We start from the raw sequence: 114334 nt of genomic DNA, 5'->3' as shown, positions 1-114334 counted from the left end.
CGACCAACTCCAGCAGTCCAAGGGTGGGCTGCTTTCTGTGGGTATCGTGATCGCCCTGTGGACGGCCTCTGCCGGCGTGCGGCTGATGATGAGTGCGATGAACGCCGCCTACGATGTGGTCGAAGGCCGACCGGCGTGGAAGCGTGTCCCGCTGTCGATTTTCTACACCGTCGGCGTCGCCGGCATGCTGTTGATCGCCGCCGCATTGATGGTGCTCGGGCCGCAAGTGATGAGCTGGATCGCGGCGCAAGTCGGCCTCGAATATTTCATTGTCACGCTCTGGACCATCGCCCGCTGGCCGGTGATCGTGATTCTGCTGATGGTGGCCGTGGCGCTCATCTACTACGTGATGCCCGACGTCAAACAGGAGTTCCGCTTCATCACGCCCGGCTCGGTACTGGCCGTGGTGGTGTGGATCATCGCGTCCCTGGGCTTCGGTTTCTACGTCAAGGAGTTCGCCAACTACAACGCCATGTATGGCAGTATCGGCGCGATCATCGTGCTGTTGCTGTATTTCTATATTTCTTCTGCGGTGCTGTTGCTCGGTGCCGAGATGAATGCGGTGATCGAGCACATGTCCAAGGAAGGCAAGGACCCGGGCGAAAAAGTCCCCGGCGAGCAAGGCCCGAGCATCGAACCCAAACACCATGTGTCGGGACTGGGCCGGGACCACTCGCTCAAACCAACCACTGACGAAGCCTGAGCATGATCCGTGAAATTCTGAAAATGGGCGATGAACGCCTGCTGCGCATTGCCCCGCCGGTGCCGGCCGAGATGTTCGACAGCCCGGAACTGTGGCAATTGATCGACGACATGTTCCAGACCATGGAAAGCGTGGGGGGTGTCGGCCTCGCCGCACCGCAAATCGGCGTCGACCTGCAACTGGTGATCTTCGGCTTCGAGCACAGCGAGCGTTATCCGGAAGCCGAAGCCGTGCCGCAGACGATCCTGATCAATCCGTTGATCACCCCGCTGAGTCCGACGCTGGAAGAAGGTTTCGAAGGCTGCCTGTCGGTGCCCGGTTTGCGCGGCGCCGTGGATCGTTATCAACACATCCGCTATGAAGGCTTCGATCCCAAGGGCGAGCCCATTGTGCGCATCGCCTCGGGTTTCCATGCGCGAGTCGTGCAGCATGAGTGTGATCACCTGATCGGCCGGTTATACCCGTCGCGCATCAGCGATTTCAGCAAGTTCGGTTTTACCGAGGTGATGTTTCCGGACCTTGATCCGAACGCCGACGATTGAATCCTCAACAAGACCACTGTGGGCGCGAGCGTGCTCCCACAGGTGATCTCGACGCTATTGTCACTCGCTCCGACTCACCGGTTACCCTATGGTCCTGACCAGCGGTTCCAGGCCCATGGCGATCATCGGCTTGCTGCGCGCGTAACGGCTCAGGCGCTCTGTCATGGCATAGGGCATCTGCGGATCGAAGACAAAGCCGCGATGCTCATAAAAACCGCGCAAGTCCGGGTGGCAGAACAGCCAGACCGGGCTTGCGGCGTCCTTCACCGCGGCAGCGATCAACGCAGCAGCGATGCCTTGCCCGCGACAGGCCGGATCGACAAACAACCCCGTCAGCCAATGCCCGCCGGACACCGGCCGCAAGCACAATGCTCCGACGATTTCGTCGCGCCGGGCGACCCACAATTGCGCGTCGCGAACTGCTTTCATCGACGATTGGTGGGCGCGATAAAACTTGTTTATCAACGGCCATAAAGGCTCATCGAGCCGGGTGTACTGAGTGTTGGGCATGGGACCGGACTGTCGGTGTGCAAAGCGGGCGATTATAAAAGAACGCTACCCCAAGGATAGGTGTATACCTGATCTCACATCCCGTGTGAGTGGAGTACGCATCATGTCCAAAGGTATGGATTCAAAGAAAGCAGCAAAGAAAAAACCGGCAAAAACCGCCATTGAGAAGCGTGCGGACAAGAAGGCCAAGAAAGTCGATATTTTCGGTCATTGATCCCGTGATCAGGGAGCCCGGTCCAAGGGCTCCCGCTGTTCGTCCAGTGAAGAAAAAAATCTGCAAGAAAACCCGGCGTCGTTGCACAGAAGGGAAATGATCCCGATCCGAGCAACGCCATGCCTCATGACTTCGATGCTGCCCAGCGATCCCTGTTTGGGATGCCTTCTCAGTCACACCAAGACTGAACCGATTTTGTCCTCAGTGCTGGCCGACTAGTGGCCTTGCTTAGCCATGACGGCTGTCTATGCTCATCTGTAACTAACCATGTCGGTGGCTTCCGAGTGACTGGCGTTCAACCGTGAGAGTGCGCATTGCAAGGCACCCAGGCTTGGCAAAATGGAGCAATCGGGTAAAGGGAGTTTGCTTGTGAGTAGGTTAGGGCTGGCCCGAATCCGGGCGATCAAGAGAAGGATGTCTTGATAAGAGTGTCACTAAAGGGACCCTCCGATTAAACATCATTTATCACCTGACAAGTCCCTCCCGTGGATGGGGCGCGTGTGTTCTGTGGAACGTAGTGGTGGATTTGAAAGATCAGCAACTTTCATTAATCAAAAGACCGCGCTCAAGGTGGTACGAACATGTTCAACCTACATCACAAGGCTGACCTGCAGGAAATCGAACGTTTCAGCTGTGCGCTGAGCGAGGCCAATGCCAAGTTGGCCGCCATTAGCCGTTCGATGGCGATGATTGAATTTACCCCGGACGGCATTGTGCTCGATGCCAACGAAAACTTTTGCAGCGCCATGGGTTACAGCGTCGAAGAAGTACGCGGCAAGCACCACCGGATATTTTGCGAAGAGGCGTTTTACCGCAGCGAAGAGTACGCCAGGTTGTGGCGCGACCTGGCCCGTGGCGAGCCCGTCAGTGGCACCTTTTCACGCTTGAACAAGAGCGGCAAGGAGATCTGGCTCGAAGCCAGCTACATGCCGGTCTACGGTCCTGATCGGCAAGTGAGCAGTGTGATTAAAATCGCCAGCGACATTTCGGCGAGAGTCTACGAAGAACACGAAAACGAGAGCATGCTCGCCGCGATCGGGCGCTCCATGGCGGTGATCGAATTCACCCCCGACGGCAAGGTGATCACGGCCAACGACAACTTCTTGAAAACCATGCACTACTCGCTCAATGAAATCGTCGGCCAGCATCACAGTTTGTTTTGCCACCGCAGCGAAAGTGAATCGCCAAACTACAGAGCGTTCTGGGCCTCACTCAATCGCGGCGAATATCACTCGCACCGATTCGAACGCAAGGACAAGTTCGGCCACATGGTTTATCTGGAAGCGTCCTACAACCCGCTGTTCGACACCAAGGGCCGGCTGTACAAAGTGGTGAAGTTCGCCAGCAACATCACCGAGCAGGTCACTACCCTGCAAACGGCCGCGGAATCGGCCCACAGCACCTCGGTACAAAACGATGCCTGCGCGCGCAAAGGGTCCGAGGTGGTGCAGCAAACAGTGCAGATCATCCAGGACATTTCCCGCGACTTGAACGAAGCGGCGGTGAGCATCGAGGCCGTCAGCAAACAGTCCGACATCATCGGCACCATTGTTCAGACCATTCGCGGCATTGCCGATCAGACCAACCTGCTGGCCCTCAACGCCGCCATCGAAGCGGCCCGCGCCGGCGAGCATGGACGTGGCTTCGCGGTGGTGGCCGATGAAGTGCGCAGCCTGGCCGCACGCACCAGCCAGGCAACGGTGGAAATTGTCGAAGTGGTGCGCAAGAACCACGATTTGTCAGTCAGTGCTGTGTCGAGCATGCAGTCGAGCTTGAGTCGAACCGGGCTTGGGGTAGAGCTGGCGAATGAGGCGGGGGAGGTGATTCTGGAGATTCAACAGGGCTCGCGGCACGTGGTGGACGCCATCAGCCAGTTCAATTCGACCTTGCAGTTGAATTGATTGCGGCCAAATGCAAAGGGGCCCGGTAAGAGGGCCCCTTTTTATTCCGGCGCCATTAAAGCGAAGCAAGGAACTTGTCGACCACCTGACTGCTGCCTTTACCGCTGCTGCCGTTGTCTTTCTCGGCCTGCGCCAGTTTCACCTTGTCCTGCATGCGCTCGGCGATTTCCTTGCCAATCGCCAACTGTTGTTCAGGAGGCATGGCTTTTACCTGGTCTTCCGTCAGGCCCATCTCTTTCAGAATGCTGTCGCGCAAACGCTGTTCAGGCGTTTTGCTCATATAGTCCTTGAATTCGTCGGTGGCCGAGCCACTGCCGACCTTGTTCTGGGTGTCCGCCGGTACGCTTGCAGTCGTCGCCTGCAGATTCACGCGGGTCTTGGCGAACGCTTCATCAACGTTGTCACTGATTTTACTGGCCTGGCTGACCTGTTGCGTGGCGAGTTGTGTGGCGGATGCCTGTACCTGCTCGCTGGCGTGCGCGGTTTGCGTCTGCACATTGTTTTGCAGCGCTTGCATCATGGCGCCTTGAAGGCCGCTCTGAAGCCCGGCAGCGGCGTCGGCGTTTGGATTTTCACCGGGCCGTTTGGGCAGTGGCGTCACCTGGTTTAATTTTGCACTGACCAGCATGATAAATAGACCTTGTAGGTATTGGCGGTGCAGTGTGTTGAGCAATTAATATGCCTATAAGATAAATATCTTATATATCAAGTGCTTAATTTGTTTTGTCCGGTGAGTATCGGACGTTTGCGGTCAAGCCTTGCCGTCAGGCGGCAGGGTTCGACCGCCGGGCCGACACCGATGCACACTGGCACACGGAGTGCTCAAGGCAAGCCGTTGCAGCAATGCTTGAGAAAACCGGGGTGCTGCGCCAAACGCCTGAAGTACTCATCGATGGCCGGGTAATCGGGGCGCTCGATCGGTGTCATCAACCAGCGATTGACCGACAGCCCGATGACGATATCGGCCAAGGTGAATGTGGGCCCGGCCACATAAGCCTTGGTGGTTGCCAGCTGATGTTCGAGGATGCCCATCTTCTGGTTCCAGTCGCGCACACTGACGTCCAGTCGATGCGGGTCCTGGAATTCCGGGTCCTGGAATTCCGGGTCCTGGAATTCCGGGTCCTTGCGCACCAGCGCCATGAATGCATGGCTCCAGGACGGATTGAGCTCAATCGCCTGCCAATCCATCCACTGTTCCACCCGGGCCCGCGCGGCCGGTTCGGTGGGTAGCAGCTCGGCATGGTGATGGTGGTGTTTGCCGGCCAGGTAACGGCAGATGGTGTTGGATTCCCACAGCGCCCCGTTCTCATCGATGATCACCGGCACCTTTGCATTGGGATTGAGCCGCAGAAACTCAGGGCTGTGGGTCGAGGCAAAACCGCTGCCCCAATCCTCACGCTCGTAGGACAGACCCAGTTCCTCGCACGTCCACAAGACCTTGCGGACGTTGATCGACGAGGCTTTACCGAGGATCTTCAGTGCATGTTCCATTTTGCTACTCCGTTAGCGAATCATGGCTTCGGGAAACTAATAGTGTGCCTGTCCACGAGTGACATCAAGTCGGCTCAAGACTGGGCCGGCAGGGCGGGTATAAGTCGCTTCGACATTCAGATGAACTGCACCGGAATGCCGGGTGGAAACGCTCTTGCGAAAAGGAGGTCGGCAGACCTTCGCAAACGATGGTTTCTTGCAGTTTGTCTACGGCTAAACCGGAATCCGCTGACTTATGCCATCAGAATTTTGTCGTGTTGTTTTGCTGCCGATTCAGGGACTGGTTTTCGCCACCTGGATACTTCAGACGCGTTACTGATACTGGGCAGGTAGTTGCAGCTCGGAATAGCATGGTTTGTATCGGAAGATCTATTTACGAAGTTTCGATTCTTGCCGAAGTAATCAGATCGTCGACGACTGCAGACCGATTTGCTTTTCGCGTGGCCAGTCCAAGTACAGCCTTGGGCCAATCAAGCCGAAGCGCTCTGTAATGCAGGCCATCGCGATCAATTCGCTGCATTGATTCGGGTACTACCGCAATACCCATTCCCGCAGATACCAGGTTTACAGCGGACGATAGTTGGGGGGCCTGCTGGCGGATGGTCGGATTGAATCCAGATTGACGGCAGGCGGCCACGATATCTGCACTTAGCCCATAACCGGACTTGCGCGAATACAGGATGAAATTCTCCTGCCGTAAATCAGCAAGCGACAGCTCCTTGCGTGACATTAATGAGTGTCCATCAGGCAGGACAACAATAAGTGGTTCTTCGGATAAGGTGATGAAGTCAATGTCGCCGCCCATAGCAAAGGGCGGCCTGACAAAGGCTGCGTCAATGTCGCCATGACCGAGCCTGGAAATGAGCGATTCGCTATCGTTTTCTTCCAGGTTTACCTCCACCTTGGGGTGCTGTTGCTGGTAACGTCTGATCAAGCCTGTAACGGTATCGTTAAATGAGGCGGATTCGGTGAAGCCCAGCTTCAATGAGCCAACCTCACCTCGCGCAACACGGCGCGCATTTTTTTGAGCGTCCTCGGCACGCGCAAGAATATCGTGTGCCGATATCAGAAATGCCTTACCTGCGTCACTGAGTATGACGCCGCGTCCTACACGGTGGAAAAGCGGCGTACCTATTTCATCTTCCAAATCACGTATCTGCTGCCCAAGCGGGGGTTGGGCAATTCCAAGTTGTTCGGCTGCTCGCGTGAAATTCTCGGCTTGGGCTGTGACGACGAAGTAACGTAGATGTCTGAGTTCCAATTAGGACTCCAAAAATACTAATTTGATATTTTTTAAATATTAGACATATCGTTCGTGTGGCGCCATGCTTCTTTTGAATTAAAGATGCCGTCAGTGATTCGGTCGGGATAAAGTCAGGCGGCAGGGTCTTAGTAGGTCAAGAAGTAAACCAAGTCTGCGAAATAAAGGAAGGCAACATGGATATGCAACTGATTGCAGTGGCCGGTTTGGTGGCTGTGACAATCACACTATGGGCAACACGCGGGCTTCCAGAATACCTGACTGCACTTTTGTTCTTTGCGTTCGCGATGATTCTCCATGTGGCTCCCGCCTCGTTGGTCTTCTCCGGGTTTACCTCCGCCGCGTTCTGGCTCGTTATCAGTGGCTATGTCATTGGAATTGCCATTCGCAAGACGGGTTTGGCCTCTCGATGTGCGGGGGGGCTCGCGGCTTATCTTTCCAGATCGTATGCGCAAATGGTCTTTGGTATTGTCGGCCTCACGTACATGCTTGCCTTTGTTATGCCTTCCAACATGGGACGTATTGCACTTCTGATGCCGATTGTCCTGGCGCTTGCTGACCGAGTGGGGTTCGGGGATAAGAGTCCAGGACGTATAGGTCTCTCACTCGCTGTCGGCTTTGGAACCTTTCAGCTTTCGGCGTCCATTCTGCCTGCGAATGTTCCAAATCTTGTCATGGCGGGTGCGATCGATACCACGTACGGCCTGCAACTATCTTATTTGCCTTATCTGATATTGCACGCGCCGGTACTTGGCTTTATGAAGGGACTTGCACTCTGTGCATGTGTCGTCTGGTTGTTTCCAGATAAAGTGAAAAAAAGCATAGAGTTGGAACCTTCTCGCCCTTGGAGTCCTGAGGAAAAGAGGTTGGGACTTCTTCTTTTGACAACGCTCGGACTCTGGCTTACCGACTCTTTGCACGGTATTTCTCCGGCGTGGGTTGGTCTCGTCGCCGCTTGCCTATGCCTCCTGCCACGGGTGGGATTCGTATCCAGTGAGGAATTTGGTCAGGAGGTCAATCATCGGACCGCTATCTATGTCGCGGCAATCCTCGGACTCGCCGCACTGGTAGGGCACACCGGACTCGGTGCATTAATAGGCAATGAAGTACTCGCCCTTGCACCTTTGGACCCGACCTCACCATTCCACAGCTATGCCTCAATCGTAGGTTTATCCACACTGCTCAATTTTGTGGTGACAGCGAATGGGGTGCCAGCGTTATTTACGCCCTTGGCACAGTCGATGGCTACTGCGTCTGGTTTGCCATTACTGAGTGTTCTAATGATGCAAGTGATCGGCTTTTCTACGCCGCTCTTGCCTTACCAGGCTTCGCCGATTGTTCTCGCTATTGAAATGGGAAGAATTCCTTTCGTGGCAGCGTTGCGATTGAGTCTGGCGCTTGCATTCATCACGTTCGTCTTTTTAGCTCCGATTAATTATGGGTGGTTCGTCTTTCTGGGTTGGCTGCCATGATTCTCTGGTTTTTTGAAGTGGGTCATGCATTAACCGGATAACCAAAATCCATACTGCAGCCGGAGTGTCGCCTTGCATACCCCAATGTTCTGCATCTTGTTCTTCGAACAGTATGAGTATCGGGGACGGCGCAATGGTCAATCTGGATAGTGGGTGATTCTTACTCCTGCCAGTTCGAACCGGGACTGATTCTGAAATGGCGGACACGGCGAATTTTTGATCCGTGTCCCCGTAGGGAATATTAAGTACTCTCGCGCACCTTCAACTCAAACCCCATGTCCTGCACCGGTTTGGCCACGGTGTTGCCGGCCATCAACGTCAGCATCTGCTCTGCCGCACGACGACCGATTGCCTCGCGCGGGGTGTTGATGCTGCTCAGGCGCGGGACCATGTGTTCCGACATGGGCAGGTCGTTGAAGCCGAGAATCGCCACCTGCCCGGGGATCTTGATCCCGCAGCGCATGGCTTCGAGCAATGCACCCTGGGCCAAGTCGTCGTTGCCGAAGAAAATCGCATCGACATCGGGGTGACTGGCGAGCAGTTGCAGAAACAGTTCGCCGCCCAGGCCGACCGAGGAGGCGCGTGGCGTCAGCACTTCCAGGTCCGGGTCATACAAACCGGCCTTTTGCAGGGCCTTGCGGAAACCTTCGCCGCGCAGCAGCGTGCGCTGGTCGAGTTGCGCACCGATGTAGGCCAGGCGCTTGCGCCCGCGGGACAGCAGGTGTTCGGCCGCCGTTTCGCCGGCAGCCAGTTGTGAAAAGCCTACGCAATTGACTCCGGCGGCGCTGTCGAGCTCCATCATGTAGACGCAGGGAATGTTGCTCGCTTCGATCATCCGCCGCGAACTTTCAGTGCGGTCGAAACCGGTCAGCAGCAAGCCGCGCGGCTGGTAGGCCATGTAGTTGCGCAGCAGGTTTTCTTCTTCGTCGCGGGAATAGTGGAAGTTGCCGATCAGCACTTCGAAGCCCTTGGGGCGCAACACCCGATGAATGGCTTCCAGGGTGTCAATGAACAGCAGGTTGGACAACGACGGCACCAACACCACCACCGAATGGCTCTGGGCCGAGGCCAGGGCGCGGGCAGCGGGGTTGACCACATAATTCAGTTCAAGCGCCGCTTTCTGGACTTTTTCCACCAGTTCGGCGGCCACAGTGCTGACGCCGCGCAGGGCGCGCGAAGCGGTAATCGGACTGACACCCGCCAGGCGGGCAACTTCGTTCAGGGTAGGGCGGCCAGTGGTTCGTGTGTTTTTATCGTTTTTGGTTGAGGTCATCGATGGCTTGCCAAACAAAATTCAAGGCACTAAGGTAGCGCTGTCTCGATGCAGCTGCAAATGCGTGAGCGAGGGTTTGCCTGATCCTCGCTTTTTGGCGTTGGGAACGAACATGCTGCAACCCACAAAAATGACAAGAAGGCGTCGGCAACCTCTACTTTTGGTCTAGTGTCATAACTGGCAAAGGTAGCGCTGTCTGCGCGCTGAGGTGTTACATGAATCATTCCATCACCGCCCTGGTCATCATGGGCGTTGCCGGTTGCGGCAAGACCTGCGTCAGCGAAGCCCTGTGCCAGCTCAGCGGCGCCACTGCCATTGAAGGCGACTCTTTTCACCCTGCCGCCAATATCGAAAAGATGAGCGCGGGTATCCCCCTGAATGATGAAGACCGTGCCGGCTGGCTCGACAGCCTGTGCGATGAGTTGCGTCGCGTCGACGCCCTGGGCCAGCGCCCGGTGCTGACGTGCTCGGCGCTCAAGCACATTTACCGCGAACGCCTGCGCAATGCCTTGCCGGGCCTGGGTTTTGTATTCCTTGAACTGACTCCGGAAGTCGCTGCCGACCGTGTCTCCCACCGGCCGGGCCACTTCATGCCGTCGACCTTGATCGACAGCCAGTTCGCCACCCTCGAGTCCCCCGTCGGCGAGCCCTTGACCCTGGCCCTCGATGCGTCGACCCACAGTGTCGATGAGTTGGCCGTGCAGGCGCACCGCTGGTGGCTCGGGCACGGCCTGAAGCGTGCCGGCTAATTTTGCTTTTAGAGATAGCGCTGTCCTTATGGCTTTCGAATTACCCGCTTCAATAACAACAACAACCAGGAGACACCCCTAATGTTTGGCATGTCCCACGAGACGTTCCTGCTGCTCGATGCAGTGGTCACGGTGATCGGGCTTATCGTTCTGATCACCCAGTTCAAGTTGCATCCCTTTCTTGCCCTGATCATCGCCGCAGCCTTCCTCGGGCTGACCTCCGGCATGCCGATCGGCACCATCATCAAGGCGTTCCAGGACGGCTTCGGTGGCGTGCTCGGTTTCGTCGGGATCATCCTCGCGCTGGGCACCATGCTCGGCAAAATGATGGCCGAGTCGGGCGGGGCGGACCAGATCGCCCAGACCCTGATCCGCGCCTTCGGCAAGGACAAAGTTCAGTGGGCAATGATGTTTGCCGCGTTCCTGGTGGGCATCCCGCTGTTCTTCGAAATCGGCTTCGTGTTGCTGATTCCGCTGGTGTTCATCGTTGCCCGGCGTACCGGCGTGTCGATCATCAAGATCGGCATCCCGCTGCTGGCTGGTCTGTCCGCAGTCCACGGCCTGGTACCGCCGCACCCGGGTCCGCTGCTGGCGATCGGCGTGTTCGGCGCCGACATCGGTAAAACCATTCTGTATGGCCTGATCGTGGCGCTGCCTACCGCGATCATTGCCGGCCCGATCTACGGTACGTTCATTGCCAAGCACATCCCTGGCCATCCGAACCAGGAGCTGGTGGATCAACTGGCACGCGAAACCGATTCGGCTGAACTGCCGAGCTTCGGCATCACGTTGGTGACCGTGCTGCTGCCAGTGTTCCTGATGCTGCTCAAGACCTTTGCCGACGTGGTGCTGCCCGATGGCAACTTCTTCCGCACCTTCATGGACCTGATCGGTCACCCGATCTCGGCCTTGCTGCTGGCCTTGCTGCTGTCGCTTTACACCTTCGGCTACAAGCAGGGCATCGGTTCCAGCCAAATGATGAAATGGCTGGACGCGAGCCTCGCGCCGACCGCCGCGATCATTCTGATCATCGGTGCCGGCGGTGGCTTCAAGCAGATGCTGGTGACCAGCGGTGTGGGTGACGTGATCGGCCACATGGCGGTGAACGCACAGATCTCGCCGATCCTGCTGGCGTGGCTGGTGGCGGCGGTGATCCGCATCGCGACCGGTTCGGCGACCGTGGCGACCATCACTGGCGCGGGCATCGTGGTGCCGGTGGTGGGGATGATTCCAGGCGTGAACCGTGAGCTGCTGGTGCTGGCCACCGGTGCCGGTTCGTTGATCCTGTCCCACGTCAACGACGCCGGTTTCTGGCTGGTCAAGCAGTACTTCAACATGACCGTGGCAGAAACCTTCAAGACCTGGACCGCAATGGAAACCATCCTGTCGGTGGTGGGCCTGGGCTTCATTCTGCTGTTGTCGTTGTTCGTTTAAGCTAAACGCCAGACACAAAAAAACCGCAGCGATGCGGTTTTTTTGTGGGTGATTTATTTGTAGGAGCGAGCTCGCGAAGGTGTGTCAGCTGCGTACACGTTAACTGACCCACCATCGCGAGCAGGCTCGCTCCTACAGGGTTTTCTGTCAGGCGCTGGATTTGGCGATCAACCCATCGGCCCGGAACATCCCGCGAATCCCGCGCACGGCCTGACGAATCCGGTCCTGGTTTTCGATCAGCGCGAAGCGCACGTGATCGTCCCCGTACTCACCAAAGCCCACGCCTGGCGAGACACAGACCTTGGCTTCGGCCAGCAGTTTCTTGGCGAACTCCAGCGAACCCAGATGGGCATAAGCCTCGGGAATCTTGGCCCAGACGTACATCGACGCCTTTGGATTCTCGACCATCCAGCCCAGCTCATGCAGGCCTTTGACCAACACGTTACGGCGCTGGCGGTACTGCTCGGCGATATCGAGCACGCATTGCTGGTCGCCTTCGAGCGCCGCAATTGCCGCGACTTGCAGTGGGGTGAAGGTGCCGTAGTCGTGATAACTCTTGATCCGCGCCAGGGCGTTGACCAGTTCCGGGTTGCCGACCATGAAGCCGATGCGCCAGCCCGCCATGTTGTAGCTCTTGGACAGGGTGAAAAACTCCACCGCAATGTCCTTGGCGCCCGGCACCTGCATGATCGACGGGGCTTTCCAGCCGTCGTAGACGATGTCGGCGTAGGCCAGGTCATGCACCACCAGCACGTCGTACTGCTTGGCGAGTGCGATCACCCGTTCGAAGAAATCCAGTTCCACACATTGTGCGGTGGGGTTGGACGGGAAGCCGAGGATCATCATTTTCGGCTTCGGAATCGAACCCCGGATAGCCCGTTCCAGTTCGGCGAAGAAATCCACGCCCGGCACCAGCGGCACTGAGCGCACCTGGGCGCCGGCAATCACGGCACCGTAGATGTGAATCGGGTAGCTGGGGTTCGGTACCAGCACGGTGTCGCCCTGGTCGAGGGTCGCCAGCATCAAATGCGCCAGGCCTTCCTTGGAGCCGATGGTGACAATGGCTTCGGTTTCCGGGTCGATGTCGACCTCGTAGCGATCCTTGTACCAGTTGGAAATCGCCCGGCGCAGGCGCGGAATACCCTTGGACGTCGAGTAGCCATGGGTGTCTTCGCGCTGGGCGACGGTCACCAGTTTCTCGACGATGTGCGGCGGCGTGGCGCCGTCGGGGTTGCCCATGCTCAAGTCGATGATGTCTTCGCCACGGCGACGGGCGGCCATCTTCAGCTCGGCGGTGATGTTGAACACGTAAGGAGGGAGTCGATCTATGCGCGCAAAGCGGCGCGGCGAACCTTGTTCGGCCATTGTTGCCTCGGATAACGTAAGCGCCCGGAACCGTCCGAGCGACGCTGGTCACTGCGGTGACCTGGTGCGGAATTTACGGTCTGCTGTGGCAGAATGTCCAGCCTCCATGTAAACAAATTTTTCCGAAGGAACTGGAACGATGGAATTCACCAGTGGCTTTTTGCTGAGCCTTTCGCTGTGCCTGGACATTGGCGTGGCCAATATCGCCATGATCACCCTGGCGATGCAGCGCGGCTATTTTCAAGGCTTTGCTCTGGGCCTGGGGACCTGCGTCGGCGACCTGATCTACGCGGTGCTGGCGCTGGCGGGCATGACGGTTTTGCTGCAGTACGAAACCGTGCGTTGGGTGCTGTGGATCGGCGGTTCGGCATTGCTGGTGTATTTCGCGGCGAAGATGATTTATTCGGCGATCCACCATGAAGCGTTGATGGCCGAAACGGTCGAGGTGGGGCAGAACTCCCATCGCAAAGAGTTTTTTCGCGGGATCTTCCTCGCCATGTCCTCGCCCAGCGCGATTCTCTGGTTTGCCGCCGTGGGCGGCACGTTGATCGCCCGTTCTGGTGGCGGTGGGCCGCTCAGTTCGGCGCTGTTCCTCGGCGGTTTCCTCTGTGCCGGTTTGCTCTGGTCCGCCGGCCTGTGCTTTGCCGCGAGCCATGGCGGCAAGTTGCTCGGCGACAAGCTGCTGCGGTACTCCTACATGGCATCTGCGGCGATCTTCTGCTATTTCGCGGTGTACGTGATCCTTTCCGGCTACAACGAGTTTGTCGGTGCGGCCGCCGTCGAGCAGTTGCACGCGCTGTAAGTGGGCGAAACGGGTTTGGCTTCTATACTCCCAGCCGAACCCCTTTTTCCTTCCAGGAGTCGAGTCATGGATGAGCAAAAAAGCGTCGAATTGTTGGAACCGCGCTTCGAACACGGGCACTTCCTGCTGATTGCAGGGCTTGGCGCTCCCTTCACCCAGCAGACCACCGCAGGCATTCCCGCGCTCTGGGAAAAATTCAGTCCCCACATCGGCAACGTGCCGGGTCAAAAGGGTGAAGTCACCTACGGCGTCTGCTGCAATTTCGATGGCAAGGGTGGCTTTGATTACATTGCCGGTGTCGAGATCAGCAAACTCGACGATTTGCCCGAGCAATACCGCTGGGTTGAAATTCAGCCGCAGTATTACGCGGTGTTCGAGCATAAAGGGCCGCTGGAATCCCTGTCGCAGACCTTTCGCTATATCTGCGATACCTGGCTGCCCCAGTCCGGGCATCAAGCGGCGGACGCCCCCGAATTCGAACGCTACAGCGAAGACTTCAACCCCAGGCTTAAAACCGGAACACTGGAAATCTGGCTGCCGTTAAGATCCTGATGAGCAAGCCCGGAACGGGCACCTCACAGTGCCCGTTCGTTGCTGCCGTTTATGCCCCGCATCACGCCCTCACACACCGTCCGTTTCGCCCGATCTATACGCCGTCTTAATACCGCTGCCCCCAATCAGTGTCTGACCTTGATACCCCCTCACTTAACCTCTACGGCGCAGATAAGAGCGCGTAATCAGTGGTTTTTTTAGTCTGGCGCGCTCTACCGGGACCCGATTGCGGGTGCCTTCGTTTAGTCAGGGGGAGCTGTCTTGTTAACACTCGAGTTCATTTACATCGCCAGCGGCCTGTGCGCCGCCCTGTTGTTCGCCTACCTGGGTTACGCCCTTATCCGTGCAGAGCAGTTTTGATGGCCACAGTCATTGCGGTAAAGGCGTTTTTACTCGCCCGCGAGGGCGGTCTTGAGAAAGGAAACCGGCAATGTACGACCTGATTTTCATAGGGGTTAGCGTGGTGTTTTTTGCTGCGACCGCCATGGTCATCGTCGCCATGGGCAAGATTTGAACGGAGCATCGACATGTTGAGCACTATGCTGGAATTTGCGGTGATTCTCGGGTTGATGACCGGGCTCGCCATCTTGATGGGGAAGTGGCTGACGCGGGTATTTACCGGACGCAACCATGCCTTGGCGGAGCGCGCTACCTATCGTTTGCTGGGGATTGATCCGGCCGAGACCATGGACTGGGCACGTTACGGCTCGGCCCTGTTGCTGTCGAACGCGGCCATGATGTTGCTGGGTTATATCGTGTTGCGCCTGCAAGGTTTCATGCCACTCAACCCTTTGGAGCTGAGCGCGCAAACACCGGATCTGGCGTTCAATACCGCGGCGTCATTTATCACCAACACCAACTGGCAGGCGTATTCAGGTGAAACCAGCCTGTCCAACTTCAGCCAGATGGCGGTCATTACCTTCCTGATGTTCGTCGGCGCAACGGCGGGCGTTGTGGCTGCGGCGGGTTTCATTCGCGGCCTCAGTCGGTCGAACGCCGCTGACATCGGAAACTACTGGGTGGACTTCACCCGCATGCTGTACCGGGTGATGCTGCCGCTGTGTTTTGGCATGGCGCTGGTGTATGTCTGGCAAGGCATGCCACAAACCCTGAGTTCCGAGGCCCTGGCCACCACACTGGAGGGCGCGCAACAGCAATTGATCGTCGGGGCGGTGGCGAGCTTTGAGTCCATCAAGCACATCGGCACGAACGGCGGCGGCTTCTTCAGCATGAACGCCGCGCACCCGTTCGAGAACCCGACCCCGCTGACCAACATGCTGCACATCCTCAGCATGCTGCTGATCCCGTCAGCGCTGACATACACCTTCGGCAGCATGCTGATGCGTCGGCGTCAGGGCTGGGTGTTCTTTGGCACGTTCCTGGTGATGTTCGTCGGTTTTCTGAGCATCGTTTACACCGCCGAACAAAGTGGCAACCCGCTGTTGACCCGAGTGGGCGCGGACCAGGTGCTGTCGGCGACCCAGAGTGGCGGCAACATGGAGGGCAAAGAGCTGCGTTTCGGGATTGCTGACACCAGCCTGTTTGTGACCACCACCACCGGCGCCACCACCGGCTCGGTGAACGCCATGCATGATTCGCTGACGCCGATGGGTGGCTTCGTACCGCTGGCGCAGATGATGCTCAACTGCGTGTTCGGTGGCGACGGCGTGGGCTTTATCAACCTGATCCAGTACGCACTGCTGACGGTGTTTCTGGTAGGCATGATGATCGGGCGCAGCCCGGAATTCCTCGGCAAGAAGATCGAGGCACGGGAGATCAAGCTGGTCATGCTCTCGGTGCTGGCACATCCCGTCTGCATTCTTGGTTTCACCGCTTTGGCGGCACTCTGGCCCGACACCCTCAACAGCCTCAACAACCAGGGACCCCATGGTTTCAGCGAGGTGTTGTATGCCTACACCTCGGGTACGGCCAACAACGGTTCGGCGTTCGCCGGGCTGAATGCCAACACGCCGTTCTTCAACACCACCATCGGTCTGGCCATGTTGCTTGGACGTTTCTTCACCATGTTGCCGATGCTTGCAGTCGCCGGCTCCCTGGCCATGAAAAAGAACATCCCGGCCGGTGCCGGCACCATCCCGACCGCCACTCCGCTGTTCATGTTCCTGGTGGTGTTCGTGGTGTTGGTGGTGGGCGGCCTGACTTTCCTGCCGGCGCTCGCGCTCGGCCCGCTGGTCGAGCAACTGCAGTTGCTGACCGGCCAGACCTACAAGTGAGGGGGCTGTGATGACTCAAGTACAAACCCAAACCAAGATGCCGTTTCTGTTTGTCGGCCTGTTGCGCCCGGTGCTGATTTCGGCGGCGTTCTTCATGTTGCTGACCGGGCTGGCGTATCCGTTGTTCACCACGCTAGTGGCCAACGTGCTGTTCCCGTTTCAGGCTCGGGGCAGTCTGGTTGAACGGGACGGGTTAGTGATCGGTTCGGCGGTGATTGGCCAGCACTTCACTCGTGCGGAGTATTTCCAGGGGCGCCCGAGCATGACCCTCGGCGCCGACCCGCTGGACCCGAGCAAGAGCGTGGCCCAGCCGTACAACGCCGGTTCCAGTGGCGCCAGCAACCTTGGCCCGACCAGCCAGAAGTTGATCGACGCCGTAGCCCTGCGCGTCGATGCCTACCGCCAGCAGAACGGTCTGGCAGCCGATGCGCAGGTGCCGGTGGATGCGGTCACTTCGTCGGCTTCAGGCCTGGACCCACACATTTCGGTGGCCAACGCACAGATCCAGGTATCGCGCGTCGCACGCCTGCGTCACCTGCCGGAAGCCGATCTGTTGAAGTTGGTGAACGCTCACACCGAGCAACGCACCTTTGGCTTGCTCGGCGAGCCCCGGGTCAATGTGCTGCAACTCAACCTTGCGCTGGATGCTTTGAAACCTGCGCATCAGCCACCCCTTGCGGCCAGTGAGTAAGAGAAACAACCATGAGTAAGCAAGCTCGTTTGCCTTTGTTTGACCGTGGGTTGTTGCTCACGGCGTGCCTGGATGCTTTCAGGAAATTGCTGCCCCAGGCGCAGTGGAAGAACCCGGTGATGTTTGTGGTGTACCTGGGCAGCATCCTCACCACGTTGTTGTGGGTGCAGTCGCTGGTCGGCAAGGGAGAAGCCCCCAGTGGTTTCATTCTCTGCATCACCTTGTGGCTGTGGTTCACCGTGTTGTTTGCCAACTTCGCCGAAGCCCTTGCCGAGGGGCGCAGTCGGGCCCAGGCGGCCAGCCTGCGCGGGATGAAGCGCCAGACCCTGGCCAAGCTGATGCAGCAACCCAGGCACGGTTCCACCTGGAGGCCGGTGCCTTCCAGCGAACTGCTCAAGGACGCCGTGGTGTTGATTGAGGCCGGCGATCTGGTGCCCCTCGATGGGGTGGTGATCGAAGGCGTGGCGTCGGTGGATGAAAGCGCGATTACCGGGGAGTCGGCACCGGTGATACGTGAAGCGGGCGGTGACTTTTCATCGGTCACCGGCGGCACAAAAGTGCTTTCGGACTGGCTGGTGGTGCGTATCAGTGTCAATCCCGGCGAGTCGTTTCTGGATCGCATGATTACCATGGTCGAATCCGCGAAACGCCAGAAGACGCCCAACGAAGTGGCGCTGACCATTCTGCTGGTCGGCCTGACCTTTCTGTTTTTGCTGGTGATCGTGACCCTGGGCCCGTATTCGTTGTTCGCGGTGGGCATGAGCGGTGGCGACGTGGTCAGCGCAACGGTACTGGTGGCGCTGTTGGTCTGCCTGATCCCGACGACCATTGGTGGCCTGCTGTCGGCGATTGGTGTGGCGGGCATGAGCCGGATGATGTCGGCCAACGTCATTGCCACCTCCGGGCGCGCCGTAGAAGCGGCGGGTGATGTTGACGTCCTGCTGCTGGACAAGACCGGCACCATTACCTTGGGGAATCGCCAGGCCAGCAGTTTCCTGCCGGCGCCCGGGGTCAAGGAATCGGAACTGGCGGACGCCGCGCAGTTGGCCTCGCTGGCCGACGAAACGCCGGAAGGACGCAGTATTGTGGTGCTCGCCAAGCAGAAGTTCGATCTGCGGGCGCGGGACCTCAATGCCCTGGAGGCGAGCTTCGTGCAGTTCACCGCGCAAACCCGCATGAGCGGCGTCGATCTGGCCGGTGGCCGGAGCATCCGCAAGGGCGCGGCAGATGCCATTCGCCAGCACATCGAGGCGCTGGGCGGCAGCTTTCCGTCGTCCTTGCAGAGCAAGGTCGATGAAGTCTCGCGCCGGGGCAGTACACCGCTGGTCGTGTGCGATGGAGCACAGGCATTGGGTGTGGTCGAGCTCAAGGACGTGGTCAAGGGCGGCATCAAGGAGCGCTTTACCGAACTGCGACGCATGGGCATCAAGACGGTCATGATCACTGGCGACAACCGCCTGACGGCGGCAGCGATTGCTGTCGAAGCCGGGGTTGACGATTTTCTTGCCGAGGCCCGGCCGGAAGACAAACTGCAGCTGATTCGCGACTACCAGGCTCAGGGCAAGCTGGTGGCGATGACCGGAGACGGCACCAATGATGCGCCGGCACTGGCCCAGGCGGACGTGGCGGTGGCCATGAACAGTGGCACGCAGGCCGCCAAGGAAGCGGGCAACATGGTCGATCTGGACAGCAACCCGACCAAACTGATCGAGGTGGTTGAGGTCGGCAAACAGATGCTCATGACGCGCGGCGCGTTGACCACCTTCAGCGTGGCCAACGATGTGGCCAAGTATTTTGCTATCGTACCGGCCGCATTCGTCGCCACCTATCCACAACTGGGTGCCCTGAACGTGATGAACCTGAGCAGCCCGAACTCGGCGATTCTCAGTGCGGTGATCTTCAATGCCCTGATCATCGTGTTTCTGATCCCGCTGGCGCTCAGGGGGGTGACGTACCGAGCCATCGGCGCCGCGGCGTTGCTCAATCGCAACCTGCTGATCTATGGACTGGGAGGCGTACTGGTGCCATTCGCGGGGATCAAGGTGATCGACATGCTGTTGGCCGGGCTTGGCCTGGTTTGAAAGGACTGACTGTACGGCGCCCGGTGTGGCGCCGTGCCGTTCTAAAGGATTGCCATGCTCGTAACTGATACGTTCACCGCTGCACGGGACGGCCGCCCTGATCCCGATGCGCTGCTGGAGAAGCTGCAACAAGACGAACAGGCCGCCCTGCGCGGGAAATTGCGCATCTATTTCGGCTCCAATGCCGGGGTGGGTAAAACCTGCGCCATGCTCATTGCCGCCCAGCGCGAAGTGACCCAGGGCCGTGACCTGGTGGCTGGCGTGGTCGAAACCCATGGCCGCCGGGAAACCGCTGAACTGCTCACGGGGCTGGAACTGCTGCCGCGCTACAACGTGATGCATCGCGAGTGTGCCCTCAGCGAATTCGATCTGGATGCCGCGCTGGCGCGACGGCCGGCGGTGCTGCTGGTGGATGAACTGGCCCACAGCAACGTTCCCGGTTCGCGTCATCCCAAACGCTGGCAGGATGTCGAAGAGCTGCTGCGCGCAGGCATCGACGTCTGGACCACCCTCAATGTCCAGCACCTGGAAAGCCTCAACGATATCGTCAGCGGGATCATCGGTATCCGGGTGCGCGAGACCGTGCCCGATCATCTGTTCGACGATGCCCACGAAGTGGTGGTGATCGACTTGCCACCCGATGACCTGTTACGTCGTCTCAAGGAAGGCAAGGTCTACCTGCCACCCCAGGCCGAGCGAGCGTCCCGGCATTTCTTTCGCAAAGGCAACTTGCTGGCCTTGCGAGAGCTGGCGTTGCGGCGCACTGCCGATCGCGTCGATGCACAGATGCGCGATTATCGCCGCGAGCGGTCCATCAACACCCTTTGGCCCGCGCGCGAACGTTTACTGGTGGGCGTGGCCGGGTACCCTTCGGATGAACGTCTGGTGCGGGAAGCGGCGCGCCTGGCACAAAAGCTTGAGGCGGACTGGATCGTCGTCCATGTGCCTTCGGCTCAGCGCCGTGAAGCGGGGGCGAACCGCTATGCCGCTGCGATGAAAACCCTGGCGCTGGCCGCGGAATTCGGGGCTGACACGGCCACGCCGTCAGGCATGGACGTGGCCGAGACCCTGGTGGCGTTTGCTCGTGAACATAACGCCAACCGCCTGGTGCTCGGGCATTACCCGCGCAAGGTCTGGCAGTTCTGGCATCAGTCGATCAGTGACCGTATCAGCCGTCGTCATCCCGAGATCGATCAGATCGTCATCGCCCATGGCCCGCTGCCCGTCGCGGGGGCGGTGGCGCTGAACACGGATGCCGCGCTGCCGCCAAGCAGGGCTCCGGCATACCTGTGGGCCAGTCTTGCCTGTTTTATCGCCACGGCGGTGGCTGCCTTGCTGTTGCAGGTGTTTGATCTGGCCAACGTGGTCATGCTGTTTTTGCTCACGGTGGTCTTGGTCGCCCTGCGCTATGGGCGCGGTCCGGGTGTTTGGGCGGCGATGCTGGCGGTGCTGTGTTTTGATTTCTTCTTCGTCCAGCCACGCTGGTCGTTTACGGTCAACGATACCCAATATTTCTTTACCTTCGCCCTGATGCTGGGGATTGCTTTGATCACCGGTCAGTTGACGGCACGCTTGCGTCACGAGGCTCATACCGCCGCCGGCCGCGAGCGCCGGGCGACGTCGTTGGCGAGGCTGGCGCGCGACCTCTCGGCGGCGCTGACGGTGGAGCAAATCACAGAGGTGGCACTGCGTACCTTCAGCGGCGTGTTTGAAGCACGGGTCGGGCTGGCACTGCCGGACGCCATGGACGGTATCCATGCCAGTGGCGCCGGTGCATTCCCGCTCGATGAAAGCATCGCCCAATGGGTTTACGACCACGGCCAACCCGCTGGCCAGGGCACCGATACGCTGGCAGCCGCTCAAGGCCACTATTTGCCGTTGAGGGCACCCATGCGCGTACGCGGTGTATTGGTGCTTGAGCTGGCTGAACCCGAGCGGTTGAAGGAGCCTGAAGAACAACGTTTGCTTGAGGCATGCATGAGCCAACTGGCTATCGCGCTGGAACGGGTGCATTTCGTCGAAGTGGCGCAGAGCACTCTGGTGCAGATGGAGGGTGAGCGCATGCGCAATACGCTGCTGGCTGCGATCTCTCATGACCTGCGCACACCACTGACCACCATTATTGGCGCGGCAGATGCGGCGGTGCACCATGCACCGTCAGGACCGCTGGCGCAGTTGTTGGGCGGTATCCACGATCAGGCCAGTTCCATGCAGCGGTTGATCGAAAACCTGTTGGACATGGCCCGGATGCAGGAGCGCGGCGTGCGCCTGAACCGGCAATGGCACTCATTGGAGGAGATCGTTGGCAGCGCTTTACGCCAACTGCGCGAACCGTTGGCGCGGCACGTAGTGCGTACCGCGCTGTCGCCGCAGTTGCCGTTGGTGGAGGTCGATGCACTGATGATCGAACGAGTGCTGGTCAACCTGCTGGACAACGCCGCGAAGTACACGCCGGCCGGAACACTGGTGCAGGTTACCGCCCGGCAAGTGCAGGACAGTATCGTGCTGGAGGTGGCCGATGCCGGTCCCGGTTGCCCCCAGGGCAGCACGCCTCAGAGTTTGTTCGAACCCTTCACCCGGGGGCAGCGGGAGTCGGCCGTTGCCGGCATCGGCCTTGGGCTGGCATTGGCAAAACGGATTGTCCAGGCTCATGGCGCAACGATTGAGGCCCAACCCCGGGCCACTTCGGGGATCCGCTTTGTGATCACTCTACCGGCGGGTCAACCGCCTTCCATGGAATCGCTATGACCAGTGCACGGATCCTTATTGTCGAGGATGAGGCCAACATACGTCGTTTCGTCGGTATCGCGCTGCAGGACGAAGGTTTTCAGGTGTTTGAGGCCGATAACATCAAACGCGCCCTGATCCACGCCGCCAGCCGTCAACCGGACCTGGTCATTGTCGATCTGGGCTTGCCCGACGGCGACGGCAAACAATTGATCAGCGAGCTGCGAGGCTGGATGACAGTGCCGATTCTGGTGCTGTCGGCCCGTGACCGTGAAGAGGAAAAAGTGGCGGCACTGGATGCGGGCGCCGATGACTATCTGGTCAAGCCTTTCGGCGTGCCTGAGTTGCTTGCACGAATCCGCGCGCAATTGCGCCGACATGTGCAGAGCGGGACCGCCGCCGTCACCAGCAAGGTGACGTTTGGCATGATCGAAGTGGACCTGGCCACGCACGAGGTCCGGCGCGAGGGCCAATCAGTCCATCTGACGCCTATCGAGTATCGTCTGCTGTGCGCGTTGGTGCGCGGGCAAGGCCGGGTCATGACTCATCGCCAGCTCTTGCTCGAGGTGTGGGGCCTGGATTACATCGATCGTGCTCACTACCTACGGGTGCACATGGCGCACTTGCGGCAAAAGCTGGAGGCCGACGCGGCGCAGCCGCAGCATTTCATCACCGAATTGCAGGTGGGTTATCGCTTGGTGGGGCTGTAAAGAAGGGCTGGCGATGCCTGCCGCGTCTGGCGGTGTGTCGCTCACTGTCCCGCTTGATTCGTCGCTCGTGCAGCAAGTCGATGAACAGCGTGATTACGCTGAACGCTCGACGGCAGGCAAGTATTGTTAGAATCGGTGAGCGTTACTCCGTCATCTCACTTGCCCCAAGGTTGCTGCGCTCTGCCATGAACTCGACAAACCCTGTCATCCGAAACGTCCTGCCCGCCGACCTGGACTGTTGCTACGCCATCGAAACCGTAGCCTACGAGGGCGACGAAGCCGCGACCCGCGAAAAAATCGCCACCCGCATCGCCACCTGGCCCGAAGGTTTCATCGTTGCCGAAGTGGACGGCGTGGTCGCCGGTTTCATCAATTCCGGTGCGGCATTTGAAGTGGAAATGTCGGACGAAGCGTTCAAGGAGCTGATCGGCCACGACCCGGCCGGGCCCCATGTGGTGATCATGTCGGTGGTGGTGCATCCGGATTATCAGGGGCAGGGGCTGGCCAAGCGTTTGATGGGCGAGTTCATCGAGCGCATGCGCGCACTGGGCAAGGCCAGCATCAACCTGATGTGCAAGGAGCGGCATATCCCGCTGTACGCCGGGTTCGGCTTTGCCTACGTCAAGCCATCGGCGTCGGACCATGGCGGCATGGCGTGGCATGAGATGGTGCTCAGTCTCTAAACCCGACGCAGATCCCCCTGTAGGAGCGAGCTTGCTCGCGATGGTCGTTAACGATAACGCGTGTTTACCGGTTAAACGCGGTGTTCTTAAGTCCATCGTCGGAACGCCGCCCGGAGCAAGCTCGCTCCTACAGGGGGGCGGATGTGCCTATCAGAACATCAATCCCATCCGCCGCTCATAGCCAATCCGCCCCTTGTACGCCTCGCCGCTGTCGACAAAACCATATTTGGCATACAGGGCAATGGCCGCGGCGTTGTCCGCATCCACCGACAACTCCAGCCCGCGAATTTCCGGCCAGGCCTGGCGGGCCACTTCAGGCAAGTCTTGCAGGCAAGCCTTGCCATACCCCTTGCCCTGGGCGCGCTGATCGACTTGCAAGGCATGCAGGGTGGCGCTGTGTTCATCGGCCCAGGCGGGTAATACCGGTGGGCGTTTGAGCAACAGGAAGGCGACGGGAATCGCGTCGGCCAACAGGGCAAATCCTTTGACGCCGGGGCCGGGTTTGGATAGCAGGGTGTGCAATGCACCGTGGATGTCACCGGAAAACCTGATTTGTTCCGGGTGTACTTCGATGGCCTCGACCTGCTGGCGTTGCAACGCATTCAGGCTTTCGTAAGGCACGAGTCGGGCTGTCACTGGAGTGTCCTTTTTCCATCGGAAATGAGCCTCGGATTCTAGCGAGTTTGCGTTCTTGGATTATTTTTATTTCGACTGTCGATTGGATGGATCGCCAGACGACTAGGGGTGTCTTCAAAACAAAAACCACGGAGAACCACCATGAATGCCACACACGAAATCCAGACCCTGATCGACACCTACCGTCAGGCGGTCATCGCCAAGGATGTCGAGAAAATCATGGCCCTGTATGCCGAGGACATCGTCTCTTACGACGCGGTCAAGGCGCTGCAGTTTCGCGGTAAGGCCGCCTACCGTGCGCACTGGCTGGAATGCATGGAGATGTGCCAGGGCCCGCACACCTTTGATTTCGACCACACCAACATCGTGGCCGATGAGCACATCGCCTTTGCCCATTGGCTGGCCCACTGTGGCGGCACCAATGACAAGGGTGAAACCCAGGCGTGCTGGATGCGCGTGACGGCCTGCTATCGGCGTGAGGCCGGTCAATGGCGCATCGTCCATGAACACTGGTCGGCCCCCTTCGACATGATGAGTGGCACGGCCCTGTTTAACCTGGAGCCCTGACCGTCGGGCAGTTGATCGGGAAGCTGCGCCAAACGGCTCATTCACGGCCATAGTTGATCTTCGATCCTGGAGAAGCTCATGAAGTATTTATGCCTGGTCTACAGCGACGAGCACCTGCTGCATTCGTTGCCGGAAAGCCCGAAGGACGCCGAGTGCATGGCGTACGCCGAGTCGATCCTGGGCAGTGGCCGAATGGTCGCCGCCGAGGCGCTGGAGTCGGTGCAGACCGCCACGACCGTGCGCATGCGCAACGGCAAGCTGTCGATCACTGACGGCCCGTTCGCCGAAACCAAGGAACAATTGGCCGGCTTCTACCTGATCGACGCCAAGGACCTCAATGAAGCCATCCAGGTCGCCGGTGACATTCCGGCGGCCCGGGTCGGCTGTGTCGAAGTGCGCCCCGTTCGTCAGTTGAATCCTTGAAATGACGTTGCCGGTCAAGGAGCGCGTCGAGCAGGTCTATCGTGAAGAGTCGCGACGGATTCTGGCGACACTGATCCGCTTGCTCGGCGATTTCGACCTCGCCGAAGAGGCCCTGCATGAGGCGTTTTTCATTGCAGTCGAGCGCTGGCAGCGGGACGGTGTGCCGGACAATCCGCGGGCGTGGCTGGTGTCCACCGGACGCTTCAAAGCCATTGATGTGTTGCGCCGGCGCGCCCGCTTCGCCGCGTCTCGTCCGCTGTTGATTGCTCAACTGGAAGCACTGGAGCAGGCCGACTGGAGTGACGAGGACGTGGAAGACGACCGCCTGCGGCTGATTTTTACCTGCTGTCACCCGGCATTGGCGGCGGACGCACAGGTGCCGCTGACCCTGCGGGAAGTCTGCGACCTGACCACGGAAGAAATCGCCCGGGCCTTCCTCTCGGCGCCGGCCACCATCGCCCAACGCATCGTGCGCGCCAAGGCGAAAATCCGTGACGCGAAAATCCCTTATCAGGTGCCAACCCTGGCGGAACTGCCCGAACGCCTCGACAGCGTGTTACGGGTGATTTACCTGGTGTTCAACGAAGGTTATTCGGCGTCCATCGGCGCGCTGGTGACCCGCGAAGAGTTGACCCGTGAAGCCATTCGACTCGGTCGTTTGCTCATGGAGCTGTTGCGGGAGCCCGAGGTGATGGGGTTGCTGGCGCTGATGCTGTTGCACGAATCGCGGCGTCCGGCGCGCACGTCTTCGAGTGGCGAACTGATCCTGCTGGATGAGCAGGACCGAACGTTGTGGGACCGCCAGATGATCGCCGAAGGCTGTGCGTTGGTGGAGCGGGCGCTGGGCACGCGGCGATTCGGCCCCTATTGCCTGCAAGCCGCGATTGCGGCGGTGCATGCCGAAGCACCGTCGGTGGAGCAAACCGATTGGGCGCAGATTGTCGGGCTGTATGACGTGTTGCTGCGCGCCGTACCTTCACCGGTGATCGAGTTGAACCGCGCCGCGGCGCTGTCGAAGCGGGATGGGCCGCTGGCGGGACTGGCGCTGGTCGAGGCGATTCTGGATCGCGGTGAGCTGCAGGATTACCACTTGGCCCATTCGGCGCGGGCGGAGTTTTGTCGGCAGTTGGGGCGGGTGGAGCAGGCGCGGCAGGCGTATGAGCGGGCACTGGAGTTGACCCGGCAGGAGCCGGAGCGGCGGTTTATCGAGGGGCGGCTCAGGGCATTGAGGTGATATGGGGTGTATCGGCGGCCGTTGGGCCGACCGGGCTCCTGGTTGATTGTGTACATATCCGTTGCTGCGGTAACGGCTGCCTATGGTTTCGCCCTTACGGCGACTTACTTTTTTTTCAGACCGGAGACGCCAAAAAAAAGATAAGCAAAAAAAGGCTCGCCCCGAGCGTCCGGCCCCTCGCTGGGGCTCGGGGTTCCTTCGCTGCGGTGTCCATCCGGGGACACTGCCCTCCGGTTGGCTTCGCTTCAACCTACATGCAGCGTGTTCGACTGCGTCGAACGGCGCTGCGCGCCACTCCCCGGATGAACACCTCCATTCAGCCTTCCGAAGGGGCGGGTGGATCAAGATCAAAAGCTGCAGGCGAGCTAACGCTCGGCCTGATGAGTGGTGAAGAGCGGGGTTGTGGGCCTTGCTTTTCTGTAGGAGCTGGCTCGTCGGGGCGCCGCATCGCAGCGAAGGCGGCCTGACAGCCGACCAATCACCTGCAGCTGCCCCAATCTCCTGTGGGAGCTGGGCTGCCAGCGAAGGCGGCCGATCAGCCGATCAATCATCCGCACGTGTACCCGTTCTCCTGTGGGAACTGGCCTGCCAGCGATGGCGGCCGATCAGCCGATCAATCATCCGCAGGTGTACCCGCTCTCCTGTGGGAGCTGGCCTGCCAGCGATGGCGGCCGATCAGCCGATCAATCATCCGCAGGTGTACCCGCTCTCCTGTGGGAGCTGGCTTGCCAGCGATGGCGGCCGATCAGCCGATCAATCATCCGCAGGTGTACCCGCTGTCCTGTGGGAACTGGCTTGCCAGCGATGGCGGCCCGACAGCCGACCAATCATCCGCAGGTGTACCCGGTCTCCTGTGGGAACTGGCCTGCCAGCGATGGCGGCCGATCAGCCGATCAATCATCCGCAGGTGTACCCGTTCTCCTGTGGGAGCTGGCCTGCCAGCGATGGCGGCCGATCAGCCGATCAATCATCCGCAGGTGTACCCGCTGTCCTGTGGGAGCTGGCTTGCCAGCGATGGCGGCCGATCAGCCGATCAATCATCCGCAGGTGTACCCGTTCTCCTGTGGGAGCTGGCCTGCCAGCGATGGCGGCCGATCAGCCGATCAATCATCCGCAGGTGTACCCGTTCTCCTGTGGGAACTGGCCTGCCAGCGATGGCGGCCGATCAGCCGATCAATCATCCGCAGGTGTACCCGCTGTCCTGTGGGAACTGGCCTGCCAGCGATGGCGGCCGATCAGCCGATCAATCATCCGCAGGTGTACCCGCTGTCCTGTGGGAGCTGGCTTGCCAGCGAAGGCGGCCGATCAGCCGATCAATCATCCGCAGGTGTACCCGCTCTCCTGTGGGAGCTGGCTTGCCAGCGATAGCGGCCGATCAGCCGATCAATCATCCGCAGGTGTACCCGTTCTCCTGTGGGAGCTGGCCTGTCAGCGAAGGCGGCCGATCAGCCGATCAATCATCCGCAGGTGTACCCGTTCTCCTGTGGGAGCTGGCCTGCCAGCGATGGCGGCCGATCAGCCGATCAATCATCCGCAGGTGTACCCGTTCTCCTGTGGGAACTGGCCTGCCAGCGATGGCGGCCGATCAGCCGATCAATCATCCGCAGGTGTACCCGCTGTCCTGTGGGAACTGGCCTGCCAGCGATGGCGGCCGATCAGCCGATCAATCATCCGCAGGTGTACCCGCTGTCCTGTGGGAGCTGGCTTGCCAGCGAAGGCGGCCGATCAGCCGATCAATCATCCGCAGGTGTACCCGTTCTCCTGTGGGAGCTGGCCTGCCAGCGAAGGCGGCCGATCAATCATCCGCAGGTGTACCTGCTTTCCTGTGGGAGCTGGCTTGCCAGCGAAGGCGGCCGATCAGCCGATCAATCATCCGCAGGTGTACCCGCTCTCCTGTGGGAGCTGGCTCGTCGGGGCGCCGCATCGCAGCGATGGCGGCCTGACAGCCGACCAATCACCCACAGATGTACGCCATCTCTGCACAATCAAACCCGCACGACCGTCAACTTTGCTGCCGTGTCGCCGCCATCACGATCTCGCGAATGCACACGTTCTGCGGTTGCTGGTACGCAAACGCGATGGCTGATGCGACATCTTCGGCGCTCAATACGGTACCGCCCATGTCCTGTTTCCAGGCTTGGTAACCGGTCTTGATCGCTTCATCGGTGGTGTGGCCGAGCAGTTCGGTTTCTACCGCGCCCGGTGCGATGGTGATGACTCGCACGTTATGCGGTGACAGTTCTTCCCGCAGGTTTTCCGACAGGCCATGTACCGCGAATTTGGTCCCGACGTAGGCCACGTGGTTGGGGAATGTCTTGCGTCCGGCCACCGAGCTGACGTTGATGATCGTGCCGTGTTTGCGCTCGATCATCCCGGCCACCACCGCGTGCACGCCATTGAGCAGGCCTTTCACATTGACGTCGAGCATCTGGTCCCACTGTGCCGGGTCCTGTTTGCTCATCTCGCCCAGCAGCATTACCCCGGCGTTGTTGATCAGCGCATCGGCCGGGCCGAACTGTGCTTCGGCTTCGGCCACGGCGGCGAGCAGGGTCGGGCGGTCGGTGATGTCGACGCGACGGCTGAGGGTGTCCGGCAAATCGAGCGCTTGCAGGCGTTCGACCCGCCGGGCCAGCAGTAAGAGCGGATGGCCGGCTGCGCTCAGCAAGCGAGCGGCGGCTTCGCCAATGCCTGAACTGGCCCCGGTGATGATGATCAATGGCTTACCCATGGCTGGACTCCTGAAATCAGAAAAACAAATAACTCAACGTGACGCGCAGTATATTTATCGCTGCCGTGGCTGAAAAATGCCTTATTTCTCTGTCTGTCATCGGAACTGCCTATGGATATCCGCCACCTCACAGCCTTTCTCGCGGTGTTCGAGGAGCGCAACATCACCCTCGCGGCCCAGCGGTTGTTCGTCAGCCAGCCGACCCTGTCGGTAACCATCAAACAGCTCGAAGAGGAGTTGGGCGCCCGGCTGTTCGTGCGTCAGCCCCGTGGCGTTGATGTCAGTGATGAGGCGCGGGTCCTGTACCCGCAGGCCCTGCGGATGGTGGCGGATGCGCAAGCCTTGAGCCGGTTGTTCCTCGGCCAGGAAAACCGCACGCCGCTGACCTTGGGCATCGAAGGCGATATTGCCGATAGTCACATCGAAGCGTTCGTGCGCATGGCCCGACAGGCACTGCCCAACCTGTTGCTGACGCTCGAAGAAGGCTGCCGCGGCGACGGGCGCCTGGCGGTGGAGGAGATGTGCTGCGAGGACGAGTTGTTCCTGCCACTGTGGGAGGAATCCTATGTGATGGCGCTGCCGGTGGGACACCCGATGGCCATCGCGCAAAGCGGGCAAGCCTGGACGCCGATCAGTGACTGGATCACCTGCCCACAGCACCCGTCCCATCAACGCTTGATGGCGCTGTACGGACGTTCGCCAGACGCGGTGGCGGGGCATGCCGGCTCGTTGAAACAGGCGTTGCACATGGTGGCTGCGGGCATTGGCGTGGCGCTGTTGCCGCAGTCATTGGTGAGCGGGCAGGCACGGGTGACGACTCGTGCGATGCACTTGCCGACCCCGACGCGTCGGGTGGGTTTGTGCTACGCCGCCCAGGCGCTGGAGTTACCTGCGATGCGCGGGTTGCATGAGTTTTTTCAAATGAATCAGCCGATGCGGGTCGAGGTGGCGTGATCAGGTTCAGGTGATGGGGTGTCTGAATTGACGTCATCGCGGGCAAGTCACGCTCCTACAGCTTCCGCGCAGCGCCGAAGGACTCTCACTCCAGCATCTTGCCCAGCAGCCAACTACCCGCCGGCCCCGGTGGGTGCAGCCGCGACCACAGGGCATCGACCGACACCGTCTTCGGCCAGCCACGCACCGGCAGCTCCTGCAAGGTGCCCGGACCGAAGCGCTCCACCAGCCAGCGCGGCAACGGCGCCCAGCCGAATCCGCCCTGGGCCATCTCCAGCAGCATCAAATAACTTGGCGCCGACCAGACGCGCCCTTTGGCCCGGCTTTCATAGGGATTGACGATGGTTGCCAGGCGCAATTCACGGTGCTGCTGTAGCACGTCCTGATCAATGTATGGCAGCGCTGCCAGCGGATGTTCAGGGGACGCGAACAGCGCGATGTCCGTGCGTTCATCCACCGTCGAGCTGACCAGGTCCGGTGGGTAGCTGTCCTGCATTTCGGCGAAGGCGACCTGCGCCCGACCGCTCTGTACCAGGGCCACCAGGTCATCGCATTCGGCGATCAGGCATTCGAGTTCCAGGTCGGGATAACGCTGCTCGAAGGCACTGAGTGACGCTTCGAAACGGTCGGACTGGTAGGTGTCGGACAGCGCCACGGTCAATTTCGCCTCGACCCCTTGGGACAGTTGGCTGGCCGCCATTTCCAGGCGACTGGTGGCGGCCAGAATGTCCTCGGCGCGCTGCAACATCACGTACCCGGCCGGGGTGAGCGTGGGTTTGCGGGTGGTGCGGTCGAACAGCGTCAGGTTGAGGTCGATTTCCAGACTGGCCACCGCCGCGCTGACGGTCGACTGACTGCGACCCAATTTACGCGCCGCAGCGGAAAACGAGCCCTGAGTCGCGGCCTGGACGAAGGCCTGCAACACTTCTTGGGAGGCCATGAACTATCGCCTTGATCGATGGTTCTTGGTTATGAAGTATCGGTGCGAGAAAGGATCATGGCAACCACCGTCACTCAAGGAGTCTGGCCATGAGCGCCAACAAATCCATCACTGAGCGTATTTTCCAGGCCATCGGTTTCGAATTGCTGGCGATCCTGATCTGCACCCCATTGCTGGCGTGGATCATGGACAAGCCGATGCTCGACATGGGCGTCGTGACCCTGGTCATGGCCGCACTGGCCCTGGCGTGGAACGTGGTCTTCAACGGTTTCTTCGATCGGATGCTCAAGCGCCTGGCCATTGCGCACAACGCCTGGGTCCGGGTGGTGCATGCGCTGTTGTTCGAAGGCGGCCTGGTGGCCCTCGGCGTACCGCTGATTGCCTGGTGGCTGAACATCAGCTTGTGGCAGGCATTTTTGCTGGATATCGGGGTGCTGCTGTTTTTCCTGCCCTACACCTACCTGTACCACTGGGTGTATGACGTGGTGCGCGAGCGCATGGTCATTCGTGAAAGCTGCGGCGCATAAACGACGAGAGCGAGCTGGCTCGCGAAACGGTCAACGATTCAACATCATTGTTGAAGGTCAGACCGCATTCGCGAGCCAGCTCGCTCCCACAGGTTTTGTGTCAGGTCCCGGTCCGGATATCAGACGTGGAAGTAACCTACGCAGGAATCGAACGGCAGACGCTTGAGTTCGATCTTGTTCAGGTCCAGCACTTCACGCAGGGCTTTGGTTTCGCCCGGGAAGTTGCGGTAGGCGACTTCGTCGAGCACCACGATTGCGCCTTTAGGCATGTACGGCAGGAAGGTTTCCAGCGCGACTTTGGTCGATTCGTACAGGTCGGTGTCGAGAATCAGCATGGCCACGACCAGGTCAGGACGGGTCTTGACCCACTCAGGCACGGTCTTGACGATGTCACCCTTGACCAGTTCGCAGCGCGGGATGCGGTTGACCGGGCGCAGCAGGTCGTTGGCGTCGATCATGTCCTGGATCAGCGACTGGTCGGTGTCGGAGAACATGGTCTCGTTGACGTCGGCCGGGTCTTCGTTCTTGTCGATGCTCTGGAAGCCTTCGAAGGTGTCGAAGCCAATGATCGAGCGGTTGATCGCGTAGGGTTCCAGGATCATCGACAGGTGCATGTAGAGCATCAGCGAGTTGCCCTTGTACACGCCGCACTCGATGATCGCGCCCGGTACTTCGGCCACTTTCTTGAACAGCTCCATGCGCGACAGCGCAGCGGTCACGCCGATGCGGTTGGCGAAAACGAACGGTGCATCGGCGACGTATTCGGCATCGACCCGTTTGAGGACGTTGGCACGGGTTTCGTTGTACTGGGCCTCGGCAGGCGTGATGCGACGCTTGGTCATTGGTCGATTCCTTGGAAATTCGAAAAGTCGTGGGCGTGGAAATAGTCTTTGAAGCCTGCGCCGACATCCGGGCACGCGCTGTCGACGTTGATGGCGCCGCGCTGGTGCTTGAGGTCGTCGAGATGCATCAGGCGGAAGTCCACGCTGAAGCGGGTTTGATCGGTGTGGTTGGCCACGGTGCCGTGCAGGTGCGAGCCGGAGAAGATCAGCATCTCCCCGGTGTTGCCGGCGATGCGCACTTCAGAGGCGCTATCGATAGCTTCCAGTGGCACCGGGTGCACCCGGACTTCCTCCTTGAGGTTGTCCTTGGCCTTGTGGCGCTGATTGTTGATCCAGTCGTTGAGGCTCCATTGGCTGGAGGTGTTCTTCACCGGTACGTCGAAGTAGCCGGCGTTGATCATCATGGTCTGGTCGGGGCTGATGGTGTGCACCGGCATCCAGGTGTTGATCTGGCAATCGACGCTGCCGTACCACGTGTCGCGATGCGGCTTGTAGGCGTAGCTGACCCCGGCGTGCAGGTAGTCATAGTTGGGCACCACGCGAATGCGCGGCACGTCGAAAATGTATTCGCGCGGGTCGACGCCGATCTCGTCGATAAACGCCAGAATCAGTTCCTTGACGCGTTGGCTGTTGGTGAACTGGCCCTTGAGGCGCGTCACCAGAACCACGAATTCTTCCACCGGCATCAGCGTGTGCAGCGCCTGGTGATGGGTTTCGCCGTCGAAGGCGGCGGTGATGCTCTCCTGCGCGAACGCGCACAGATCCTTGGCGGCACGCAGATGAGTGTTCAGGAAGATGTCGCCGGCGTAGATGGCTTCTTTGAAGTCAGCTTTGTGTTGAAGCTGATTGATGTACAGATTCACGATTTCACTCCTGAATGCATCGAGTCTTTTATGAGTCGGCATCACGCTAACAAACTGAAGGGCTGCTGGACATGTGGTGCGTCAATAAAGCGTAAGCTCCCGGGGCTGCGAGCAAATGCCGTGCCGTCGGACAAAAAAAATCCCGGCTCAGGATCGGGCCGGGACGGTTGAAACAGCGATCGAATCAGAACAGTTGGGTGAACAACCAGTACAGGCTGCCCGACAGCACAATGGCCGCCGGCAAGGTCAGCACCCAGGCCATCAGCAGGTTGCGGATGGTCCTCATCTGCAGGCCGCCACCATTGGCGACCATGGTCCCGGCCACACCGGAAGACAGCACATGCGTGGTCGACACCGGCAAACCGAACATGTCGGCGGCGCCGATGGTCAGCATGGCCACGGTTTCCGCCGAGGCGCCCTGAGCGTAGGTCAGGTGGGTCTTGCCGATCTTCTCGCCAACCGTCACCACGATCCGTTTCCAGCCGACCATGGTGCCCAGGCCGAGGGCGATGGCCACCGCGATCTTCACCCATAGCGGGATGAAGCGCGTCGAGTTATCGATCTGCTGCTTGAACAGTTGCAGCTTGCCGCTGGTGTCGGCGTCGAAGTTGCCGAGCTTGTTCTTGTCCATCAGGCGAATGGTTTCGCTGGTCAGGTACATGTCGTTGCGCACGTTGCCCACGGCTTCGGTGGGGACTTTCGACAGCGAACCATACCCCTTGACCTCGGCGCCAATGCTACCGGTCAGCGCGGCGAGCGCCGGCACCAGCTGCGGTGTGGCGTCCTTGCTGCGCACGTAGTCGGACAGCACCGCCCGCGGGTCGGCCGGCGCGGGTTGCGGGGCACTTTTCACCAGGGCTTGCTGGGTGACTTCGGCCACCGCGGCAAATTGCAAGGCCTGGTCGGCGGGCATGGTGCGGTTCAGGGCGTAGGCCATCGGCAGCGTACCGACCAGAATCAACATGATCAGGCCCATGCCCTTCTGGCCGTCGTTGGAGCCGTGGGCGAAGGACACGCCAGTGCAGGTCACGATCAGCAGGCCGCGAATCCACCAAGGTGGCGGCGTGTCGCCTTTCGGTTCTTTGTACAGCGCACGGTTTTTCACAAAGGCGCGCAGGGCCAGCAGCAGCAATGCGGCGCAGCCGAAGCCGACCAGCGGCGACAGCAGCAGTGCATAACCGATCTTGGTCGCTTGCGCCCAGTCCACGCCGCTGGTGCCATCACGGCCATGCATCAGTGCGTTGGCCACGCCAACGCCGATGATCGAGCCGATCAGGGTGTGCGACGAAGACGCCGGCAGGCCCAGCCACCAGGTGCCGAGGTTCCACAGGATCGCCGCGATCAGCAGGGCGAAGATCATCGCGAAGCCAGCGGACGACCCGACCTGCAGAATCAGCTCGACCGGCAGCAGGGCGATGATGCCGAAAGCCACGGCGCCGCTGGACAGCAACACACCGAGGAAGTTGAAGAAACCGGACCAGACCACCGCGACGTTCGGCGGCAATGAGTTGGTGTAAATCACGGTGGCCACCGCGTTGGCGGTGTCGTGGAAACCGTTGACGAATTCAAAGCCCAGAGCGATCAACAGCGCGACGCCCAGCAGCAGAAACGGCGTCCAGGTGGTGACCACCGTGCCGAGTTCGTGCATGTCGTGCATCAGGCTGTAGGCGGTGAACAGCAAGCCGATGGCCAGTACGGCAAAAAACACCACGATGGTGAACAGTCCAGGTTTTTTATCCAATTGCGGTTTTGCGCTACTGACGGGCGCCTGGGCGGCGGAGAAGGTGGGTGTAGCCATCGCTGACATTCCTGAGGAGGGAGGTGTATCAGTGATAATCGTTGCTAATTGTTACAGGGAGACTGCTTTGGATCAGGGTTTAGGTTTTTCGTGGGCCGTTTATCTGGAACCCAGACAATCCTGAGGGCGGTACAAAAAACCTGTGTCAGTTGATGAGGGCGTGTCAATAATCCCGCTGCTTGCGAAACGCCCAGCGCCCGGCAATCACTGTGAAGGTCGCGACCAGCGCCACCAGGATCCAGAACCCTTCCGGATCACCGGCCAGCGGAATGCCGCCAACGTTCATGCCGAAGAAGCCGGCAATGATATTGATGGGCAGTGCCAGCACCGTCACCACCGTCAGGGTGAACAGCGTGCGGTTGGTCTGTTCGTTGAGGTTGGCGGCGATTTCTTCCTGCAACAACTTGATCCGTTCACCCAGCGCCGTGAGGTCGTTGATGATCAACGCGAACTCCTCGGTGGATTTGCGCAGCTCCTTCACGTCTTCCTTTTGCAGCCACGTCGGCGGGCGATTGAGCAGGCGCAGCAACGACCCCGGTTCCAGCGCCAGCAGCCGCTGCAAGCGCACCAGCACCCGACGGTTGGCGCCCAGCTCGGCGCGGTTGGTCGACAGGCGCGAGGAGAGTAATTCGTCTTCGACCTGATCGACACTCAGGCTGGTCTTGCGCACGATCTGGGTCAGCACTTCACCCTGATCGCGCAGCAGGTGCACCAGCAGTTCCAGCGGCGAGCGAAAGCGTTCGCCGGCCTTCACCGAAGAGCGCAGCTTGTCCACCGAGTGCAGCGGTTGAAGGCGTGCGCTGATGATCAGCCGACTGCGCACGCAGACCCACAGCGTCGAAACATCCGACGAGACCATGCTGCTGAGGTTGAACACCACGTCGTTGACCACCGCCAGCAATGCCGAGTCGACATGCTCGATACGCGTCGAACGCGAGCCTTCGTGCAAGGCCTCGAAAAACTCGTCAGGCAATTCCAGATGACTTTTCATCCAGCGCTCGCACGCGGCATGGGCAAGATTCAAATGCAGCCAGAGGAATTCACCGCTGTCGTCCGGTTGCTGCAGGCACTGCAGCGCCCTGGCCGAATCGATCTCGCGACCGCGCTCGCCAGGACGAAAACTGAAGCCGTAAAGCAAGCCGAACAGATCCGGATCGCGATGGCTTTGATCGATGCTGTGGTTCATGAGTGCTCGCAAGGTGAGGCGCCTGCTGCGGGTTTTACAGGTTCACTAGAGCCGCATCATCGCAAGCACTGATGACGTTTTTGTGACGACAAAGTGAACGCAAACGATTGCTCGGCCGATGGTCGGATTTCCCTAAAGAACCGCTCTGGCACGCCGATCTTGCTTGGGGTAAGTTGCGCGCCTTCGGCCAAAAGCCGACGCCGCAGACAAGGATGTCCTGAGACCTTTCACGCCTGAACCGGGCGTGCTTCATTCCTGTCATGAGTACTGTCCGATGTTTTTGCAAAAGTCCCTGAGAGCGCAAATTCTCGCCCTGCTGAGCGGCAGTCTGATTGCGATGTTGCTGATCGCGCTGGCCTGCTTTCACTTTTTGTCCAGCGGTGTCCAGAGCTACGCCAACCTGATCGAGGGGCCGTTGCACACGTCGCAACTGATCGATGAAGCCAACCTGCAATTCAAGGTGCAGGTACAGGAGTGGAAAAACGTCCTGCTGCGCGGCAAGCAACCGGCTGACCTGGACAAATACTGGAAGCAGTTCCAGGAGCGTCAGCGCGATGTGCAGGACATCCTCGGCGAACTGGCCGGGCAGCAGGGCATCGAGCCGCAACTGAAATCGCGCATCGAACGGCTGCGCGACGAGCATCGCCAACTGGGCGCCGCGTATCAGAAGGGCCGCGACGCCTATCTCGCGGCGGGTGCCGATCCCTCGGCCGGTGACACTGCAGTCAAGGGGGTGGACCGCGCGACCAGCGATCAGATGAGCGCCTTGGTCAGCGAGTTGCGCCAGCAGGGTGTGGACCAATCGAAACAGCTCAGCGCCAGTGCCCATCGCACGGTGTTGCTGGGGATCATCGTGATGCTGGTGTCGGGGGCGCTGATCGGTCTGTTGAGCCTGTGGCTGATCAACCGCAACCTGGTCGAGCCGATTCGCCAACTGATCGAATACGTGGCGCAACTCAGCCACGGCAAATTCGCCGAGCGCGTGGCCAGCGGCCGTCAGGATGAATTGGGCAAACTGGCGATGGCGGCCAATACCTTGCGCGACTTCCTCGCCGAAACCTTCAGCCGCTTGCAACGCAGTGCCTCGGATCTGGAAAGCGCCAGCGGCGAGCTGAATTCGATCGCGACCGTGATGGCCGGCGGCACCCATGAGCAGTTCAATCGCACCGATCAGGTGGCCACGGCGATGAACGAAATGTCCGCCACCGCACAGGAAGTCGCCCGCCATGCCGCTGATGCCGCACGCGCCGCCGACGATGCGGACCATTCCGCGCAGCAGGGCGAGAAAGTCATGCAGGGCACCATTGACACCATCACCCGGATGCGCGGCGAAATCGACAACACCGCCACGGTCATTCGTCAGCTGGAAACCGACAGCGGGCGCATCGGCAAGGTACTGGAAGTGATTCGCGGCATCGCCGAACAGACCAACCTGCTGGCGCTTAACGCCGCGATTGAAGCCGCTCGCGCTGGAGAGGCCGGTCGCGGTTTTGCCGTGGTGGCTGATGAAGTGCGCAGCCTGGCCCAGCGTACGGCAGCGTCGATCATCGAAATCAACCAGATCATCCACACCGTGCAGAGCGGTGCGGTGGATGCGGCCCAGGCGATTGAAAGCGGTCAGTCGCGCAGTGAGGAAAGCGTCCGGCAAGTCACCGAGGCGGGTGCCATGCTCGAGCGCATCACCCTGGCCGTGGAAGCGATTCGCGACATGAACCGCCAGATCGCTACCGCCGCCGAAGAGCAGACGTCCGTCGCCGAAGACATCTCGCGCAATCTGACGGAGATCACCAGCATCGCCAGTACCAACCTGGACAACGTGCAACGCACCGAAGCGGCGAGCAACAACCTGCGCGGGTTGTCGGGGGAGTTGAACGAGGTGACGGCGCGTCTGAGCGCGTAATGAAAACGGCTGTGTATCGGTTTGCTTACTGAATCGCTACACAGTCGATCTCAAGTGCTGGCTCGGCGTGTCGATGAGGGAGGGGACTTCGAACTACTTTGGATAACGCCCATGGTCAGCATCACCTCCGTTTCAATCGCCCAGCCACTGTCGAGCACGGCGACCGCTTCGACCAGCGCCACGAGCACTGAAGACACGTCCACCACCGCAGCGACCTCGACATCGGCTTCTAGCAATGACACCAAGGCTTCCGCTGGCGGCGCATCGGCATCGGGTAGCAGCAGTTCCAGTAGCAGCGAAGAATCCGACTCGGTCAAAGCACTGCGCAAGCAGATCGCCGAGCTGCAAAAGCAATTGCAGGAACAACAGCAGCAACTGCAAGCGGCCCAGGCCAGGCAGGAAAGCGCCGATGCCAAGGCGGCTGATGTGGCGGCGGCTCAGGCGCAGATAGCGACGACCTCTGCCTCATTGCAAACCGCCACCGCGTCGCTGTTGCAGGCCTTGCAGGAAGAGGGCGGCAGCACATCCGGTTCGCTGGTCAGCACATCGGCGTGACGTGAAAACGCACAAACGCCGCACGATGGTCAGGTCGTGCGGCTTTTATGCGCGTCGCGGTTACTTGTCTTGCTTGTTCTTCAGGACCTTGCCGGTGGCGGCATCGATGTCCACATCCCACTCGACGTTCTGCTTGTCGCGCAGTTCGATCTCGTACTCGTAATCGTTGAAATGGTTATCCAGCTCGGTTTTGGTGATCGTTGCACCCGGGTGCAGGTCCAGAGCGATTTTGTTCAGCTCTTCCAACGGCTTGATCTTGCCGTCCTTGACCAGTTGCGGGATCTCGTCCACTCGAACATCGGCCTGCGCTAAGCCGGCGGTCAGGGTCAAGGCAGCGGCGGTGAACAGGGCGGTCAGGGTTTTCATGGGCTTCTTTCCTTGGGTGAGCGGTTTGAGTGGGATCAGGTTAATTGTGGCAACTTAATTCAGCCTTAATTCCCGAGCATCGCTGGTTTGCCAGCGATGCGGACGCGTCGATCCCGGCTCAGAAACCGTTGTTGCGCAACACCTGCTCCACACTCGCCGCCGCCGGGCGCTTGTAGAATTTGAGCAACTCGCTCGCACGGTTGGTGAAGATGCCGTCGACGCCGGCGTCCATGGCTTTCTGGTAATCCACCGCATCGTCGAGGGTGTAGACATGCACCAATAGCCCCTGCTCGTGGGTGTACTGGTTCATCCAGGGCTTCACCAAATCCGCGTAACTCTGTTCACCACCCTGGGTCAGTGCGGCAGACGGGCCGGTGCCGATCGCGCCCTGGGCCTTGGCGTAGTCGATCCAGCGCTGGAATTCGGCTTTGTCCTTGGGTTGCTGTCTGGCGTAGTAAGCCGCTTTGTCTTTCTCGCCGGACTTGGCAAACGGCACGTTGGAGGCCGGCTCGATGTTGCCTTCGCCCACCCAAAGCAGAAGGATTTTCGGCACCTGCGGCATTTCCTTTTGCAGCAGCTCGAGGCTGTTCTTCTCGAAGGTTTGCAGGATCACCTTGCCAGTGCCCTGGCCGACGGCCACTTCGTTTTTTGTCGGTGTCGACCCCGGCGGGATCAGCCAGCCACGGGCCTGGAGTTTTTCCTTCAGCTCGCGTTCGATGCCGGGAAACTGCCTGGGCTCCTTGGTTTCGATGTACAGGCCGGGTTTGTGCAGCGGATTGCCTTCGGCGATGTCGATGATTTCATCGAGGGTGAGGATTTTCAGCCCGGCAAAGGCAGGCCGCGCGCGATCGGGGTAGGCGCTGTTGAACCAGCTGCCGGCATCCAGGGTTTTCAGTTCGGCGAGGGTGAATGCCGTGGCCGGGCTGTCCTTGCGCTCGGGGAATCGGGTGGCGACGTCGGTGGTGCGTTGCAGATGGTTGTCGTGCAGGGCGAACAGCACGCCATCCTTGCTGCGTTGCAGGTCCAGCTCCAGGTAATCGGCGCCGAGATCGCGGGCGGTCTTGTAGGCGGCGGCAGTCGATTCCGGGGCATCAAAGGACGCGCCGCGATGGGCAATCACCGCCGGGTGCGGGATGCCCAGACGGGCTGCCAATGCAACCGGGGCTGGCTCGCTGGCGGCATGCGCCTGGCCGAGGCCGAGCAGCAGACTCAGCAGCAAGGCGCTTTTGCTGAAGGTGACGGGCATGGTCGAAATCCTTTCGCAATGGTTGTCGAAGCCCTCTCTTGTAGCAACTGAGCGTGACAAGCGCTATCGCCGGACCGACATCCATCTGTTCAAAACGGTTTTTTGCAGTACCCTTGGCCCCGGCCATTTCCCCGGCAGAGGGAAATCCACTCGTCATCCTTGCGTGTCAACCATCCATCACCTTTTGTGAGGTTTTCATGCGCATCACTTCCCAGCTCATCTGCCAGGCCGCCGACCAACTCAAAGGTTTCGTCGGGCTCAATCGCAAGACCGGCCGTTACATCGTGCGCTTCAGTGAAGACGCTTTCGGCATGGACGTGGCCGATGACGGCATCATTCCCGCCAGCGAATTCGTCTGGGCGCCCGGCCACGAGCAGACCATGACCCTCAAGCGCGAGCTGATTCAATTGCTGCTGGATCAGAACATCGATGACCGGATCAACATCACCGAGCCGTTGCGGGTGTACATGCAGCGCCAGGAAGTGCCGGAGATTCTGGCGGTGAGGCAATGGGTGCAGGGTTGAGTGATTGCGGTGACTCGTCAGGCCCCATCGCGAGCAAGCTCGCTCCCACCGATCCATTGTCGGAGCGAGCTTGCTCGCGATGTCTGCCTTAATAACGCCGCATCAATTACCGTTCGAACTCATAAGCCCGCTCAACCCGGCATACCCGCGTATGGCAATGCGCATACCAGGTCGTGCGCCCCCGTTCCCGAATCGCGCTGTGCTCAGGATGCTGTTTCCACGCCAGGATCGCCGCCTCACTGGCCCAGTACGACACGGTAATCCCCAGCCCGTCATCGCCTCGTGCCGACTCCACCCCGAGGAACCCCGGCTGTTGGCGGGCCAGCTCGACCATGCGCTCGGCCGCTTCGGCGTAACCCTGGTCACCCTCGGTGCGCAGCGAGGTGAAAATCACGGCGAAGTAAGGGGCTGGCGGGGTGTTGGCGATCATGAGGGCTGCCCCGTGGAGGCCTGGATGAATGCCCGTACCAGGGGCGGCAAGGTGCCCTTGAGCGCGGCGCGTTCGGGCTGGAACAGGGTGGCGACAAAGAACGGATGACCTCGCAGTTCCAGCGCTCGCAAGCCGTGGGCCGAATCGTGTCCGACGGCCTGGAGATCGTGCCTGAGCAAGGCGTGCTCGAACTCAGGATTCACACCGTAATTGCAGCGGTAGCCTTCACGTATTTCAGCGGTTTCGTACGCCTTGGCGATCAACGAACCTTCACGCAAATGAATGCTGTCGATGGCCTCCACCAGCGAGCAGGCCAGCTGCGTGAGCAACACCCGCGCAGCATTGGGCGATGTCTCGCCATGTTCGGCATCCGTCCAGCCCAGCACGTTGCGCGCATATTCCAGCACGGCGTGTTGAAAGCCGCCGCAGGTGCCGAGGAAAGGCCGCCCTTGTTCGCGGGCAAAACGAATCGCCCGCAATGCGCCGTCCATGTTGCGGTAGGGGCTCGCGGGCACGCACCAGAAACCGTCGTAGCCCTCGAGCGGGGTGTCGGCGTGGAGGCTGTCAGTCGCCAGCCAATGCCCATGCACGTTCTGGCCACCGTGTTCGGCTGCCATCTCCAGGGCCACGGGAATGGCCTGGTGAGCGGTGACGTGCGGGTCATAGTCGCCGATCAGGGCGATGCGGATAACGCGGTTTTCCATGAGCAACCTCGGCGCTTGTTGATTCCTGGCGCTCACTATAGATTGGCGTTCACGCACTCAATATGGGCGTTTTCCCAAGTGATCAATGCAGCCACGCACTATCGACTGGACTACCCGGACCTGGCCCTGATTCTGGCGTTGGTGCGTGGCGGCTCTCTGGTCCGGGCCTCGCAGCTGTTGCGGGTGGATGTCTCGACGGTGTTTCGTGCGGTGCGTCGACTGGAAGCCGCGCTGGGTCAGCAATTGTTCGAAAAGAGCCGCGCCGGCTACTTGCCGACCAGCCTGGCCCAGTCCTTGGCCGAGCAGGCCGAGCGCGCCGAACAGGCACTTGAGGCTGCGCGCATTGGCGTGGAGCAGGGCGGTGAAGTGATCAGCGGCACCGTGCGCCTGACCTGCACCGACTCGGTTCTGCAAGGTTTGTTGCTGCCGGCGCTAGCGCGGTTCATGCCCAATTACCCGGCACTGACCATCGAGCTCAGTACCTCCAACGACTTCGCCAACCTCAGCCGTCGCGATGCCGACATCGCCCTGCGCTTGACCCGCACCCCGCCCGAGCATTTGGTCGGGCGGCGACTGGCGGCTGTCGCGTACCGGGTGTGCGCCAGCGCTAGTTATCTGCAATCGGTCGATCCCCATGACCTCGCCGCATTGACCTGGATTGCCCCGGACGAATTCCTGCCCGATCACCCGACCATTGCCTGGCGTCGCCAGGCGTTGCCAGGTGTGACGCCCGCTTATCGCTGCAACAGCATGCTGTCGGTGACCGAACTGGTCCGGGTAGGGTTGGGGGTGGCGGCATTGCCGGACTTTCTGATCGGCGACGGATTGCAGGCGCTGGGTGAGCCACTGCAGGGTTATGACTCCGCGCTGTGGCTGCTGACCCGCCCGGATTGCCGCGCCCTGCGCTCGGTGGTCACGTTGTTTGATGAGCTGGGGCGGGCATTGAAGCTGCCCTGAACAGCGTGACCTAAACCGATCAGCTTTTTGATGGCGTCGAATTCAACACGTGCTGATGCATTTCCGAGGTCAGGTTTTCGATGCGCTCGCTGAGCGCCTTGGTCAGTTCAGTCAGGCGGGTGTTTTGCTCGAGTAGTTCCAGCAGGTGCGAGTTGTTCTTCGCCGCCTCTGCCTGTCGCTCACTGTTGGCGGTCGCCAGCGCTTCACGATGCTGGGCATCGGCATCGGACTGCGCTTTATCCCGCGCCGCCTGACGGGTCTGGGCCAGCAGAATCAGAGGTGCGGCATACGCCGCCTGCAGGCTGAACGCCAGGTTGAGCAGGATGAAGGGATAGACATCGAAGTGGGTCACACCGGAGATGTTGAGGGCGATCCACACCGCGACGATCAGTGTTTGGGCACCGAGAAAAGTTGGCGTGCCAAAGAACCGCGCAAAGGCCTCGGCGCGCAGGGCGAACTTGTCATCGCCAAAGGTCGGCGCGAGGTGGGCGTGAGGACGATGGAAGCGCAGGTGATCGACGGGGGCGGCGGGTTTGTTGTTGGGTGTCGTGCTCATGGTGATCTCTGGTGGAGGTTGGAACCTGGACTCACTATAACCTTGCTGTCAGTTTCATTCTGAAACACATTGCGCCGCTCTATCCGTCGCTGCCCAATGTGGGACAACGCCCGCACATTGTCATTTATGGCAACTGGTAGCAGGCCAGGAACATATCCAGTGCCGACTCCACGACAGAGCCCTGCATGTCTGCCGACAAGCCCGGCAACCCCATGGAAACCTGTGGCCAGAAGGCGAAGGATTTGAGCAGGCCCTGAACCTGTTGCGCAGCAAACGCAGGATCGACTGCTTTCAACCGACCATCGGCCTGGGCCGCGCGAATCCACACCGTCAGGCTTTCTTCGCGCTCACCCAGGCGAGCCACCATATCCTGTGCGCGCTCAGGGGAATGGATGGTCGCCGCGATAGCCACTCGCGCCAGGTCGAGGAAATTGTCATCGCCCAGCATGCGCAGCTTGGCCATCAACAGGGGGCGCAACTGATCGCGCAATGCCAAGCCAGTCTGGTAGGGCGTTTCCTTTTCGGCTGTCAGACGGGCCCACAATTGATTGAGGATTTCGGCGAACAACTCTTCCTTGCTGGGGAAATGGTTGTACACCGTGCGCTTCGACACGCCGGCAGTGGCGGCGATCTTATCCATGCTGGTGATGTCGAAACCGTTGGCACGGAATTCGGCAATCGCTGCCTGGATGATGGCTTCGCGTTTTCGGTCGGTGAGGCGCTGTGGAGCTGTCATAAGTACGCTTCGGCAAAGGGGGGTGAAAATTACACTTGGCAGTTTACTTGTGATCGGCTTTGATGCAACCTAGAAACTACACCGTGCAGTGTAATGTTTTGTTAATCCTGCCCGGTGAACAATGGAACCATCCGGCTGATGCGTGCATGCCTTGGCCATTTATCGTCCAACCTTGAGAAACCGATTGCTTGCGGTTTTTCTGGAGTCATTCAGTCATGGCCAAAACCACTTCCCCCGCGGACATCGTTGCCGCATCTGAAGCGTCCCGTCAGACAGAAGGGCAATACCTCAATCATTCACCGTTCAAGCGTGAAGGCTTTCGCAAGACCCTGCGCATCCTGTGGAACATGATCTTCCACAAGCAGCGAGACACCCGTCCGAGCGCGCCGGTCCCGGTGCAAACCCTGACCCAGGCGGCGTTGATTGCCGCGCCGAACCACAGCATCTATCGACTTGGCCATTCCACGGTGCTGCTCAAGTTGCGGGACAAATTCTGGATCACCGACCCGGTCTTCGCCGAACGGGCTTCGCCTGTGCAATGGGCCGGTCCCAAGCGCTTTCACCAACCGCCGATCAGCCTTGACCAGTTGCCACCGATTGAAGCGGTGATCCTGTCCCACGACCACTACGATCACCTGGACTATCAGGCAGTGATGCAACTCGCCGACAAGGCCAGGTACTTCCTCACGCCGCTGGGCGTGGGCGACACCCTGATCAAATGGGGCATCGACGCCAGCAAGATCCGCCAACTGGACTGGTGGCAGGACACCGAAGTCGATGGCATCCGCTTCGTCGCCACCCCGTCACAACACTTCTCCGGTCGCGGCCTGTTCGATGGCAACAGCACCCTCTGGGCTTCGTGGGTGATGATCGAAGGCAACACACGGATCTTCTTCAGTGGCGACAGCGGCTACTTCGACGGCTTCAAACACATCGGCGAACAATATGGCCCGTTCGACCTGACCCTCATGGAAACCGGCGCCTACAACGTCGAGTGGCCCCACGTGCACATGCAACCGGAACAAACCCTGCAAGCCCACATCGACCTCAAGGGTCGCTGGCTCTTGCCGATTCACAACGGCACCTTCGACCTGTCGATGCACGCCTGGTACGAACCCTTCGACCGCATCCTGGCCCTGGCCTGGGAGCGCAGCGTTTCGATTACCACACCGCAGATGGGCGAGGCGTTCAACCTCATGTACCCGCAGCGCGGTGACGCCTGGTGGTTGGCGCTGGAAGGGGAGAGTGATCGGGTGACTGTGCAGAACGCATGAGCTGCGTTGGCTGGTTGGCGTTTCAGTTAAAGACGACGTCAAGCCGGCCCTCTTTTCGTGATCGGGGGGCCGATTTGACGACGATTTGCACATCGCGCCCAAGTAGCAGTAGACACTCCATCATCTTGGCTTCACTGATCCCTCGAAACTTGCCGCGCAGCATCTCGGAAAGTTTGGGCTGCGACAGTCTTAAAATTTCTGACGCCTGAATCTGGGTTAAATGGCGTGCCTTGATGATTTCACCAATTTTTGCGGCCAGCTGGGATTTGACTCGCATTTCATTGGAGTCGGGAGTCCCCAGGTCTGTGTAGACGTTCCCGCTGCTTTCTTCGATTTCAATCATTTTCTGATCCTTTCGCATGATCCTGCGCGGCTTGAAGTCTCATCCTGATCAGATCGATGTCGCACTGCGCGGTTCTGATGCCAGTAGTCGACTTTTTCTGAAAGCAGTGCAGAACATAAATGGCACTACCGAAGCGAACGGTATAAGCGGCGCGGTAGGTATTCGTATTGAAATCCTCAATCAACTCAAGGATTCCGGCACCTCCAAAGCCCTTGAGGGGTTTGGCGTCGGGATGTTTCTTACCGCTTTGCGCCAGATCGAGAGCGTGCCCAAAAACATCCTGTACATCTGCGGGAAATTGCTTGAGGTCTTTCTTGCTGCTATCAACCCACAGGAGTGGCTTCCTTGTACTCATGCGAAAATATACCTATTTGGGAATAATCGTCAACCGATGCCTTTGATTACTCAACCATCGCAAAATCCGCCCGCTCCATGGGATTTGGGGTACAACCTCTCAGGTTCATTCCGCGCCCCGGTGCAAACCCCGGGAAGAACACCATCCCCTCGGCTTCAAATCGATACGCCAGCGTCAGTCGGGTGACATCCAGCACATCCTGCTCCGCTTCGAAGCGCTGAATGGCCTCCACCGAAACCCCGGATTCGCGAGACAGTTCCTCCACACTCCAGCCCAGCATCGCTCGGGCCTGGGCGCAGTGGGCCGGGGTGAATTGGAAGAGGGCGATACGTTCCAGGGTGATTTTCATCGCTTGAGAGGCCATGGTGTTCTCCGGGCTCGAGAGTGTTGATTCAAAAATTACTGTGTTTTTGTACAGTTGTTTTTGGCCCGGATCAAATTGATTTTTCGATTTCTGCTATTTCGCCCCTTCCAACCAGACGGATGGTGGCTGGCCCAAAATGCGTCGAAACATGGTCGAGAATGCCGCCGGGCTGTCGTAACCGAAATCCAGGGCAATGCGCGTCACCGGTTCACCCGCGACCAGCCGCGCAAGTGCCAGCACCACACAGGCGCGTTGCCGCCATTGGCTGAAACTCAACCCGGTCTGTTGGCGAAACAGGCGATTGAACGTGCGCAAACTGATGTGCAATTGATCGGCCCATTGTTGCGGCGACTGATGGGCGTCGGGTCGCTGCACAAAGGCCTGGCACAACGCGAGCAGGCGCGCATCAAGCGGCAGCGGAATATGCAGAGGCAGGTGAGTGCTGAGCGCCAGTTCGTGCAGCAGCAAAGCGATCAGAGCGGCGTCGCGACTGTTTTCGGCGTACTCCAGCGGAATCTCCACCGCCTCCATCAACAGCTGTCGCATCAACGGCGACACGCTGATGACCTGACAGCGTTGGCCCAAATCCACCGCGCTCGGCTCGATGTACACACTGCGAGTACTCACCCCCAGCATCAAGACCTCATGCGCCACCCCCGCCGGAATCCACACCGCCCGTTGCGGCGGCACCACCCAATTGCCGTCGTGCGTGGTCACCTGCATCACCCCCGTGGCGCCGTACAACAATTGCGCGCGACGGTGTGTATGACGGGGCAACCATTGGCCGTAGGCATAATCCGTACCGATGGCAACGACCGGACGCGGCGTGGCGTCCAGCCGATCAATCGAAATATTGCGCATCCAGGCAGCCCCACAGTTGGCGTAAACGCAAACATTATTGGCTGACTTGCTGAAGCAGGCCAAGGCGCAGCGCTTTATCGTCGACTGCTCTCATCCAACGGACGACGTGCAATGTTCTATCTATGGCTGACTCTCTTCGGCTGCATGAGCGGCGTTACCGCCGTGTTGTTTGGTTTTGGCGGTGGCTTTGTCGTGGTGCCGTTGCTGTACCGCATGATCATGGCCAGGTACGGCGTCGACGATCCCATCGGCCAGGCGGCGATGCACATTGCCGTCGCCACCTCGACCTGCGTGATGATCGTCAATGCCCTGATCGCCACCGGAAAACACCACCGCGCCGGTCATCTCATTCGCCATTACCTGTGGCCGTTAGGCGGCTTCATTGGTGTGGGGGCGGCACTCGGCGCTGTGGCCGCGATGCAGGCCAGTGGCCAACTCATTCGTCTGGCCTTCATCGCCTACTTGGGGCTGACCATTCTGGATTGCCTGTTCAGAGACGGTTTTCTCACTCATACCCATCAGCGAAATCCGCGGCGATTGAGTCGGTCAGAGCAGTCTGGCGGCGGTGTGGGAATCGGCGTCATTGCCACCTTTCTCGGCGTGGGCGGCAGCGTCATGACCGTGCCGTTATTGCGCCGATGCGGACTGAGCATGTCCCAGGCGACATCCATGGCCAATCCGCTGAGCTTGCCCGTGGCGCTGGCCGGAACCCTGACCTACATGGCCATGGCCGGCTTCAGTGCGTTTGATCTGGGACCGTGGTTTGTCGGCTATGTGGATCTGCTGGCGTTTGCGGTGTTGACGGTTGGATCGGTGGTGGGGATTCGCCTGGCCACGCCCTGGATCGGGCGCATACCGGATCAGATTCACGCGCGGGTGTACGTCGGGTTGCTGGTGCTGGTGATGATCAGCATGGGCCTGGGCTGAGCGCGGTCATTTTCCCTCCACCCCCGGCGCCTCCCGCACAATAAAGTGATCCAGATTCTCAATGTTGGCACTGAACACCCCGAACGTCTGCTCGGGGTTTTTCTTGCTCGGCACCTGCTTCAGCTCTGGCGTCACGCCATAAAAGAAGCAGTACAACTCGCGCCCGCTCTCGATGGCGTGCTTGATCTCTTCCAGGAACGCCTTGCGCTTGCGGTAGGTGTCGATCAGCTTTTTGCTCAGGTAAACATTGACCGAGTACGGCTTCTTCTCGAACCAGACCTTCTTCTCGAAGTCGATGCGAAAACTCTGGGTGTAATCCTTGATCTGCTTGATCTTGCCCCAGTAAATCAGCCCCTTGTTGTCCTGCAGGTACTCGATCTTCTTGAAAAACGCCGCGTACGTTGCGGTGTGCTCGCCGATCTTCAACGGCATGCGCTTGAGCAAGTCCTTTTCGTCGAAGTTCGACACGAAACACTCCACCGGGTGGGCGAAGACGCTGGTCTTGTCCGGCGTCGAATCCTGGCTCGGCGGCTCGACGCCATGGGCGGTCGAAGGCGTGGCGGGCTCATTCTGAGTGTCGGACGCCACCGCCGGGCTGGATGGCTGACGCACATACTCACGTCGGGTCAGTAACAATTCCGACGGGAAATGCTCCTCGCGACTGTCATCCGTTTCCGCCTCGTCCGCCTCCACGCCTGATGCTAGCGTCTTCAGGCTGACATAAGGACAACCCTCGACATGCCGCGTACTCGGCAAGTTCTTGAAGTGCGGCGTACGCACGTAATTCACATTCTTGGCGTTGAACGTCCCCAACTCGTTCGCCACGTCGAACGCCAAACGACAGGCATCGTTGGGGCATTGAAAGTGTTCCTTGGCGGAATCGAACGCCATGGTCTCGTCGAAATTCAAATCGCGCACGTCATAGATCGACAGCTTGGCGTCGAGGCTGAGGCAGTAGGCGAGGTTGAATTTCATGGGGGGGCTCGGGTCCTTGAGGGGGAGGGGTATTAATAGCGGGCGGCGGGGCGGGTTGCACTTACTGTTTTCAGCCCACCGCAAAATCCGGGCACAGCCCAAACCTGTGGGAGTGAGCCTGCTCGCGATTCTCAATATCACCACAACATCGGAGCTCTGCACCGACTTATAGTGAGTGGATTTATTCCCGTTGGGCAGCGAATCAGCCCCAAAAAGAAGGGCTGCTGCGCCTCCCAGTGGGGGCAAGCAACCTCGTCTCAGAGGTCAATTCTTGGGCTTCTCTATCAATCCTTTTACCTTGCTTTAAAGCGACTGAGTGAACTCGTGTTTGTCGATTGAGTGATGGCAACGTCGATGACAGTTTGGGCAAAGAGCGACTGTGTTCCATGTGCTGTCAGTACCGCCATCAACAAGATGTTTCACATGGTGGATTTCAAAAAAAGGCTCATTCTTCTCGTTCAGAAACGGAGCAGGTTGACCACATCCTTCACAAATACCTTGAGCGCGAGCTAATACCCATCTTTGCACACTGATTGCACGCGAAAGCCTCATGACCATTGAATTGGTCCGCTTAGGGCTCAAGATGCCTAGTGATGCATCAGGCAGTTGAGGTTGATGGGCCCCCGTCTTTGACTAAGTTGGGTTTATGGAGCGCTTACCGACAACCTGCCGCGGCGTACGGCAGCGCAGATTGTGCGGTGACGCGTTAGGCGGTTAGAAGAACTTCATGAACTTGCGATACCTCGAGCGACGGCAGGCTGCCGACATTGATGCTGTACCTAATGCCTGTTACACCGAGTGGCGGAACGTAGTCATCTGGGAGCCTAGGAAAGTTGCCGGCAACTTCGAAGACATGGACATCGCGAAATGTGAACCGTAGGAGTGCGCCTGTCTGCCGTAGGCCCTCGTGCCAGCCGAGTTGTGCTAGGCGTGAATCGAAAACATCTAGCGCACGCCCATCGGATACCAATTGCTCCCGAATTTCATCTACGCGGTCTGCCAGCGTTTCGTCGCCACCAAGACTGCGCTCCAGCATAACGCTGACAAACAGTAGGCGCTTGCTGGCGGGTGCTTTCAGCTGATCGAAACGGGATATTTCGTGCTTCGGTTCCGATCGTGTGGTGGTCTTCACTTCTACGTGGACGCCCTGTCCGATGAAATCATGACGCTCCCTTTCAGGGCCGCTCCAAAGGTGGCTGACGCGAGGGCCGATGGTCGGGAGCAACACGTTGGACAGCACCCAAAGCTCGCCGAAAAGACCGATCTGCTCTGCCACACTCAGTTCAGGTGCGATCGGGCGCAATGCCGCACGCATATCGTCGATGATGCGCTCAACCGAGACAACAGGATCGCGGCCTTCAATGTGGATGGCGTGGAGGACCTTGTTGGCTACCAGCGTAAGTAGTTCTTCGTGGTGGCTGCGTGCGGAAACGTCCAGCCAAGTCCGTCCGCCTTCCAGGATGCGGACCTGAAGGCTTTGCAGGTCCGGCGGTAGGTTTTGCGGGGCGACATCTACGGCCAGCAGCAGGTGCAGGCGTCCGTCGTCTGATACTCCAATCAACGCTGTTTCGAGGTCTTCGGCCGCCTGTTCGTAGATATCCTCGTGCGGATGTCGCTGCTCGCGCAGACTTGCCCAATGGTCTTGCGTGATATCAACCATTGCGTACCCCACGGTTCACGACAAGCCGTTGTTCGCCGTCCGCAGTGCGGGGCAGCGAAAGCGCGAGGCCCAGCACCGCCTGTGTTGGCGCACGGAGCGGTTCGGGATCCAGGGGGTAGAGCAGGAGCAGGCCCTGCTGCGCGGGTCGGTCCTCGCGCATTGCCCGTGCATTGAAGCCTGAGCCAGCGCGGTAGTTCTCCGGTCCGCCATGCAGGTCGACGCCTTCATGGCGTGGATCGATCAAGATGCCAATCGACTCGTTGGCCTGCAACGAACGTCGAACAAGGCCGAAAGGCCTTCCACCCAGGAGTACCTGTCGTTCCCGCTGCGGGTTGGCTACGAACACGGTCCAGTTCGTCAGCTCTCCCGCTTCAGCTCGCTCCAGGATCCAGTCGGCAATCTCTGCGCCCTGAAATGCAATGCTGTTCGGATGCCCTTCATAACGCCTCAGGAACAGTGCGACGTCCTCGGCCGGCACATCGTGTGCTATGGCGCCGCCGTATGCATCCTGTGTCGGGGGGTGCTGTCGCAGCAGGGCGGACGCCAAGTCCAAATTCCGCTCCAGCAGTTCCCGATCCCGCATGGGGAACAGGATCGTCTGCGGGTTCTCGCCAGACCATGACCGTGCATCATCCGTCTGCATCCTGCTCTTGCTCTTGCTGGTGAGCAGGAGCTTTGAATGGGCGCGCATTCGGATGGCCATCTGGTCAGGCCTGCGGCCGGCCTTATTGAGTGCCGTGATGGAGTCACGCAGGGATTCTTCGACCAGCGCCAGCTCCACAAACCACTGAGCAATGCCTTCGGTTGTCCAGATGCGGATCAGGTCTTCATAGCCTGCCCTGAAACCATACCAGCGGGCCATTTGCAGTAGAGCGTCCGCCAGCGTAGTGGTGCGCAGGAAGTAGGCGATCGTCAGTCCCTCAAGCGTCAATCCGCGCGACAGCCGATTGCCACCCACTGCAACGAGTTGCCGTCCAGGCTTGGCGTCGTATTCCAGCTCGTCGCCCGTCGTGCTGTTGAGCACAACGACGACCAGACGAGCCAGGTTCGTCACTGCCTCTTCCAGTAGAACCTCTTCGCTGCAAGGCAGATCTACCGGTCCCAGCCCCGCGAGCGTTGACCGGAACATCTGCTTGAGCACGCCGGGTTCGGCGTTCTCATGATGGAACCAGTTGCGGATCTGTTCCTCGATCGCCCCTCCAATGCGTAACTGGTCCTGCTGGAGATGGGATACGTGCACGAGCATCGTGTTCGGCTTACCCAACTGGCCGCGCTGCAGTCTGATGGCGCCGGCAAGTGCAAAGGTCAGGAGGGCATCGGCGAGCGACTGGGGAAGATCCAGCGGTCCCCGGGCAACAATCGCTTCGCCTCTTTTGCGCTGCTTCGGCTTCAGAGCCTTCACATCTGCCGCGTCTACAGGGCGGAGTACATCGCGGCCCTGCGAGCTGACGCCGAAAAGCTCTTCCGTTCCGGTGTAGCCATCCGGCCGCGGAAGCTGCACGACGAAGTCTTTGGGGAACAGGTCTTCGCCGACCTGGCTGTCACTGCCGTCTGGGTCGATGAGGATGTTGGCGAATGGCGTAGCCGTGTAGGCGATGTATGTGGCCCGCGGAATCTTTCTGAGAATGTCGCGAATCAGGGCGTTGGTCAGTGACGGGGCCGCGTCGTCATTTGGTTCAGTATCGGTGTCGGTGTCGATACTGGGGTCGCGCCGATTTCCGCGTGTATTGATGGAGGCTTGATCGGCTTCGTCATCGATGAGAAGAACCGGTACATCAGCGAGCCGGCCTTCGAGTTTGCCGAACCACTCGTTGAGCCGTTTCAGGATCGGCGTAATCTTCTTCGCGACGATCAGAACGGTACCGGTAGATGCGAATCCATCGGCCACCTCTGGCTCACGAAAGTCTGAAACCTCATCGGTCAGCGTGATCCAGTCGACGCCGGTCCCGGCTAGCTCAAGATCCAGGCGCTTCTGCGTCTGGTTCCGCAGTGAATCGTGAATGCCTGAAAGAACGATGATGAGGCGGTAACCGACATCGGCTGCACGCGCTGCCACAGCCGTGAAGTTGGCGGTCTTGCCGGACTGAACGTAGCCGACGACCAGACCGCGGCACTGGAATTCCGGGCGACTTACCGGGGTGGTCTTCGAGATGATCCGCAGTGACTCTTCCGCGACCGACGCAATCTGGTGCGGCTTCCATTTGGGCTGTGCCCGCAGATAGGCTTCATGCCGGGACCAGTTGGTCCAGGAAGTTGCATCGGTCCACAGGGCCAGCCTGGGCTTCAATGTAAGGGGAAGCGGAAGCCGGACCTGCATCAGGCCTTATCCGTCAGCTGGTCCTGGACACCAGCCGTCTCCAGTGCGCGAAGGAATTCAGAAAGAGCGTTCTTGGCCTCGGCATCCTTGTCGATGAGCTGCACGAGCGTCACCAGCGTCGGCATCAGCGGGGTGACCTCGACTTCCTCCCCCTTGAACCCGGTCTTGCGTTGCCATGGCTTGTCGCCGCTGCTGACAAGGCGGATTGAAGTTCTGTCCTTCTTTGCAGCCGGGGCCGGAGCGGGATCCGCCACGGGAGTGCCTCCCGCTGCTGTCGTTGGAGGCAAGAAACCGCCTGGCGCTGGCGTGCCGGCCGGCGACACAATTTTGCCGCCTCCTTTCGGAGTCGGCGCAGCTTTTTCCTTTTTGTTGTACCGGGATCGGGCTGCTGAGCGAGGGCCCTTCAGCAGGTCTCCGAGGGGTTTGGTGATCGCAAAGGGCAGGCGAATAAGCTGCTTGCTGATATCTACCTGTAGCTGCTCATCAGCCAGCCTGTCGAAGTCGACTGCGACACGAATCAGCTTGGTGTGCTCATCCTTGGCGAAGAGATCTTCCCAGCCGCCCCATTTGATAAGGCGGTCAAGTCGATAGAAGTACAGGCCCTGAGCATCGTTTGCGCGGCCATTCAGGGAGTGGCGATCGCGTTCGACGCGTTGTTCCAGCGGCGGCAAATCCTTGATGTATTCGTCGAACTCTGCCTCGTTTGGCGTGACGTATGCGCGAACATAGAGGGCAGCCGTCTTGTCTTGAGAAGCGCCGGGAAGTTCGATGCGATGCTGGTCGTACTCTTTCGTCAGTGGGTGCCCCATAGGGTTGTTAGCAAGCAGAGCTTCATTGTTCAGCCGGATGATTACCTTCTCGTGCCCGCGCGCCTTCCCTTCAAGATACCGGTGAAAGACCAGTTCGAGGTGCGACTTGATGGCAGCGAGTTCCTGCGCGTAAGGAGAATCTGCCCTGCCTCTCGCAGGCTCCATCGAGGGGCGCATCTGCGTGAGCAGCACGGCTGTGCCCGTGTCGCCGATGTCCACTGCCGAGGTATGTTCGGGAGCTACCGGGTCGGTCAGAAGCGCCCAGCGGCGCGTCTTGGCAAGATGGTCCTTGTCCCAGGTGAGTGTCGTGCTTTCGTTCCCTGCAGCTTTCGATACGACCGTCAGTCGATCAGCCTGGGACCAGGCCGCACCCTTCAGCCCATAGCCGAACTTGCCCAGATCGCCGTCGCCATATTCACGCTGTTGCCCGATCTTCATGGCGCCGCGCAGACCCGATGGAGTCATGCCCGTGCCGTCGTCGCGAATGCACATCCACCGGCCGCCCGCATTGGGATTCGGGAAGGTGATGTCGATCTCCCGAGCGCCATGCGACAGACTGTTGTCCACCAGATCGGCCACGGCGCTGGGTAGGCTATGCCCGGCACGTGCCAGGATCTTGAAGAGACCGAGCGGGTCCGGTGCGGCGTCATCATCGTCGCGGTTGTTGTCATTTTCTTTTTGTGACGTCACGGACACTGTTTCTGCCTCCTTGAATAGCTGCGGGAAGTGATCCGAGAGCACTGTCTGGCAGTACTGGCCCTCGTCACCGTACAACGCAATCATTGCGGATTTACCGAGCTGGGCACTCTCTCCATGGCCCAGGATCGAAGAGCGGGCTGGGTGGTCTTCCGGGATAACAACCCAGGATGCCTTGGCCGGGGTGCTCGAGGCGTCAACTACCATCGCGAACAGGACGCCTGGGTCGACGAAACTGTAAAAGGAGCTTTTCGGGCAATCGCCTTCGAATCTCCAATTTTTGTGCTGCCGCTTGAGCCATGAAGCAATCTCAACCACGGTACCTTCGTCTTCGAGACGCCGGCAGGTGATTGCGATAGTGTCCGGGTTTTCTGCTGAAGGAAAAACCTTGCCGACGACGTCCCAGTCGAAGTTGATGGAACGCTGTTTGGCGCGTTCCTTCCCCTGGCGGCGGTACTCATGAAACATGCCGAGTTCGGAATGAGTAAGCAGTCGGAGAATGGTGAACTTCACTTCCTGCCCTCTGTCGTCTTGATTTGTGATTGCTCCAAATTGAACAACGCTACACGCATGTCCTGCGTCTCCGGTGCCCCCAGGCACTCCCGCATTCCACGAGCGATGGCATAGGCAAATAGTGGTGGCACGGCGTTGCCAATCTGCTTGAATGCCGGGTTCATCGATCCTTTGAAAACGAAGCCGTCAGGGAATGACTGGAGCCGCGCAGCCTCACGGACGGTAATGGTGCGTGCCTGTTTCGAGTCGAAGTGGATGTGGGAATATGAGTCCTTGCCAAGGTGCGCCATCAGCGTACGTACCGGGGCGTCGGCGCGGAGCTTCCACCACTTGTTCGGAAACTTTCCCGGGTCATACGGGATGCGCCAGGACATTATGTATGTGCTGACATCTGCGTTTCTCGGGTCGGTGGGCAAACCGAGTCTCCTGCGGTCGGCAAGCCAGTTCGCAATTTTCTGCTCTACATAGGCATGCACCTGCGGGTACTCCCAGCCAGGCTGAATCTCAGCGAAGATCTTGTAGTCCCGCGGCAGATACCGGAAAACATGGCCAGTCGTAGACCTAGTCGCAAATCCGTGCCACTCCCGCATCAGCCGCGAATAGGCAGTCGACGGTTTTTCTGCTGTGTACTCGACAGGTTCTGACGGGTCTTTCGCCCCGCGACGAATGGCACCCGAGCGAAGCATTTCTTCGGCGTACCGGTGCGGCAGATCTGCTAGCGCATCAGAGGCCGATGTGGCCGTGGGAGAGTCGGGAGTTGGATCGGGAATCCAGCGGTGGTGCGCCGAGCCTTCGGCTTTGATAACCCGCCTCGCTGCATTCTTGGAGCTGGTGTAACCGGATGGCAGAACCAAATGGTGAGTTGGCACCGGGAATCTTGGCTTGATGCCGGTCGAGCGATGGAAGCCGACCAGAATCATGCGCTCCCGCATCTGCGGAACGCCGTACCAGACGGAATTCAGCAATGTGTAGGCTACGTCGTAGCCTTCTTCGGCAAGGCTTTTGGAAACGAGCTCGGCAACATTGGTGCCGCCATGGTTGAGGATGTCTGGCACGTTCTCCATCAGAAGCGCAACAGGCTTTGTCGCACGGATGAATGCGACGTAGCGCTCCCACAGGCTGACTCGTCCATCCACCAGAAAGGCTTGGTCTGCGGTTACCTCTTCGCGCAGGCGGGCCTGCTCGCGGAGCTTAGCCCGGCCTACACGGGCGAACGCCTGACAGGGTGGCCCGCCGACGAGGACATCGATCTGACGGTCCGTGGAGCCCTGCAGCTCGAGATCGCCGAAGACGGTGTCAGCGGTTTCGGTTACCGCGTCGCGCGGGGCGTGGTGCGCTTCCTTGTCCCCTCCGATCGAGCGCGAGCCGAAGTTGGCTCCGTGCGACTTCGCAGCCCACGGGTCCATTTCGATCGATGCGACCGGTGTAAATCCGGCGGTCAGAAAGCCAAGGGATATGCCGCCACATCCTGCGAACATGTCCATGTAGCGGATTTCGCCGCCTTCCTGAATACGCTGCAGCTTGCTTTGGATCAGCTCGTCATCTGGGGTAGAGGCGCGGAAAATCTTGCCAGTCGAGGGGGACAGGTCTGCAGCCGAGGTAATGGGCTGTTCGTGGGTATTGTTGGGCTGCGATTTGCGCAGCTCGGTTTGGATGGACATCCGGTATCTCTCATAGGGAACATGCACCAAGACCACCTGCACGGAGCGCAGAAGGACGGCAGCTCAGGCCTGCGCATACCACGCGGCGCAGCCAGGCTTGACGAATCGTCAACCGGGCGCCAAATGCTACATCGTGTCAGAGTGTAATGAAAATGCCGCGAAGTGTCGCCTATGCAGACTGCGTGAGCCTTCATAATTAGCCAGCCTCAACCGGCGAAAGAATGCCCTTAGCCTCAAGGTTTTACGGGCAACGGAGTCCATCTCGACCTAAACGACGATAGCTAATCGCTTACCATTGCCTGATGAGGTAAAGCCTTCGCCGAGCCCTCCCGGACCTGCGAAGAAACCCACGACTTGAATTGGCTCGCGAAGCGGAAAAGTTTTTCCAAGGGGGTATCCTGCGACAAGGGCAAGCTCGTCTGGGGGTTGTTCATGGACATAGTCAGTAGAGAAGTCAGGTCTCGAATGATGGCGGGCATCCGCGGCAGCGATACATTGCCAGAGATGAAGGTCAGGAAGCTGCTTCATCGACAAGGCTTCAGGTATCGCTTGCATCAGAGAAATCTTCCAGGCAAACCCGATGTCGTACTCCCTCGTCACCATGTCTGCATCTTCGTTCATGGTTGCTTCTGGCACAGGCATCCGGGCTGCAGATACGCCACGATCCCAAAGACCCGCGAGGATTTTTGGCAGACCAAATTCGATCAGAACGTGAAGCGTGACATCAGGAACCGAGAGGAACTGCTCAGGTCAGGCTGGCGAGTGATCGAGCTCTGGGAGTGCGGAATTTGCGGACCGGAAGCGGGGATGAACTGGCTTCTGGAAACGATCCCGGACTGTACCCAAAAATACGTCTCATGGCCCAATTTCTCCGACCTGCTCGTCCCCAGCGGTCAGCTTACAGTAATCTGAGCCTATCGGGTTTCAGCACTCGATTTCTAAACGCTCCAAAAGATTCTTCAAAGCAATCTTTTCTCCCTTGCGATAAGGGCGATGGCATAGCCAGTAATTCGCGGTTAATCCAATTGCTGCATTACCGCAGAAATGTTCTGCATGCGGTACTCAACCGATGAGGCGCTACGCTTGCTCAACGGTCCCTCAGGCAGGAGTTGTATTTCAACTGACTTCTTAAACGTTTGCCCGCTTAATTCAAGACGCAGCATTTTCAGATAGGCATCAGTATGTAGTGGTCTAATGAAACCGGACACCCATTTAGGCGAGAATGCTCGCCAGATAGAGGTGTCTGATGACCAAGCAACGTCGTTCCTTTTCCGCTGAATTCAAACGCGAGGCCGCAGGCCTCGTGCTCGATCAAGGCTATAAGCCAGCCGCTCGCTTGGGGTGGTCGAGTCCGCGTTGCGTCGCTGGGTTAATCAACTCCAGCAGGAGCGCAACGGCGTTACTCCGCAGAGTAAGGCGCTGACGCCTGAGCAGCAGAAAATCCATGAATTGGAAGCTCGAATCGCTCGCCTTGAACGGGAGAAATCCATTTTAAAAAAGGCTACCGCGCTCTTGATGTCGGAAGAGCACGAGCGCACGCGCTGATTGATCAACTGAGCGCCCAAGAGCCGGTCGATTGGCTTTGCACAGTCTTTGACATTACTCGTTCGTGTTACTACTCCCACCGCCTCAGGCGCCGAACTCCGGACGTTGAGCGGCTTCGGTTGCGCAGTCGGGTCAACGAACTGTTTACGCAAAGTCGAAGCGCCGCCGGTAGCCGCAGCATCGTGTCGATGATGCAGGAAGACGGTGAGCAAATCGGGCGGTTCAAGGTGCGTGGCCTGATGCGGGAACTGGAGTTGGTTAGCAAACAACCTGGATCACATGCCTACAAACAAGCGACGGTTGAGCGGCCTGACATTCCGAACATCTTGAATCGAGAGTTTGATGTGCCGGCGCCGAATCAAGTCTGGTGTGGCGACATCACCTACATCTGGGCTCAAGGGAAATGGCATTACCTGGCTGTCGTTCTGGATCTCTACGCACGCCGAATTGTGGGTTGGGCGCTGTCAAACAAGCCGGATGCGGATCTGGTCATCAAGGCGTTGGACATGGCTTACGAACAGCGTGGCAGGCCTCAAGGGCTGCTGTTTCACTCGGATCAGGGCTCGCAATATGGCAGTCGCCAGTTTCGCCAACGGCTCTGGCGTTACCGAGTGCGCCAAAGCATGAGCCGTCGTGGAAACTGTTGGGATAATGCGCCGATGGAGCGTGTGTTTCGCAGCTTGAAAACTGAATGGATACCGACCCTGGGCTACATGACAGCTCGAGAAGCGCACCGCGACATCAGTCATTACCTGATGCATCGGTTCAACTGGATTAGACCGCACCAATTCAACAACGGACTGGCCCCAGCTCAGGCCGAGAAAAAACTTAACGTCGTGTCCGGGATTAGTTGACCACTACATCAAATCACTGCAGCCTGCGAAGGTTTTCATGAGTTGCTGAAACGCGAGGGTGATGTATAGGACTTTTCCCTGTTTGGGATTTCACCAATGCTGAACTGGACTTTCAGGAAATCTGAATTTTTCGATTCGGCTTCATTCTCAGCGGCAACACACCAACGCAGCCGAGTAGCTCGTGACTCAGCTGACATGGGAAAAACCAGCAATCGATCATGGATTATTTTTCCAAACGGCAGGGTAGGCCTACATTAGTGCTAGCAAAAAGGAATCAGTTATTTTAATGGAATGGCTTTCCATTATTGCTATGATGGGTTCGTAACGCCGACCCTGGCACTGCGTCAAGCGCCGACTCTGTGCGCAACACGTGATGCTCATACGCCAATTAGCCGGGCCCGCATCGTATTCATCCCGGGCGGGTAGTACGCCGGACAAAGCCATGGAATACCCTAGGAGAACGTGATGTCTGAGTTGTTGATACCCAGTCCTACAGGCAATACCCGAATTTTTGCGGTTGTAGGTGATCCGGTAAAACAGGTGAAGGCTCCACAGTTACTGAATAAGGTGTTCACCGAGGAAGGCGTGGATGCGGTGATGATTGCGGTGCATGCGCGCCCTGAACAGCTCGCTACCGTGATACGCGGCCTACAAGCGATGGAAAATTTTTCGGGAATGCTGATCACCATCCCGTACAAGTTTGCCGCTCGTGAGTTCGCGGATAAGGTGAGCCTCGCCGTTCAGGTCTCCGGCAGCACCAACGCATTGCGGCGCAACGAACAAGGAGTGTGGGAGGCTGATAACTTCGATGGCACAGGCTTTGTCCTGGGCATGCAGCGCAAGGGGTACGAACTGGCGGGGAAGCGTGTCGTAATAGCCGGAGGTGGTGGTGCGGGAAGTTCGATAGCTGCAGCATTACTGCAAGCAGGAATAGACCGGTTGTATCTGCAAGAACCGGATACGGTCAAAGCCCAAGCACTGCTCGCCAGGCTGGATCAACATTGGCCGGGGCGATGCGAGGTTGCTCAGCCGCAACACCTTAGGTTGGTTGACGTTGTCATCAACGCTACGCCGTTAGGGCTCTCGGATGAAGATCCACTTCCTATTGATCTCGCCGACCTGTCTCCCGGAACACTGGTGGCAGATATCATCATGCAACCCGTCGAGACTCGCCTGCTACGCGTGGCGCAAGCTGCGGGCCACCCTGTGCATCCAGGAAGCTACATGCTCAGTGAGCAATTAGGTTGCTACAAGAAGTTTTTCGGGATCTGAGTCCTTCACTGCCGGGACACCAGGATTAGCGTGATTATCCTTTTTTGCGCGGCCAGGTGAGCTGACAGCAACACAGCCAGGCCTTCTCTTTGGCAATGAGTCATGAGCACCCGCGATAAATGGTGGGCTGTAAACTGAACGGTCCCTTCGTTTGCAGCCTCACAAAGATTGGAATAGTATTCCAATACATTTTTCGTCGGGAGCTCATCTCTCACAAGCTAAGGAACAACTATGAGTAATGCGTTGGAACGCGGCCTGCACGCTATTGAGCTGTTGGCCGGAAAAAGCACCGGGCTAGCCCTTCAGCAAGTAGCTGAAGCCTTGGACATTCCGCCGAGCGCTACTCACCGCATGCTTAATTGCTTGGTCGAACAGGGTTTTGTGCGCCAAGACCATCAGCACGGCAATTATGTTCTCGCCCTCAAGGTGGTCTCGCTTGCACTAAAGCATCTGTCCCAGAGCGACATGGTCGACCTCGCCAAACCGGTACTTGATCGCCTCGCCCGCCTGTCCGGCGAACTCGTGCGCTTGAGCATTGTAGATGGCGATAATTTGGTATGGATCTCCAAGGCACAAGGCACGCGCTCCGGGCTGCGCTACGATCCTGATGCTGGTGCCGAAGCCAAACTCTGTTGCACGGCGTCGGGACTTGCCTGGCTGAGCTGCCTGAGTAACGAACGCGCACTGGAGCTGGTTTACCGCCAAGGCCTGTCCAAACCCGGTGAATATGGCCCCAACGCGGCGACCACGATTGAACAGCTGCTTAATCATCTGCAGCTCGCACGTGATCAAAGCTATGCCTCAGTCGACGAAAGTTTTGAAATTGGCGCGGCGGCGATGGCTGCTGCAATCCGCGATTCGCAGCAACAAGTTATCGGCGTTATCAGTATTGCCGGTCCAAGCGTTCGCCTAACCCCTGAGCGTATGCAGTCCCTCAAAGCGGCGTTGCTGGAGGCTGCTGAAGAAATCACCGCAATCAGTCTGGACAGTCTTCCCAAGCTGTCGATGATGACCTCCCGAGTCAGCGAGCAGACCGACTGATCGGGTCCCCCGACCAAACGCGGCCTGTCGTCCTGACCTGGCCGCTTCCTCAGATGAAACCTTGATATCGAGCGCTTTTGAATAGCGCAGGATCCCTGCCGAACAAAAATCGCTTGGAATACATTTTATTTTTGGAATGATATTCCAACAATGTTATTGTCATCACCGCAGTCCTCGAATTGCTTTGGCACCCTCAGAAAAAATGCCATGGCAAGGGAAGGCGCTTTGATAAAAACAAAAAGCAGGAGTCATCTATGTCGAACTCTTTAAACCTTGATGTCAGCACCTTCATGGACTCTAGAAAGATGAGCGCCAGGCAATGGGTGGTGCTGTTCTTGGGCTTCATGGTGCTGGTCTTTGATGGCTTCGATACGACGGCGATCGGATTCATCGCCCCCGCGCTGATCGATGACTGGGGGGTGCTGCGACATGACCTTGGACCCGTGATGATGAGCGGCCTGCTCGGACTAGCTTTTGGTTCATTGACTGCGGGCCCATTGGCTGATCGTTTTGGCCGCAGGCCAGTGATCATCGGATCAGTGCTGCTCTTCGGTTTCTGGAGCCTGGCTTCAGCCTGGTCTACCGGGATTGTCAGCCTGACAGTCCTGCGGTTTCTGACCGGGGTCGGTCTGGGTGCATCAATGCCTAATACCGCGACCCTGGTCTCCGAATTTGCACCCAAGCGTTACCGCTCTCATATGGTCTCGTTCATCTACTGCGGTTTCGCCTTTGGCGCGGCCATGGGTGGCCTGGGGAGTGAGTGGCTGATTGAACAGTTTGGCTGGCGATCGGTGTTGGTGGTCGGCGGTGTGCTACCCATTGCCTTTGCCCTCCTGCTGCTGCTCAGCCTTCCGGAGTCCATCCGCTTTCTGGCCCAGAACAGCGCTTTGAAGGAGCGTCTGATCAAGGCAATCAACAAAGTTGTCCCTGGCCTGGCCGACTCCCAGACCCGATTCCATAGCAGCGAAGCGTCGATCAAGGAGACAGGCAAGGTCAGCGCACTGTTCGCGTCCGGCTATAGCCTTGGCACCTGCATGATCTGGATCACCCTGTTCATGGGTCTGCTGACCATGTACCTGCTATCAAGCTGGCTACCTCTGCTCAGCCGCGATGCCGGGCTGAGCATGGGAGAGGCGGCACTGCTGGGCTCATTGCTGCAGATCGGCGGGATGCTGGGCAACTTCACTGTTGGCATGAAGATGGACCGCTGGGACCACCATAAGGTGGTCGGGCTGACGGTCTTTTGCGGTGGCGCCTGCGCGGTGCTCATCGCACTGCAGCAGCCGACGATGCAGGTCCTCTGCCCGTTGATCCTGCTACTGGGCTACTTCCTCAATGGCGTCAACGTCGGTGGCTACGCGCTGGCCGCCGCATTCTATCCAACCCAGATCCGTGCCACCGGGGTGTGCTGGGCGACCGGCATCGGTCGCCTGGGCGCTATCAGCGGCGCCGGCATCGGCGCGCTCATGCTCGCCGCCCAGTGGAATTTCAGCCAGGTCTTCCTGTTCCTCGCCATCCCCTCCTTGATTGGCGTTATGGCGCTGTGGATCAAAGGCCGTAAGCGCAGAACGTCGGCGATTCCCACTGCAGTCAACTAAACCCCAGTGTGCTTTTAACCCCTCTATGGAGACATGCCATGCACGCCAGCTATTCCATTGCCCAACTGACCGCTCTCGATTTCAGCCCTCCCGAAATGATCGAGCTGGCTGCCCGCACCGGCTATGACCAGGCTGGCGTGCGCCTGTTGCCGGTGGCTCCAGGGGCTGTGGCCTATTCATTGATGGATAACAAACCCATGCTGCGTGAAACGCTCGCGCGGATGAACGACACCGGGGTGAAGGTATTCGACCTGGAGTTGATTCGCCTCGATGCGCAATTCGATGTGCAACGTTACCTGCCTTTTTTCGAGGTCGGTGCGCAGCTCGGGGCCAAGGCCGTACTGGTGGCCGGCGACGATCCGGAACAAGGCCGGCTGATCGAGCACTACGCTCAGCTATGCGACGCCATGCAGCCCTTCGGCCTTTCAGCAGACCTGGAATTCATGCCCTGGACGGCCGTCAACGACCTGGCCAGTGCACTCCATATTGTTGAACAGGCCGACCGAGCCAACGCAGGCATTCTGGTCGATGCCTTGCACTTTGATCGTTCCGACAGCCGCTTCGAGGATCTGCAACGAATCCCCGCGCAGTGGCTGCACTACGCCCAAATATGCGATGGCCCGGCGCTGCGGCCGGACACCCGTGAGGGGCTGATTCACGCGGCTCGCTGCGAGCGCTTGTTGCCTGGCGAAGGTGACATCGATCTGGCGAGGATCTGGCGCAGCCTCCCGGCTGAGGTTCCGGTCAGTGTCGAAATCCCGCATGACAGCAGGGTTGCGCAAGTGGGGGTGGAGGCGTGGGCCCGACAGGCATTGGCCGCCGCCAAGGCAATCATCGAGCCGCTGTAAATCATCGACGTATGTTTAAACACGCCACACTAGGAGACTGCTGAATGCATGCCGACACTTCCCTGTACGCCACGGTGGACTGCGATGTCCTGGTCATTGGCTCCGGCGCGGCCGGGCTCAGCGCAGCCGTGACCGCCGCCTGGCATGGCCTGCGGGTGATCGTGGTCGAGAAGGACGAGGTGTTCGGCGGTGCCACCGCCTGGTCCGGTGGCTGGATGTGGGTGCCCTGCAATCCGCTGGCGCAGCGTGCCGGGATCATTGAAGACCGCCGGCTACCGCGTACCTACCTCGAACATGAATTGGGCGAACACTTCGATCCCGCGATGATCGATGCCTTTCTCGAAGCTGCGCCCAACATGGTCTCATTTTTCGAGCGCCATACCGCTTTGCAATTCGCCGACGGCAACGCCATTGCCGACATTCACGGTGACACACCTGGCGCTGGCACCGGCGGCCGATCGGTGATCGCCGCGCCCTACAACGCCTACGAGGCAGGCAAACTGCTCAAGCGGCTGCGCAAGACCATGCGCGAAACTTCATTCATGGGCATGCCGATCATGGCCGGCCGTGACCTGACAGCTTTCCTCACCCTTACGCGCTCCTGGCGCTCGCTGATGCACGTGACCAAACGCTTCGGCAAACACTTGATCGACCTGGCGCTCAAGGGGCGCGCCATGTATCTGGTCAACGGCGTCGCGCTGATCGCCCGCCTGGCCAAGTCGGCCGAAGACCTTGGCGTCCAGCTATGGGAGTCGGCGCCGGCCACCGGGCTGATCCATGAGCACGACCGCGTTGCCGGGGCCGTGGTCGAAACCGCAAAGGGCCGTATCGCCATTCGTGCACGCAAGGGCGTGGTGCTGGCTGCGGGTGGCTTTGCCAATGACATCGAACGACGAAAGGCACTATTCCCGCGCACGCCAACCGGCCATGAGCATCTGGCGTTGCCGCCGCTGAGCGTCAGTGGTGATGGTTTGCGCCTGGGCGAGAGCGTCGGCGGTCAGGTCGCCGATGACCTGGCCTGTCCTGCCGCCTGGGCTCCCGTGTCGCGAGTGCCCTACAAGGACGGTAGCTTCGGCCACTTCCCGCACATCATCGAACGCGGCAAGCCAGGCATCATCGGCGTCCTCGCCAACGGCCAGCGTTTCGTCAATGAGGCCAATGGTTACTACGACTATGTTGCAGCGATGGTCGCGGCCGCGCCCGGCACCGAGGTCGCCTCCTGGTTGATCTGCACGCACGCATTTCAGCGGCGTTACGGGCTGGGTGTTTCCCGGCCATTCCCATTGCCAGTTGAGCCGTTCATTCGCACCGGCTACCTGAAGACCGGCCACTCCATCGAGGCGTTAGCGACGGCGTGCGGTATTGACCCCATAGGCCTCAGCCAGACCTTGGCCGAGTACAACCGCCACGCCCGCAACGGTGCAGACCCGCAGTTCGGTCGCGGTACTACTCCTTACAATCGCAAACAGGGTGATGCACAGCACAAGCCCAACCCTTGCGTCGCGCCGATCGAGCAGGGTCCATTCTATGCGGTGAAGGTCGAAGTGGGCTGCTTCGGCACCTTCGCGGGCCTCAAGACCAATGCCCATGCGCAAGTCCTCAACGGTGAAGGACAGCCGATCGCGGGTCTTTATTCAGCTGGATCCGACATGGCCAGCATCATGGGCGGCCACTACCCAGCCGGCGGTATCAACCTGGGGCCAGCCGCCACGTTCGGCTATATCGCCGGCCGCCACCTGGCTGGCGCCACAGCCTACGAATAACCACACGCCCAGACTACTGGCCTTAACCTTCGAGCGATCCACCATGCCGTTTGCTGCCAAGACCTTCGCCCTGACCATTGAGGAGAAATCATGATGAACACCATTAACCACATCCCCCCGCACTGGGACCAGGAAGTCGACCTGTTGGTGTTCGGCGCAGGCACCGCAGGCATGACTACCGCATTGATGGCTAACCACCACGGGCTGGACGTGTTGCTGTGTGAAAAGACCGCGGTCGTGGGCGGCATCAGTGCGACCTCGGGCGGTACCACATGGGTGCCCGGCACCACCCAGAGCCGGCGCGCCGGGGTGCCGGACACCGTGGCGGATGCCGCCACCTTCCTCAAGGCGGTGGTCGCTGAGCGCGGTGGTGAAGCCTTGCGCGAAGCCTTTCTGGCCAGCGGGCCGCAGGCAATTGATGAGTTGGAGCGTATCAGCGAAGTGAAATTCGTGGCCGCCGCCGCCCACCCCGACTACGTCAGCGGCCCAGGCGCAGCGTTCGGGGGCCGGGCCCTGGCACCGCTCGCGTTCGACGGCAGGTTACTGGGCAAAGACTTCGCCCGCGTGCGGCCACCACGCCCGGAGTTCATGGGGCTGGGCGGCATGATGGTGCCGCGCGCCGACCTGGATGCGCTGCTGTCGCCATTTGCCTCGTTGAAAAACCTGACCCGCACCCTGAGCGTGGTCGGCCGCTATTGCATCGACCGCCTGAGCCACCCCCGAGGCACAAACTTGGTCATGGGCAACGCCCTGGTCGCCCGGTTGTTCTATAGCCTGCGCCAGCGCAACGTGGCAATTCGTTTTGAAACCCCCTTGCACGAATTGATCCTGGAAAACGGCCAGGTGGTGGGCGCCGTGGTGCTGAACAACGGCCAGCCCCAGCGCATCCGCGCCCGCCGTGGCGTGGTATTGGCCACCGGCGGAGTGACCCGCCACCCGACCTTGCGTAAGCAATTGTTCCCGGCCGCGGCCCAACCCCTTTCACTGGCGCCCATGACCCATACCGGCGACGGCATCGACCGTGCGCTGAAGGCCAACGCCCAGCTCGACAACGGCCACGACAGCCCCGGTCTGTGGATGCCCTGCTCGATCCGCACAGCCAAGGATGGCTACCAGGCCGTCTGGCCACACATCCTGCTAGACCGCGCCAAACCAGGGCTGATCGCTGTGAATGGCCGGGGCCTGCGCTTCGTCAATGAGTCCGACTCCTACCACGACTTTGTCATGGGCATGCTTGCCGATGGCAGCCCCACTGCCCACCTGATCTGCGACGAAGTCTTCTTGCGCCGCTACGGCCTGGGCCTGGTGATGCCGCTACGCAGCGCCTTCAATATCGCCAGCTTCGTCAAGGCCGGCTACCTGGTTAAGGGCCGCACCCTTGCCGAGCTTGCCAGCAAGCTCAAGGTCGATGCCGAGGGACTTGCGAACACGGTCAGCACCTACAACGTCGCCGCCGCACGCGGCGACGATCCGGTGTTCAAGCGTGGCAGCAGCCCCATGAACCGCCACAACGGCGACCCGCAGCAAACGCCCAATCCCTGCGTGCGCCCGCTGGGCGAAGGCCCCTACTACGCAGTCACTGTGCAACCGGCCGACCTTGCCTGTAGCGCCGGCTTGAACGGCAACGCCGACGGCCAGGTGCTCGACATCCGGGGTCAGGTGATAGAAGGGCTTTATGCCTGCGGGAATGACTTGACCTCGATTTTCCGCGGCACTTACCCAGGCCCGGGCACGACCCTGGGGCCGGCGATTGTGTTTGGCTGGCGAGTGGCCCGGCATGCGGCGGGGGTGGATGATGCCAAGGTGGACGTGGCAGAAACTGTCAAGATGGCGGCACGTTGACTACAGATTGTGGTCCACGTCTCCTTGTTGGTTTGATAGGCACATCCGAATGACGGCTTCTGGCCGATTCTGTTGAAAAAGTAGCTTCCCTGTCTGGCCTGCGGCAAAACCTCTGCATGGGCCAGCAGGGAAGCACGCAGCAGGATGGGACAGTTATCGAGTGTGCAGGAGCGGCTGTTTTACCACTCAATGTGGTGAGTAGGTTCTCCGGTGGTGGTCGTGCCTGACTTCAGGCGATCTGAAAATCCGACTTTTTCAACAGAATCGACCCAAGGCAGACATTCAGTTTGCCAAACTCGAAGTGGCGACGCTGTTCACTGCCTTTGGCGGTCACCGCCAGTGTGGGCTGACACTCGAGCGGAACGAAACTGATAGAGGCCCAGAGAATACCTCCCTGCTAGAAGTCAGCTCTCATCCTGGCAGTTGTATGGCTCTGTGAAGGTGATTCGGCGAATTATCCGTAACTCGAGCCGACGCGCGCAGCGGCAGCTGACTGAACATAACCTGATCGGCTCGACGCCCGGCAGAGTGCAGCAGCTTTTCAGTCTGCGCAGTATTTGAGCCACGCGGTAATGGTATTTAGCAGTCACTGGATTGCTGAAAAGTGGTTAGGGCGACCATGTAAACATTTGGCTGCTCAACTCCCGCTGGAATGGATCGGCAACTGGTGGGGTTCCAGGTTTTTAATGATTATCTGCAGTGTATCGAGTTCGGGTTTTATCGCTGTTAGTCTCTTTCGAGCATTCTCCGCTTCTGGAGTTTCCTTTTGCTCACCTTGCTTAAGCTTTTATCAATGCAGAAAAAAGCCACCTCAGCTTGCGGCTGCGGTGGCTTTGTATTCAACGCGATGGTTTCAGCTGATCTTGAAAAAAGTTCAGTGGGTCATGAAAACCTACGCTGAGGGGGTTAATCCCAGCTCAGTGCGCCACCGGTTTGGTATTCAATAACCCGAGTCTCAAAGAAGTTCTTCTCTTTCTTCAAGTCCATGATCTCGCTCATCCATGGGAACGGGTTAGTGGTGCCTGGGTATTCTTCTTTCAAACCGATCTGCGACAGGCGACGGTTGGCGATGAACTTGAGGTAGTCCTCCATCATCGCTGCGTTCATGCCCAGTACGCCGCGAGGCATGGTGTCGCGGGCGTATTCGATTTCCAGTTGAGTGCCTTGCAGGATCATCTGGGTTGCTTCTTCCTTCATTTCGGCATCCCACAGGTGTGGGTTTTCGATTTTGATCTGGTTGATCACGTCGATGCCGAAGTTCAGGTGCATGGATTCGTCGCGCAGGATGTATTGGAACTGCTCGGCGACGCCGGTCATTTTGTTGCGACGGCCCATGGACAGGATCTGGGTGAAGCCGCAGTAGAAGAAGATGCCTTCCAGAACGCAGTAGTAGGCGATCAGGTTGCGCAGCAGTTCTTTGTCGGTTTCGACGGTGCCGGTTTCGAACTTCGGATCGGAGATCGAACGGGTGTATTTCAGGCCCCAGGTGGCTTTTTTCGCGACCGAAGGGATCTCGTGGTACATGTTGAAGATTTCGCCTTCATCCATGGCCAGCGATTCGATGCAGTACTGGTAGGCGTGGGTGTGGATCGCCTCTTCGAACGCCTGGCGCAGGATGTACTGGCGGCATTCCGGGTTGGTGATCAGGCGGTAGACGGCCAGGACCAGGTTGTTGGCGACCAGGGAGTCGGCGGTGGAGAAGAAGCCGAGGTTGCGCATCACGATGCGGCGCTCGTCGTCGGTCAGGCCTTCCGGGTCTTTCCAGAGGGCGATGTCGGCGGTCATGTTGACTTCTTGCGGCATCCAGTGGTTTGCGCAGCCGTCCAGGTACTTCTGCCAGGCCCAGTCGTACTTGAATGGCACGAGCTGGTTGAGGTCGGCGCGGCAGTTGATCATGCGTTTTTCGTCAACGGCGACACGGGCGGAGGCGCCTTCGAGTTCGGCCAGACCTTCGGCGACGTCGAGAGCGTCCAGGGCAGCCTTGGCGCGGGCGACGGCGGCGGAGTCAGTGGCGGTTACGGCACGGGCTTCCAGGGCGGCGGCACCTCCAGCGCTGTCGAGACGGTCCATATTGGCTTCGGTGGCGTGGCCAGCGTTGGCGCTCTTGACCGCTACTTCCGTGTCTTCTTTGTCGAATTCGTCCCAGCTCAGCATGACGTGTCGTCTCCTGCGTGAGGGCCAGATTGCCCGTGTGAAATTGAGGTTGGTTTTTCACACGGCCGTACTGGCCGCGATGGATCTTAAGGAATCGTTTTTTGCAGCAGCTAAGGCAGGCAATAAAACAGAATTTTGTACGGGGTTCCGAGAGCCACTGACGGGCGCAGAAAGCATTGAGCGCTTCTGCGGGGCTTCAGACTGGCTTTTCATCCCTGTAAGGGAATATTGCAGGCCCGTTTAAGGCCGCATTATAGGGAAGTTTTCGGTGCCGTGGGGCGGCGAAATGGCTCACGGATCGGTCGACAGGGACCGTTTTTCGGTCGGAGCGAGGGTTTACAGGGCTTTGGCCGGTGCAGATTTTTTTTCGTAAATTTTTGCCCTGGGTTATTTTTGCTCAAGAAATAACCAGAAAAGGCCTTTTTTACTACATCTTGTGTTTCGAAGGGGGTTTCTCAGGCTTCAGACACAACTAAGCCCGACCGAAGTCGGGCTGGGAACGACCTTCAGTGATCACCTGAAAGTAGCCGACTCGGTGCGCTCATAACCGTCTGCTGCGACAGTCGCCGAACCGGTGCGATCGTAGCCGTCAGCGGCAACGGCGGCAGAACCGGTGCGATCGTAACCGTCAGCGGCAACGGTGGCAGAGCCGGTGCGATCGTAACCGTCAGCGGCAACGGTGGCAGAACCGGTGCGATCGTAGCCGTCAGCGGCAACGGTGGCAGAACCGGTGCGATCGTAGCCGTCAGCGGCAAAGGTGGCCGAACCGGTGCGGTCATAGCCGTCGGCGGCGAAGGTGTTAGCAGCCAGTACCGAGAGGGTCAGGGCGAGGATCAGTTTGCTTTTCATGGGGGTGACTCCAAATGGGGTGGCGTTATGTGCCTTGGGTATGGAATACATACTGCATCTGATAAATTGATTAAAATTCGCTATAAAGTGCTTAAAGAAATCGTATTTATAGATGTATCAGGTTCGACGCTTCATCTGCCTGCAACGTCGGGCGGCTGGGTCGAACCTTGGGGAGACGAGGGGCGGATGAATCAGCCGCTGGAGCAGCCGTTACCCATCACGCTGTAGCGCAGGATATGACGTTGACCCTTGGAGTCGTCATATTCCATTTTCACCGGGACAACTTCGCAAACATTGGGAACTTCGCTCATGGATATAACTTTGGCGATGTCCAGGTGCATTGAGTAAGTGTAATCCTCTACTGCGGGTTGTTGCTGCGCGACATCAGCCGGGACCTCGTCTGCCATGGCGGTAGCGCACAGACTGCTGAGGGCCAGAACCAATAAAGCTTTCATTTAAATTTTACCTTTCATAGGTCGAGTGGGGTCACGCAACCTTTTTGGGGTTGCGTGTGGAGCCGAACAACTTGGTTTTTGGGTTAACTGCCTTCGTGGGGGCTGTAACGTGGTTAACTCAGTTTGCCGGGTTGGCGATGCAGATTTTAGAGGGGAGGGGTTTATTCATATAGCCATGCTTTTGATAAACACCTTTGACAGATTTCGTAACAATCCCATGTATGGGCGAACTTGCTCGCGGCAAATCGTGGGGCGCTCCGGGGTGTCAGGTTTGGCGCGTTATTGTTCAGCAGCATCGCAAGCAAGCTCGCTCCTACAAGGGGCGGCGTGATACCGGAACATTCGTTCCAGCCTTGTTTTGCGCTTACCGGGGCATTTTGTATGGGCTTGTTACTACCATCGTCGAATGGTTCTATAGGGCCGGCCCGGCTACAACGGGGTCATACAAAAACAACTATATTCCCCGAGGTAAGAAAGATGAGTGCGGCTTCCCTGTATCCCGTTCGTCCCGAGGTTCTGGCCAACACGCTGACCGACGAGGCGACCTACAAGGCCATGTACCAGCAGTCAGTCGTCAACCCGGACGGCTTCTGGCGCGAGCAAGCCAAGCGTCTCGACTGGATCAAGCCTTTCACCACGGTAAAACAGACGTCCTTCGACGATCACCACGTCGACATCAAGTGGTTCGCCGACGGCACCCTGAACGTCTCCTACAACTGCCTCGACCGTCATCTGGCCGAGCGCGGCGATCAAGTCGCAATCATCTGGGAAGGCGATGACCCGGCCGAAAGCCGCAACATCACCTACCGCGAACTGCACGAGCAAGTCTGCAAATTCGCCAACGCCCTGCGCGGCCAGGATGTACACCGCGGCGACGTGGTGACGATCTATATGCCGATGATCCCCGAGGCCGTGGTCGCCATGCTGGCCTGTGCCCGGATCGGCGCGATTCACTCGGTGGTGTTCGGTGGTTTCTCGCCGGAAGCCCTGGCGGGCCGCATCATCGACTGCAAGTCGAAGGTGGTGATCACTGCCGACGAAGGCATTCGTGCCGGCAAGAAGATCCCGCTCAAGGCCAACGTCGACGACGCCTTGACCAACCCGGAAACCAGCAGCATCCAGAAAGTCATCGTGTGCCAGCGCACCGGCGGTGACATCAAGTGGAACCAGCATCGCGACATCTGGTACGAAGATTTGATGAAAGTGGCGGGCACCGTGTGCGCGCCGAAAGAAATGGGCGCCGAAGAAGCGCTGTTCATCCTCTACACCTCCGGCTCCACCGGCAAGCCGAAGGGCGTGCAGCACACCACCGGCGGCTACCTGTTGTACGCGGCCATGACCCACGAGCGCGTATTCGACTACCGCCCGGGTGAGGTCTACTGGTGCACCGCCGACGTCGGTTGGGTCACTGGTCACTCCTATATTGTCTACGGCCCGCTGGCCAACGGCGCGACCACGCTGCTGTTCGAAGGCGTGCCGAACTACCCGGACATCACCCGAGTGGCGAAGATCGTCGACAAGCACAAGGTCAACATCCTCTACACCGCACCAACCGCCATTCGCGCCATGATGGCTTCGGGCACCGCAGCCGTCGAAGGTGCTGACGGCAGCAGCCTGCGCCTGCTCGGTTCGGTGGGCGAGCCGATCAACCCGGAAGCCTGGGAGTGGTACTACAAGAATGTCGGCAAGTCCCGTTGCCCGATCGTCGACACCTGGTGGCAGACCGAAACCGGCGGCAACATGATGAGCCCGCTGCCGGGCGCGCATGCCCTCAAGCCGGGTTCGGCGGCACGTCCGTTCTTCGGCGTGGTACCAGCGCTGGTGGACAACCTGGGCAACATCATCGAAGGCGAGGCCGAGGGCAACCTGGTGATTCTCGATTCGTGGCCAGGCCAGGCACGCACGCTGTACGGCGACCACGACCGTTTCGTCGACACCTACTTCAAGACCTTCCGTGGCATGTACTTCACCGGTGACGGCGCCCGCCGTGACGCCGACGGTTACTACTGGATCACCGGTCGCGTCGACGACGTGCTCAACGTGTCCGGCCACCGCATGGGCACCGCCGAGATCGAAAGCGCGATGGTCGCTCACCCGAAAGTCGCCGAAGCGGCGGTGGTTGGTGTGCCGCATGACATCAAGGGGCAGGGCATTTATGTCTACGTCACCCTGAAAAACGGCGAGGAGCCGAACGAGCAACTGCGCCTGGAACTGAAAAACTGGGTGCGCAAGGAGATCGGCCCAATCGCTTCGCCGGACGTCATCCAGTGGGCGCCAGGCCTGCCGAAAACCCGTTCGGGCAAGATCATGCGCCGGATTCTGCGCAAGATCGCGACCGGCGAATACGATGGCTTGGGGGATATCTCCACACTGGCCGATCCGAGCGTGGTGCAGCATTTGATTGATACGCACAAGACTATGAATGTTGCGTAAGTAGCGTTCGGCGTCATTCAAAGCCCCGCCAGGTGTTGAGCCTGGCGGGGTTTTTTAATGTCGGGTGATTGTGTGGTGGCTGTGCGGGCCTCTTCGCGGGCAAGCCCGCTCCCACAGGTTTCGGTCGTGTGGCGTAAATCGCAGTCACTCCATTGATCCTTGTGGGAGCGAGCTTGCTCGCGAAGGCGGCCTGTCGGTCGCCATCTATGCAACAGCCAATAATTATCGGTTTCCCCTGTAGGCTGTTTCCCGCTGTTACCCCTGATCCTTCAAGTTACTAAATGTGTAACCGCCCGCGCCGATACGGGGCATAGGGAAACGCCAGGCCCCGGATGAGGGCACTCAGAACGCCCCTCAAAAATAAGAACCCACGCTGCGCTTGCTGGATTTGAAGGGTTTGCTAATAATAGGCCCGCAATTTGCAATGTATATCGGTTCACTGTCTTTTGCTCTTGCATGATTTTGCAGGGCTGTCAACGTGCCAAACCGGCTTTCTCAGTGCTTCTGTAACTAGTTGTCGCATTGAAGAAATATCGGCTTCGGGCCTGTCGTTAGAATGCCGATCACTCGCTCGTCGTTGCTCGTGTTGAAATTTCGCACGTGCACTGTAGGACGCAGCAAAACTATCCGGTTCCACTCATTCGCATATTGGGCTGTCGCTCACTCTGCCGTTTTAGCCCTTTACCGATGGAGTCCCAAGATGAAGAAACTCGTGCTGCTTGGCGCCCTGGCACTGTCCGTGCTGTCCCTGCCAACCTTCGCCGATGAAAAGCCTCTGAAAATTGGTATCGAAGCGGCTTACCCTCCGTTCGCTTCCAAGGCCCCGGACGGCAGCATCGTTGGTTTCGACTACGACATCGGCAACGCCCTGTGCGAAGAGATGAAGGTCAAGTGCGTGTGGGTCGAGCAAGAGTTCGACGGTCTGATCCCGGCACTCAAAGTGCGCAAGATCGACGCGATTCTGTCGTCCATGTCGATCACTGAAGATCGCAAGAAGTCCGTGGACTTCACCAACAAGTACTACAACACCCCGGCCCGCCTGGTCATGAAGGAAGGCACTCAGGTCAGCGAAGGCCTGACCGAGCTCAAGGGCAAGAACATCGGCGTGCAACGTGGTTCGATCCACGAGCGTTTCGCCCGCGAAGTCCTGGCCCCGCTGGGTGCCGAGATCAAGCCTTACGGTTCGCAGAACGAAATTTACCTCGACGTGGCCGCCGGCCGCCTCGACGGCACCGTGGCAGACGCTACCCTATTGAATGACGGTTTCCTGAAGACCGACGCCGGTAAAGGTTTCGCGTTCGTCGGCCCTGCGTTCACTGACGTCAAATACTTCGGCGACGGCGTAGGCATCGCGGTTCGCAAGGGTGACAAGGCTGAGCTGGACAAGCTCAACGCCGCCATCGCCGCCATTCGTGAGAACGGCAAGTACAAGCAAATCCAGGACAAGTACTTCGATTTCGACATTTACGGCAAGTAAGTACGTCGCAACGAAAAGTCCGAAATGGCGCAAGCAACAGGATCTCTGAGGTTTGCGCCATTTTTTCATCCCAACTTTCGAGGACCTGAATCATGTTGAAAGGCTACGGGGCTGTCATCCTCGATGGCGCTTGGCTGACGCTTCAGCTCGCCTTGTCGTCCATGGCGCTGGCCATCGTTCTGGGCCTGATCGGCGTGGCGCTGCGCCTTTCGCCGGTGCGCTGGCTGGCCTGGCTGGGCGACCTGTATTCCACTGTGATCCGCGGCATTCCTGATCTGGTGTTGATCCTGCTGATTTTCTACGGGGGTCAGGACCTGCTGAACCGCGTCGCACCGCTGCTCGGCTTTGACGAGTACATCGACCTGAACCCGTTGGCCGCCGGTATCGGCACCCTGGGCTTCATCTTCGGTGCGTACCTGTCGGAGACCTTCCGTGGCGCGTTCATGGCGATCCCCAAAGGTCAGGCCGAAGCCGGCATGGCGTATGGCATGAGCAGTTTCCAGGTGTTCTTCCGCGTGCTGGTGCCGCAGATGATTCGCCTGGCGATTCCGGGCTTCACCAACAACTGGCTGGTACTGACCAAGGCGACCGCACTGATTTCGGTGGTGGGCCTGCAAGACATGATGTTCAAGGCCAAGCAGGCGGCAGACGCCACCCGTGAGCCTTTCACCTTCTTCCTCGCAGTGGCGGCGATGTACCTGGTGATCACCAGTGTCTCGTTGCTGGCACTGCGTCACCTTGAGAAGCGCTACTCGGTAGGCGTAAGGGCGGCTGATCTATGATCTTCGACTACAACGTCATTTGGGAGGCCTTGCCGCTGTACTTCGGCGGCCTGGTGACCACCCTCAAACTGCTCGCGCTGTCACTGTTCTTCGGCCTGCTGTGTGCATTGCCGCTGGGCTTGATGCGCGTCTCGAAAAACGCTGTCGTCAACATGACGGCCTGGCTCTACACCTACGTGATCCGCGGCACGCCGATGCTGGTGCAGCTGTTCCTGATCTACTACGGTCTGGCGCAGTTTGAAGCCGTACGGGAAAGCTTCCTCTGGCCTTGGCTGTCGAGCGCGACCTTCTGTGCGTGCCTGGCGTTCGCCATCAACACCAGTGCGTACACCGCCGAAATCATCGCCGGCAGCCTGCGCGCCACGCCGAACGGTGAGATCGAAGCAGCCAAGGCCATGGGCATGTCGCGCTTCAAGATGTACAAGCGCATCCTGTTGCCATCGGCCCTGCGCCGGGCCCTGCCGCAGTACAGTAACGAAGTGATCATGATGCTGCAGACCACCAGTCTGGCGTCCATCGTGACCCTGATCGACATCACCGGTGCGGCGCGCACGGTCAACGCCCAGTTCTACTTGCCGTTCGAGGCGTACATCACCGCTGGCGTGTTCTACCTGTGCCTGACCTTCATCCTGGTGAAGCTGTTCAAACTGGCCGAGCGCCGCTGGCTGGGCTATCTGGCCCCGCGGAAGCACTGATATGGAACGCATTGATCATTCATTGCCGTGGAGCCATCTGGGCAGCGAACGCCGGATTTCGGTGTTCCGCTTCGGCACCGGCGAGCGCAAGGCTTACATTCAGGCCAGCCTGCACGCCGATGAACTGCCGGGTATGCGCACGGCCTGGGCACTGAAAAAGCGCCTGGCCGAACTGGAAGCCCAAGGCTTGTTGAACGGCGTGATCGAGCTGGTGCCGGTGGCCAATCCACTGGGCCTCGGTCAACTGCTGCAAGGCAATCACCAAGGACGTTTCGAGGCGGGCAGCGGCAAGAACTTCAACCGCGACTTCGTCGAGCTCAGCGCGCCAGTGGCCGCGGGACTCGCCGGGCACCTGGGTGATGACCCGCACGCCAATATCCGTTTGATTCGCCAGGCCATGAGCGATGCGCTCGCCGCATTGCCACCGGCCAGCAGCCAGTTGCAGGGCATGCAGCGCATTTTGCTCAGCCATGCCTGCACCGCCGATGTGGTGCTGGATCTGCATTGCGACGCCGAAGCCGCGCTGCACATGTATGCCTTGCCGCAGCATTGGCCGCAGTGGCGTTCACTGGCCGCGCACCTGAATGTGAAAGTCGGTCTGCTGGCGGAAGATTCCGGCGGCAGTTCCTTTGACGAGGCCTGTTCGCTGCCGTGGTTGCGCTTGTCGCGCCTGTTCCCGGATGCGCAGATTCCGTTGGCCTGCCTGGCGACTACCGTAGAACTGGGTGGTCAGGCCGATACCGGTCGCGCCGAGTCCGAGGCTCATGCCGAAGGCATTCTGGCGTTCCTCGCCGAGCAGGGATTGATCAGCGGTGAGTGGCCGAAACCTGCGCAGGACGCGTGCGAAGGCATGCCCTTCGAAGGCACTGAATTGCTGTTTGCGCCGCACCCCGGTGTGGTGAGTTTCCTGCGCAAGCCCGGTGAATGGGTGGACGCCGGAGACGAGATTTTTGAAGTGATCGATCCGCTGGCGGATCGGGTCAGCACGGTGTGTGCTGGTACGTCCGGGGTGCTGTTTGCCATTGAGCGGCTGCGTTACGCCCAACCCGGTTTCTGGCTGGCCAAGGTGGCGGGGCGCGAAGCGCTGCGTCACGGGCGCTTGCTCAACGACTGACTGACTGTTTTTGTGAGAACCGACCGCATGTACAAACTTGAAGTCCAAGACCTGCATAAACGCTATGGCAGTCACGAAGTGCTCAAGGGCGTGTCCCTGAAAGCGGCGGCGGGTGATGTGATCAGCATCATCGGCTCCAGTGGCTCCGGCAAAAGTACTTTCCTGCGTTGCATCAACCTGCTGGAGCAGCCGCACGCGGGCAAGATTCTACTCAACAACGAAGAACTGAAACTGGTGGCGAACAAGGACGGCGCACTCAAGGCTGCCGACCCGAAACAGCTGCAACGCATGCGTTCGCGTCTGTCGATGGTGTTCCAGCATTTCAACCTGTGGTCGCACATGACTGCGCTGGAAAACATCATGGAAGCGCCGGTGCATGTACTGGGCGTGTCCAAGGCCGAAGCGCGGGAAAAAGCCGAGCACTATTTGAACAAAGTGGGTGTGGCTCACCGTAAGGATGCTTACCCGGGTCATATGTCCGGCGGCGAACAGCAGCGCGTGGCGATTGCCCGTGCGTTGGCGATGGAACCGGAAGTGATGCTGTTCGACGAACCGACCTCGGCCCTCGACCCGGAGTTGGTCGGCGACGTGCTGAAGGTGATGCAGGCCCTGGCCCAGGAAGGCCGGACCATGGTGGTGGTGACTCATGAAATGGGCTTCGCCCGTGAAGTGTCGAACCAGTTGGTGTTCCTGCACAAAGGTGTCGTCGAAGAAAGTGGCAACCCGCGCGAAGTGCTGGTGAATCCGCAGTCCGAACGTCTGCAGCAATTCCTGTCGGGTAGCCTGAAGTAATCGCTCCCGTTACGCACCAAATTAGGTCATGCTGCGCAGCGCGCCAGATGGTCTAATTTGGTTGCAGCCGCTTTTGGCTTTTAACACTGTTTTCGTTTCGGATTGCCCGCCATGACTGCCCATCGAATTGGTTTCCTTGTTTGGCCCAGCACTAAAGCACTGACGCTTGCGCTGGCTGAGGAGGCCTTGCGTGTTGCCCAGCGTGTGCATCCGGAGGTGGTTTACGAATTGTCGTTCCTGCAGGCCGAGCCACCGGCCGAAGGTGCCTGGCAATTGCCCGGCGAGGCGTGGACCGGCAAGCTCGAAAACTTTCAGAAACTGTTTCTGCTGGCAGATGAGCCACCCACCAGCCTTGCCCCGGCGCTCAGCAGTGCGCTGAAGCAACTGGTGCGTGCCGGTTGCGTGATCGGCGGTCTGTCGGCCGGTGTCTACCCGTTGGCGCAACTCGGTTTGCTCGATGGCTATCGCGCGGCCGTGCATTGGCGCTGGCAGGACGATTTCGCTGAACGCTTCCCGAAAGTCATCGCGACCAGCCATCTGTTCGACTGGGATCGTGATCGCCTGACGGCGTGCGGTGGGCTGTCGGTACTCGACTTGCTGCTGGCGGTGCTGGCCCGCGATCACGGCGCCGAGCTGGCCGGTGCGGTCTCTGAAGAACTGGTGGTCGAACGTATCCGCGAGGGTGGCGAACGCCAGCGCATTCCGTTGCAAAACCGTCTCGGCTCCAGCCATCCAAAGCTCACCCAGGCGGTGTTGCTGATGGAAGCCAACATCGAAGAGCCGTTGACCACCGACGAAATCGCCCAGCACGTGTGCGTGTCCCGTCGGCAGTTGGAGCGGATTTTCAAGCAATACCTCAACCGTGTGCCGAGCCAGTATTACCTGGAATTGCGCCTGAACAAGGCCCGGCAGATGTTGATGCAAACCAGCAAGTCGATCATTCAGATCGGCCTGTCCTGCGGCTTTTCCTCGGGGCCGCATTTCTCCAGCGCCTACCGCAACTTCTTCGGCGCCACGCCGCGGGAAGATCGCAACCAGCGGCGCAGCAGCAGCCCATTCGAGTTGTCCTCGGTGCCGTCGGAGCGCGGTTGATCCGTGCCTGACAGGGCTATTCGTCCGGGTCTGATCCTCCGGAAGACGACACCTCCAGCTCAGCCCGCTGGATCACTTCCTCGACCCCGAAGTCGACGTTGGTCAACTTGAAATACTCAATCAGGATTTTCAAACTGGCTTCGTTAAACGGATTGTCGCGCAGGTTGATGGGTTCGGCATCCTCCATTGGCATCTCGAGAATATCGGTGGGTATCAGGGTGATCTGGTTACCGCTCAGATCGGCTGTGTCCAGACGCTTGAGTTGCAGCAGACCGGCAGGCAGTTCGGTGAGCTGGCAGTTGTCCAGTTGCAGGGTGGCCAGATCGGTCAGCTGAGTGACATCCGGTGCGAGCTCCAACGGGTTGTTACTCAAGTCCAGAAAGTCCAGTTGGGTCATCTCGGAAAGGTTCAGGACGCTCTGTGCAGTCAGGGTGATGTGGCAGTCCGGGAGGTTCAACGAGGTCAGTTCGCCCATGCGGAAAATCGCCTCCGGGATATCGCCCAGGTGAAAATCGCGAATGCTGAGGGTCTTGAGTTTCGGGAAGCCTTCCAGGAACCGGCTAACGTCCATGGGCAGGCCGCTTTCACTATTGAGATAAACCATCGTGACATGGCTGAAGTCTGCACTCAGTGCCGGCAAGTCACCGGTGATGTGAGTGTCCAGGCTCAAGTCGTAGCTGGGTTGCAGCAAGTCGCTCATGTCTTCGGCCCCGGTTTCTCGACGCCAGCATCGCAGCACGAACTGTTTGAATTCGTCTCGGGCCCAATGCTCGTTCAGCAGTTGCTGCGCGTTGAAAGGTTGTTGGGTGACGGGATGGAGAGCGGGAATGTCGGCGGTCCAGGCAGCCAGCTCGGTTTCCAGGGTGGCAAGTTCGGCTTCCAGGCGACTCAGTTCGGCTCGCCCCTCGTCCAGTGTTCCAGGCAGCGAATTTACGAATTTGCTCGCTTCTTCCTGGTCCATCATCGGATAAAGCGCTTGCGCACGTCGCAGGTCCGACGCCTCGGCATAGATACCGAAGTCCTGGCGTGTGGCCAGGTAGTGTTGCTTGAGGCGTTCGCGGGTTGCGGACGACAGTGGGTTGTTGCCCAGGTCGAATCCTTCCTGACTGTCGGGTGGCAGTGAGAAAAGGGCTGTTGGCAATTCTTCGATCCGGTTGTCGTTGAGCAGCGCGGTGCTCAGGCGCGGGCGGGTCAGCAAGTCCTTGGGCAGCTCGGAAATGCCGGTGTGTGAGAGGTCGATGTAATTCAGTTTGGGCATGCCGCCGACGTCCGGTACCAGGCCCAGCGGATTGTTATACATGTCCAGTATGGTCATTTGATCCTGTGCGGCGAGCGTGGCGTGGGCCTCGGGGCTGAGGCTGATCACGCAATCGCTGAGAATCAGTTCATCAAGTTGTAGCTGCGCGACAACATCCGGAAGGTGACCCAGGTTGAAGTAACGCAGTTTCAGGGCGCGCAATCCGGTAAAACTGCGCAGAAACGCCTGCGTACCCCGCGCGGCGCTACAACCATCCATTGTCAGCGTTTGGACACGGCTGAAGTCGGCGCTCAGGGCTGGCAGCTCGCCAATTATCGGCTGGAAGAAGTTGAAATCGGTCGTGGCGAAGCCAGTCTGCGTGGGTACCCATTGACGCCGCCAGCACTCCATCAGATCGATCATGAATTGCCGTCGAGCCTGCATCTGGGTGGTCAGCTGTTCAGGCGTGAGCCTGGTCCGGGTATCAGGCAGGTACTGCGGGATGTCGTTGCACCAGGGAGACAGGGTGTCGTAGAGCCCCGAATGTTCAACCATGAGTCGATTCAGTTCTGCCCGTGGCCCTGCCGGGTGTTGTTGCAGGCGCTCGACAAACGCATCGAGTTCCTCGGCCGACAGTTGCGGGAACAACGACTGGACGCGGGCTTGCAGGGTGGGCGTACGGGTGGGAAGGAGCCGATAACCATCGCCGCCGCCCAACAGTCGCATGACCTTCGGGTCGTAGGCAGGCTTGAGATTAACCTGCCGGCCCAGCAGCGTGCGCAAGGCCTCGCGGCTCAGAGGGTGTTGGCGAATCAACTGTTTGAGCCGGGCCTCGTCGCCAATCTGGACGTTCAGCGCCATGCGCTCGCTGTCGGGCAACGCCTGCAGCAGGCTGTTAAAAAACGTGGTCGAACCGCTGAGTTCTTCTCCATCCTGATCAAACGGCTGATAGGCGCCATCCTCGCCGAGCACCAGTATTTTGCGCAGGCTGGCGTCAGCGCTGCCAAGGCTGTCGATCAGGCGCCCGTCGGGGCTGTAGTGGCGCATCTCCAGGCGCAGTTGTCCGCTCCAGCCAGGCAGGTTTTCCAGTGAATGCAGAGCCAGGCAATCGGTGTCGATGTTGTCCTTGGTCGACGGCAACTCAAGGCCTTCGTAGGCGCGAGTCACCCGTACCTGCAACCTGGCCTCCTGGCTCAGTTCCGCCAGCCTGGGGGAAACCTTGCCGCTCTTGAGTTGTGCCAGCTCCAGGTCGTTGGCCGTTGCTGCAATCGCGTCTGCGATGGTGGTTGGTAATCCGGGTTCGGCATCGATGAGGATTTGAGTCGTGGACTGAGCGCCCTGTTCGAGTGTGCGGTAACGCTGCTCGAACAGACTCTTTCGCTTGCGTTGGGCGAGTTGGGCCAGCTTCTGGCGCAGGCTGCGCGTGCGACTTTCGAGGCGAGGGGAGGGCAGGCCGAACTCTTCGCCCATCAAGGTTCTCGCTTCTTCGTCCGACAGGGCTAGCAGGAAAGTTTTGAGCAGATCGCCGTCGTTGAGTTGCGTGACATCGATGTGCAGGCGCGGCACATCCGGCGCGGGACTTTGCCAAAGTGTGCGCGCCTCGCCATCCGTCAGTTGCAGCCCTTTGGTTTTCGGCCAGTAGCCGTTGGCGTTGAGCAATTCGAGCTGGGTGACGGGGTCAGCCTTTAGGTACAGCTCCGGCCGGTCGCTGCCGATTTGCTCGATAAAGGTTTGTATGTCCTGGTCGATCGTGAAGCGCTTGAGCGTGTCGGCCAGAAGCGGCGGCAGCGGCTCTGCATTGGTGTGCATCTTGCGCAGGACGTTTTCGTGGGTGCCGCTGATGGTTAGCATGCCTTCGCGTTCGCGCTCGGAAAAGCGCTGCATATCCGGCCCGATACGTCGAAGCAAGGTGGTCTGGTCCCAGCTCAGAGGTTGGTCGACCTCGGTTTGCCAGGTGCCGGCCCTGTTGTGTTTGAGCGTGGGTTTGTAGGCCTCAGGCCGGGTCGGATGGTCGATGCGGTGTTCACCCGTCAGCGGATTTTCGCTGACGGCGTAGCGTTTGTTCTCCAGGGGTAACAGGGTTTTGTCCTGATGACGGTGCAACCCGAGCGTATCCGGTTTTGATTCGTCGGGAAGCACTGCGGGATGTTCGTATGCGGTGAGGTCGGGTTGCCAGTAGCGGGTTTCGCCGTTCGGTCGTTTCACCGAGTTGAAGCGGTCGAAGAACTGCACGATTTCCTTGGGCAGAGCCGCGCGAAATTCTCCCGCCGCGATCACGCCACCGGCGGCAAAAGTGCCCAGCTGGACAGCAGACTCAACGACGCCCATCAAATGCCCAAATGCCTCGCGACCTTGGCCCTCGGCCCAGTCGATCACGCTTTCGAAGGTTTCATCGAGCAACTGGTAAGCCATATAAGCGAGCATCAGTTCGCCAAGAAACGGTACGAACGGCAAGGCAATGAAGGCGGCGACATTCAACAGTGCTGAAGCAATTTCGGTGAAGGAGTCCCATAGTGCCCAGCGGGCTCTCTGGTCGACCGTTGCCGTGGATACCGCGATGACCCGGGCATCGTTGAGAATCTTGTTGAGCTTCGACTGATACTGGTGAGTCCACAGGTCGCCCTTGATCGGCGTTGAGGCGATGCGCAAATCGACCCGCTGGTTGGGTTGCTCGCGCCAGGTCGGGCGCGGATCACCCGACTGAACCGGTTGCCAGGTAATGGGGGCCAGTTGGCTGTTCAATTGGGCGAAGAAGTGGCCGCGATCCTCGTGGTCGATGAAGCGGCTGAAGAATTGTTGATAGGCGGGCGCGCGCAGGCGTTTGCTCAGTTCTTCGGCAAAGGCGGCGGACGATGAGTATTCCTTGATCGGATGTTCGGGGTCATCAGGGATATAGGCCACGACCCTGGCCACTTCGCGTGCGCTTTCAAGGTCCGGGGCAAATAACAGAACACCGGTCAGGCGCGCGTTCATGATGGTCAACTTATGACAGCCCCATGGCTGGCCGCGCAAACGCAGATAAGGCAGGTCGTCCAGCAGGCCAAGAATCAGTTGGTGGACATCACTGCCCAGCCGTTTTTGCATCTGCGCCATATGCAGTGCGGCGATCAGCGCGGTTTTCTGGCTGTCATGGATTTTCGGTTGCAGCAGTGCCGCCGCCACCGGGTTGCTGATGCCCAGGTTGTCCTCCAGATACTCTTTATAGCGCTGGCCGATATCCAGCTCCCGGCACAGGCGGGTGAACGCCGTGATGGGCATTTTTTCTGCTATGTGCGGCAAGGTCTCGAATCGCCCATCGGCCGAGGGCGTCGTGATGTAAGTCGAGGCGGGTTCGAAGGCGTCAGTTTCGGTTTCGGCGCTTTCGAAGTTGTGCAGCGCCGCGTCCAGCAGCGACACCGTCCAGATGCGTGCAGCCCCGGATTTCAACCGTAGCCAGGGTAGGTGGGTGGGGATGTAAAGGCGCAGGAAGGTTTTGCGGACGTTCGGTTCCAGACCGAACTGGCTCTTGAGCGCCGTTTCCAGCAGTGGTCGGGCGAAGTCGGCGGGGCTTTGCAGATTGGCCATCATCTGATCGACCCGATTCTGGCTGGTCACATGACGGGCGATGAGTTTGCCCAGTTCTGCGTGCCGATGTGGCGGGGCGTCCTTGAGACTGGCCGGCAATCCCGGGGTGATATTGCTCAGTGCTTCACGCCGTTGGGGCGTTGCCTGGCGCAGCCAGGACGGGATGACTTTAATCAGGTGCTGAAAGTGGGCGTCCGGCTTTAAGGCATCGGTCGCCAGGAGGGTAACTTGGGTAGTCATGGGGTCTAGAGCGCCATCGAAGTTTGATAAGGCCCTTAGGAAACCGCGCGAAGGCGGACGACGTGCGGTACATATTTACCTCACTCACCCAATCGCTATCGGTTACAACGGAGCAAGCCTGCCGCAAACGCTCGCCGCCAGTTAAACTGCGCCTTTGCGACCCTATATGTCGCATTGCCGTAAACCCGGGGAAATCCGGGGTTTGCGCTATAAGAAGTTGTCGCTTGGCGGCAAGGCCGGGCTGAAAACTGTCCTTACAATCCCCCCCATCGCTCGCCAGTTTCAGGCGAGTGTTCGTCTTCAGGAGACTCCGATGTCCGTTGAGCACGCTGCGGTACAACGCGCCGATTTCGACCAGGTAATGGTTCCCAACTACGCGCCTGCCGCTTTCATTCCAGTGCGTGGCGCCGGTTCCCGCGTATGGGACCAGTCCGGCCGCGAGTTGATCGACTTCGCCGGCGGGATTGCGGTAAACGTATTGGGCCATGCGCATCCGGCGCTGGTCGGTGCGCTGACCGAGCAAGCCAACAAGCTGTGGCATGTGTCCAACGTGTTCACCAATGAGCCGGCCTTGCGCCTGGCCCATAAACTGATCGATGCCACTTTTGCCGAGCGCGTGTTCTTCTGCAACTCCGGTGCTGAAGCCAACGAGGCTGCCTTCAAGCTGGCCCGTCGCGTCGCGTTCGATCGCTTTGGCAGCGAAAAATACGAAATCATTGCCGCGCTGAACAGCTTCCACGGTCGCACCCTGTTCACCGTGAACGTGGGTGGCCAGTCGAAGTACTCCGACGGCTTCGGTCCAAAAATCACCGGTATCACTCACGTCCCTTACAACGATCTGGCTGCTTTGAAAGCCGCCGTTTCCGACAAGACCTGTGCCGTGGTGCTGGAGCCGATCCAGGGTGAGGGCGGCGTACTGCCGGCCGAACTGGCCTACCTGCAAGGCGCCCGCGAGCTGTGCACCGAGCACAACGCGCTGCTGGTGTTCGACGAAGTGCAAACCGGCATGGGCCGCAGCGGCAAGCTGTTCGCCTACCAACACTACGGCGTGACGCCGGACATCCTGACCAGCGCCAAGAGCCTGGGCGGCGGTTTCCCGATCGCGGCGATGTTGACCACCGAAGACCTGGCCAAACACCTGGTCGTCGGCACCCACGGCACCACCTACGGCGGCAACCCGCTGGCGTGCGCAGTCGCGGAAGCCGTGATCGACGTGATCAACACCCCTGAAGTGCTGAACGGCGTCAACGCCAAGCACGACAAGTTCAAGGCCCGCCTGGAGCAGATCGGCGAGAAGTACGGCCTGTTTACCCAGGTGCGTGGCCTGGGGCTGTTGATCGGTTGTGTACTGAGCGATGCCTGGAAAGGCAAGGCCAAGGACATCTTCAACGCTGCTGAAAAAGAAGGCCTGATGATTCTGCAAGCCGGTCCGGACGTGATTCGCTTCGCCCCGAGCCTGGTGGTTGAAGACGCTGATATCGATGCCGGCCTGGACCGCTTCGAACGCGCCGCAGCCAAGCTGACACAAGCCTGATAGACCTTTCGACGCCTGACATTTCAGGCGTCGATCCAAATTTTTGTTTCGGGCTGGATCAAAAGTGTGGGAGCTAGCCTGCTAGCGATGAGGGCCTGGTAGCCAGCATCATTGTTGCCTGACAGGACGATATCGCTAGCAGGCTAGCTCCCACAGTTGACTCTGAGTTGTTTCAGGGATGGCCCGGGATTTTTTCTTTTGTAAGTTCTGAGATTAAGGAGTGACACCATGCTGGTGATGCGCCCCGCGCAAATGGCTGATCTGGGCGAGGTACAGCGTCTGGCTGCGGACAGCCCGATTGGTGTCACTTCCCTGCCGGATGACGTTGAACGCCTGAGCGACAAGATCGCGGCAAGCGAAGCCTCATTCGCTGCCGAAGTCAGCTTCAACGGTGAAGAGAGCTATTTCTTCGTCCTCGAAGACACCGCGACCGGCAAACTGGTCGGTTGCTCGGCGATCGTCGCGTCGGCCGGCTATTCCGAGCCGTTCTACAGTTTCCGTAATGAAACCTTCGTGCACGCTTCCCGCGAGCTGAAGATTCATAACAAGATTCACGTGCTTTCTCAGTGCCACGACCTGACCGGCAACAGCTTGCTGACCAGTTTCTACGTACAGCGCGAGCTGGTGGGTTCGCCTTGGGCCGAACTCAATTCCCGTGGTCGCCTGCTGTTCGTGGCCAGCCATCCGGAGCGCTTTGCCGATTCGGTGGTGACCGAGATCGTCGGTTACAGCGATGAAAATGGCGATTCGCCGTTCTGGGACGCCATCGGTCGCAACTTCTTCGACCTCAACTACGCCGAAGCAGAGCGTCTGTGTGGCCTCAAGAGCCGGACGTTCCTCGCCGAGCTGATGCCGCATTACCCGATCTATGTGCCGTTGCTGCCGGATTCGGCGCAAGAAGCGATGGGGCAGGTGCACCCGCGGGCGCAGATCACGTTCGACATCCTGATGCGCGAAGGCTTCGAGACCGATCACTACATCGACATTTTCGACGGCGGCCCGACCTTGCATGCCCGTGTCTCGGGGATCCGTTCGATTGCCCAGAGCCGTGTGGTGCCGGTGAAAATCGGTGAGCCGGTCAAAGGCGCCGGTCGTCAGTACCTGGTGGCCAACGCCCAGTTGCAGGATTACCGCGCGGTATTGCTCGAGCTTGATTACGCGCCGGGCAAACCCGTCACCCTGGATCTGGAAGCAGCCGAAGCCCTGGGCGTCGGTGAAGGTGCCAGCGTGCGCCTGGTGGCGGTTTAACGCCTGCTTCAATGAATGCTTAGAAAGCAGCGAGTTTCGCGGGTGGCGCAAGCGACCCGATTGAGGAGATAGCATGATCGTTCGTCCCGTACGCAGCAGCGATTTACCCGCTCTGATCGACCTGGCCCGCAGCACCGGCACCGGCCTGACTACCTTGCCAGCCAACGAAGAGCGCCTGGCCCATCGGGTCGGCTGGGCCGAGAAGACTTTCCGTGGCGAAGCCGGGCGAGGCGATGCGGACTACCTGTTCGTACTCGAAGACGACGACGGTCGCGTGGTGGGCATTTCCGCCATCGCCGGTGCCGTAGGCCTGCGTGAGCCTTGGTACAACTTCCGCGTGGGGCTGACGGTCAGTGCCTCGCAGGAGCTGAAAATCTATCGCGAAATCCCGACGCTGTTCCTGGCCAACGACCTGACCGGTAACTCGGAACTGTGCTCGTTGTTCCTGCACGCCGACTACCGCAGTGGCCTCAACGGCCGCATGCTGTCCAAGGCGCGAATGCTGTTCATCGCCGAATTCCCGCACCTGTTCGGCAACAAGATCATCGCCGAGATGCGCGGCGTGTCCGACGAAGCCGGGCGTTCGCCATTCTGGGAAAGCCTGGGCCGGCACTTCTTCAAAATGGAATTCAGCCAGGCCGACTACCTGACCGGCGTTGGTAACAAGGCGTTCATCGCCGAGCTGATGCCAAAATTCCCGTTGTACACCTGCTTCCTCTCTCCAGAGGCGCGCAACGTGATCGGTCAGGTTCATCCGGACACCGAGCCGGCGCTGTCGATGCTCAAGAGCGAAGGTTTCAGCTATCAAGGCTACGTCGACATCTTCGACGCCGGCCCGGCCATCGAGTGCGAAACCGGCAAGATCCGAGCGGTGCGCGACAGCCAGGCCCTGGTACTGGCCATCGGCACGCCGGGTGACGACGCCACGCCATTCATTATTCACAACCGCAAGCGCGAAGACTGCCGGATCACTGCCGCACCCGCACGCTTCGCCGCCGGTACGCTGGTGGTCGATCCGCTGACTGCCAAACGTCTTCAACTCAACGCCGGCGATCAAGTGCGCGCCGTTCCGTTGTCCGCTGCTCGGGAGTCGAAATAATGAAGTCGCTTTACATCGCAGGTGAATGGCTGGCCGGTCAGGGCGAAGCCTTCGAGTCGCTGAACCCGGTGACCCAACAGGTGGTTTGGTCCGGCGAAGGCGCCACCGCTGCTCAAGTTGAATCGGCCGTACAAGCGGCGCGCCAGGCGTTCCCGGGCTGGGCCCGCCGCACGCTGGAAGAACGTATCTCGGTGCTGGAGGCTTTTGCCGCGGCATTGAAGAACAACGCTGACGAACTGGCCCGCACCATCGGTGAGGAAACCGGCAAACCCCTGTGGGAAGCGGCGACCGAAGTCACCAGCATGGTCAACAAGATTGCGATCTCGGTGCAGAGTTACCGTGAACGTACCGGCGAGAAGAGCGGCCCGCTGGGCGACGCCACCGCCGTACTGCGTCACAAGCCACATGGCGTGGTGGCCGTGTTCGGTCCCTACAACTTCCCTGGCCACTTGCCAAACGGTCACATCGTGCCGGCGCTGCTGGCCGGTAACACGGTGCTGTTCAAGCCGAGCGAGCTGACGCCGAAAGTGGCCGAGTTGACGGTCAAGTGCTGGATCGAAGCCGGCTTGCCAGCCGGCGTGTTGAACCTGCTGCAAGGCGCTCGCGAAACCGGTATTGCCCTGGCGGCGAACCCGGGCATCGACGGTCTGTTCTTCACCGGTTCCAGCCGTACCGGCAATCATCTGCACCAGCAGTTCGCCGGTCGTCCGGACAAGATCCTGGCGCTGGAAATGGGTGGCAACAACCCGCTGGTGGTCGATCAGGTCGCCGACCTCGATGCCGCTGTTTACACCATCATCCAGTCGGCATTCATTTCTGCCGGTCAGCGTTGCACCTGCGCGCGCCGCCTGCTGGTGCCGCAAGGCGCCTGGGGCGACACCCTGCTGGCGCGTCTGGTGGCGGTCAGCTCGACGCTTTCAGTCGGGGCCTTCGATCAGCAGCCGGCGCCGTTCATGGGCTCGGTGATTTCCCTGGGCGCCGCTAAAGCGCTGATGGACGCCCAGGCGCATTTGCTGGCCAACGGCGCCGTGTCGTTGCTGGAGATGACTCAGCCTCAGGCGCAATCCGCATTGCTGACCCCTGGCATTCTGGATGTGACCGCCGTGGCGGATCGTCCAGACGAAGAGTTGTTCGGCCCGCTGCTGCAAGTGATCCGCTACGCTGATTTTGAATCGGCGATTGCTGAGGCCAACGACACGGCCTACGGCCTGGCTGCGGGTCTGTTGTCGGATTCCGAAGCGCGTTACCAGCAATTCTGGCTGGAGAGCCGTGCCGGTATCGTCAACTGGAACAAGCAGTTGACCGGTGCTGCCAGCAGCGCGCCATTCGGCGGCGTCGGCGCCTCGGGCAACCACCGCGCCAGCGCCTACTACGCGGCGGATTACTGCGCGTATCCGGTGGCCTCGCTGGAAACCCCGAGCCTGGCCTTGCCGTCGGCCCTGACCCCCGGCGTGAAAATGGCCTGACGCCCATTCGCGATCAAGCTCGCTCCCACAGGTTCGGTGGTGTTCATACATTTCGTGTACGACGCAATCCATGTGGGAGCCAGCCTGCTGGCGATGGCCGCGCCTCGGTCTCAAACTAGTTACTGATGCCTATAAAAACAGATTCGTGGAGCCTCGCTGATGAAATCCTATGAAGTCAATTTTGACGGTCTAGTGGGGCCTACCCATAACTACGGTGGCCTGTCCTACGGCAACGTGGCGTCCCAGAGCAACAGTCAGCAGTCTTCGAACCCGAAGGAAGCCGCGCTGCAAGGCCTGGCAAAAATGAAAGCGCTGATGGAAATGGGCTTTCAGCAAGGCGTGCTGGCGCCACAAGAGCGCCCGGACGTGGCGGCACTGCGTCGCCTGGGCTTCAGTGGCACCGACGCTCAAGTCATCGAGCGCGCCGCCAAAGACGCCATGCCCCTGCTGGTCGCCAGTTGCTCGGCTTCGAGCATGTGGGTGGCCAACGCCGCTACCGTCAGCCCAAGTGCCGACACTGCGGATGGCCGCGTGCATTTCACCGCCGCCAACCTGAATTGCAAATATCACCGCAGCATCGAACACCCGACCACCAGCCGCGTGCTGGGGGCGATGTTCGCCGACCAGAAGCACTTCGCGCACCACGCGGCCCTGCCGGCCGTGGCGCAGTTCGGTGACGAAGGCGCTGCCAACCACACCCGTTTCTGCCGTGAGTACGGTGAAGCCGGCGTTGAATTCTTCGTCTTTGGTCGCAGCGCGTTCGATACCCGCTACCCGGCACCGCAGAAGTACCCGGCGCGCCAGACCCTCGAAGCGTCACAGGCCGTTGCCCGGTTGCACGGCCTGAGCGATGACGGCGTGGTCTACGGCCAGCAGAACCCGTCGGTGATCGATCAGGGCGTATTCCACAATGACGTGATCGCCGTGGGTAATGGCGAAGTGCTGTTCTATCACGAGGACGCATTCCTCGAGACCGAGCAGATGCTGGCCGAGTTGCAGAGCAAGCTCGCCAGGGTCGGCGGGGCATTTCAGTCGATCTGCGTACCGCGTTCGGCTGTAACCGTTGAGGACGCGGTTCGCTCCTACTTGTTCAATAGCCAGCTGCTGTCCCGTCCAGACGGTTCCATGCTGTTGATCGTGCCGGAAGAGTGCCGTGGCAATGAGCGTGTCTGGCAATACCTGCAGGGTTTGACCAGCTCCGGCGGCCTGATCCGCGAAGTCAAAGTCTTCGATCTCAAGCAGAGCATGCAGAACGGCGGTGGCCCGGCTTGCCTGCGTTTGCGCGTCGCTCTCAACGAAACCGAGCTGGCGGCGGTCAATCCAGGGGTTATCATGACGGCACCGTTGTATGGCACGTTGACCGAATGGGTCGACAAGCACTACCGCGACCGCATGACCGAAAACGATCTGGCGGACCCGCAATTGTTGCTTGAGTGCCGGACGGCACTGGATGAACTGACACAAATCCTTAAACTGGGCTCGGTTTATCCATTCCAGATCAATTGATCGACGGCGCGCGCTCGGGCACGACAGCGCGCCGCTTCATCTCCAATGAGAGCGTAATTACATGAGCGACAAACTGCAGCTGATCCTTGAAGACACTGACGGCACGCAACTGGAAACCTCCTGCACCCGCGTCGCGGTCATGTGGCAAGGCAAGGAGCTGTGGATCCAGCACGATGGCCGTGGTCAGTTGCTGATTGGCGTGGACGTCGAAGAAGGTGATGCCGAATACGCCAACCTGCTGCTGCGCCCATTGGCGACTAATCTGGTAAGTCTGCAACTGGAAATGGAACCGGCTGAAGTCGCCGACGAAGACCACGTTCACGGCCCGGATTGCAATCACGATCACTAAGGAAACCGCTCTATGCTCGCCCTCGGCAAACTGCTTGAACTGACCCTCGCCGGCCGTGAACCGGCGGAGAAGACTCAACTGACTGTCGAAGGCGTGCGCATGCGCTGGTTGAGCGAAGGTGCGCTGGAAGTCCGGCCACCTGAAGCTCGCGACAATGGCCTGGACCTGCTGCTGTCGGCGGGTATCCACGGTAACGAAACAGCGCCGATCGAACTGCTCGATCGCCTGTTGCATGACATCGCCCGCGGTGATCTGAAACCGCGTGCACGTATTCTGTTCCTGTTCGGCAACCCCGAGGCGATTCGCAAAGGCGAGCGTTTTGTCGAACAGGACGTCAATCGGCTGTTCAACGGCCGTCACGAACAAAGCAGCGGCTCCGAAGCGTTGCGCGCTTGTGAGCTGGAGCGACTGGCGGCGAGCTTTTTCAGCCTGCCGGACCGCGACCGCCTGCACTATGACCTGCACACCGCCATTCGCGGCTCGAAAATCGAGCAGTTCGCGTTGTACCCGTGGAAGGAAGGTCGTCAGCATTCACGCCAGGAGCTGGCCCGCCTGCGCGCCGCTGGCATGGAGGCGGTGCTGCTGCAGAACAAGCCGTCCATCGTTTTCAGTTCCTACACCTACGACAAGCTCGGTGCCGAGTCCTTCACGCTGGAGTTGGGCAAGGCGCGGCCATTCGGGCAGAACGACGGGGTGAACGTGTCCAGGCTGGAAACACGCCTCAAACAGATTATCGAAGGCTCCGAACCGGCGCTGAATGAAGTGGCGCTGGATGGCTTGAAGCTGTTCAGCGTTGCGCGGGAAATCATCAAGCACAGCGACAACTTCCGCCTGAACTTGCCAGCGGACATCGAAAACTTTTCGGAGCTGGAAGTGGGTTATCTGCTGGCCGAAGACATCGCCCAGACCCGTTGGATCATCGAGGAGGAAGGCGCCCGGATCATCTTCCCGAACCCCAAGGTGAAGAATGGCCTGCGTGCCGGCATCCTGATCGTGCCGACCACCGACGAAAATCTGGCCTGACCGGATAACCCCTGTAGGAGCGAGCCTGCTCGCGATGGACTTGAGAACGCAGCGGGGTATCAGATACACAGCGTTTTCGTTGAAGACCATCGCGAGCAGGCTCGCTCCTACAGGTCCTGTGTTAAACAGCGACTGCGCGCGGTTCAGTACGACGTAGCGCACGGATCTTGTGCAGCGTATCCGCGCACGTCTTCGCCGCTTCCTGGCCTTTATGCACGAAATGCTCGAAGAAGAACTTCTGGTGTTCTTCACCGGCATGGAAGTGGTGCGGGGTCAGGGACACCGAGAACACCGGCACTTCGGTTTCCAGCTGAACCTGCATCAGACCACTGACCACTGACTGGGCGACGAACTCGTGACGGTAGATGCCGCCGTCCACCACGAGGGCGGCCGCTACGATGCCGGCATACCGGCCGGTCTTGGCCAGCAGCTTGGCGTGCAGGGGCATTTCAAAGGCGCCGCCGACTTCGAAGAAGTCGATGTCGGATTCCTGATAACCCTGGGCAATCATTTCGCTGACGAAGCCTTTACGGCTCTGGTCAACAATATCCTTGTGCCAGCAGGCCTGGATGAACGCAACGCGTTCGCCGTGATGGTTTTTGCTTTTGCTGTCGATTGCGGTGGGTTGCATGTTCTGACTCCTGTTTGTGTGAAAAACAGGGCGTTATGAATCGAATGGGATTTAAGGGTACGCAGGCACAAGTGCCTGCGGACGGCGCTTTGGTATAGAGCCTAGGCGGCGCCAATCCCGTTCTCTCTTCATCCGGACTATGACCGTCGGCCCCGGGATCACACCGGGTCTGCTGACCTTGCCGCCAGTCACCGCCGAAGCCGTACTGTCGCCAAGCGCTCGCGGGCTATGCGCGTTGCGCGCAATTACCGCCGGTGGGGAGTTGCACCCCGCCCTGAGAACGTTTTGCCGCCAGATTTTCTGGCGGCGCAGCGTTTTTAACACATATTTCCTACGTACGCATCGATGCTTTCAGATCAATTCCATCGAATTTTTCACTGGGTTACCCCGACTTTTCCTTCATCAAGGGTTGAATATTCATCGGCATGACCGTAGTAATTCTTTTCTGAAAGGGATTTCCCCTGTTTACCGAGGCCAGATTCATGAGTGTTATCGATCTTCGCAGCGACACCGTCACCCAACCCACGGCCGGCATGCTCGATGCGATGACCAGCGCCGCCACCGGCGACGACGTTTTTGGTGAGGATCCGACGGTCAATCGACTGGAAGCCGAATTGGCCCGGCGCCTGGGTTTTGCGGCGGCGCTGTTCGTACCGACCGGCACGATGAGTAACTTGCTGGGGCTGATGGCTCACTGCGAACGCGGTGACGAGTACATCGTCGGTCAGCAAGCGCACACCTATAAATACGAAGGTGGCGGCGCGGCAGTGCTCGGTTCAATCCAGCCGCAGCCACTGGAAGTGCAAGCAGATGGTTCGTTGGACTTGGCGCAGGTCGCTGCCGCGATCAAGCCGGATGACTTCCACTTCGCCCGGACCCGATTGCTGGCGCTGGAAAACACTATGCAGGGCAAGGTCTTGCCGCTGGAGTATCTGGCAAAGGCGCGCCGTTTTACCCGTGAGCATGGTCTGCAACTGCACCTGGACGGCGCGCGGCTGTACAACGCAGCGGTCAAGCTCGGGGTCGACGCCCGGGAAATCACCCAGCATTTCGACTCTGTCTCGGTTTGTCTGTCCAAAGGCCTGGGCGCGCCGGTGGGTTCGGTGTTGTGCGGCTCGGTCGAGTTGATCGGCAAGGCTCGGCGCCTGCGCAAGATGGTCGGCGGCGGCATGCGGCAGGCCGGGATTCTGGCGGCGGCAGGCCTGTATGCGCTGGACAACAACGTTCAGCGGCTGGCTGATGACCACGCCAATGCACAATTGCTGGCCGAGGGCCTGCGCGCGGCAGGTTTTGAGGTCGAGCCGGTGCAGACCAATATGGTCTACGTGCAGATGGGCGACCACGCCGAAGCGCTCAAGGCGTTCGCCGACGCGCGCGGGATCAAGTTGAGCGCGGCCGCACGCCTGCGAATGGTCACGCACATGGATGTCAGTGCGGCGCAAATCGAGCAGGTCGTCGCGACATTCGTCGACTTTTCGCGCAAGTGATAGCGTTAGCGCTCCAATTGACTGTTTCTATCGTATAAACACGCTGTACCCCGCGCGTAGGGCCGATATAATGCGGCCCTTTGCCGTCGCTTCGTCTGTTGACGTTTCGAACAGGCCTTTGGCCGCAGCCTCCGTGGAAGAACCTAATGAAAAGCGCAGAAATCCGTGAAGCCTTCCTTCGCTTCTTCGAAGAGCAAGGCCACACCCGTGTAGCCTCCAGCTCTTTGATTCCGGGCAACGACCCAACCCTGCTGTTCACCAACGCGGGGATGAACCAGTTCAAGGACTGTTTCCTGGGCCAGGAAAAGCGCGCGTACACACGCGCCGTCAGCAGTCAGAAATGCGTGCGCGCTGGTGGCAAGCACAACGACCTGGAAAACGTCGGCTATACCGCCCGTCACCATACTTTCTTCGAAATGCTGGGTAACTTCAGCTTCGGTGACTATTTCAAGCGTGATGCCATCACCTACGCCTGGACCTTCCTGACTTCCGACAAATGGCTGAACCTGCCAAAGGAGAAGCTCTGGGTCACGGTCTATGCCAGTGATGACGAGGCGTATGACATCTGGACCAAGGAAATCGGCGTTCCCGCCGAACGCATGGTTCGTATCGGCGACAACAAAGGCGCTCCTTACGCTTCCGACAACTTCTGGACCATGGGCGATACCGGCCCGTGCGGTCCTTGCACCGAGATTTTCTACGATCACGGCGCCGACATCTGGGGTGGCCCACCGGGCTCGCCGGAAGAAGACGGCGACCGCTACATCGAAATCTGGAACAACGTGTTCATGCAGTTCAACCGCACCGCCGATGGCGTGTTGCACCCGCTGCCAGCGCCGTCGGTAGACACCGGCATGGGCCTGGAGCGGATCAGTGCCGTGCTGCAGCACGTGCATTCGAACTATGAAATCGACCTGTTCCAGAGCCTGCTGAGCGCATCGGCCAAGGCCATCGGTTGCACCAACGACGCACAGGCTTCCCTGAAAGTCGTGGCTGACCACATCCGTTCTTGCGGTTTCCTGATCGCTGACGGCGTGCTGCCATCCAACGAAGGCCGTGGCTATGTGCTGCGCCGGATCATTCGTCGCGCCTGCCGTCACGGCAACAAGCTCGGGGCCAAGGGCAGCTTCTTCTACCAGATCGTTGCGGCACTGGTTGCCGAGATGGGCGAAGCCTTCCCTGAACTGAAATCCCAACAGGCGCACATCGAACGCGTTCTGAAGGCCGAAGAAGAGCAATTCGCCAAGACCCTGGAGCAGGGCCTGAAAATCCTCGAGCAGGATCTCGCCGAACTCAAGGGCGACGTGGTGCCCGGCGATGTCGTATTCAAGCTCTACGACACCTACGGTTTCCCGATGGACCTGACCGGCGACATCGCTCGCGAACGCAACCTGACCATCGACGAAGAAGGTTTCGAGCGCGAAATGGAAGCCCAGCGCGTCCGTGCCCGTTCGGCCAGCTCTTTCGGCATGGACTACAACAGCCTGGTCAAGGTGGATGTCGATACCGAGTTCACCGGTTACCACGCCACCAGCGGTTCGGCGAAAGTCGTTGCCCTCTATAAGGACGGGCAATCGGTCGATGTATTGAGCGAAGGCGAAGAAGGCGTGGTCGTTCTGAACCAGACCCCGTTCTACGCGGAGTCCGGCGGCCAGGTCGGCGATTGCGGCTACTTGCAGGCCGGTGCTTCGCGCTTCGATGTGCGCGACACCACCAAAACCGGTGGCGCGTTCCTGCATCACGGTGTGCTGGCGTCGGGTAGCCTGTTGATCGGTGCGCCGGTGGAAACCCACGTGGAGGCTGACGTGCGTCACGCCACCTCGCTGAACCACTCGGCCACTCACTTGCTGCACGCCGCCTTGCGCCAGGTGCTGGGCGATCACGTTCAGCAGAAAGGCTCGTTGGTCGATAGTCAGCGCCTGCGTTTCGACTTCAGTCACTTCGAAGCGATCAAGCCGGAACAGCTCAAAGCGCTGGAAGAGATCGTCAACACCGAAATTCGCAAGAACTCCGCGGTTGAAACCGAAGAGACCGATATCGAAACCGCCAAGAAGAAAGGCGCCATGGCGCTGTTCGGCGAGAAGTATGGCGACAATGTTCGCGTGCTGAGCATGGGCGGTGATTTCTCCGTTGAGCTGTGCGGCGGTATTCACGCCAACCGTACCGGCGACATCGGCCTGCTGAAAATCATCAGTGAGGGTGGTGTGGCGTCTGGTGTGCGTCGTATCGAAGCGGTCACCGGTGCTGCGGCCCTGGCCTACTTGAATGCGGCCGAAGAACAACTCAAGGAAGCGGCCAACCTGGTCAAGGGCAGCCGCGACAACCTGATCGACAAGTTGTCGGCTGTGCTGGAGCGCAACCGTCTGCTGGAGAAACAACTCGAGCAATTGCAAGCCAAGGCTGCCAGCGCCGCGGGCGACGATCTGTCGGCTTCGGCATTGGACGTCAAGGGTGTGAAAGTGCTGGCTGTTCGTCTGGACGGTCAGGATGGCAAGGCGCTGCTGGCGCTGGTCGATCAGCTGAAAAACAAACTCGGCCGCGCAGTGATCCTGCTCGGCAGTGTCCATGAGGAAAAGGTCGTACTGGTTGCAGGCGTAACCAAAGACCTGACTGGCCAACTCAAAGCCGGTGATTTGATGAAGCAAGCCGCTGCGGCAGTGGGCGGGAAGGGCGGTGGTCGTCCAGACATGGCGCAAGGCGGCGGTACCGACGCTGGCGCACTGGATGCAGCACTGGCGCTGACCGTTCCATTTGTAGAGCAGGGTTTATAAGGCAGTGCTCTCGGCCCGCAGTCTAGTGGCGGGCCGGAACGCTGTTTGAGTGATTATTTGGGCGCCCTTCATGGGCAGAGGCGGCTTTGAAATGGCTTTGATCGTACAGAAATTTGGAGGCACCTCGGTCGGCACTGTCGAGAGAATCGAGCAAGTCGCCGACAAGGTTAAGAAATTCCGCGATGCCGGCGATGACCTGGTGGTTGTGCTGTCTGCAATGAGCGGCGAAACCAACCGTCTGATCGATCTGGCCAAGCAAATCAGTGGCGACGGGCAACCGGTTCCGCGTGAACTGGACGTGATCGTTTCCACCGGCGAGCAGGTGACGATTGCCCTGTTGGCCATGGCGCTGATCAAGCGCGGTGTGCCGGCGGTTTCGTACACCGGTAATCAGGTCCGGATTCTGACGGATAGCGCGCACAATAAAGCGCGTATCTTGCAGATTGATGACCAGAAGATTCGCGGCGACCTGAAGGCTGGTCGTGTGGTCGTTGTCGCTGGTTTCCAGGGCGTCGACGAGCACGGCAATATCACGACCCTCGGTCGTGGCGGTTCTGACACCACGGGTGTGGCCCTGGCAGCAGCCTTGAAGGCTGATGAATGCCAGATCTACACCGATGTCGATGGCGTCTACACCACGGACCCGCGCGTCGTGTCCGTGGCCCAGCGCCTGGACAAGATCACCTTCGAAGAGATGCTGGAAATGGCCAGCCTCGGTTCCAAGGTGTTGCAGATCCGTGCGGTCGAGTTCGCCGGCAAGTACAACGTTCCGCTGCGCGTACTGCACAGCTTCAAGGAGGGTCCGGGCACCCTCATTACTATTGATGAAGAGGAAACCATGGAACAGCCGATCATTTCCGGCATCGCTTTCAATCGCGATGAAGCCAAGCTGACCATCCGTGGCGTGCCAGACACCCCGGGCGTGGCGTTCAAGATTCTCGGTCCTATCAGTGCCGCGAACATCGAAGTCGACATGATCGTGCAGAACGTTGCGCACGATAACACCACCGACTTCACCTTTACCGTGCACCGCAACGACTATCAGGCGGCACAATCTGTGCTGGAAAACACCGCTCGCGAGATCGGTGCCCGTGAAGTCGTGGGTGACACCAAGATCGCCAAGGTTTCGATCGTCGGCGTTGGCATGCGCTCCCACGCAGGCGTAGCCAGCCGCATGTTCGAATCCCTGGCCAAGGAAAGCATCAACATCCAGATGATCTCGACATCGGAAATCAAAGTCTCCGTAGTGATCGAAGAGAAGTACCTGGAACTGGCTGTGCGCGCCCTGCACACGGCTTTCGAACTGGACGCACCGGCCCGCCAGGGCGAGTGATGCGTTTGCCAAGGAGCGCGGTCTGACCGCGCTCTTTGTTTTTTGAACGGCGCGACCCGAAGCTGTTCTTTTGCTCGTGCTGGTCAATACTCAGGCATGCAGGCCGCGACCGTTTTGGTTGTAGGTCGAGTGCCTCTTTTTTTGCAGACTGTTGTCCCTGAAATGTAATGCGTGAGGAGAAAGGTATGCTGATTCTGACTCGTCGGTGCGCAGAAAGCCTGATTATTGGTGATGGCGAAATCACCGTGACCGTGCTCGGCGTCAAAGGAAATCAAGTGCGTATTGGTGTGAACGCCCCTAAAGAGGTGGCTGTCCATCGTGAGGAAATCTACCTGCGTATCAAGAAAGAGAAGGACGAAGAACCAAGCCATTAATTTTTATCGTTTTTATGTTTGCAAACGGGGAAGAAGCTGGTTAATATACGCCCCGTGTTGCGGAGAGCTGGCCGAGTGGCCGAAGGCGCTCCCCTGCTAAGGGAGTACACCTCAAAAGGGTGTCGGGGGTTCGAATCCCCCGTTCTCCGCCATTATTTTCGTAGTACGTTGTAATCTGGCTTAATTCGGTAAGTTGTTGAAATTACTAGAAAAAAGCGCTTTACAAAAAGATTTAACGGCCTATAATGCGCGGCAACAAATGCACTCGTAGCTCAGCTGGATAGAGTACTCGGCTACGAACCGAGCGGTCACAGGTTCGAATCCTGTCGAGTGCACCATTTAAGAGTTGTTTGCAGTGATGTGAATGGCTCGGCTTCAACCAGTTGTGATCTGGTATAAAAACACAAAATGCACTCGTAGCTCAGCTGGATAGAGTACTCGGCTACGAACCGAGCGGTCACAGGTTCGAATCCTGTCGAGTGCACCATACAACAAAAAGCCCGCATTTAATGCGGGCTTTTTGCCGTCTTGGATTTGGCTTTTCCTTTCGTACATCCTCTCGCATCGAACTCTACGTTTGCGCTTCGACCTCGCTTGGTATCGTAGCGATAACTCGTGGTCGAATTCCGAATGTTGATCTTGTCTGGCTTACCCAGGGCGCTTTCGACGTCTTGTTGGCTCATGCCGACAACAATTCGCTGATTGATGATTGCTTCTCGGCGCTCCCTGGCGCTGATCAGGTTTCCACATTTGTCCTCTGGCTGGCCGACGACAGTCATATCGCGGTTTGTGAATGTCCTTCCCGGTGTTGCTCGAGGGTTGGCGTCCGGCATGAGCGCGACAGGCGTGCCAGGCGAGTAGGCTTGCACTTCCTGGGTCGAAAGGTGCTCGCCGGCTGCGCAGCCCATTGTCGTGAAGGTGAGGCGTCCGTCAGGCGCTTCGCAGCGATGGACGGTTGTGGCGCGTACGATGAGTGGCAGGCAAAGAAGGGGGATCAGTAGAAGGCAGGATGATTTTGGTGGCATTCGACGTCCTCCGTGACGGTGCTCGTTCAAAGGTAGCTGCTACATTTTCATTTGTTGGTGTGTTTTCTTTTCGGGATGAGTCGTCGCAGTTTGAAGGATCAGGATGGCGCTCAAGATTGTTTCGCAAGCGCTTGTTTCAGCCACGATTTTTTAACGTTTAAAACCGTCGGGCGGTGTTATCATTGCGCCCGTCAGCCCCGCCGGGGCTTGTGGAATACCTCCATGGACTTACCCAGTAGTTACTTAATTTCCCGTTTTTCCAATCATGAATTGACTGATTGATACTTCCGGCGTGCCCCGCTGCTGGGAGTGGAGTTCGCCTATGTCTGAAGTTGAAGTAAAGAAAACGCAAGAAAGCTTGCAGGACCGCCTCGCTCAAGTTGTTGAGCTGTTGCAGCGCCAGCGAGTAGTAGAAGACCTGACTCATCGCCAGGAAGGCCCGCATCACGATCGGGTTGAGAACCTGGTCCACCGGCAGAATCTCGTCGAGTTGCAGCGCAAGCTCGATGATCTGCACTCCGCCGACGTCGCCTATATCCTTGAAGCCTTGCCACTGGACGATCGTCTGGCGCTTTGGCAATTGGTCAAGGCTGATCGCGACGGCGACATCCTTCTCGAAGTATCCGACTCGGTTCGTGAAACCCTGATCGCCGACATGGACGATCATGAGCTCCTGGCTGCAGCCAAGGACATGGATGCCGACGAACTTGCTGACCTGGCCTCAGAGCTGCCGCGAGATGTCGTCCATGAGCTGATGGAAACTCTCGATGGTCAGCAGCGTGAGCGTGTTCGCTCCGCATTGTCCTATGACGAGGATCAGGTCGGTGCATTGATGGACTTCGAGATGGTGACCATCCGTGAGGATGTCAGTCTCGAAGTGGTTTTGCGCTACCTGCGGCGCCTCAAGGAGCTGCCCGGCCATACCGACAAACTGTTTGTGGTTGATTACGACGGCGTCCTCAAGGGGGTGTTGCCGATCAAGCGTTTGCTGGTTAACGATCCGGACAAGCAGGTTTCTGAAGTGATGGCCAGCGATCCGGTGAGCTTTCATCCGGATGAAGAGGCCTACGACGCAGCTCAGGCGTTTGAGCGATACGATCTTATTTCGGCACCTGTCGTAGACAAAAACGGCAAGTTGATCGGTCGACTGACCATTGATGAAATGGTCGACCTGATTCGTGAAGAGAGCGAGAACGAAGTTCTCAATATGGCGGGTCTGCGCGAAGAAGAAGATATTTTCGCGTCCGTCTGGAAGTCCCTGCGTAACCGTTGGGCCTGGCTGGCGGTGAATCTGATCACTGCATTCGTTGCATCGCGGGTGATTGGTCTTTTCGAGGGCTCAATCGAGAAGCTGGTAGCGCTTGCGGCGCTTATGCCGATCGTGGCGGGTATCGGGGGCAATTCCGGTAATCAGACCATTACTATGATTGTTCGGGCGATGGCGTTGGATCAAGTGAGCACTGGCAATACTTCGCGACTGATGCGCAAAGAGTTGGCAGTTGCACTGATCAATGGCGTGATCTGGGGTGGTGTGATCGGCGTTGTTGCCTATCTTCTATACGGCAGTTGGTCGTTGGGTGTGGTGATGACCGCTGCCATGACACTCAATTTGTTGCTTGCAGCACTGATGGGAGTGCTGATCCCGATGACGCTGGCGCGGCTTGGGCGCGATCCTGCCATGGGGGCCAGTGTCATGATTACGGCCATGACTGATAGCGGAGGGTTCTTTATCTTCCTTGGTCTGGCAACGATCTTCCTGCTCTGAGATGTTTGTCCTAAAGCCCGCCTTCCGGCGGGCTTTTTTATGCGGTGCGTCAGGCATGATGTGTTACGCGCTGGTGTAACCAGCCTGGGGCGGCTTGGCGGGTGTCTTGGAGGCGCTGACCGGTCCTCAAGGCTCGGTTGTTGGCCCGTGAGTAACGTCCGCAAGGTGTGCGCGCCAAAAAGAACCAAAGGCGGAGCGTAGCGACTGGACATACCCAGTGGTCAGCAGTCGAGGCTGAGAGTGGCAACGATGAATGGGTCGCTTGCGCGGGGTCACAAAGGCCCATGGTCGAGCTCTCGAGCGCCAGTTTTGAATCAGGCGTTGCCGAAAAGCAGGCGAAAAAAAGCCAGCGATTAGGCTGGCTTGAGATTTTCTGTGTGAGTCAGGAGGCGTCCGCGGCCATTTCCGCATCATGGGCAATCAACGAAACGAGAGCGTTTTGCTGGCGGTGGGATAGCTGTCGGAAGCGCTGCAGCAATTCACGTTCGTGCAATGAGAGCTCTGGACTGTCCAGGCGCATGCTTAGTTCTTCGCCCAGTGCGCCTTCCTGAATAAGGCTCTGTTCAAGGCGCGCGATGATTTCGGAGTTCATGCTGCGATGATGATTGCGAGCCACTTCGGCAATGCGTTCACGCATTCCGTCTGGCAGACGTACGACGAACTTGTCAGCCGTACGGCTGGAATAAATTGCCTGTTTCAATGGGCGCATATATTTAACCGGTTAGTTCAGGGGAGCGGTTTTCGGGATTGACCGCAGGATGTCTGATAGGACAAGCGCTCTGGTCAAATGTTCAACCTGAATTGATAGAGGCTCGCATCATGCCTCACTGAGCCAGATCATTGGCGTCAATTCTGTGACAAATATTGAACTGGATAAAGGCATTATGCCAGCACCAATTATCAGAAATACGGACGGGTCTGGAAAGTGGTCTGGGTCCGTATTGCTGGCCGCGTCCTTTGCCCGACTGAGAGTGTCGATAATATCTGAAGGGCCTTTCGTGCGAATTCAATCGCTGTTCCTTGCTCCTACAGGATAGTGGCAAATGGCCGATTTACTAGGGCCAAGTGCATACTCAGAGCGATTTAGGATGGATGGCGACTAGATTTGTATGATGTAGCATCCTCGAGCTGTCTGGGTGAAAGGAGCGTCAAGGGATCTTTTTTGGCTTCCTCAGCAAATTTCGCGATCCTGCGTGGCGTATGCCTACACTTAAAATGCCTAAGGACGACATGACAAAGCCATGCTTGCCCGTTAACATGCACGCCGTCCATTGCTCCGCAAATTCTTGCGGGCAGTTTGTGTCTCAGTAGCTCAATTGGATAGAGCATCCCCCTCCTAAGGGGAAGGTTGGCAGTTCGAACCTGCCCTGGGACACCATATATCCAGCCACCCTCTCATTTTTCAGCTATTGCAGTTGACCGCTCTCGGTGTCTGCTTCGGTCACTACGCCCATCGCACTGCTTATCCCTCCTTATAGCTACCAGTCCTGGATTGACGGGTATTTGCATTAATGCGCGTCGACCAGCGCCCCGGTGGTGTGTCTGGACGCCTGAATCGATGCCGGATTACCCCATATCAGGACCTGTAGCGGGCGCCGAGGCTGGCTCCGCCAAATCGGCGCCGGTAAAGCGTGACGTTCAGCGCAGGTCGTTCAACGTTGCATCCAGTCGTTCGACCAGCAGGTCCGCATGCTTGCGGGCAAATACCAATGGTGGGCGAATCTTGAGGATGTTGGCCATGGGGCCGGTCGAGCTGATCAGCACCTGACGGCGGCGCATGCCGTTGACGACCGCCGCCGCGGCAACTGTTGCCGGGGCTTGCGTCTCGCGGTCTGCAACCAGTTCGACACCAATGAACAGCCCCTCGCCGCGTACATCGCCAATGACTTCATGGCGCTCGGCCAGTTTGCGCAACCCCTCCTTGAGATAGCTGCCGACATCGCGGGCATTGGCTTGCAGGTTTTCTTCGCGCAGTACCCGCAGTACCGCGTGCGCAGCCTTGCAGGACACCGGGTTACCCCCGTACGTATTGAAATAACGTTGTTGGTGACCGAATTGATCGAACAGCGCCGAGCGCCCGACCACCGCGGCAACTGGATGGCCGTTACCCATGGGTTTGCCCAGCGTGACCAGATCCGGAATCACTGATTCACGGGCAAACCCCCAGCGCTGCCCACCGGTGCGGCCGAACCCTGGCTGCACCTCATCGGCGATATACAGTCCGCCGGCGTCTCGCACGCATTGCGCGGCAGCGGCCAGTTCGCCGTTCGCGGGGCTGAACACACCATCGCTGGAGAAAATGCTGTCGACCAGCAGCGCCGCAGGTTTGATGCCTTGCGCCTGCATGTCTTGCACGGCCGCTTTGACGCTGGCAACGAAATCGGCGGTTCGGCGGTAGGAATCCGGGGCCTCCACCAGGCGCACATGGCTGGCGGTGGGGAGGCCCGTGGCCAGCGATGGCGATACCTCGGCCAATGCGCTGGTCACGCCGTGGTAGGCCCAGCGGGTGACAATGATGCCCGTTCCGCCGCTGTGGCATCGTGCGATGCGCAACGCCAGATCGTTGGCCTCGCTGCCGGTGCAGGTCATGGTCATGTTATCGAGCTGCGGGGGAAACTCGCTGAGCAGGTCTTCTGCGTATTCCACGATCGATGGGTGCAGATAGCGCGTGTGGGTATTGAGCAGGGCGCTTTGCTCGGAAATGGCTGCGACCACGGCGGGGTGGCAGTGACCGATGGACGCCACGTTGTTATAGGCATCCAGGTAGGCGGCATTGTTTTTGTCGTACAGCCACACGCCTTCACCCCGCACCGGCGCGAAGGGTTCCTCGTAAAACAATCGATAGCTGGCGCCCAGTGCGCGTTGGCGACGGGCGATCAGTTCAGCGGCGGTGGATGAACTCATGGAGCCTCCGGTGTGCAGGCGTTGATCAGGCTTTGGGTCAGCAACCCCTCGGGCAAGGCGGTGAGGCATTGCAGATTGCGCCAGGTGGTGCGCAGGTTACGCAGGACGTAGGTGCGGTTTTCCGGATACAGGCTGGCGCGCCACTGGGCGATGGTAATGGCCATGGCCATGCGCATGGCGATGAGTTCGCCGAGTACAGCCAGCTCCTCGCGCTGCAACGGGATCTTTGCGTGGTAGGCGGCGACAAAGGCCTTGATCTGCCAGAGTGGGTCGGTGGCGTCGGCGTCGAACTGATATGAGAGAGCCGTTCCCAATTCGTTGATTAGCGGGGCGTGGAGGGCATCGCCGAAGTCAATGATGGCCGCAACGCGGCTGGCGGTTTCGCAGTCGAGCATGACGTTGTGCGGGTTTAGATCGTTATGAATCACCTGCGCACGCAGTTTGGCCAGACGCGGTTTTACCGAAGTCTCGTAGCTGTCCAGCAGGGCGCAAACCAATGGCAGTTGATCGACGTCCAGGTTATCCAGATACGGCCTGATTCGCTCCGCGTGGCCGACATCCCAGAGCAGATCGCGATGAGCGGCAGGGTGCTGGAAGTCATTGAGGGCCAGGTTGATTTCGGCCAGGGACGTACCGAGTTCGCGCATCAGCGCAACGCTGGGCTTGCCCAGATTCTGCGAAATACCGTCCAGGTAGCTGACGGTGCGCAGTGTCAGTGTTTGCTCGCTCACCAGCACCTTCGGTTCAACCTCCCCACTGAGTGCAGGCAGCACACGCGGAACCGGCAGGTGCGCACCGTGCCGCTCGATGTGCAGCAACGCCTGGGTCTGGAAGCTGATGACGCCGGGATCTTCGGCTGGGTTGATGAATTTCAGGACGAAGGCGCCGCGGTTGGACCGGATGAGAAAGTTGGCATCGCGTTCGCCATTGAGCAGCTTCAGCGTGCCTTTGAGGCCGTATACCCGATCAGCGATTTCCAGTGCTTCGGCAGGCGACACGTTTGGCGCCTGGGTGGTCATCAATTCGGTGCAACACCCCTTGACCATGATGGCATCAGACATGCTGGCCACCATTGACGTGAATTTCCGCTCCGTTTACGTAAGAAGCGCCGCTGGTGCAGAGGAAGTAGATCAGCGAGGCGACTTCCTCCGGTTTGCCCAAGCGATTCATGGGTACCAGTCGCTCGACGATGTCGGTGGTGCCCGGAGACAGGATGGAGGTGTCAATTTCGCCGGGGGCAATGGCGTTGACCCGCACCCCGTGCGGGCCGAAATCATAGGCCATTTCCCGAGTCAGAGCCGAGAGCGCCGCCTTGGAAGTGGCGTAGGCAACGCCAGCAAAAGGGTGCACCTTGGAACCCGCAATGGACGTGACATTGATGATGCTGCCCTGGGCGGCTTTCAGTTCATCGAACAGGCCGCGAGCGAGGAGGGCGGTAGAGAACAGGTTGACGTTGAACACCTTCAACCACGTGGCGTAATCGGTTTCCAGCACGCCAAGTCGACCACCTTCCGGACTTTTTGGTGACACGCCAGCGTTGTCTACCAGCGCATCAAGCCGTCCCCCGAGTTTTTCCTTAATGGTCGCCAGGCTGGCGCTGACACTGTCGATGTCCTCAAGATCCAGATGGATATGGTTGAGCAAGCCTTCCGCCCAAGGGCATTCAGCGACCCAGCTTTGCCGGGAGGCGGTGAATACTTCCCAGCCGGCCGCATTGAAATGCTTGACCGTCGCATGGCCAATGCCGCGGCTGGCGCCGGTTAACAGTAGCTTTTTTTTCTCGCTCATGAGCACGGCTCTTCGTAATTGAAGTTTGATGCATCATGTTTTCAGGCGTGCAAGTAGTCAATAGGGGCATCAGGGATCGTTTCGTCAGGAAGCCGCTTCCTGACTGACGGCTATGAACTCCAGCATTTTTTGATTGCCGTCGAGAATGTCCGCTTGGATTGCGTGTTTGGCGGCTGCCGCATCCTGCTGACGCAGGGCATTGAGTACTTCGATATGGTGTTCAATGGCCATGGTCAGGGAGAAATGCGCATACGCCTGTGCGATCAGCGGTCCTGCGCGCATCCACAGACTGTCCAGATAGCTGCGCAGCAAAGGCATGCGTGCAGCTTCCGCGATCAAAAAGTGAAACTCGCTATTCAGGCGTAGCGCTTCAGGAAGGTCGCTATTGTTGATGGCTTCGAGGTTGAGCTGAATGTTGGCGTCGATGCGCTTAAGGTCGTTTGAGGTTGCAAGCCGCGCGGCGGTTTCGGCACCAAGGCCTTCAAGATTCAACCTTAGCGTGCGGATTTCCAGATAGGCCGCACTGTCGAGCACCGGTACTCGAATGTCCTTGGGGGTCTTGAGCACCAGCGCTTTCTCTTTCGCCAGTTGCAGAATGGCGTCTCGCACGGGGGTGACGCTTGTTCCCAGCTGGCTGGCCAGCTCCCGGATGCGCAGTCGATCATCAGGCTTGAGGCTGCCCGTGATCAAGGCGTTGCGCAGTTGGGAGTAAACGTTGCTGCCCAGATAGGTGTGAGTGATCGCGTCGAAGGGGTAAGGCATGAATCACCGGATGCAGTTTGGCCAAAGACTATACAACATGATGCATTAAGTCTTTTGCGGAAACCGGCGTAGCAATATGGATAAGAGGCTGGGCCGGGGGGGAGGGCGGGGCTTGGTGGCGGCGATAACGGGGCAGCGATTGATTCAGACCAGCAGAGCTCACCGAACCGTCCGAAAAGAGACTGAGGGCTATTTCTTTTGGCGCGCCACGTCTCGGTAGTTCTTGGGTAGCTCGCCGGTCCATTGCCGAAACGCTCGGGTGAACGCGGACGGCTCGGAAAAACCCAGCATTTGGGAAATGAGGCTGATCGACATCGACGTCTGGCTCAGGTAGTGGATCGCCATGTCGCGACGCACTCCGTCCTTGAGTCGTTGAAATTGGCTGCCTTCGGCCGCGAGTTTTCGCCTGAGCGTTCTCTCGGTGAGGTGCAATTCAAGGGCGGCACTTTGAATGGTTGTTTCAGCCAGGTCCTCGGAACGCTCCAAATGATCCAGTACCCGCCGTGTATAAACCGGGTAATAGGCAGGGCGAGTGAACCAGTCGAATGGTGCCCGCTTCAAGTGATGGCCGAGGGTCTCGGGCGTTTGCACCAACGGTGCCGTGAGTATCGCGGCATCGAACACCAGGCAGGTCACGGCCTGGTCGAACTTCGCCGGGCAAGGAAACATCAAGCGGTATTCGGTCAGGTGTTTGGGTGCAGGATGGTCAAACGCGACCTGTTTCAGGGGGATCCGCTGGCCAATCAACCAGCTGGGAAATCGATGCCACAGCAGCAACAGGAAACCTCTCAACAAGTAATCCTGGTCTTTGGCCGGGTCCTTGAGCGCCATCGAAAAAAACGCCTCATCGCCAACGATGTCGAGTGACAGATGCAGGGAGTCATTGATCACGTTGTAGAAGTGGCTGAGCTTGTAATACACCGAATGCAGGTTGTGCGAATGAATGACCTGTTTGGCCATGATGGCAAAGACACCCTGTGGACAGCGTTGCGAGCCCATGCCAAGAAACTCGTCGTCAGCCAGGCGCCAGACGGCCCGCATCAGGCGGCTGAATTGGTCAGGCGTGATCCGCAGATGGGCATTTTCCAGCATGCGCTGGTTAAGGCCAGCTTCCTTGAGCAGCACCGCTTCGTCGAGCTGAAGACGGTGGCCGGCATTCATCAGCATTCGGGCGAAATGGATAGAGATTGAATAGCGTTCGATGCCCATCGGAGGCAGATTCCTGCTGTGTGTACGTTCAGTTTATCGCCTAAGTGCTGTCCGATAATGTCTATTTTTAGACTGGTTTCGTTATTGTCGCCGAGGGGCCTCCCGATAGAAGCTAGCCGCCACCTGTAGACGCCTGTCTGACCCGGTCAGAGCGCTGTTATTGCCTCCAAGGAAGCCCGTCCGTGCACGTGCAAGTAGTCGACGCGGTTACCGTCCGCCAGAACGTGACGGCATCCGAAACAGATGCATCCCGCCTGAAAAACCGCACGCTAGACAAGTCGGCGCGCCACCGTTGCAGTGTGTACGTACGCCGCTGCGACGCACAGCCTTCCCGATACGCGCCAATTGCCGCGCCGGTTCCCGGGCCGGGCACGGCACCAATGAACGTCTTTGCATCTGCGACGCCGTGGTCATTACCGGCGCCACCTGGTGCGTAACGTTTGAAGTAAGAGGTCCGTGAACATGGCCAATTTAGTCGATTACCGAGTGCTATCAGCCAAGGCCTGACGTGACTCAGGTCGACACTGAAGCACGCCCGTTATTACCCAGTCGTTTGCCCCGCTGTGGCTGACACAGGCGGTCTGCCTAACGCATCGTTTTAGTGAGGAAACAAAAATGAGTGATTACACCCACCCCTACCGCGACACCACGTTCGTGCTCAAAGAACTGGTCGAGTTTGAAGCCTTGTGCGCGTCGGCCCATCTGGACGACGTCAACGATGAGCTGGTTTCCGCGATTCTGGCCGAAGCCGGTCGACTGGGCTCCGGGGTATTGGCACCACTCAATCGGATTGGCGACACCCAAGGCTCGCGCCTGAATGAGCAAGGCGTGCAGGAAGCTCCCGGGTTCGCCGACGCCTACCACCAATTCCAGGCTGGCGGCTGGCCTTCATTGACCGCCGCTGAAGCCTGGGGCGGCCAAAACCTCCCCAACGTGATTGGCACCGCTGTCAGTGAGATCTGGCACTCGGCCAATATGGCCTTCGCCCTCTGTCCGATGCTGACCCAAGGCTCGATTGAAGCGATCGCGCACCATGGCTCGCCCGCCCTGCGCGAGGCTTACCTGTCCAAACTGGTCAGCGGTGAATGGACTGGCACCATGAACCTCACCGAACCCGATGCCGGTTCGGATTTGGCCGCCATCAAGAGCCGCGCCATTCCTCAGGGTGACCACTACCTCATCAGCGGGCAAAAAATCTTTATCACCTGGGGCGACCACCAGATGACGGACAACGTTGTCCATCTGGTACTGGCCCGGCTGCCGGATGCACCGGCCGGCGTCAAAGGGATTTCCCTATTCCTGGTGCCTAAATTCTTGCTGGATGCTCAAGGCGAGCCCGGCGCACGTAACGATGCCCGCTGCATCTCCCTGGAACATAAACTGGGCATCCACGGCAGCCCGACCTGCGTCATGAGCTTTGGCGACAACGGCGGAGCCATCGGTTATCTGGTGGGCGAACCGCACCAAGGGTTGGCTTGCATGTTCACCATGATGAACCACGCCCGGCAAAGCGTTGGCCTGCAAGGGCTGGCCATCTCGGAGCGGGCTTATCAGCAGGCGCGTCAGTACGCAAAAGATCGTCTGCAAGGCACTCGCAAGGATGGCAGCCGTTTCTCTATCATCCATTTCCCCGATGTCCGTCGCATGCTGCTTCAGATGAAGTCGTCCATCGAAGCGATGCGGGCCCTGGCGTTGGTGGCCGCTGCCGAAGTGGACCGCACTGCTCACGCGCCTGACGCCGAGACGGCGAAGGTCCATCAAGGTCGCGTCGACCTGCTCACACCTATCGTTAAAGGGTGGCTGACAGAAATGGCGCAAGAGGTGACCTCGCTCGGTGTGCAAATTCACGGCGGCATGGGGTTTATCGAAGAAACCGGCGCAGCCCAGCACTACCGTGATGCCCGTATCCTGACCATTTATGAAGGCACCACCGGCATCCAGGCACTGGACTTGGTCGGGCGCAAGACCCTGCTCAACCAAGGCGAACTGCTCACCCGTTTACTGGACGAAATCGGTGAAACCGTCGCCCAGCTACAAGGTTCGGCCACATTGGTCCATCAGGCCAAGGCACTGGACGATGCCTTGTGCGCAGGTCGCGCCGCTCTGCGCGTGCTCCTCGACAATGCCCAAAACGACGCCCACCTGGCGGGCAGCATCAGCGTCAATTTCATGATGCTGTTCGGCTACCTGAGTGGCGGCTGGTTGATGGCCCGCTCGGCACTCAGTGCTCAAGCTCTGCTGGACTCGGGCAATGGTGATCCGCAGTTCCTGGGTGCCAAGCTGATTACTGCCAATTTCTATGCCGAGCAACTGCTGCCTCGCGTACACGCGCTGCTGGCGGCGATTGGCGGTGGCAGTAAAAGCATCATGGCGCTGGACGATGAGCAGTTCTGACCCTGCGCGGGCCTGAGCGATCCAGGTGATGGCCTTCGCCACACGCCTTGGCGACGCCTGCCTTAATCGTCTCGGCCTTCGCTTGTGCCCAGACTAACGAACAATCCGACGAGCAGTGCCTCTCAGTGGCACTGCCCGGAATGGGCGTGATTACCGGTTGAGTGGCAGATGTCCGGTGACCCGCCTGCTATTCCCTACCTTCGAGGTTTTTTCCATGCACGCTGCGCGTATCCGGCTGGCTTCCCTGCACGACAAAATCATGAGTGCACCACAGGCCGCCCTGCTCATTAAAGACGGCATGACCATCGGCATCAGTGGTTTTGGCGGTGCCGGAGACGCCACGGCAGTCTCCCTGGCCTTGATCGAACAGGCCAGGCGCGACCCGCTGAAAATCAACCTGATCACCGGCGCCAGCCTTGGCCATGGTCTGGACGGGTTGATGGCCGAAGCGGGTCTGTTAGCCCGGCGCATGCCTTTTCAGGGCGACCCTGTGTTGCGCAAGGCAATCAACGAAGGGAAGGTGATGTTTATCGACCAGCACCTCTCGGAAGTGGTCGAGCAGTTGCGCGGTGGCTACCTGCCGACCCCGGATATCGCGGTTATCGAGGCAGTGTGCATCACTGAGCAGGGGCATATCGTGCCCACCTCGTCGGTGGGCAACTCGGCCAGCCTGGCACTGGCCGCCAAGCAGGTCATCGTTGAACTCAACCTGGCGAGCAGTCCTCATTTTGAAGGGCTGCATGACATCTACCAACCCCAGAACCGTCCACACCGTGGCGCGATTCCTGTTCTCCAGTCAAACAGCCGCATTGGCAGCCATGCTATCGAGATCGACCCGTCACGCATCGCCGCCATCGTTATCAGCAACACAGCTGAGGCGGCCGTTCCCATGTTGCCGCCTGACAACGACACTCAGGCCATTGCCAATCATCTGGTTCGGTTTTTCGAGAATGAGGTGGAAATGGGGCGCCTGCCGAGAAACCTGGCGCCGCTGCAAGTGGGGGTGGGCTCCATCGCCAACGCAGTGATGTGCGGCTTGATCGACGCCCCGTTCAACGACCTGGTTCAGTATTCCGAGGTATTGCAGGATTCCACCTTTGATCTGCTGGATGCCGGCAAGCTGAAATTTGCCTCGGGGTGCTCCATTACCCTTTCCAGTGCCTGTGGCGAGCGGGTCTTCAAGAACCTGGGGCAATACGCCGAGCGCCTGGTCTTGCGCCCACAGGAAATCTCCAACCACCCGGAGGTCATCCGGCGTCTAGGGATCATTGCCATCAACACCGCGCTGGAGTTTGACCTGTATGGCAACGTCAACTCCACCCATGTCGGCGGTACACACATGATGAACGGCATTGGCGGCTCGGGGGATTTTGCCCGCAACGCCCACTTGTCGATATTCGTGACTAAATCAATTGCCAAGGACGGGAAAATCTCTCGCGTAGTGCCCATGGTCAGCCACGTCGACCACACAGAGCATGACATCGACATTCTGGTAACCGAACAAGGACTGGCTGACTTGCGGGGGCTTGCGCCTCGGGAACGAGCCAGAATCATCATCGATCACTGTGTGCACCCGGACTACCAGGAGGCACTCAACGATTACTTCACCGCTGCTTGCCGCTTGGGCGGGCATACTCCTCACGATCTCAACCAGGCGTTGAGCTGGCATATCCGCTTGAACGAAACGGGCAGCATGCAAGCGGTCCGATAGTGAGCCTGAGCCTGTACCTCGAACAACCACCTGCTCAAGGTCCTCGTGGGCCCTGAGCGAGTGGTTTTCGAACATAGTCTGAATCAGTTGGCCGGCTCCCAAGTGCGCATCGCCAGGTTGCGCACTTCGTCGGTCACTACGGAAAATCCATGTCGCTGCTCGCCGCGCATGTCATCAGGTGGACAGGCACTGGCGCCTACCACGCAACACGAACCGACCGTGGCCATAGAATTCTTCAGACACTGGTGATCTCTTCTATATAGAAGAGAAGGTGATCTTGCCCTGTCTTCTGCAAGTAATTGATAGAAAACCCAAATCAGTGGTTGACGACAGATTCTGGAAGCCTATAATTCGCCCCACTTCCGGCGCAGTCGAAACGGAAAACTCCTTGATAAACAATGAGTTGCGCAGTTTTCGGCAGCAGGTTGCTTCAGGTCATCGAAGTCGAAAGGAAGTTGAAAAAGAGGTGTTGACAGCAGCGAGTAACGCTGTAGAATTCGCCTCCCGCTGACGAGAGATCGAAGGCGCAAGTGGTTGAAGTTGTTAAGGAATCCTTGAAAACTTCTGAAAATAATCACTTGACAGCAAATGAGGCTGCTGTAGAATGCGCGCCTCGGTTGAGACGAAAGATCTTAACCAACCGCTCTTTAACAACTGAATCAAGCAATTCGTGTGGGTGCTTGTGGAGTCAGACTGCTAGTCAACAGATTATCAGCATCACAAGTTACTCCGCGAGAAATCAAAGATGTAACCAACGATTGCTGAGCCAAGTTTAGGGTTTTCTCAAAACCCAAAGATGTTTGAACTGAAGAGTTTGATCATGGCTCAGATTGAACGCTGGCGGCAGGCCTAACACATGCAAGTCGAGCGGATGAAGAGAGCTTGCTCTCTGATTCAGCGGCGGACGGGTGAGTAATGCCTAGGAATCTGCCTGGTAGTGGGGGACAACGTCTCGAAAGGGACGCTAATACCGCATACGTCCTACGGGAGAAAGCAGGGGACCTTCGGGCCTTGCGCTATCAGATGAGCCTAGGTCGGATTAGCTAGTTGGTGAGGTAATGGCTCACCAAGGCGACGATCCGTAACTGGTCTGAGAGGATGATCAGTCACACTGGAACTGAGACACGGTCCAGACTCCTACGGGAGGCAGCAGTGGGGAATATTGGACAATGGGCGAAAGCCTGATCCAGCCATGCCGCGTGTGTGAAGAAGGTCTTCGGATTGTAAAGCACTTTAAGTTGGGAGGAAGGGTTGTAGATTAATACTCTGCAATTTTGACGTTACCGACAGAATAAGCACCGGCTAACTCTGTGCCAGCAGCCGCGGTAATACAGAGGGTGCAAGCGTTAATCGGAATTACTGGGCGTAAAGCGCGCGTAGGTGGTTTGTTAAGTTGGATGTGAAAGCCCCGGGCTCAACCTGGGAACTGCATTCAAAACTGACAAGCTAGAGTATGGTAGAGGGTGGTGGAATTTCCTGTGTAGCG

Annotated in this window: 97 protein-coding genes, 4 tRNA genes, 1 rRNA gene, 2 pseudogenes and 1 riboswitch (2 of these 105 running past the window's edge); of the genes and pseudogenes, 62 read left to right on the top strand and 42 right to left on the bottom strand. The window is 59.1% G+C overall.

Annotated elements, in window-relative coordinates; all coding sequences use genetic code 11:
* Together BLV61_RS09820 and def are read left to right on the top strand one after the other, a co-directional pair.
* Positions 1-703, top strand: the 3' portion of a protein-coding gene (locus tag BLV61_RS09820; RefSeq protein WP_047532435.1) for a YihY/virulence factor BrkB family protein. The gene continues 254 nt to the left of window position 1, outside the view; only the last 703 of its 957 coding nucleotides appear in the window; the start codon falls outside the window, past its left edge; its stop codon occupies positions 701-703.
* A gap of 2 nt (positions 704-705) precedes the next feature.
* The gene (def, locus tag BLV61_RS09815; RefSeq protein ID WP_047532434.1) at positions 706-1245 is read left to right on the top strand and encodes a peptide deformylase; all 540 of its coding nucleotides are present in this window, start codon (positions 706-708) and stop codon (positions 1243-1245) included.
* Positions 1246-1326: 81 nt separating this feature from the next.
* Here the strand turns inward: def and BLV61_RS09810 are convergent, their stop codons facing one another.
* Positions 1327-1755 (bottom strand): GNAT family N-acetyltransferase, encoded by a 429-nt coding sequence (locus tag BLV61_RS09810; RefSeq protein ID WP_090464553.1) that lies wholly within the window; start codon positions 1753-1755, stop codon positions 1327-1329.
* A 795-nt stretch (positions 1756-2550) separates the two neighbouring features.
* Here BLV61_RS09810 and BLV61_RS32015 point away from each other — a divergent pair.
* Positions 2551-3327: pseudogene (locus BLV61_RS32015) on the top strand (PAS domain-containing protein); the annotation flags it as partial.
* Positions 3301-3870 carry a methyl-accepting chemotaxis protein gene (locus BLV61_RS32010; RefSeq protein WP_404943291.1) on the top strand — a complete coding sequence of 190 codons (570 nt, stop codon included), beginning with the start codon at positions 3301-3303 and terminating at the stop codon, positions 3868-3870. The pseudogene BLV61_RS32015 and the gene BLV61_RS32010, both read left to right, overlap by 27 nt.
* 55 nt (positions 3871-3925) lie before the next feature.
* Here the strand turns inward: BLV61_RS32010 and BLV61_RS09800 are convergent, their stop codons facing one another.
* From BLV61_RS09800 to BLV61_RS09790, 3 genes are all read right to left on the bottom strand, one after another.
* On the bottom strand, positions 3926-4498 hold the full coding sequence (locus BLV61_RS09800) for a hypothetical protein (protein ID WP_090464545.1): 573 nt from the start codon (positions 4496-4498) through the stop codon (positions 3926-3928).
* A gap of 194 nt (positions 4499-4692) precedes the next feature.
* Positions 4693-5361, bottom strand: a complete 669-nt coding sequence (locus tag BLV61_RS09795) for a glutathione S-transferase family protein (protein ID WP_090464543.1) — start codon at positions 5359-5361, stop codon at positions 4693-4695.
* Positions 5362-5734: 373 nt separating this feature from the next.
* Positions 5735-6622 (bottom strand): LysR family transcriptional regulator, encoded by an 888-nt coding sequence (locus BLV61_RS09790; RefSeq protein ID WP_047532429.1) that lies wholly within the window; start codon positions 6620-6622, stop codon positions 5735-5737.
* A 176-nt stretch (positions 6623-6798) separates the two neighbouring features.
* Between BLV61_RS09790 and BLV61_RS09785 the strand changes: the two genes are divergently transcribed.
* The gene (locus BLV61_RS09785) at positions 6799-8094 is read left to right on the top strand and encodes an SLC13 family permease (protein WP_047532428.1); all 1296 of its coding nucleotides are present in this window, start codon (positions 6799-6801) and stop codon (positions 8092-8094) included.
* Between the two features lie 241 nt (positions 8095-8335).
* Here the strand turns inward: BLV61_RS09785 and gntR are convergent, their stop codons facing one another.
* Positions 8336-9367, bottom strand: coding sequence for an HTH-type transcriptional regulator GntR (gntR, locus tag BLV61_RS09780; RefSeq protein ID WP_090464540.1), 1032 nt, complete (start codon positions 9365-9367; stop codon positions 8336-8338).
* Positions 9368-9582: 215 nt separating this feature from the next.
* Here gntR and BLV61_RS09775 point away from each other — a divergent pair, with 215 nt between their 5' ends.
* Together BLV61_RS09775 and BLV61_RS09770 are read left to right on the top strand one after the other, a co-directional pair.
* Entirely contained in the window at positions 9583-10116 is a 534-nt protein-coding gene (locus BLV61_RS09775; protein WP_090464537.1) for a gluconokinase, read from the top strand.
* Positions 10117-10197: 81 nt separating this feature from the next.
* Complete coding sequence (locus tag BLV61_RS09770) at positions 10198-11550, top strand: GntP family permease (protein WP_090464533.1); 1353 nt, start codon at positions 10198-10200, stop codon at positions 11548-11550.
* A 147-nt stretch (positions 11551-11697) separates the two neighbouring features.
* On the opposite strand, the gene alaC is transcribed toward BLV61_RS09770, so the two are convergent.
* Positions 11698-12915 (bottom strand): alanine transaminase, encoded by a 1218-nt coding sequence (gene alaC, locus BLV61_RS09765; RefSeq protein ID WP_047532424.1) that lies wholly within the window; start codon positions 12913-12915, stop codon positions 11698-11700.
* A 139-nt stretch (positions 12916-13054) separates the two neighbouring features.
* On the opposite strand from alaC, the gene BLV61_RS09760 reads away from it, so the two are divergent.
* The 9 genes from BLV61_RS09760 to BLV61_RS09720 all read left to right on the top strand — a co-directional run bounded on the left by BLV61_RS09760 (position 13055) and on the right by BLV61_RS09720 (position 23395).
* Positions 13055-13717 carry a LysE family translocator gene (locus BLV61_RS09760; protein ID WP_090464530.1) on the top strand — a complete coding sequence of 221 codons (663 nt, stop codon included), beginning with the start codon at positions 13055-13057 and terminating at the stop codon, positions 13715-13717.
* Positions 13718-13783: 66 nt separating this feature from the next.
* Positions 13784-14269 (top strand): GyrI-like domain-containing protein, encoded by a 486-nt coding sequence (locus BLV61_RS09755; protein WP_047532422.1) that lies wholly within the window; start codon positions 13784-13786, stop codon positions 14267-14269.
* 261 nt (positions 14270-14530) lie between these two features.
* On the top strand, positions 14531-14629 hold the full coding sequence (kdpF, locus tag BLV61_RS09750) for a K(+)-transporting ATPase subunit F (protein ID WP_047532421.1): 99 nt from the start codon (positions 14531-14533) through the stop codon (positions 14627-14629).
* A gap of 167 nt (positions 14630-14796) precedes the next feature.
* The gene (gene kdpA / locus BLV61_RS09745) at positions 14797-16503 is read left to right on the top strand and encodes a potassium-transporting ATPase subunit KdpA (protein WP_090464527.1); all 1707 of its coding nucleotides are present in this window, start codon (positions 14797-14799) and stop codon (positions 16501-16503) included.
* A 10-nt stretch (positions 16504-16513) separates the two neighbouring features.
* Entirely contained in the window at positions 16514-17194 is a 681-nt protein-coding gene (gene kdpC / locus BLV61_RS09740; RefSeq protein WP_052193616.1) for a K(+)-transporting ATPase subunit C, read from the top strand.
* An 11-nt stretch (positions 17195-17205) separates the two neighbouring features.
* The gene (gene kdpB / locus BLV61_RS09735; protein WP_090464524.1) at positions 17206-19275 is read left to right on the top strand and encodes a potassium-transporting ATPase subunit KdpB; all 2070 of its coding nucleotides are present in this window, start codon (positions 17206-17208) and stop codon (positions 19273-19275) included.
* A 54-nt stretch (positions 19276-19329) separates the two neighbouring features.
* Positions 19330-22023: a sensor histidine kinase gene (locus BLV61_RS09730; protein ID WP_090464521.1), complete on the top strand. Its 2694-nt coding sequence runs from the start codon at positions 19330-19332 to the stop codon at positions 22021-22023.
* Positions 22020-22712 (top strand): response regulator, encoded by a 693-nt coding sequence (locus BLV61_RS09725; RefSeq protein WP_090464518.1) that lies wholly within the window; start codon positions 22020-22022, stop codon positions 22710-22712. The genes BLV61_RS09730 and BLV61_RS09725 overlap by 4 nt, the downstream gene beginning before the upstream one ends.
* A gap of 185 nt (positions 22713-22897) precedes the next feature.
* Positions 22898-23395, top strand: coding sequence for a GNAT family N-acetyltransferase (locus BLV61_RS09720; RefSeq protein ID WP_090464513.1), 498 nt, complete (start codon positions 22898-22900; stop codon positions 23393-23395).
* Between the two features lie 150 nt (positions 23396-23545).
* Here the strand turns inward: BLV61_RS09720 and BLV61_RS09715 are convergent, their stop codons facing one another.
* Positions 23546-24031, bottom strand: a complete 486-nt coding sequence (locus BLV61_RS09715; RefSeq protein WP_047532415.1) for a GNAT family N-acetyltransferase — start codon at positions 24029-24031, stop codon at positions 23546-23548.
* Between the two features lie 141 nt (positions 24032-24172).
* On the opposite strand from BLV61_RS09715, the gene BLV61_RS09710 reads away from it, so the two are divergent.
* The 3 genes from BLV61_RS09710 (at position 24173) to BLV61_RS09700 (ending at position 26255) form a co-directional block, all read left to right on the top strand.
* Positions 24173-24598 carry a YybH family protein gene (locus BLV61_RS09710; RefSeq protein ID WP_090464510.1) on the top strand — a complete coding sequence of 142 codons (426 nt, stop codon included), beginning with the start codon at positions 24173-24175 and terminating at the stop codon, positions 24596-24598.
* Between the two features lie 78 nt (positions 24599-24676).
* Positions 24677-25021: a YciI family protein gene (locus BLV61_RS09705; RefSeq protein ID WP_090464507.1), complete on the top strand. Its 345-nt coding sequence runs from the start codon at positions 24677-24679 to the stop codon at positions 25019-25021.
* A 1-nt stretch (position 25022) separates the two neighbouring features.
* A complete protein-coding gene (locus tag BLV61_RS09700; protein ID WP_090464504.1) occupies positions 25023-26255 on the top strand; it encodes an RNA polymerase sigma factor in 1233 nt (410 codons plus the stop codon).
* 2002 nt (positions 26256-28257) lie between these two features.
* On the opposite strand, the gene BLV61_RS09690 is transcribed toward BLV61_RS09700, so the two are convergent.
* Positions 28258-28983, bottom strand: a complete 726-nt coding sequence (locus BLV61_RS09690; protein WP_047532412.1) for an SDR family oxidoreductase — start codon at positions 28981-28983, stop codon at positions 28258-28260.
* 111 nt (positions 28984-29094) lie between these two features.
* Here BLV61_RS09690 and BLV61_RS09685 point away from each other — a divergent pair, with 111 nt between their 5' ends.
* Positions 29095-29937, top strand: coding sequence for a LysR family transcriptional regulator (locus BLV61_RS09685; RefSeq protein WP_090464501.1), 843 nt, complete (start codon positions 29095-29097; stop codon positions 29935-29937).
* Between the two features lie 85 nt (positions 29938-30022).
* Here BLV61_RS09685 and BLV61_RS09680 read toward each other — a convergent pair whose 3' ends face one another.
* A complete protein-coding gene (locus tag BLV61_RS09680) occupies positions 30023-30877 on the bottom strand; it encodes a LysR family transcriptional regulator (RefSeq protein WP_047532410.1) in 855 nt (284 codons plus the stop codon).
* Between the two features lie 89 nt (positions 30878-30966).
* On the opposite strand from BLV61_RS09680, the gene BLV61_RS09675 reads away from it, so the two are divergent.
* Complete coding sequence (locus tag BLV61_RS09675; protein WP_047532409.1) at positions 30967-31404, top strand: multidrug/biocide efflux PACE transporter; 438 nt, start codon at positions 30967-30969, stop codon at positions 31402-31404.
* A 119-nt stretch (positions 31405-31523) separates the two neighbouring features.
* Here the strand turns inward: BLV61_RS09675 and BLV61_RS09670 are convergent, their stop codons facing one another.
* From BLV61_RS09670 to BLV61_RS09655, 4 genes are all read right to left on the bottom strand, one after another.
* Positions 31524-32246 carry a TylF/MycF/NovP-related O-methyltransferase gene (locus BLV61_RS09670; RefSeq protein ID WP_047532408.1) on the bottom strand — a complete coding sequence of 241 codons (723 nt, stop codon included), beginning with the start codon at positions 32244-32246 and terminating at the stop codon, positions 31524-31526.
* Positions 32243-33109, bottom strand: coding sequence for a 2OG-Fe(II) oxygenase family protein (locus BLV61_RS09665; protein ID WP_090464498.1), 867 nt, complete (start codon positions 33107-33109; stop codon positions 32243-32245). The genes BLV61_RS09670 and BLV61_RS09665 overlap by 4 nt, the downstream gene beginning before the upstream one ends.
* Before the next feature lie 184 nt (positions 33110-33293).
* Positions 33294-34907, bottom strand: a complete 1614-nt coding sequence (locus tag BLV61_RS09660) for an inorganic phosphate transporter (RefSeq protein WP_090464497.1) — start codon at positions 34905-34907, stop codon at positions 33294-33296.
* 163 nt (positions 34908-35070) lie between these two features.
* A complete protein-coding gene (locus BLV61_RS09655) occupies positions 35071-36093 on the bottom strand; it encodes a transporter (RefSeq protein ID WP_090464494.1) in 1023 nt (340 codons plus the stop codon).
* 274 nt (positions 36094-36367) lie between these two features.
* Here BLV61_RS09655 and BLV61_RS09650 point away from each other — a divergent pair, with 274 nt between their 5' ends.
* A complete protein-coding gene (locus BLV61_RS09650) occupies positions 36368-37993 on the top strand; it encodes a methyl-accepting chemotaxis protein (protein WP_090464488.1) in 1626 nt (541 codons plus the stop codon).
* 111 nt (positions 37994-38104) lie between these two features.
* A complete protein-coding gene (locus BLV61_RS09645) occupies positions 38105-38548 on the top strand; it encodes a hypothetical protein (protein WP_047532403.1) in 444 nt (147 codons plus the stop codon).
* A gap of 60 nt (positions 38549-38608) precedes the next feature.
* On the opposite strand, the gene BLV61_RS09640 is transcribed toward BLV61_RS09645, so the two are convergent.
* A complete protein-coding gene (locus BLV61_RS09640) occupies positions 38609-38914 on the bottom strand; it encodes a PepSY domain-containing protein (protein ID WP_090464485.1) in 306 nt (101 codons plus the stop codon).
* Positions 38915-39032: 118 nt separating this feature from the next.
* Positions 39033-40160 (bottom strand): glycerophosphodiester phosphodiesterase, encoded by a 1128-nt coding sequence (locus BLV61_RS09635; RefSeq protein ID WP_090464481.1) that lies wholly within the window; start codon positions 40158-40160, stop codon positions 39033-39035.
* A 197-nt stretch (positions 40161-40357) separates the two neighbouring features.
* On the opposite strand from BLV61_RS09635, the gene BLV61_RS09630 reads away from it, so the two are divergent.
* A complete protein-coding gene (locus tag BLV61_RS09630) occupies positions 40358-40684 on the top strand; it encodes a DUF2025 family protein (RefSeq protein ID WP_047532400.1) in 327 nt (108 codons plus the stop codon).
* A gap of 106 nt (positions 40685-40790) precedes the next feature.
* On the opposite strand, the gene BLV61_RS09625 is transcribed toward BLV61_RS09630, so the two are convergent.
* Together BLV61_RS09625 and BLV61_RS09620 are read right to left on the bottom strand one after the other, a co-directional pair.
* The gene (locus BLV61_RS09625; protein WP_090464479.1) at positions 40791-41114 is read right to left on the bottom strand and encodes an antibiotic biosynthesis monooxygenase family protein; all 324 of its coding nucleotides are present in this window, start codon (positions 41112-41114) and stop codon (positions 40791-40793) included.
* On the bottom strand, positions 41111-41818 hold the full coding sequence (locus BLV61_RS09620; protein WP_090464476.1) for a CTP synthase C-terminal region-related (seleno)protein: 708 nt from the start codon (positions 41816-41818) through the stop codon (positions 41111-41113). Before BLV61_RS09620 ends, BLV61_RS09625 begins: the two co-directional genes overlap by 4 nt.
* A gap of 15 nt (positions 41819-41833) precedes the next feature.
* Between BLV61_RS09620 and BLV61_RS09615 the strand changes: the two genes are divergently transcribed.
* Positions 41834-42775: a LysR family transcriptional regulator gene (locus tag BLV61_RS09615; RefSeq protein WP_090464475.1), complete on the top strand. Its 942-nt coding sequence runs from the start codon at positions 41834-41836 to the stop codon at positions 42773-42775.
* Between the two features lie 19 nt (positions 42776-42794).
* Here BLV61_RS09615 and BLV61_RS09610 read toward each other — a convergent pair whose 3' ends face one another.
* Both BLV61_RS09610 and BLV61_RS09605 read right to left on the bottom strand, forming a co-directional pair.
* Positions 42795-43331: a DUF1003 domain-containing protein gene (locus BLV61_RS09610; RefSeq protein ID WP_047532396.1), complete on the bottom strand. Its 537-nt coding sequence runs from the start codon at positions 43329-43331 to the stop codon at positions 42795-42797.
* A gap of 124 nt (positions 43332-43455) precedes the next feature.
* Complete coding sequence (locus BLV61_RS09605) at positions 43456-44067, bottom strand: TetR/AcrR family transcriptional regulator (protein WP_090464473.1); 612 nt, start codon at positions 44065-44067, stop codon at positions 43456-43458.
* Positions 44068-44282: 215 nt separating this feature from the next.
* Between BLV61_RS09605 and BLV61_RS09600 the strand changes: the two genes are divergently transcribed.
* Positions 44283-45341, top strand: a complete 1059-nt coding sequence (locus tag BLV61_RS09600; RefSeq protein ID WP_090464471.1) for an MBL fold metallo-hydrolase — start codon at positions 44283-44285, stop codon at positions 45339-45341.
* A gap of 22 nt (positions 45342-45363) precedes the next feature.
* On the opposite strand, the gene BLV61_RS09595 is transcribed toward BLV61_RS09600, so the two are convergent.
* From BLV61_RS09595 to BLV61_RS09580, 4 genes are all read right to left on the bottom strand, one after another.
* Positions 45364-45684: a helix-turn-helix domain-containing protein gene (locus tag BLV61_RS09595; RefSeq protein ID WP_090464468.1), complete on the bottom strand. Its 321-nt coding sequence runs from the start codon at positions 45682-45684 to the stop codon at positions 45364-45366.
* Positions 45677-46039, bottom strand: coding sequence for a type II toxin-antitoxin system RelE/ParE family toxin (locus tag BLV61_RS09590; RefSeq protein ID WP_090464466.1), 363 nt, complete (start codon positions 46037-46039; stop codon positions 45677-45679). The genes BLV61_RS09595 and BLV61_RS09590 overlap by 8 nt, the downstream gene beginning before the upstream one ends.
* 46 nt (positions 46040-46085) lie before the next feature.
* Complete coding sequence (locus tag BLV61_RS09585; RefSeq protein WP_090464463.1) at positions 46086-46403, bottom strand: helix-turn-helix domain-containing protein; 318 nt, start codon at positions 46401-46403, stop codon at positions 46086-46088.
* Positions 46404-46496: 93 nt separating this feature from the next.
* Positions 46497-47264, bottom strand: a complete 768-nt coding sequence (locus BLV61_RS09580) for an AraC family transcriptional regulator (protein ID WP_090464460.1) — start codon at positions 47262-47264, stop codon at positions 46497-46499.
* A gap of 111 nt (positions 47265-47375) precedes the next feature.
* Here BLV61_RS09580 and BLV61_RS09575 point away from each other — a divergent pair, with 111 nt between their 5' ends.
* Positions 47376-48191, top strand: coding sequence for a sulfite exporter TauE/SafE family protein (locus tag BLV61_RS09575; RefSeq protein ID WP_090464457.1), 816 nt, complete (start codon positions 47376-47378; stop codon positions 48189-48191).
* Positions 48192-48197: 6 nt separating this feature from the next.
* On the opposite strand, the gene BLV61_RS09570 is transcribed toward BLV61_RS09575, so the two are convergent.
* From BLV61_RS09570 to BLV61_RS09545, 6 genes are all read right to left on the bottom strand, one after another.
* A complete protein-coding gene (locus BLV61_RS09570) occupies positions 48198-49166 on the bottom strand; it encodes a hypothetical protein (protein WP_090464454.1) in 969 nt (322 codons plus the stop codon).
* 303 nt (positions 49167-49469) lie between these two features.
* Positions 49470-49718: an HNH endonuclease signature motif containing protein gene (locus BLV61_RS09565; protein WP_244159971.1), complete on the bottom strand. Its 249-nt coding sequence runs from the start codon at positions 49716-49718 to the stop codon at positions 49470-49472.
* A 154-nt stretch (positions 49719-49872) separates the two neighbouring features.
* On the bottom strand, positions 49873-50826 hold the full coding sequence (locus tag BLV61_RS09560) for a PD-(D/E)XK motif protein (protein WP_090464448.1): 954 nt from the start codon (positions 50824-50826) through the stop codon (positions 49873-49875).
* Positions 50819-53143, bottom strand: coding sequence for a Z1 domain-containing protein (locus BLV61_RS09555; protein ID WP_090464445.1), 2325 nt, complete (start codon positions 53141-53143; stop codon positions 50819-50821). Before BLV61_RS09555 ends, BLV61_RS09560 begins: the two co-directional genes overlap by 8 nt.
* Positions 53143-55161, bottom strand: coding sequence for an ATP-binding protein (locus BLV61_RS09550; protein WP_244159845.1), 2019 nt, complete (start codon positions 55159-55161; stop codon positions 53143-53145). The genes BLV61_RS09555 and BLV61_RS09550 overlap by 1 nt, the downstream gene beginning before the upstream one ends.
* Entirely contained in the window at positions 55158-56822 is a 1665-nt protein-coding gene (locus tag BLV61_RS09545) for a DNA cytosine methyltransferase (protein ID WP_090464442.1), read from the bottom strand. The genes BLV61_RS09550 and BLV61_RS09545 overlap by 4 nt, the downstream gene beginning before the upstream one ends.
* Positions 56823-57254: 432 nt before the next feature.
* Here BLV61_RS09545 and BLV61_RS09540 point away from each other — a divergent pair, with 432 nt between their 5' ends.
* The 9 genes and pseudogenes from BLV61_RS09540 (at position 57255) to BLV61_RS31870 (ending at position 68486) form a co-directional block, all read left to right on the top strand.
* On the top strand, positions 57255-57734 hold the full coding sequence (locus BLV61_RS09540) for a very short patch repair endonuclease (protein WP_090469834.1): 480 nt from the start codon (positions 57255-57257) through the stop codon (positions 57732-57734).
* A gap of 334 nt (positions 57735-58068) precedes the next feature.
* Positions 58069-59221 (top strand): annotated as a pseudogene (locus BLV61_RS09530) (IS3 family transposase).
* Between the two features lie 465 nt (positions 59222-59686).
* The gene (locus BLV61_RS09525) at positions 59687-60493 is read left to right on the top strand and encodes a shikimate dehydrogenase family protein (RefSeq protein WP_090464439.1); all 807 of its coding nucleotides are present in this window, start codon (positions 59687-59689) and stop codon (positions 60491-60493) included.
* 231 nt (positions 60494-60724) lie between these two features.
* The gene (locus BLV61_RS09520; protein ID WP_090464437.1) at positions 60725-61534 is read left to right on the top strand and encodes an IclR family transcriptional regulator; all 810 of its coding nucleotides are present in this window, start codon (positions 60725-60727) and stop codon (positions 61532-61534) included.
* Between the two features lie 179 nt (positions 61535-61713).
* Positions 61714-63132, top strand: coding sequence for an MFS transporter (locus tag BLV61_RS09515; protein ID WP_244159837.1), 1419 nt, complete (start codon positions 61714-61716; stop codon positions 63130-63132).
* 38 nt (positions 63133-63170) lie between these two features.
* The gene (locus BLV61_RS09510; protein WP_090464431.1) at positions 63171-63980 is read left to right on the top strand and encodes a sugar phosphate isomerase/epimerase family protein; all 810 of its coding nucleotides are present in this window, start codon (positions 63171-63173) and stop codon (positions 63978-63980) included.
* Positions 63981-64024: 44 nt separating this feature from the next.
* Complete coding sequence (locus tag BLV61_RS09505; RefSeq protein WP_090464428.1) at positions 64025-65743, top strand: FAD-dependent oxidoreductase; 1719 nt, start codon at positions 64025-64027, stop codon at positions 65741-65743.
* A 90-nt stretch (positions 65744-65833) separates the two neighbouring features.
* Complete coding sequence (locus tag BLV61_RS09500; protein WP_208604204.1) at positions 65834-67585, top strand: FAD-dependent oxidoreductase; 1752 nt, start codon at positions 65834-65836, stop codon at positions 67583-67585.
* A gap of 766 nt (positions 67586-68351) precedes the next feature.
* Entirely contained in the window at positions 68352-68486 is a 135-nt protein-coding gene (locus tag BLV61_RS31870; RefSeq protein WP_279627442.1) for a hypothetical protein, read from the top strand.
* A 5-nt stretch (positions 68487-68491) separates the two neighbouring features.
* On the opposite strand, the gene BLV61_RS09495 is transcribed toward BLV61_RS31870, so the two are convergent.
* The 3 genes from BLV61_RS09495 to BLV61_RS09485 form a co-directional block, all read right to left on the bottom strand.
* Entirely contained in the window at positions 68492-69739 is a 1248-nt protein-coding gene (locus tag BLV61_RS09495; protein ID WP_047532384.1) for a ribonucleotide-diphosphate reductase subunit beta, read from the bottom strand.
* A 513-nt stretch (positions 69740-70252) separates the two neighbouring features.
* Positions 70253-70588, bottom strand: a complete 336-nt coding sequence (locus BLV61_RS09490; RefSeq protein WP_090464424.1) for a hypothetical protein — start codon at positions 70586-70588, stop codon at positions 70253-70255.
* A gap of 191 nt (positions 70589-70779) precedes the next feature.
* Complete coding sequence (locus tag BLV61_RS09485; RefSeq protein ID WP_047532382.1) at positions 70780-71043, bottom strand: DUF2790 domain-containing protein; 264 nt, start codon at positions 71041-71043, stop codon at positions 70780-70782.
* A 477-nt stretch (positions 71044-71520) separates the two neighbouring features.
* On the opposite strand from BLV61_RS09485, the gene acs reads away from it, so the two are divergent.
* The 7 genes from acs to argR all read left to right on the top strand — a co-directional run bounded on the left by acs (position 71521) and on the right by argR (position 79428).
* Complete coding sequence (acs, locus tag BLV61_RS09480; protein WP_090464421.1) at positions 71521-73476, top strand: acetate--CoA ligase; 1956 nt, start codon at positions 71521-71523, stop codon at positions 73474-73476.
* A gap of 700 nt (positions 73477-74176) precedes the next feature.
* Positions 74177-74953 carry an ABC transporter substrate-binding protein gene (locus tag BLV61_RS09475; RefSeq protein WP_047532380.1) on the top strand — a complete coding sequence of 259 codons (777 nt, stop codon included), beginning with the start codon at positions 74177-74179 and terminating at the stop codon, positions 74951-74953.
* A 92-nt stretch (positions 74954-75045) separates the two neighbouring features.
* Complete coding sequence (locus BLV61_RS09470) at positions 75046-75735, top strand: ABC transporter permease (RefSeq protein ID WP_047532379.1); 690 nt, start codon at positions 75046-75048, stop codon at positions 75733-75735.
* Positions 75732-76430 (top strand): ABC transporter permease, encoded by a 699-nt coding sequence (locus BLV61_RS09465; RefSeq protein WP_047532378.1) that lies wholly within the window; start codon positions 75732-75734, stop codon positions 76428-76430. Before BLV61_RS09470 ends, BLV61_RS09465 begins: the two co-directional genes overlap by 4 nt.
* Position 76431: 1 nt before the next feature.
* On the top strand, positions 76432-77544 hold the full coding sequence (locus BLV61_RS09460) for a M14 family metallopeptidase (protein WP_047532377.1): 1113 nt from the start codon (positions 76432-76434) through the stop codon (positions 77542-77544).
* Positions 77545-77571: 27 nt separating this feature from the next.
* Entirely contained in the window at positions 77572-78336 is a 765-nt protein-coding gene (locus BLV61_RS09455; RefSeq protein WP_007971015.1) for an ABC transporter ATP-binding protein, read from the top strand.
* A gap of 111 nt (positions 78337-78447) precedes the next feature.
* On the top strand, positions 78448-79428 hold the full coding sequence (gene argR / locus BLV61_RS09450) for a transcriptional regulator ArgR (RefSeq protein WP_047532376.1): 981 nt from the start codon (positions 78448-78450) through the stop codon (positions 79426-79428).
* A gap of 16 nt (positions 79429-79444) precedes the next feature.
* Here the strand turns inward: argR and BLV61_RS09445 are convergent, their stop codons facing one another.
* Positions 79445-84469: a leucine-rich repeat domain-containing protein gene (locus BLV61_RS09445; protein ID WP_090464418.1), complete on the bottom strand. Its 5025-nt coding sequence runs from the start codon at positions 84467-84469 to the stop codon at positions 79445-79447.
* 313 nt (positions 84470-84782) lie between these two features.
* Between BLV61_RS09445 and BLV61_RS09440 the strand changes: the two genes are divergently transcribed.
* The 7 genes from BLV61_RS09440 (at position 84783) to astE (ending at position 92694) form a co-directional block, all read left to right on the top strand.
* Complete coding sequence (locus tag BLV61_RS09440) at positions 84783-86003, top strand: aspartate aminotransferase family protein (RefSeq protein ID WP_047532374.1); 1221 nt, start codon at positions 84783-84785, stop codon at positions 86001-86003.
* A gap of 228 nt (positions 86004-86231) precedes the next feature.
* A complete protein-coding gene (aruF, locus tag BLV61_RS09435; RefSeq protein ID WP_025112905.1) occupies positions 86232-87251 on the top strand; it encodes an arginine/ornithine succinyltransferase subunit alpha in 1020 nt (339 codons plus the stop codon).
* 73 nt (positions 87252-87324) lie between these two features.
* Positions 87325-88350 carry an arginine N-succinyltransferase gene (astA, locus tag BLV61_RS09430; RefSeq protein ID WP_047532373.1) on the top strand — a complete coding sequence of 342 codons (1026 nt, stop codon included), beginning with the start codon at positions 87325-87327 and terminating at the stop codon, positions 88348-88350.
* Positions 88347-89816, top strand: coding sequence for a succinylglutamate-semialdehyde dehydrogenase (astD, locus tag BLV61_RS09425; RefSeq protein ID WP_167361834.1), 1470 nt, complete (start codon positions 88347-88349; stop codon positions 89814-89816). The genes astA and astD overlap by 4 nt, the downstream gene beginning before the upstream one ends.
* A gap of 159 nt (positions 89817-89975) precedes the next feature.
* On the top strand, positions 89976-91322 hold the full coding sequence (gene astB / locus BLV61_RS09420) for an N-succinylarginine dihydrolase (protein ID WP_047532371.1): 1347 nt from the start codon (positions 89976-89978) through the stop codon (positions 91320-91322).
* Between the two features lie 61 nt (positions 91323-91383).
* Positions 91384-91671 (top strand): topoisomerase II, encoded by a 288-nt coding sequence (locus BLV61_RS09415; protein WP_090464412.1) that lies wholly within the window; start codon positions 91384-91386, stop codon positions 91669-91671.
* Positions 91672-91683: 12 nt separating this feature from the next.
* Positions 91684-92694: a succinylglutamate desuccinylase gene (gene astE, locus BLV61_RS09410; protein ID WP_047532369.1), complete on the top strand. Its 1011-nt coding sequence runs from the start codon at positions 91684-91686 to the stop codon at positions 92692-92694.
* A gap of 121 nt (positions 92695-92815) precedes the next feature.
* Here astE and BLV61_RS09405 read toward each other — a convergent pair whose 3' ends face one another.
* On the bottom strand, positions 92816-93325 hold the full coding sequence (locus BLV61_RS09405; protein WP_047532368.1) for a 6,7-dimethyl-8-ribityllumazine synthase: 510 nt from the start codon (positions 93323-93325) through the stop codon (positions 92816-92818).
* 115 nt (positions 93326-93440) lie between these two features.
* Positions 93441-93611, bottom strand: a riboswitch (FMN riboswitch).
* Positions 93612-93807: 196 nt separating this feature from the next.
* Between BLV61_RS09405 and ltaE the strand changes: the two genes are divergently transcribed.
* From ltaE to BLV61_RS09370, 7 genes are all read left to right on the top strand, one after another.
* Positions 93808-94812 carry a low-specificity L-threonine aldolase gene (gene ltaE / locus BLV61_RS09400; RefSeq protein ID WP_090464409.1) on the top strand — a complete coding sequence of 335 codons (1005 nt, stop codon included), beginning with the start codon at positions 93808-93810 and terminating at the stop codon, positions 94810-94812.
* 146 nt (positions 94813-94958) lie between these two features.
* Positions 94959-97583 carry an alanine--tRNA ligase gene (gene alaS / locus BLV61_RS09395; RefSeq protein WP_090464405.1) on the top strand — a complete coding sequence of 875 codons (2625 nt, stop codon included), beginning with the start codon at positions 94959-94961 and terminating at the stop codon, positions 97581-97583.
* Between the two features lie 91 nt (positions 97584-97674).
* On the top strand, positions 97675-98916 hold the full coding sequence (locus BLV61_RS09390; protein WP_007934911.1) for an aspartate kinase: 1242 nt from the start codon (positions 97675-97677) through the stop codon (positions 98914-98916).
* A gap of 185 nt (positions 98917-99101) precedes the next feature.
* A complete protein-coding gene (gene csrA, locus BLV61_RS09385) occupies positions 99102-99290 on the top strand; it encodes a carbon storage regulator CsrA (RefSeq protein WP_002554426.1) in 189 nt (62 codons plus the stop codon).
* Positions 99291-99351: 61 nt separating this feature from the next.
* Positions 99352-99442: transfer RNA gene (locus BLV61_RS09380), tRNA-Ser, on the top strand.
* Positions 99443-99551: 109 nt separating this feature from the next.
* A tRNA-Arg gene (locus tag BLV61_RS09375) sits at positions 99552-99628 on the top strand.
* 72 nt (positions 99629-99700) lie between these two features.
* Positions 99701-99777, top strand: a tRNA-Arg gene (locus BLV61_RS09370).
* A gap of 19 nt (positions 99778-99796) precedes the next feature.
* On the opposite strand, the gene BLV61_RS09365 is transcribed toward BLV61_RS09370, so the two are convergent.
* Positions 99797-100315, bottom strand: a complete 519-nt coding sequence (locus BLV61_RS09365) for a cell envelope protein SmpA (protein ID WP_090464401.1) — start codon at positions 100313-100315, stop codon at positions 99797-99799.
* 322 nt (positions 100316-100637) lie between these two features.
* On the opposite strand from BLV61_RS09365, the gene mgtE reads away from it, so the two are divergent.
* Complete coding sequence (gene mgtE, locus BLV61_RS09360; protein WP_047532344.1) at positions 100638-102080, top strand: magnesium transporter; 1443 nt, start codon at positions 100638-100640, stop codon at positions 102078-102080.
* A 382-nt stretch (positions 102081-102462) separates the two neighbouring features.
* Here the strand turns inward: mgtE and BLV61_RS09355 are convergent, their stop codons facing one another.
* Entirely contained in the window at positions 102463-102789 is a 327-nt protein-coding gene (locus tag BLV61_RS09355) for an Arc family DNA-binding protein (RefSeq protein ID WP_003178899.1), read from the bottom strand.
* Positions 102790-103381: 592 nt separating this feature from the next.
* Here BLV61_RS09355 and BLV61_RS09340 point away from each other — a divergent pair.
* Positions 103382-103458, top strand: a tRNA-Arg gene (locus BLV61_RS09340).
* A 260-nt stretch (positions 103459-103718) separates the two neighbouring features.
* Here the strand turns inward: BLV61_RS09340 and BLV61_RS09335 are convergent.
* From BLV61_RS09335 to BLV61_RS09315, 5 genes are all read right to left on the bottom strand, one after another.
* Positions 103719-104984, bottom strand: a complete 1266-nt coding sequence (locus BLV61_RS09335; RefSeq protein ID WP_090464395.1) for an aminotransferase class III-fold pyridoxal phosphate-dependent enzyme — start codon at positions 104982-104984, stop codon at positions 103719-103721.
* The gene (locus tag BLV61_RS09330) at positions 104981-106045 is read right to left on the bottom strand and encodes a phosphotransferase (RefSeq protein WP_244159836.1); all 1065 of its coding nucleotides are present in this window, start codon (positions 106043-106045) and stop codon (positions 104981-104983) included. Before BLV61_RS09330 ends, BLV61_RS09335 begins: the two co-directional genes overlap by 4 nt.
* Positions 106038-106772 (bottom strand): SDR family NAD(P)-dependent oxidoreductase, encoded by a 735-nt coding sequence (locus tag BLV61_RS09325; protein WP_090464388.1) that lies wholly within the window; start codon positions 106770-106772, stop codon positions 106038-106040. The genes BLV61_RS09330 and BLV61_RS09325 overlap by 8 nt, the downstream gene beginning before the upstream one ends.
* A gap of 84 nt (positions 106773-106856) precedes the next feature.
* Positions 106857-107534 carry a GntR family transcriptional regulator gene (locus tag BLV61_RS09320; protein ID WP_090464385.1) on the bottom strand — a complete coding sequence of 226 codons (678 nt, stop codon included), beginning with the start codon at positions 107532-107534 and terminating at the stop codon, positions 106857-106859.
* A 189-nt stretch (positions 107535-107723) separates the two neighbouring features.
* The gene (locus BLV61_RS09315) at positions 107724-108743 is read right to left on the bottom strand and encodes an AraC family transcriptional regulator (protein ID WP_090464382.1); all 1020 of its coding nucleotides are present in this window, start codon (positions 108741-108743) and stop codon (positions 107724-107726) included.
* A gap of 615 nt (positions 108744-109358) precedes the next feature.
* Here BLV61_RS09315 and BLV61_RS09310 point away from each other — a divergent pair.
* Positions 109359-111137 (top strand): acyl-CoA dehydrogenase family protein, encoded by a 1779-nt coding sequence (locus BLV61_RS09310; protein ID WP_090464379.1) that lies wholly within the window; start codon positions 109359-109361, stop codon positions 111135-111137.
* Between the two features lie 214 nt (positions 111138-111351).
* Entirely contained in the window at positions 111352-112848 is a 1497-nt protein-coding gene (locus BLV61_RS09305; protein ID WP_090464377.1) for a succinate CoA transferase, read from the top strand.
* 83 nt (positions 112849-112931) lie between these two features.
* Here BLV61_RS09305 and BLV61_RS31290 read toward each other — a convergent pair whose 3' ends face one another.
* Positions 112932-113075 carry a hypothetical protein gene (locus BLV61_RS31290; protein ID WP_161793939.1) on the bottom strand — a complete coding sequence of 48 codons (144 nt, stop codon included), beginning with the start codon at positions 113073-113075 and terminating at the stop codon, positions 112932-112934.
* A 575-nt stretch (positions 113076-113650) separates the two neighbouring features.
* On the opposite strand from BLV61_RS31290, the gene BLV61_RS09295 reads away from it, so the two are divergent.
* Positions 113651-114334, top strand: a 16S ribosomal RNA gene (locus BLV61_RS09295); it runs 853 nt beyond the window's last position.

Source organism: Pseudomonas mohnii, assembly GCF_900105115.1.
Lineage (GTDB): Bacteria > Pseudomonadota > Gammaproteobacteria > Pseudomonadales > Pseudomonadaceae > Aquipseudomonas > Aquipseudomonas mohnii.
The sequence above is the reverse complement of the archived record's forward strand: the minus strand, read 5'-3'. Positions and strand labels throughout refer to the sequence as shown.

What these genes read in the sequence shown, in the direction of transcription:
- BLV61_RS09600 (WP_090464471.1), top strand. Translation starts at nt 44,283, where the DNA reads ATGGCCAAAACCACTTCCCCCGCGGACATCGTTGCCGCATCTGAAGCG.
- BLV61_RS09525 (WP_090464439.1), top strand. Translation starts at nt 59,687, where the DNA reads ATGTCTGAGTTGTTGATACCCAGTCCTACAGGCAATACCCGAATTTTT.
- BLV61_RS09365 (WP_090464401.1), bottom strand. Translation starts at nt 100,315, where the DNA reads ATGCCACCAAAATCATCCTGCCTTCTACTGATCCCCCTTCTTTGCCTG.
- argR (WP_047532376.1), top strand. Translation starts at nt 78,448, where the DNA reads ATGACTGCCCATCGAATTGGTTTCCTTGTTTGGCCCAGCACTAAAGCA.
- BLV61_RS09465 (WP_047532378.1), top strand. Translation starts at nt 75,732, where the DNA reads ATGATCTTCGACTACAACGTCATTTGGGAGGCCTTGCCGCTGTACTTC.
- BLV61_RS09495 (WP_047532384.1), bottom strand. Translation starts at nt 69,739, where the DNA reads ATGCTGAGCTGGGACGAATTCGACAAAGAAGACACGGAAGTAGCGGTC.
- BLV61_RS09510 (WP_090464431.1), top strand. Translation starts at nt 63,171, where the DNA reads ATGCACGCCAGCTATTCCATTGCCCAACTGACCGCTCTCGATTTCAGC.
- BLV61_RS09775 (WP_090464537.1), top strand. Translation starts at nt 9,583, where the DNA reads ATGAATCATTCCATCACCGCCCTGGTCATCATGGGCGTTGCCGGTTGC.
- BLV61_RS09580 (WP_090464460.1), bottom strand. Translation starts at nt 47,264, where the DNA reads ATGCGCAATATTTCGATTGATCGGCTGGACGCCACGCCGCGTCCGGTC.
- kdpA (WP_090464527.1), top strand. Translation starts at nt 14,797, where the DNA reads ATGTTGAGCACTATGCTGGAATTTGCGGTGATTCTCGGGTTGATGACC.
- BLV61_RS09355 (WP_003178899.1), bottom strand. Translation starts at nt 102,789, where the DNA reads ATGCGCCCATTGAAACAGGCAATTTATTCCAGCCGTACGGCTGACAAG.
- BLV61_RS09490 (WP_090464424.1), bottom strand. Translation starts at nt 70,588, where the DNA reads ATGAAAAGCAAACTGATCCTCGCCCTGACCCTCTCGGTACTGGCTGCT.
- BLV61_RS09440 (WP_047532374.1), top strand. Translation starts at nt 84,783, where the DNA reads ATGTCCGTTGAGCACGCTGCGGTACAACGCGCCGATTTCGACCAGGTA.
- BLV61_RS09610 (WP_047532396.1), bottom strand. Translation starts at nt 43,331, where the DNA reads ATGAGCACGACACCCAACAACAAACCCGCCGCCCCCGTCGATCACCTG.
- BLV61_RS09660 (WP_090464497.1), bottom strand. Translation starts at nt 34,907, where the DNA reads ATGGCTACACCCACCTTCTCCGCCGCCCAGGCGCCCGTCAGTAGCGCA.
- csrA (WP_002554426.1), top strand. Translation starts at nt 99,102, where the DNA reads ATGCTGATTCTGACTCGTCGGTGCGCAGAAAGCCTGATTATTGGTGAT.
- BLV61_RS09560 (WP_090464448.1), bottom strand. Translation starts at nt 50,826, where the DNA reads ATGGTTGATATCACGCAAGACCATTGGGCAAGTCTGCGCGAGCAGCGA.
- BLV61_RS09810 (WP_090464553.1), bottom strand. Translation starts at nt 1,755, where the DNA reads ATGCCCAACACTCAGTACACCCGGCTCGATGAGCCTTTATGGCCGTTG.
- BLV61_RS09460 (WP_047532377.1), top strand. Translation starts at nt 76,432, where the DNA reads ATGGAACGCATTGATCATTCATTGCCGTGGAGCCATCTGGGCAGCGAA.
- astB (WP_047532371.1), top strand. Translation starts at nt 89,976, where the DNA reads ATGAAATCCTATGAAGTCAATTTTGACGGTCTAGTGGGGCCTACCCAT.
- BLV61_RS09630 (WP_047532400.1), top strand. Translation starts at nt 40,358, where the DNA reads ATGCGCATCACTTCCCAGCTCATCTGCCAGGCCGCCGACCAACTCAAA.
- BLV61_RS09700 (WP_090464504.1), top strand. Translation starts at nt 25,023, where the DNA reads ATGACGTTGCCGGTCAAGGAGCGCGTCGAGCAGGTCTATCGTGAAGAG.
- BLV61_RS09690 (WP_047532412.1), bottom strand. Translation starts at nt 28,983, where the DNA reads ATGGGTAAGCCATTGATCATCATCACCGGGGCCAGTTCAGGCATTGGC.
- BLV61_RS09785 (WP_047532428.1), top strand. Translation starts at nt 6,799, where the DNA reads ATGGATATGCAACTGATTGCAGTGGCCGGTTTGGTGGCTGTGACAATC.
- BLV61_RS09795 (WP_090464543.1), bottom strand. Translation starts at nt 5,361, where the DNA reads ATGGAACATGCACTGAAGATCCTCGGTAAAGCCTCGTCGATCAACGTC.
- kdpB (WP_090464524.1), top strand. Translation starts at nt 17,206, where the DNA reads ATGAGTAAGCAAGCTCGTTTGCCTTTGTTTGACCGTGGGTTGTTGCTC.
- BLV61_RS09575 (WP_090464457.1), top strand. Translation starts at nt 47,376, where the DNA reads ATGTTCTATCTATGGCTGACTCTCTTCGGCTGCATGAGCGGCGTTACC.
- BLV61_RS09310 (WP_090464379.1), top strand. Translation starts at nt 109,359, where the DNA reads ATGAGTGATTACACCCACCCCTACCGCGACACCACGTTCGTGCTCAAA.
- BLV61_RS09605 (WP_090464473.1), bottom strand. Translation starts at nt 44,067, where the DNA reads ATGACAGCTCCACAGCGCCTCACCGACCGAAAACGCGAAGCCATCATC.
- BLV61_RS09650 (WP_090464488.1), top strand. Translation starts at nt 36,368, where the DNA reads ATGTTTTTGCAAAAGTCCCTGAGAGCGCAAATTCTCGCCCTGCTGAGC.
- BLV61_RS09320 (WP_090464385.1), bottom strand. Translation starts at nt 107,534, where the DNA reads ATGCCTTACCCCTTCGACGCGATCACTCACACCTATCTGGGCAGCAAC.
- BLV61_RS09705 (WP_090464507.1), top strand. Translation starts at nt 24,677, where the DNA reads ATGAAGTATTTATGCCTGGTCTACAGCGACGAGCACCTGCTGCATTCG.
- BLV61_RS09620 (WP_090464476.1), bottom strand. Translation starts at nt 41,818, where the DNA reads ATGGAAAACCGCGTTATCCGCATCGCCCTGATCGGCGACTATGACCCG.
- BLV61_RS09760 (WP_090464530.1), top strand. Translation starts at nt 13,055, where the DNA reads ATGGAATTCACCAGTGGCTTTTTGCTGAGCCTTTCGCTGTGCCTGGAC.
- BLV61_RS09325 (WP_090464388.1), bottom strand. Translation starts at nt 106,772, where the DNA reads ATGAGCGAGAAAAAAAAGCTACTGTTAACCGGCGCCAGCCGCGGCATT.
- BLV61_RS09445 (WP_090464418.1), bottom strand. Translation starts at nt 84,469, where the DNA reads ATGACTACCCAAGTTACCCTCCTGGCGACCGATGCCTTAAAGCCGGAC.
- BLV61_RS09485 (WP_047532382.1), bottom strand. Translation starts at nt 71,043, where the DNA reads ATGAAAGCTTTATTGGTTCTGGCCCTCAGCAGTCTGTGCGCTACCGCC.
- BLV61_RS09455 (WP_007971015.1), top strand. Translation starts at nt 77,572, where the DNA reads ATGTACAAACTTGAAGTCCAAGACCTGCATAAACGCTATGGCAGTCAC.
- BLV61_RS09470 (WP_047532379.1), top strand. Translation starts at nt 75,046, where the DNA reads ATGTTGAAAGGCTACGGGGCTGTCATCCTCGATGGCGCTTGGCTGACG.
- acs (WP_090464421.1), top strand. Translation starts at nt 71,521, where the DNA reads ATGAGTGCGGCTTCCCTGTATCCCGTTCGTCCCGAGGTTCTGGCCAAC.
- BLV61_RS09655 (WP_090464494.1), bottom strand. Translation starts at nt 36,093, where the DNA reads ATGAACCACAGCATCGATCAAAGCCATCGCGATCCGGATCTGTTCGGC.
- ltaE (WP_090464409.1), top strand. Translation starts at nt 93,808, where the DNA reads ATGAGTGTTATCGATCTTCGCAGCGACACCGTCACCCAACCCACGGCC.
- BLV61_RS09330 (WP_244159836.1), bottom strand. Translation starts at nt 106,045, where the DNA reads ATGTCTGATGCCATCATGGTCAAGGGGTGTTGCACCGAATTGATGACC.
- astA (WP_047532373.1), top strand. Translation starts at nt 87,325, where the DNA reads ATGATCGTTCGTCCCGTACGCAGCAGCGATTTACCCGCTCTGATCGAC.
- BLV61_RS09755 (WP_047532422.1), top strand. Translation starts at nt 13,784, where the DNA reads ATGGATGAGCAAAAAAGCGTCGAATTGTTGGAACCGCGCTTCGAACAC.
- BLV61_RS09305 (WP_090464377.1), top strand. Translation starts at nt 111,352, where the DNA reads ATGCACGCTGCGCGTATCCGGCTGGCTTCCCTGCACGACAAAATCATG.
- BLV61_RS09770 (WP_090464533.1), top strand. Translation starts at nt 10,198, where the DNA reads ATGTTTGGCATGTCCCACGAGACGTTCCTGCTGCTCGATGCAGTGGTC.
- BLV61_RS09800 (WP_090464545.1), bottom strand. Translation starts at nt 4,498, where the DNA reads ATGCTGGTCAGTGCAAAATTAAACCAGGTGACGCCACTGCCCAAACGG.
- mgtE (WP_047532344.1), top strand. Translation starts at nt 100,638, where the DNA reads ATGTCTGAAGTTGAAGTAAAGAAAACGCAAGAAAGCTTGCAGGACCGC.
- BLV61_RS09625 (WP_090464479.1), bottom strand. Translation starts at nt 41,114, where the DNA reads ATGATCGCCAACACCCCGCCAGCCCCTTACTTCGCCGTGATTTTCACC.
- BLV61_RS31290 (WP_161793939.1), bottom strand. Translation starts at nt 113,075, where the DNA reads ATGGCCACGGTCGGTTCGTGTTGCGTGGTAGGCGCCAGTGCCTGTCCA.
- BLV61_RS09520 (WP_090464437.1), top strand. Translation starts at nt 60,725, where the DNA reads ATGAGTAATGCGTTGGAACGCGGCCTGCACGCTATTGAGCTGTTGGCC.
- BLV61_RS09555 (WP_090464445.1), bottom strand. Translation starts at nt 53,143, where the DNA reads ATGCAGGTCCGGCTTCCGCTTCCCCTTACATTGAAGCCCAGGCTGGCC.
- BLV61_RS09545 (WP_090464442.1), bottom strand. Translation starts at nt 56,822, where the DNA reads ATGTCCATCCAAACCGAGCTGCGCAAATCGCAGCCCAACAATACCCAC.
- BLV61_RS09475 (WP_047532380.1), top strand. Translation starts at nt 74,177, where the DNA reads ATGAAGAAACTCGTGCTGCTTGGCGCCCTGGCACTGTCCGTGCTGTCC.
- BLV61_RS09540 (WP_090469834.1), top strand. Translation starts at nt 57,255, where the DNA reads ATGGACATAGTCAGTAGAGAAGTCAGGTCTCGAATGATGGCGGGCATC.
- BLV61_RS09500 (WP_208604204.1), top strand. Translation starts at nt 65,834, where the DNA reads ATGATGAACACCATTAACCACATCCCCCCGCACTGGGACCAGGAAGTC.
- BLV61_RS09585 (WP_090464463.1), bottom strand. Translation starts at nt 46,403, where the DNA reads ATGGCCTCTCAAGCGATGAAAATCACCCTGGAACGTATCGCCCTCTTC.
- BLV61_RS09595 (WP_090464468.1), bottom strand. Translation starts at nt 45,684, where the DNA reads ATGATTGAAATCGAAGAAAGCAGCGGGAACGTCTACACAGACCTGGGG.
- kdpC (WP_052193616.1), top strand. Translation starts at nt 16,514, where the DNA reads ATGACTCAAGTACAAACCCAAACCAAGATGCCGTTTCTGTTTGTCGGC.
- alaC (WP_047532424.1), bottom strand. Translation starts at nt 12,915, where the DNA reads ATGGCCGAACAAGGTTCGCCGCGCCGCTTTGCGCGCATAGATCGACTC.
- BLV61_RS09710 (WP_090464510.1), top strand. Translation starts at nt 24,173, where the DNA reads ATGAATGCCACACACGAAATCCAGACCCTGATCGACACCTACCGTCAG.
- BLV61_RS09405 (WP_047532368.1), bottom strand. Translation starts at nt 93,325, where the DNA reads ATGCAACCCACCGCAATCGACAGCAAAAGCAAAAACCATCACGGCGAA.
- BLV61_RS09685 (WP_090464501.1), top strand. Translation starts at nt 29,095, where the DNA reads ATGGATATCCGCCACCTCACAGCCTTTCTCGCGGTGTTCGAGGAGCGC.
- BLV61_RS09680 (WP_047532410.1), bottom strand. Translation starts at nt 30,877, where the DNA reads ATGGCCTCCCAAGAAGTGTTGCAGGCCTTCGTCCAGGCCGCGACTCAG.
- BLV61_RS09570 (WP_090464454.1), bottom strand. Translation starts at nt 49,166, where the DNA reads ATGAAATTCAACCTCGCCTACTGCCTCAGCCTCGACGCCAAGCTGTCG.
- astE (WP_047532369.1), top strand. Translation starts at nt 91,684, where the DNA reads ATGCTCGCCCTCGGCAAACTGCTTGAACTGACCCTCGCCGGCCGTGAA.
- BLV61_RS09720 (WP_090464513.1), top strand. Translation starts at nt 22,898, where the DNA reads ATGAACTCGACAAACCCTGTCATCCGAAACGTCCTGCCCGCCGACCTG.
- BLV61_RS09315 (WP_090464382.1), bottom strand. Translation starts at nt 108,743, where the DNA reads ATGGGCATCGAACGCTATTCAATCTCTATCCATTTCGCCCGAATGCTG.
- BLV61_RS09590 (WP_090464466.1), bottom strand. Translation starts at nt 46,039, where the DNA reads ATGAGTACAAGGAAGCCACTCCTGTGGGTTGATAGCAGCAAGAAAGAC.
- BLV61_RS09675 (WP_047532409.1), top strand. Translation starts at nt 30,967, where the DNA reads ATGAGCGCCAACAAATCCATCACTGAGCGTATTTTCCAGGCCATCGGT.
- BLV61_RS09335 (WP_090464395.1), bottom strand. Translation starts at nt 104,984, where the DNA reads ATGAGTTCATCCACCGCCGCTGAACTGATCGCCCGTCGCCAACGCGCA.
- BLV61_RS09565 (WP_244159971.1), bottom strand. Translation starts at nt 49,718, where the DNA reads ATGAGGCTTTCGCGTGCAATCAGTGTGCAAAGATGGGTATTAGCTCGC.
- aruF (WP_025112905.1), top strand. Translation starts at nt 86,232, where the DNA reads ATGCTGGTGATGCGCCCCGCGCAAATGGCTGATCTGGGCGAGGTACAG.
- BLV61_RS09390 (WP_007934911.1), top strand. Translation starts at nt 97,675, where the DNA reads ATGGCTTTGATCGTACAGAAATTTGGAGGCACCTCGGTCGGCACTGTC.
- BLV61_RS09505 (WP_090464428.1), top strand. Translation starts at nt 64,025, where the DNA reads ATGCATGCCGACACTTCCCTGTACGCCACGGTGGACTGCGATGTCCTG.
- BLV61_RS09725 (WP_090464518.1), top strand. Translation starts at nt 22,020, where the DNA reads ATGACCAGTGCACGGATCCTTATTGTCGAGGATGAGGCCAACATACGT.
- BLV61_RS09415 (WP_090464412.1), top strand. Translation starts at nt 91,384, where the DNA reads ATGAGCGACAAACTGCAGCTGATCCTTGAAGACACTGACGGCACGCAA.
- gntR (WP_090464540.1), bottom strand. Translation starts at nt 9,367, where the DNA reads ATGACCTCAACCAAAAACGATAAAAACACACGAACCACTGGCCGCCCT.
- def (WP_047532434.1), top strand. Translation starts at nt 706, where the DNA reads ATGATCCGTGAAATTCTGAAAATGGGCGATGAACGCCTGCTGCGCATT.
- BLV61_RS09640 (WP_090464485.1), bottom strand. Translation starts at nt 38,914, where the DNA reads ATGAAAACCCTGACCGCCCTGTTCACCGCCGCTGCCTTGACCCTGACC.
- BLV61_RS09670 (WP_047532408.1), bottom strand. Translation starts at nt 32,246, where the DNA reads ATGACCAAGCGTCGCATCACGCCTGCCGAGGCCCAGTACAACGAAACC.
- BLV61_RS09730 (WP_090464521.1), top strand. Translation starts at nt 19,330, where the DNA reads ATGCTCGTAACTGATACGTTCACCGCTGCACGGGACGGCCGCCCTGAT.
- alaS (WP_090464405.1), top strand. Translation starts at nt 94,959, where the DNA reads ATGAAAAGCGCAGAAATCCGTGAAGCCTTCCTTCGCTTCTTCGAAGAG.
- BLV61_RS09645 (WP_047532403.1), top strand. Translation starts at nt 38,105, where the DNA reads ATGGTCAGCATCACCTCCGTTTCAATCGCCCAGCCACTGTCGAGCACG.
- BLV61_RS09635 (WP_090464481.1), bottom strand. Translation starts at nt 40,160, where the DNA reads ATGCCCGTCACCTTCAGCAAAAGCGCCTTGCTGCTGAGTCTGCTGCTC.